The organism is Actinomycetota bacterium (assembly GCA_030019255.1).
Classification (GTDB): Bacteria; Actinomycetota; Geothermincolia; order Geothermincolales; family RBG-13-55-18; genus Solincola_A.
In genome coordinates, this window is record JASEFK010000008.1 from 43185 (window position 1) to 143038 (window position 99854).

Below are 99854 nucleotides of genomic sequence, written 5' to 3' on the forward strand. Positions count from 1 at the left end.
CTCCTCCGCATTTCCCCATGGGATTGCTTCGTCGGCGCTGCGCGCCTCCTCGCCATGACAAGGGCAGGAAATGTCATCGCGAGGAGCGGAGCGAGAAAGCGATCTCCTCCGGTCCAACAACGTCATCGCGAGCATAAAAGAAGCGATCTCCTCCGCATTTCCCCATGGGATTGCTTCGTCGGCGCTGCGCGCCTCCTCGCCATGACGTTTTTGGAATATCCCCTCGCGATTACGCTTTCGGGTGCAATTCGGAGACACGTCGCCCAATGCATACCTCGGGGGGTATCAAAAAACAAGACCTGACCCCATTACTTTGATTCTTCCCAGAGGGAGTCGAGCTCCTCCAGGCTCATGTCCTCCAGGGGACGCCCCCGCCGCCGGCATTCTTCCTCCATGGCCCGGAAGCGAGCCGCGAACTTGCGCGCCGAACGCCGCAGGGCTATCTCGGGGTCCACCCGGAAGTGGCGGCACATGTTGACCACGGTGAACAGGAGGTCCCCCAGCTCCTCCTCAAGGTCACCCTCGCCCTCGCGCAAGGCCTCCTCCACCTCCCGCAGCTCCTCCCGCAGCTTGGGCAGGACCTCCTCGCCGGCTCCCCAGTCGAAACCCACCCGCGCTGCCCTGGACTGCAGCTTGTAGGCGTGGATGAGGGCGGGCAGGCCCTCGGAGATTCCCTCAAGCAAGGAGGGCTCTCCCCGCTCCTCGGCCTTTATCCTCTCCCAGCGGGAGATGACTTCCTCCGGTGTCCGGGCCTCCGCCTCCCCGAAGACGTGGGGATGGCGGCGGACCAGCTTCTCGATTATCAGGCGCAAGACGTCGCCGATGTCGAAGGTCCCCTCCTCCTCGCCCAGCCGGGCATGCAGGACCACTTGGAGGAGGAGGTCCCCCAGTTCCTCGCAGAGGTGGTCCCAGTCGCGGTGTCCAATGGCGTCCACCGCCTCGTGGGCCTCTTCCACCATGTGACGGGCCAGCGACTCGTGGGTCTGTCTGCGGTCCCAGGGACAACCGCCGGGCCCCCTCAGCCGGGCGACGATGTCCACCAGGCGGCGGAAGTCGAATATCTCCGCCTCCTGCAGGGGGGGCACCCAGATGGTTGTCAGGTGGTCGAACCTCTCCGCGCGGTCCAGCTCCTCCAGGGGTATGGTCTCCACCCTCTCCCCGGGACCTCCCGCTCCCTTGACCACCTGGACGGGGTGATGGGGAGGATAGACCTCCAGGAGTACGGCTTTCACCTCCGAGGCCTTGAGCCTGGAGTCCACCTGCGCGAGCATCAGACCCACCCTGAGGTCCAGGTTCTGCGCCCCCGTCTCCACAAGGCCCTCCCCGTCCAGCAGTAGAACCCCCTCCAGGGCGTCACGGCGTAGAGCGGAAAGTACGGCATCGAAGAAGCTCACCGCGTTGTGGAGGCGTACCTCCACCGGCTCCTGCAGCAACATCTTCACCGTGCGCTCCGCTACCAGGGGATGTCCGGGAACGGCGTACCAGGCGGTCCTGCGCTCCTCTGCGCGGCGCACCACTTCGCCGACGATGCCCCGATAGGCCTCCTCCAAGTCCTTGGAACCCTCGTACCAGTAGTCCAGGGGGCGCAGGACGATCCCCCTCTCCCGCAACTCCGCCACGCAGGGATGCTTCTCCGTGCGAAGGAGGACCTCGTCCGCGGACCTCAATTCCTCCCAGGCCTCCACGGTGAGCAGCGAAAGGGGGCCCGGACCCAGTCCCACCACGTGGACCACCGGCCGCTCCCCGGTCACCGCGCCCCACTCGCGCCGGCTCGAATCCTCATGGCTGCCCCGTTCTCCCCTCGGGTCCATCCGGCTCTCCCTTCCCCAGGGTCCTCCGCCGGGTTAGTATATCATCATCATCAACTTCCGCCACGCTCGCGGCCCTCCCCCTCTTTTACGGAAGCCCGTTGTTTTTCCTTAACCTTCCGACTGTCCCTCCATCCGACGTCCGGTTCGCCTGCCCCTGGATCTGGCCCGGTATCGCGGGTCTGCCCTCCACTCTGCCTTCCCTTTCTCACACTCCTTTACCCCCCGGACCAGGGAGACCGCTTCCTTGAGCCACCTGGCAATACTTTCCAGATGACCGGCCTCCGACCCGGCTTGTGAACCGGCCGGGAAAGAGAGGACCACCTCCCGCAGCCCCTCCCGGAAGCGCGCTTTCTTCCAGGGGTAGCCCTCTTCCCCGGCCACGGACAGAAGGGCTTCCGGGGTTACCGGCCCCCGCGCTCCCAGGCGGATGGTCACAACGTCCCGCTCGTGGCCCACCTCTCGTACCCCCGCCTCCAGGCAGGCAAGGCGCAGGCGGGCCACGGCGAAGAGGTTCTCCACCTCCACGGGTAGGGGACCGTAGCGGTCCCGCACCTCCCCGGCCAGAGCCTCCACCTCCTCCTCGCCTTCCGCCTCCCCCAGGCGGCGATAGACCTCGAGGCGCCGCGAGGTACGGGATATGTAATCCTCCGGGATATAGGCCCGCAGGGGCAGGTCGATGGCCACCTTGGAACCCCGCGGCCTCCTCACGCCCCGGAGCTCATCCACCGCCTCGGCCAGCATGCGGCAGTAAAGCTCGAAGCCCACGGCCTCCACGTGGCCGTGCTGCTCAGGACCCAGCAGGTTTCCCGCCCCCCGTATCTCCAGGTCCTTCATGGCTACCCGCAGTCCGGACCCCAGCTCGGAGAAGTCGCGTATCACCTTGAGTCTCTGGGCGGCTCCGTCGGTGATGCGCCCGCCGGGATGGAAGAGGAAGAAGGCGTAAGCCTGCCGGTCGCCGCGGCCTATCCTCCCCCGCAGGTGATAGAGCTGGGAAAGCCCCAGGTTCTCGGCGCCGTCCACGATGAGGGTGTTCACGTTGGGGATGTCCAGCCCCGATTCCACGATGGTGGTGCACACCAGGACGTCGGCGCGGCGGGCCACGAAATCCTCCATCACCCTTTCCAGGCGGCTCTCCCGCATCTGCCCATGGCCCACCAGCACCCGGGCTTCGGGGACCAGCTCCCGGACCCGGCGGGCAGCCCTCTCGATGCTCTGCACCCGGTTGTGCACGTAGAAGACCTGGCCCCCCCTGGCCAGCTCCTTCCGGATGGCTTCCTGGATGATCCGCTCGTCGTAAGGCCCCACGGAGGTGATCACCGCGCGCCGGTCCTCGATGGGGGTATCCATCACGCTCATGTCCCTTATCCCGGAAAGGGCCATCTGGAGGGTGCGGGGGATGGGGGTGGCGGTGAGGGTGAGGACGTCCACGCTCCTCCGCAGGGCCTTCAGCTTCTCCTTCTGGGCCACGCCGAAGCGGTGTTCTTCGTCCACGATCAGGAGCCCCAGGTCCGCGGGGCGCACGTCCTCCTGCAGCAGCCGGTGAGTCCCGATGACCACGTCCACCTCCCCCCGGGCCACGGCCTCCAGGACCTCGCGCTGCTCGCGGGGGCTGCGGAAGCGGGAGAGGACCTCCACCCTGACCGGGAAGGGGTGGAAGCGCTGGGTGAAGGTGCGGTAATGCTGCTGGGCCAGCACGGTGGTGGGCACCAGGACCATGACCTGTTTTCCGTCCATGACCGCCTTGAAGGCGGCGCGCACCGCCACCTCCGTTTTCCCGAATCCCACGTCCCCGTAGACCAGGCGGTCCATGGGCACGGGCCTTTCCATGTCCTCCTTGACCTCCCGGATGGCCCTCTCCTGGTCGGGGGTCTCCACGTAGGGAAATGAATCCTCCAGTTCTCTCTGCCAGGGGTCATCGGGCGCGAAGGCGTGGCCCTCGCTGGCCATGCGTTCCGCGTAGAGGCGCAAGAGGTCCAGGGCCATCTCCCGGGCTGAGGCCCGAGCCCGTCTCTTAACCTTCCTCCAGTGGTGCCCGGACAGGCGGTGGACCTCCGGTTTTTCCGCCCCTACGTAGCGATGGACCAGGTCGATGCGGTCGACGGGCACGTAGAGGGCATCCCCGCCGGCGTACCGAAGGAGGAGGTATTCCCGTACCGACCCCTCCACTTCCCTCTTCACCAGCCCCCCGTAAACCGCAATGCCGTGGTTGACATGGACCACGAAGTCGCCTTCCTCCAGCTCCCACCATCCCTCGAGGGGACGCCCCGCGACCCGTTCCCCCGCGGCCCTCACCCTGCGGCGGCCGAACAGGTCCACGTCGGTGAAGAGCGCCAGCCCGCGGCCGGGCAGGAGGAAACCACGTCCCCAGCTCACTACGGCCAGGCGGACCGTTCCCTCGGCCGGGGAGCTACCGTCGTCAACCACCGGAATTCCCTCCTCCAACATGGCTTCCCGCATCCTCCGCAGGCGACCTTCCGTCTCCAGGAAAACCACCACCCTGAACCCCTCTTTCAGCAGGTACTTGAGCTCGCGGAGGAATTCACCCACCCGGCCGCCGAACTCGCCCGCGGCCCGGGTGTGCATCTGAACATGGGCCGGCCCGGCCAGCGGGTCCAGCTCCACCAGTGCGGTCCTTGAGGCAATTTCTTCCAAATCAGGCTCTTGGGCCTCGTCGGCGTTTCGCCAGCGACGGCGAAGCAAGGGCGGCTGGACCAAGACCAGCGCGCTCCCCGGCTCAAGCATTTCTGCCAGTGCCTGGGCCTCGCCGGGAAGCGAGCGCACCGGGAAGAACTCCACCTCCCGGAGTGCCTCCCGTGAGCGCTGGTCCTGGGGATCGAAGAACCGGATACGCTCCACCCGGTCGCCGAACCATTCCACCCGCACCGGTGCCTTCAGCGCCGGGTCGTAGACGTCCAGGATGCCACCCCGCACGGCGAACTGACCTCCTCCCTCCACCAGGTATTCCCGGCGGTATCCCATGTCCGCCAGCCGTCCCAGGACGCGGTCGCGGTCCGTCTCCTCACCCTCGCGGAGGCGCACGGGTGAGGCGAAAATCTCCCCGCCCGGGAAGGGGTGGGCCAGGGCGAGAGCCTCGCATATCACCGCCACGTGGCGCCCCTCCCGCAGCGCGGCCAAGGCCCTGGCGCGCAGGGATACGGCCTCGGGGTCCTCTCCCCTCTCCTCGGCGATGACCAGCTCACGGTAGGGAAGCTCCATCACCTCCCCGGGGGAGAGCATGCGGCGCAGGGACTCCGCAGTCTCCGCCGCCTCCTCCGAGCCCGGAACGGCGACCAGGAGGGTGCCGGGAAGGCGGTGGAAGAGGGTGGCCAGAAGGAAGGGGTGGACCTCCTCGGTGGCGCGTATCACTAGGCGCCCTTTCCCGGGAACCTGCAACTGCTGGACTCCCTCCAGGGAATGCTCCACTTCTTCCCGGAGGAGATCCAGGACCTCCTCTCCCCTCCCGTTATCCGACATCTTCGATCTCCAGTCCTTACCCTGACCGAAGCGGGGCGACCCGTCTTCCCGCAGGTCTCCGCTTTCTCATCCCCTGCGGGAAACCTCAACTCACCGCGGGTACAGCCCCACCCCCAGCAACAACCTTTCGGAGCTGCTTTCCCGGTTTCTCCCACCGCAACGCATCTTGATGGAGGTTGCGCCGGCTGAGGGTTCCTTCCGCCCCTCCCGCCCCATGGTCGCGGACCTCGTCCTTTGATGACCCACCGATCCGCGTACCGGCGGTGCTTTCTCTCACATGGGTACGGGAAGCGTTTCCGAACATGCCTTCCACGCCTCGGTGCGTCGCACCCAGGCCTACCACCATTGTAACCCCGGCGGGCGCCTGTTCGGGTTGCGGTGTGGATATGCTTTACCTATAATTGTTGAGTTGTTTGCGCCAAGAAAAGGAGAGCATCCAAGGATAAGAGGTGTTGGACATGCAGACGGAGCTTGTCGCCGTGACCAGGACGGGGAAGGGCAAGGAAGCGGCCAAGAAGCTGCGCCGCTCCGGCCTCATCCCCGCCGTCCTTTACGGACACCGCTTCGAGCCGCTCCACCTAGCCCTGAAGGAAAGGACCTTCCTGGCAGCACTGCGCCGGGAGCGAGGCCTCCATGGACTGGTGAAGCTCAGGGTGGAGGACGCGGAGGACGGTGAGCACACCGTCCTGGTGAAGGAGGTACAGAGGGACCCCCTCAAGGATCACATCCTTCACGTGGACCTCCAGAAGGTCCACGCCGACGAGGAGCTCCAGGCCACGGTGTCCCTGCACTTCACCGGGGAAGCGGCGGGGGTGAAGGCGGGAGGCATACTCAACCATTACCTCTACGAGGTGCGCGTGCAGTGCCTGCCCAAGGACCTGCCGGAGTTCATCGAGGTGGACGTCTCCCACCTGAACCTGAAGGAGAGCCTCCGGGTGGCAGACCTGCCCCGCCTGGAGGGCATCAAGTACCTGAACAAGCCCGAGGAGATAGTGGCCGCCGTGACCCCCAAGCGGGTGCGGGAAGCGGCCCGGACGGCACAGGTGCTCTTCGAGACCGCGCCGGAGGAGGAAGCCGCTGCCGGAGTAGCGGCGGAGGAAGAGGGACCCGAGGCGGAGGCTTCCGCCCCCCGGGAGGAGGGAGAAGCGGAAGCCGGAGAGTCTTCCGGAGAATAGGGATAGGCGCGGCTGCGGCCATCGAATTTGTGGCGGCACTGCCGCGCCTTCGCCTATAATTTCATCGCCAACCATCGCCTGCAAGGGCGGCCCGGCCGCCCCTTTTCATGGGGAAGGGAGATGTTTCTGGTACTCGGCCTGGGGAACCCGGGAGAACATTATCGCTGGACCCGCCACAACGCGGGGTTCTGGGCGGTGGAGATGCTGGCTCGCGACCATGGTGCGTCCTTCCTGCGGGGAAGGGGATACGACCTGGCGGAGGCGGACTTCTACACCGAGCGGGTTTTCCTGGCCCGCCCCCTCACCTACATGAACCTCAGCGGGAAGGCGGCACGCAGGCTGAGGCGCAAGCTTCACGTGGAGCCGCAGAACATCCTGGTTATCCACGACGATATCGACCTCCGGCCCGGAACCATCCGCATCCGCATGGGTGGCTCCTCGGGCGGGCACCTGGGGGTCCAGTCCATCATCGACCACCTGGGCACCCGGGAGTTCCCCCGCGTGCGGGTGGGGGTGGGGAGGCCGCCCGAGGGGGTGGACCCCGCCGAATACGTCCTGGCAGAGATGAAGGGGGAAGAGCTGGAGGAGTTCCTCTCCTGGTGCGAAAGGGCGGCGGAGGCGGCGGAAGCGGTCATCATGGACGGCCTGGACACGGCCATGAACCTATTCAACGCCCGTCCCGCCTCCTGAACCTTCATCCGCCCCCCGGACCGCACAGCGCCGGGAGGCGAAGGGAAATGGGCGCGGGCAAAGAAGATTCCACCCGGAAAGGCATGGAGAGACAAGGAGGCACGGGTTGCGGGACCCGAAGAGGAAGCGAGCGACCTTTCTCCTCCTTTTCGCCCTGCTGGTCATGCCCTTGGTTCCGGGAGGGGGATGCGGGAAGGCCTCGCCTGAGGCCTCGGAGAAGGTGGAGGAGGCGGTCCGCATCATCTCCTCCTCACGGGAGCTCCTCGAGGACCTCCTCCTGCTTGACCAGCGGTTCAACTCCCTGGGCCAGCGTTACCCGGCCATCGAGGACACCCTGGCGGAAGGCAGATCCCTGGCCGAGATGGCCCTGGTGAACGTGGAGGAGCTGGAATCCCGTTATTCCCGGGCCCGCGACCTTCTGCGGGAAGCGGCGGATACCGAGGGAGCCGACGAATACCGTGACTACGCCCTGCTGGCCCTGGAGGCGGTGGAGCCGGTGTTGGAGGCGGTGAGGCTGAACCGCGAACTCCTCAACGCCGTCCACGACATGCTGGACGTGATACCCATGGCGGAGAGCGCCGAGCAGCTCTCCTATTACGTGGAGGAGATAGGGCGCCTGACGGAGGAGATTTCCGGGCTCCTCCGACGGGGGGCGGAGGCCGCGGAGGCGGCCGACGCCTACTCGCGGGAACACGGATTGTGAGAGCCACAACATGTGGTTCACGGCGATGAAGATAGAAGGTCGGAAGGGCGCACGGACGGGATCCAGGACCGGGAAGCCGAGGGGAACTTTCCCCGCCCGCCCCGGTGCCATCATGGCCATCCTCGTCCTCGCGCTGCTCGTAACCGCGGCCCTCCTCGCCGGATGCTCCTCGCGGGCCGGGCAATATGCCCGGGAGACCCGGTCCAGCTACATCACCGCCCGGGCGGTACTGGCGGAGGTCAAGGAATTTCCATCCGCCATGGAGGAGCTGCTGCGCTCCCAGGACCCTGAGGCCCTCGAGTCCCGGGCCAGGGTCCTCATCGAAGAGTCCCGGCGCCTCATATCCGAAGCCGCCTCCGCCTTCCGCACGGTGCAGGAAAAGATCGACCTCCTGCGCGGCGAGGGAGGGGAAAGGTTCGCCCCTTACGCCGACTCCATGCGCTCCCTGGTGGACCTGAACCTGGAGGTGCTGGCCCTCTACGGGGAGTTCGTCGGGCTATCGGGGGCCGTGCTGGAAGGATTCCCCTATGCCGACAACCCGTCCAATCTCATGCCCACCTTAAGACGCATGGACGAGCTGATGGCCCGCGTCCAGGACCTGGCCAACCGCATCGCGTCGGGTGAGGAGGAAGCCGAGAGCCTCTTCCGGGCGCTCGAGGAATGACTCCCGCGGGATGGGGTTGAGGAGCCCTCCCGCTTGCCGACGCCGCCGGGGAAGGTGCCGTCAGGGCTGGTTATCCCCGCCGAAAAGCTCGCTCACCGATTCGTCCTTGAACACGCTGGCGATGGTGTTGGCGAAGATGGAGGCGATGGAGAGCACCTCCACCTTCTCCGAGCGTCGCTCTTCAGGGATGGGAAGGGTGTCGGTCACCACTACCTTTTTCAGGGGGCTTTTATCCAGCCTCTCCTTGGCCGGGCCGGAGAAGATGCCATGGGTGGCGCAGGCGTATATCTCCTTCGCACCGGCCCCCGCCAGGGCCTCGGACGAAGCGGCCAGGGTCCCGGCGGTGTCGATCATGTCGTCCACCAGGACCGCCGTCCTCCCCTTGACCTCCCCCACGATGTGCAGGACCTCCGCCTGGTTGTGCCCCGGCCTCCGCTTGTGGAGGATGGCTATGGGAACCCCGAGATGGTCGGCGTACTTCTTGGCCATCTTCACCCGCCCGGCATCCGGCGAGACCACCACCACGTCGTTGCTCACGTTCCGGGAGATGTAGGAGGCCAGCAGGGGTACGGCGGTGAGGTGATCCATGGGCCCGGAGAAGAAACCCTGTATCTGCCCGGCATGCAGGTCCATGGTCAGGATGCGGTCCGCCCCGGCCATGCGAATCATATCCGCCACCAGGCGAGCGCTTATGGGCTCCCGGGCCAGGGTCTTCTTGTCCTGCCGGGAATACCCGTAGTAGGGGACCACGGCCGAGATGCGCTTGGCGGAAGCACGCTTCAGAGCGTCGATCATCAGCAGCAGCTCCATCAGGTGATCGTTGATGGGTTCCGAGCAGGTCTGGATGACGAAAGCGTCCGAGCCACGCACGCTCTCCTCGTAGCGCACGTAAAGCTCCCCGTTGCTGAAGGTCTTCAACTCAACCTTCCCCAGGCTTATCCCCAGATGGCCGGCGATCTGGCGCCCCAGCTCCGGATAGGACCTTCCGCTGAAGATCATGAGCTTCTTACGGGTTATTTCCTTCAAATCCCTCCGCCTCCTCCTTCCTGGCCCTCTTCCGGTACTCGAGGATGTTCCTCTGCTTGCTGCGTTCCACCCCCAGGGCACCCGGGGGCACGTCCCTGGTGATGGTGGAGCCGGCCCCGGTCACCGCCCCCTCGCCGATGCGCACCGGGGCCACGAACATGGTATCGCTGCCGATGAAGGCCCGGTCCCCGATCACCGTGCGGTGCTTGCGGATCCCGTCGTAGTTGCAGGTGATGCTCCCCGCCCCCACGTTGACGTCCTCCCCTATCTCCGCGTCGCCCATGTAGCTCAGGTGGGGGACCTTGCTCCTCCTCCCCACCACCGTCTTCTTGATCTCCACGAAGGTCCCCGCCTTGGACCCGGCGCGCAGCACCGTGCCCGGCCGCAGGCTGGCGAAGGGGCCCACGCTCACCCCCTCCTCCAGCTCGCTCTCCCTGATCACCGACTGCTCCACGGTCACCCCGTCACCCAGGCGGGAGTCCACGATGCGCACCCCCGGCCCCAGCAGGCAGTTGCGCCCCACCACCGTCTTCCCCTCCAGGATGACCATGGGACGGAGGACGGTGTCCCGCCCGATGACCACCTCGGGGCCTATATACGCCGTGGCGGGGTCCTCCATGGTCACTCCCTCCTCCATCCACCGCCGGTTGATGCGGGAGCGCATTATCTCCTCCGCCCTGGCCAGGTGAACCCGGGAGTTGACCCCCAGCACCTCCTCCGGGTCCGGGGTGGTATATATTTCCAGTCCGCCCTCCCGGGCCAGGAGGGCCAGGGCGTCGGTGAGGTAGTACTCCCCCTTGGCGTTGTCCGGCTGGAGGCGGGGAAGCGCCGCGGAAAGGCGCCCCCAGTCGAAGACATAGGTGGAGGTGTTCACTTCCCGGATGGCCTTCTCCTTCTCATCGGCCTCCGTCTCCTCCACCACCCCCACAACCGTTCCGCGTTCGTCCCGTTTTATCCTCCCGTAGCCCGTGGGGTCCTCCAGCACCGCGGCCAGGAGGGTTGCCGCCGGCCGCCTCTCCTCGTGCCTTCGTATCAGGGCACGCAGGGTACCCGTGGTGATGAGCGGGGAATCGGCGGTGAGCACCAGGACTTCGTCCTCCCGTACGTGGGGGGCGGCGATCATCACCGCATGGCCCGTCCCTTTCCTTTCTTCCTGGATGATGCACTCGGCGCGGTCCCCGACCTCGGAGGCCACCTCTTGGGCCCCGTTTCCCACCACCACCAGGATGCGGTCCAGCATGCCCTCCTCCCTGATGGGCTGCAGGGCGTCCAGGACCCAGGCCACCATGGGCCTGCCGCACACGGCGTGCAGCACCTTGGGCCGGTCGGATCTCATCCGCGTCCCCTCGCCCGCGGCGAGGACCAGTGCCAGGCGGCTCAACGCTTTCCCCCTTCCTCTCGACGCCAATATTGTATCCGAGACCCAGTGACACACCAAACCATGCCCCAGCTCCGGCGTTCCCAGGAAGGCGATCTACGAACGAACGTCCTCGCCGGCCTCAATCAGGGGCTTCCCCGACGCGGAAAATCCTCCCTAGCCGCCGCGTCAACGGAACCCGCCCTGAGAGCCCTCCTCGTCTCCCGGACGGGCATCCATGGCCCGGCCCTATCAAGGTAAAAAAAGAGGGCCGTGGCCCTCTCTTTTCCTGGCTGGGGCGGTAGGATTCGAACCTACGATCGCGGCTCCAAAGGCCGCTGCCTTACCGCTTGGCCACGCCCCATCAAAGCCCGCCCCTCAGACGGCGTCCTCGGGAACCGGCTCTCCCTTCTCCCTCTTCATCTTGAAAAACTCGTGTAGGACCGCCCTCTGTATCTTCTCCCGCGTCTCGGCGTTGAGGGGATGGGCGATATCCTTGAAATCCCCGTTGGGCAGCTTCCGCGAGGGCATGGCCACGAAATACCCCCTGTCCCCGTCCACTACCCTGAGGTCGTGGACCACGAAGCAGTCGTCGATGATGATGCTGGCGATCCCCTTTACCATGTTCATTTCAATCTCGCGCACGGTAACCCTTGTGATCTCCACTGCCTTCCCCCAATGAGTCTACCGCCGGGAAAACTTATAAACATATTATTCTCATCCGTCCGTGTTTTCAAGAAAACCGGGTTATATCCCCCTTTCCGCCCTCACGACCCCCACTCCTCCAGGACCACTCCATGGCTGCAGAACCTGGTTACCCTCACCACCGGCGCCGCCTCCCTGATGCGGGAGGCGATGAGCTCGGCCTCTTCGGGCCCGGAGGCGAGCATGAAGACCGTGGGCCCGCTCCCGCTCAGCAACACCCCAGGCGCCCCGGTCCGGCGCGCGGCTATCAAGATTCCAGCCAGCTCCGGAAGCAGCGCGCAGGCCGCCTCCTGGAGGGCGTTGTAGAGGTGCGCCGCCACGCCTCCCACATCCCCCGCGGCCAGGGAATCCAGGAGGGATCGCGGTCCTCCGGCCGGCGGTTCCCCGGCGGGGAGGAGGTCGAAACGCCGGTAGACCTCCGCGGTGGAAAGCCCCTTCCCGGGGTTGGCCAGCACCACCGGCAACGATGGCGCCTGCACCGCGGGGGTTACCACCTCCCCCCTGCCCTCCCCCAGGACCGTCCCTCCGAGAAGGAAGAATGGAACATCCGAACCCAGGCGCGAAGCCAGGCGGAAGAGGTTTTCTCCCCCGAGCCCAGCTCCGGTCAGGTAATCCAGGCCGCGCAGCACGGCGGCGGCGTCGGAGCTCCCGCCACCCAGGCCCGCCGCCACGGGTATGTCCTTGGTCAGCTTTATCCTCACCCCAGCGGATATCCCGGCGGCCTCCAGGAAGAGCTCCGCGGCGCGGTGGCAGAGGTTGTCCTCCCCGGTCGGGGCCTCCCCCTCCACCTCCAGGGATATGCCGCGCCCTCCCGGCTCCACCTCCAGCTCCACCAGGTCGAACCATTCCACCGCCTGCAGCACGGTCCGCACCCGGTGGTAGCCGTCCGCGCGACGCGGGCCCACCTCGAGATAAAGGTTTATCTTGGCCGGGGCCTTGAGCAGGGCCTTCCTGAGCAAGCCGTCCATCCTCTCCCGCCGGTCCGTCTCCCATTTATCTTAACACCGCTACCGATGCTCCCGATCTTCCAAGGAAGTTTGGAAAACCGGTAACTTATGGATTGGCCATCGGGATGAAGGCGGAAACCACGAGGACGACCATGCCGGCCTGGTTTATCATGATGGCAGGAGCGGCGGGGATGCCGGGGCCGTGGGTAATCCCCGCGCGCATCACCGGGAACCGCAGCAGGTAGATGCCCTTCGGCCAAAGCCGTGGTGAGACGGTCTTCTCCACCCGGATCCCGCAGTGGGGCCTCAACGGCCACGTCCGGGCGGGAGGAGATGACCGATCACAGGACCTGCTCCCGGGGCGAAGGGACGTTTTTCGGCCCCGCCGGGATAGGTGGACACGGGAGAGGTGGACATGGGAGAACTTACCAAGCCGAGCGTGGTGGCGGAGATACTGGAGCGATACGGCATCCGCCTCAGCCGATCCCTGGGGCAGCACTTCCTGGTCGACGCCAACGTGCTGCGTCGCATGCTGGAGGGGGCCGAGCTCGGTCCCGGCGACGCCGTCCTGGAGATAGGGCCCGGCATCGGCACCCTCACCGAGGAGCTCTGCGAACGCGCCGGCCGGGTGGTGGCCGTGGAGGTGGACCCGCGGCTGAAGGCGGTGCTGGACGACCTCCTCGGGGGACGGCCCAACCTCCTGACCGTGGGCGGCGACGCCATGCGCATCGACTTGGCCGGGCTCTTCTCCCCCCACGAGGCGGTGAAGGTGGTTTCCAACCTACCCTACAACGTCGCCACCCCGCTCCTGCTCCGCATAATGCGGGAGCTCCCGCAGGCAAAGCTCCTGGTGGTCACCGTGCAGCGGGAGCTCGCCGACCGTTACCTCGCTGCTCCGGGAGAACCCTCCTACGGTGCGGTATCGGTGAAGATGCAGTTCCTGGCCCGGCTGCGCCGCCTAGCCCAGGTGGCGCCCACCGTCTTTCTTCCCCCGCCCCGTGTGGGATCCACCGTCCTGCGCCTGGAGAGGACGGACCCGGAAGCCGGAACGGGAGACGTCCATTCCTTCTTCCTTTTCCTGGACGCCTGCTTCTCCGCCAGGAGGAAAATGTTGGTAAATGCCCTGGGAGGAGGCAGGCGGCCCTACCGAACGAGGGAGGCGGTGGCCTCCGCCCTGCGGGAACTGGGCCTTCCACCCACCGCCCGCGCCGAGGAGCTCTCCCTTCGCTATCTCCTGGACCTCCACCACCTCCTGAACCCTTGAGCCGGCAGGAGGGACACCGTTCCGCCGCACGGGTGGTCCAGAAGGAAGGGAGACCGCCCACCCACCCGGGCAGGGACCTCGCTCCCGCCCGGGGCCAACCGGCGACGGGGCACGGATTGTCCGAGGATTCAAGACGGGAAATCCCGCCATGCCACCCTTCGCCGACTACATCGACTTGGAACACACGGAAGCAAAGAGCGGGCCTTTCGCCCGCTCTCGTGTAAACGATGGGATCAGCCTACTTGCGCTTCAGCTCGTTGATGCACTTCTGGCAGACGCGGTTCCCCTTGAAGGTGCGCAGGTTCTCCGCACTCCCGCAAAGCACGCAGCCCGGCTTGTACTTGACCAGGACGATCTTCTCCCCGTCGACGAAGATCTCGATGGGGTCACGCTCCTTGATGTCCAGGGTCCTGCGCAGCTCCATGGGGATGACTATCCTCCCCAGCTCGTCGATCTTCCTAACGATACCCGTCGCCTTCATGTCTCGCCCACCCTTTCCTCGTACTCCCGGCCCTCGAAGCCGGGTTCTTACCATCTTTATCCTTGACAACAGCCGCTCATTCCAGGCTTATAATTATATGAACGTCCAGAAAAGGATGTCAAGAAAATTTTACCTTTTTTTGCATGGGAAGGAAAAAATGAACAAATCGTACTACGTGACCACGCCCATTTATTACGTCAACGATATGCCTCACATCGGCACCGCCTACACCACGGTGGCCGCCGACGCCCTAGCCCGGTACCACCGCCTGAGGGGCGAGGAGGTCTTCTTCCTCACCGGCACCGATGAGCACGGCCAGCACGTGGCTCGCGCCGCGGAGCGCCACGGCGTGTCCCCCCAGGAGTGGGCGGACCGCATGGTGGTGCACTTCACCGAGGTCTGGGAGCGCCTGAACATAAGCAACGACTACTTCATCCGCACCACCGACCCCAAGCACGTGGAGGTGGCCCGCAAATTCATCCAGCTCCTCTACGACAAAGGGGACATCTACCTGGACACCTACGAGGGCTGGTACTGCGTACCCGACGAGTCCTTCTGGCTGCCCTCACAGCTGGTGGACGGGAAGTGTCCTCAGTGCGGGCGGGAGGTAGAGATAGTCCAGGAAGAGAACTACTTCTTCCGGCTTTCCGCCTACGCCGACCGGCTACTGGCCCACATCGAGTCCCACCCCGAGTTCGTGCAGCCGGAGATCAGGCGCAACGAGGTCATCAGCTTCATCAAGCAGGGACTCACCGACCAGAGCATCAGCCGGAAGACCATAACCTGGGGGATACCCCTGCCCTTCGACGAGAGCCAGGTCATGTACGTGTGGTTCGACGCCCTGCTCAACTACATCAGCGCCATCGATTACGGTCTGGACGAGGAACGCTTCCGGCGCACCTGGCCCGCCGACGTCCACCTCATCGGCAAGGAGATCCTCCGCTTCCACGCCATCGTCTGGCCGGCCATGCTCATGGCCGCCGACCTGCCCCTGCCCCGCCAGGTCTTCGCCCATGGGTGGCTGACCGTGGAGGGGGAGAAGATGTCCAAGTCCAAGGGCAACGTCATCAGCCCCCACGAGCTCATCGACGAGTACGGGGTGGACGCCTACCGCTATTACTTCCTGCGGGAGTTCTCCTTCGGGTACGACGGCAACTTCTCCCGCGAGAACATGACCGGGCGCTACAACGCCGACCTGGCCAACTCCCTGGGGAACATGGTCAGCCGGGTGCTGGCCATGGTGGAACGCTACCGCGGCGGGGAGGTCCCGGAGCCCTCGGGCCGGGAGGAGGAGCCGGACGCCGCGCTGCGCGAGAGCGCCGCCCGTGTCTTCCCGGAGGTCGACCGGAGCATGGAGCGGCTGGCCTTCAACGAGGCCCTGCAGGCCATCTGGAATTATCTGGCAGCCATCAACCGCTACGTGGACGAGACCGCCGCCTGGGACCTGGCCAAGGATCCCGCGCTGTCCGGGAGGCTGGACACCGTTCTCTACAACATGGTTGAGGCGGTGAGGCTGACCGCCTTCCTGGTTGTCCCCTTCCTCCCGGTCACCGGCGAGGGCATCTGGCAACGCCTGGGCTTCACCGATTCCATCCACACCCACCACCTCCCGGAGGCCGCCGCCTGGGGGCTCTTCCCGCCCGGGCAGAAGGTCTCCAAGGGAGCGCCCCTCTTCCCCCGCAAGAAATGAGTGCACCGGGCAGGAGACCGGGAACGCCGGCAGACCCGGACGGTCCTCTCCGGGAGGGAGAGCGGCACCGCGGCCTCTTCCTGGTGGATACCCACGCCCACCTGGACCTCCTCGAGGAGGAGGTGGGCAAGGCCCTGCACCAGGCCCGCGAGGCGGGAGTGGCCGGGGTGGTCACCGTGGGCATCAACCTGGATTCCAGCCGGAAGGCGGTGGAGATGGCCCGCGTCCACCCCGATGTCCGCGCCGTGGTCGGCGTCCATCCCCACGAAGCCGGGAACCTGGACCGGGAGACCCTGCGGGAGCTGAAGCGCCTGGCCGCGCACCCCGCGGTGGTGGGCATCGGCGAGACCGGCCTCGATTTCTACCGCAACCTGTCAGCCCGCTCCGACCAGGAACGCGCCTTCCGCACCCAGCTCGAACTGGCGTGCGAGCTGGCCCTGCCGGTGGTGGTGCACGACCGGGAGGCCCACGCGGAGACCCTGCGTATCCTCGAGGAGTACGCCCCCTTCGAGGGCCGTCTGGTCATGCACTGCTTCTCCGGGGACCTGGGGATGGCCCGGGCCATCCTGGACCTGGGAGGGTACATCTCCGTGGCCGGGCCGGTGACCTTCCACAACGCCGCCAGGCTGCAGGAGGTGGTACGCCGGATCCCCCTAGAACGGCTGCTCATCGAGACCGACTGCCCCTTCCTCTCACCCCATCCCTACCGGGGGAGACCCAACACGCCGGAGCGCCTGGTGCTGGTCGCCGCCAAGGTGGCCGAACTCAAGGGCGTGCCCCTCGAGAAATTACGCCTTTCCGACCCCTTCACCCGGGAATGACTCCAGGGGGAGGATTCAATCGGTTCGCCACCTCCCCTCCCTGCGCTCCAGCCAGGCGCGGTAGACGTCCCTCTGGGAGACGCCGTGTCTCTGGGCCACCGCCCTCACCGCCTCTCGGGTGGGCTCCCCCGACAGAACCAGGGCAGAAACCTCGTCCGCCAGCTGCGCCAGGGGCGGTGCTTCCCCCTCCTTTCCCGGGGCCAACACCAGGACGAACTCGCCCCGGGGCCTCCGCTCGCGCAGGGCTTCGAGGAGCTCATCCGCCGTGCCCCGTAGAACCTCCTCGTGAAGCTTGGTCAGCTCGCGAGCGAGGACCACCTGCCTTTCGGGAGCCAGCTCCGCTATGTCGCTCATGGTGTCCAGGATGCGGTGGGGAGCCTCGTAGAGGACCACGGCTTCCCCCTCGCCCAGCAGGCTCATCAGGCGCGAACGTCTCCTCGTCCTGGCCGGAGGCAGGAATCCCTCGTAGCGGAATCGCGCGAGGGGCAGTCCGGAAAGGGCCAGGGCCGCGGTCAGGGAACTGGGGCCTGGGACCACCTCCACCTCCAGGCCTCGCCGGACGCACTCCTCCACGGCCCGGAAGCCTGGGTCCGCGACCCCGGGCATACCGGCGTCGCTCACCAGGGCCACCTTCTTTCCCGCCTCCACCTCCCGGGCCACGGCCTCCGCCTTCTCCCGCTCGTTGTGCCCGTGGTAGGAGGTGAGGGGGGTGTGGATGTCGTACCGGCTGAGGAGCTTGCGGGCCCGCCGGGTGTCCTCGGCGGCTATGAGGTCGGCCTCGCGCAGCACGCGCAGGGCCCGGAGGGTGATGTCCTCGAGGTTCCCAATGGGGGTGCCCACCAGGTAGAGCCTGCCCCGGCCGCCTTCCGCCATGCTCTTACGTCCCCCTTCCCGGACCGATCCCGGCCCCGGCGCCCGTACCCAACCTGTACGGACGGCAGGATCGCGACAGGACTATTCTATCCCCCGATATTGCCGGCGATGAAGTATGCCGAGAAGCGCGTTGCGCAAAGCACCGGCAGCAGCCCGGTATCACCAGGGTTACACGTGCCGTCCGTGCTCTATCTGGGATACCTTCCTTCGGTTCGCGGCTTCTTACGGGAGGATCAAGGGAACGGGATAAGGTTTCGGTGTCGCCTATGCTACATGGAGGAGAAAGGTACTTTAGGATGTCCCGCCGTGCCGGGCCAGCAGTTTTTCCACCAGCTCGAGCTGGACTTCGTAGTCCAGGTAGGGGGCCAGTTCGGCCAGCCGCCTGAGGATGCGCGCCGTGGCGTAATACATGTAGATGGGCTGCGGTCGGCTGTCCAGCCGGCAGCATATCCCGCGCTCCGTCAGCTCCTCGAGGGACCTCTCCACCTCCTCCTTCGACCTACCCAGGCGCATCCCGATCCTTTCCGCGCTGTCCACGGTTCCGGGATTGTCCTTGAAGAAGGTGATAAGTTCGAGCTTGATGCGGTCGATATCCGAATCGCGTACGATGAACTTCCCTATCCTCGCCAAGTCTGCACCTCGGAGCTATTCTTTTGCGCTTAACCTCCGGCCCGGACACCACTCGCGCGGCCTTGCGGGCATGGTCTTCCCTCACCCGCTCCCCCGCTCCGCAAGATTCATACCTTTCCTCACCTTGAAAAAATCTTGTTTATTAATCGGCAGGAGGCCACTTCCGCTTTACCATCTCCCTCGAAGTGGTTGGGAATACGGATAATGTTGCAGGGTTTCTCCCCGCCGCTCCCCGGCCGTTTAGTTACTGTCATATGCTCGTTAAACGTTGCCCTTGGCCGGCTGACGGGGGTCCCTGTTGCCGGGCCCCCGATTTGGCCGCGGTGAAGGGCGTGCCACCGATTTGGTCGGCTGACGGATGCCGTTCGTCCCTGCAGGCACTTTTGAGTTGAAGAAGGTTGAGAGACCACCCCGTCATCCTGGCGAAAAACACAGGTTGACAGGATGAAGGGAGTTACTGGGTCCTTGTCGCCGGGCCCGGCGTGGACGATAATTTAGCCTGACCCATCCCGTTACGTCCGAGTCGAAAGTCGGAGCATGAGAACGGCAAGCCGGAGTCGCAGGACATGAACAGGGAAAGCTACCGCATAAGGGCTACCCGCCCGCGGGCGGGGAGGAGGACACGCCCTGCGCTTCCCACGGCGTCGAGGGTCCTCCTGCTTGCGCTCCTTCTTCCGGCGCTCACCCTGGCACCGGTACCATCCGCCCGCGGGGAGAACCGCCCCCTGCCCCCCCGGGACGCCTGGGCCCGCGACCGTCCCGACGACGGCGGGCAGAAGGTCGACCTGGGCTGGTCGGAAAGCCCCTCGCCGGGTATCGCCTCCTACCGCGTGTACAGGTCGGAGAGCCCCGGCGGTCCCTTCCGGCTGGTGGGAGTGAGGTCCACCGACGCCTTCGTCAACTACCTGGGCTACGTGGACACCGGGCTAACCGACGGGGTTACCTATTACTACCGGGTGACCGCGGTGAACCGGCAGGGAAGGGAGAGCGAACCCACCCCCGTGCTCTCAGCCGTACCCGAGGCTCAGGTCTTCCAGGCCGCCGTGACCATCCGGAAATCCATGGTCGTATCCCTGGCCGAACAGAGGCTGTACTGCCTGGAGAACGGGCGCGTGGTCTACGTGTTCCTGGTCTCCACGGGGACCGCCTCCAAGCCCACGCCGACGGGGAATTTCCGCATCCTCTACCATGACTACGTTCACCCCATCCCTAAGTATCCCGGCACGGTCTGCTACTACTGGATGGGCTTCTACGAGGACTACGCCATCCACGCCTGGCCAGTGTACAACGGGGTGCAGGGAGATTATTCCAGCCTGGGGCGCCCCGCCTCGAACGGTTGCGTGAGGCTGGACCCCCGACTGGCCCACATCCCCTATTACTGGGCCCCCGACGGGACGCCCCTGTCCATCATCCCGGGTCGCTTCCAGCCGCCCCCTCCGCCCGTCCGGGGCGGCCATGTTGCGGCCAGCGTCGACAGTCCCTCCCAGGAGTGGTACTTCGCCGAGGGGTTCACCGGGGCGGGCTTCGACGAGTACATCCTCATCCTCAACCCCGGGGAGGAGGCCGCCCGGGTGGAACTGGACTTCATGCTCCCCGACGGGAGGGTGGAGGGGCGGGAGTACCTGGCCTCGCCCCACAGCCGGCTCACGGTGGGAGTGGATTCCATCCCCGGCCTGGAGAACACCGAGGTGTCGGCGCGGGTGACCTCCGACCGCCCGGTGGTGGCGGAGAGGGCCATGTACTTCGATTACCTGGGCAGGACGGGAGGACACGCCGCCGTTGGCTCACCCTCCCCGTCCACGCAGTGGTACTTCGCCGAGGGGTTCACCGGGGCGGGCTTCGACGAGTACATCCTCATCCTCAACCCCGGGGAGGAGGCCGCCCGGGTGGAACTGGACTTCATGCTCCCCGACGGGAGGGTGGAGGGGCGGGAGTACCTGGCCTCGCCCCACAGCCGGCTCACGGTGGGAGTGGATTCCATCCCCGGCCTGGAGAACACCGAGGTGTCGGCGCGGGTGACCTCCGACCGCCCGGTGGTGGCGGAGAGGGCCATGTACTTCGGGTATCCCTCCGGTGACGACGGCCATGCCTGCACCGGCGTTTCCGAGGCCTCCACGCAGTGGTACTTCGCCGAGGGGTTCACCGGGGCGGGCTTCGACGAGTACATCCTCATCCTCAACCCCGGGGAGGAGGCCGCCCGGGTGGAACTGGACTTCATGCTCCCCGACGGGAGGGTGGAGGGGCGGGAGTACCTGGCCTCGCCCCACAGCCGGCTCACGGTGGGAGTGGATTCCATCCCCGGCCTGGAGAACACCGAGGTGTCGGCGCGGGTGACCTCCGACCGCCCGGTGGTGGCGGAGAGGGCCATGTACTTCGGGTACCCGGAATGCCCCGGCGGACACGCGGAGACGGGCAGGACGCAAGCTTCCTCCCGGCACTTCCTGGCGGAGGGTTACACCTCCCCCTTCTTCGAGACCTATCTCCTCTTCCAGAACCCCGGCGATTCCGCCGTCACCGCCGACGTTTCCTTCCTCAAGCCGGACGGCACGGAAATCCGCGAGGAAATCGCCCTCGGACCCCGCAGCCGGGGGACCCTCAAGGTTAACCAGATCCCCGGGTTGGAAGGGACGGAGTTCTCCGTGGTGGTGACGGCCGACGGCCCCATCCTCGTGGAGCGCTCCACCTATTTCAACTACCCGCGCTGAAGTCCGACGGCTCAGCCCGGCCGGACCAGGCGCCGGAGCTGCCCAGCATGTGGCCAGGCCGCGTCTTATATGATATGAAGCGTAAAGCGGTGTGATCTCCGGACAGGACGTGACCGCTACCTTTACGCGCCGCCTCGACGGCGGACGAAGGCGAAGGGTCGGTGGGAGTAGAAGTATTTATGGGCCGGAGGGAAGGCTGCCCCGGCATCCTCATCCCGGGGGCAGGCGCGAGAGGAGGGGAACGGAAAACGACCCGAGCGGGTAGGGGACGGCGAGGCGTCGACGCGGGCGCGGCACCCGGGATGAGTGGGTGAACGTGCGGCGAGAGGAGAGGTCCCCGCGCTGCGTTTCCCCTGTTCAAGCAAGGGATGAGGGACGGGAAACGGGACGGGGACAGGTAAAGCATGACGAAGCGACAAGACGAGCAGGTACACGGCAGGAAGTGGTGGAGGTATAGGAGTTGATCTGCCCGGAATGCGGAACCTACCAGCCGGACAGGGCTAAGTTCTGCGGGTTGTGCGGCACGCCGCTTTCCCAGGACGGCCTGGTGGAAAGCTTCCTTCGCCAGGAGCCGGAGGAGGATATCGTCCTGCCCCGGCACCGCAGCCCCTGGTTCTACCTGGCCGTCTTCCTGCTCCTGTCCGCCGCCCTTGCCGTCCTCGCCGGTGCCGTCTTCCTGGTCTACCGGACGGTGAGCGGGAACCGCGAGGGAAGCGAGACGGCGGAGGAGACGCAGGAGAACACGGCCAGCTTTCACCACCCCGAGCTGGGCTTCGGTCTCACCTACCCGGAGGACTGGAACCTGGAACAGGGCTTTCCTGCCGGCGACGAGCTGGCCGCCCTGCGCGTGGTCCTGACTTCCAGGAAATTTATGGAAGTCAAGGTCCTGGTCCTGGATCCCGTGGTCACCGTGGGAGGCCTGGAGGGCATCCGCGAGTACTTGGAAGGGGAAGCGGAAGAGCAGGTGCGCTCCCTCGGCGGCACCGTCCAGGATACGGAGGCCGAGCTCTTCACCTATACCCGGGCCGGGGACATGCCCGCCTTTTACCTGGAGTTCGAGGCTAATCTCCTGGGGGAAAGGACGGCCTTCATCCTCTGCTACGTGGTGGGCGGGAATTACTGTTTCCGCTTCGAGGGTCGCGCGCCCTACGACGAGTACCGGTCCGTGCGCCCCCTCTTCTGGTCGATCATCGACTCCGTGTACGAGAACGCGGAGGCGCAACGGTAAGGCCGGGGCGGCCGGGTTCCACGCCCGCGGCGCCGGGGGCTCGCGGCGAGGGGCGCCTCCACCGGAGGAAGCGAGGGGTGGGATGCGCGGACCTCTGGCCGCCCCGCGTGATACAGAAGGGCAAGGGATCGGTGGTTCCGGCCGGGGATCCCGGCAAACGGGAGGTACCGTGACGGCAACATGGTAACATATTCCATGAGGAGGTGAGCCCGGTGCGCATCCTGGTAACGGGAGGAGCCGGCTTCATAGGTTCCAACCTGGTGGACGCCCTCCTTCGGGACGGACATACGGTGACCGTAGTGGATAATCTTTCCACCGGGAAGTTCGAGAACCTGTATAACGTTAAGGAAGCGGCACGGGAAAACCGCTTCGCCTTCTTCCACACCGACATCCGCGACGATTCCCTGCTGGCGGCCTTCCGGAACCGCGAACAGGAGGTGGTCATCCACCTCGCCGCCCAGCCGGACGTGAGGGTCTCGGTGAGGAACCCGGTTATGGACGCGGAGGTCAACGTGCTGGGGACCATCAACGTGCTCCAGCTGGCGGTGAAGAACGGCGTGAGGCGGTTCATCAACACCAGCTCCGGTGGTTGCGTGTACGGGGAACCCGAGTCGCTGCCCGTCTCCGAGGACGCGCCGCGGCACCCCGACTCTCCCTACGGGGTGAGCAAGAACGTGGCCGAGGAATACCTGCGTTATTACCAGCGCGCCCACGGGCTCTCCTATTGCACCCTGGCCCCGGCCAACGTCTACGGGCCACGCCAGAATCCTTTCGGTGAGGCCGGCGTGGTGGCCATCTTCATTGGCCGCATGCTGGCCGGCGAGGCGCCGGTCATTTACGGCGACGGGGAACAGACCCGGGATTTCGTCTTCGTGGAGGACGTGGTGGAGGCCTACCGGGCGGCGCTGACCAGGGGGGACGGCGAGTTCATCAACCTGGGAACCGGGGTGGAGACCTCGGTCAACCAGCTCTACCGCATGCTGGCGGACATCCTGGACTTCGAGGGGGAACCGGAATACGCGCCCCCGCGCCAGGGGGAGCTTTCCCGCATCGCCCTCAAGGCGGAGAAGGCCGGCGAGCTCCTGGGGTGGAAGCCCCGTACACCTCTTTCCGAGGGACTGGCCCGCACCGTGGAGTGGTACCGCCAAAACCTACGGAGGTAGGGCTTGGCCTTCATTGACCTCCACTGCCACATCCTGCCGGGCCTGGACGACGGCGCAGCTGAAGAGGAAGAATTCCTGGCCATGGCCCGGGTGGCCCTGGAGGGAGGCACGGGGATCATGGTGGCCACTCCCCACTGGGACCTGGAGGAGAGGTCCACGCCATGGGATTTAATCCCTCCCCTGGTGGAGAAGTACAGGAAGAAACTGGAACTCGAGGGGCTGGGCCTGGAGCTGCTCCCCGGGGCGGAGATACGCCTGAACGCGGGGCTCTACCGCCTCGCCGGGGGGAGGCGGCAAAAAGGCTGCCCTGGCCGGAAACGGCAGGTCTCTCCTGGTCGATTTACCTCTCATGGACGTTCCCGTGGGCGCGGAGGAAACCATCTTCCGGCTCCAGCTTCACGGCTGCACACCCATCCTGGCCCACCCGGAACGCAACCGCCGCCTGGCGGACGACCTGGCCCTGCTGCGGGACTTGGTGGACAGGGGAGTGGAACTGCAGGTGAATTCGGGCTCCCTCCTGGGAACCTACGGGCGCACCGCCCGGCGCGTGGCAACCGCTCTTTTGCGTGAGGGCCTGGCCAGGCTGATGGCCTCCGACGCCCACCGGGCCGTGGAAAGGCATCCCGACCTTTCCGAGGCCTGGAAGAAGGTCCGGGGGCTGCTGGGGGAGGGGGCGGCAGACGTCCTGCTTCGGGAAAACCCACGGGCGGTGCTGTACGGAGAGGTCCTGCAACCCCTTCCCCTTCCGGGCTCCACCCGGCGCAGCCTAGTACGCAGGCGACGGTCCGGTGGATAGGATAACGCTTAAGGTGGCCACGGAGGACATCCCCCGCGCCTTGCCTCGCCCCGTGAGGGCCATCTTCATCCATGCCCCCAGCTCCCGGGGCTCGAACTTCCCCCTGCAAGAGCACTTCCAACCCCGGAGGCGTTGCGCCGGCGGGCGTCGATATATACCATCAGGGAAAAATCGAGGTTGACGGACTCCAGGCCCGTAGTTCCCGCCCCGCTCCCTCGTGGAGGTGATCCCGGGCCACGGGCACTGCTCAGAGTCGGAACGACGGAGGAGGGACATGGAATCCACCTGGACGAGAGATTTCCGGAACGACCCCCGCCACAGCGGGATATTCCTGGACTTCGACGGGACCATAAGCGACATCGCTCCCTCCCCCGGCGGCGCCGTCCTCCATCCCCGGGCGGCCGAGCTCCTCCCCAGGCTGGCCAGGCACTACCCCCTGTGCATTCTCTCCGGCAGGCGGGCCGCCGACGTGGCCTCCCTGGTGGGAATGCCCCATGTCCACTACGTGGGAATCCACGGCATGGAGTGGCTGGAGGGAGACGAGCCGCGCCTGGATTCGGAAATACTGCCCTACCTTCCGATCCTGGACCGAGCCCGCGGGGAGATCCGGGAGGTCCTGCCCGGGCTGCCCGGGGTGACCCTGGAGGATAAGGTGGCCTCCCTCACCCTGCATTTCCGGGAAGCCCCCCGGAGCGAGGAACAAGCGGTGCGCCTGGCCGAGGGGCTGGCCCTCAGACTGGGGTTGCGGGTGAGGCGGGGGCGCAGGTCGGTGGAGATACGGCCGCCGGTGGAGATCGACAAGGGCACGGTGATCATCCGGCTGGCCCGGGGCTGGAAGTTGCGCCGCGGCCTCTTCGCCGGCGACGACCTGACGGACGTGGACGGTTTCCGGGGCCTGCGCCACCTGATGCGGGAGGGTGGCTTCGAGGGGGTGGCTGTGGCCGTCCTTTCCGAAGAGACGCCGGTGGAGTTGGAGGCGGTGGCCGATCTGACCGTGCAGGGACCCGAGGGACTGCTCGACCTCCTCACGGAGCTCGTAGTGGATTGAGGACGCGATCCCGGCCCGGCCGTCGAGTTACCAGGTGAGCTCCATGGCGTCCTTGGGGTTTTCCGTCTCGATGATCTCCGCGATGCGCCCGCTGTGCAGGCGTATCGTCCGGTGGGACATCTCCGCGATGGCCGAGTTGTGGGTCACCAGGATGATGGTCTGCCCCTTCTCCCGGTTGATCTCCTGCATGACGCGCAGCACGTTCTTCCCCGTCTCGTAATCCAGTTCCCCGGTGGGCTCGTCGCAGAGGAGGATGGGCGGATCCTTGACCATGGCCCTGGCAATGGCCACCCTTTGCTGTTCCCCTCCCGAAAGCTGGCTGGGGAAATGGTTGGTACGCTCTCCCAGCCCCACCATCTCCAGGGCCTTCCTGGCCTTGTCCCTGGTGTTGTCCGAGACCAGCTCCAGGGCGAACTCCACGTTCTCCAGGGCGGTCAGGGTGGGGATGAGGTTGAAGAACTGGAAGATGAAACCTATCTGGGTACGCCGGTAGTCGGTGAGGCTCTTCACGTCCAGCCCGGAGATGTCCCGACCGTTGACCACCAGGCGCCCGCTGCTCACCGTGTCCATACCCCCGATGAGGTTGAGGAGGGTGGTCTTCCCGGAACCGCTGGGGCCCAGGATGACCACGAATTCCCCCTCCCGGATGACCAGGTCCACGTCCTGGAGGGCCCTTACCTCCGTCTCCCCCAGGGAGTAGACCTTGTTCACCTTCTCGAAGACGATGATCTCCCTGCCGTTCATTCCCGAATACAACGCCGCCCCTCTTCCCGCCTCACCGGCTTTCCTCCACCCGGCATAAACCGGCCGCCGTCCGGTCCTTCCCTCCGTCCTTCTTCCCTCCGTCCTTCTTCCCGCCTATCGCGCGTCCGCTTCCAACTCTTCCCATTACCCGTCTTCCGGACGTGTCTTGAGCGGCCGGACCCCGCTTCCCGCCGACCTCATGTTCACCCGTGCCGCTCCCCGCCCACCGACTTGCCTCCTTCCGCCGTCCTTCCCCCGGTATATATCGGCCTCTTAGCCCCCGTCATGAGGTCAGACGGCGGAAAAGCCTCAGGTAGTCCAGGAGGTGCCGGGTGCACAGGAAATTCCGCCTCACCTTCTCGTGGCCCGCGTCGCCCATGCGCCGGGCGGTATCGGGGTTCTCCAGGAGAAGGCAGACCTTCTCCGCCGCCTCCTCGATGCGGTCCACCAGGAAACCGTTCACCCCGTCCTCCACCTGGAGCAGGATGCCCCCCACGCGTCCGGCTACCACCGGCTTCCGCTTCCACATGGCCTCGGTAACCGTCAGCCCGAAGCCCTCCCGCAGGGACTTCTGGAGCACCACGGTGGCCATGGCCTGGAAGGCGCTCACCTCCACGTTCCCCACCCCCTGCTGGTTGGAGAGGAGGAAGATGTCCGGGTCCCCGGCGCTGTACTCGAAGGTCTTCTGGTAATAGTGCCACCCCTCCGGGTCATCGTCGGCCATGGAGGCCAGGTAGACCAGCTGCACGTCGGGATGCCTCCTCTTGACCTCGCGGTAGCAGTCCACCAGCCCGAGGGGGTCCTTCCAGGGGTCGAAGCGTGACACCTGGAGCATGATGGGTCGGTTCTCGTCCACCCCGTAGCGCCGCGCGATATCCGACTGCACCCGCTTCTCCGGGATGATGTTCTTGGCGCTGAGAGGGTCTATGGAGGGCATGATGAAGGCCACGTGGGGCACAGCCAAGGGAGACTTCACGTAATCCTTCATGGTGAAGACGGCGGCGTCGTAACGGTCGATGTAGGCCTTGAGGAAGCTCCAGGCATCCTCCCGGGCGAAGGTGGAGTCGATGTGGCACCTCCATATCCACCTGGCCTTGCGGTAAACGGTGCCCTCCAGGGCGGCGATCATGGCGCAGGGCTGAGGGTCGTGCACGATGACGAAATCGTATTCCCCCTCGAAGCGGGAGGCGTTCTCCTCGCACACGGATAGGTATTTTATCTTCATCTCATCGGTGATGGGTATCTCCATCCCCTGCAGGGCGTTATGGAACAACTTGGTAATGGTGAAGAAATCCTGGTCCCCGTGGATGAGACGCCATTCCGCGTCGAGCCCCACGCTCTCCATCAGGGGCACCAGGGTGTAGAGCATCTCCGCCACCCCTCCCCCGTGGGCCGTGCTGTTGATGTGCACCACCCTCGCCCCCTTCAGGGAACGGGCCAGCGTCCGGATCTCGTCCAGCACCTCCTGGTCGGCGAGGCCTCGGTACTGCTCTATGTGGCGGGGCTGCACGGGTACCCTGGGCAGCATCTCCTCCTCCTTTGAACCCTCGCGTTCGGTCGCGGCAGCGCCCCTCCACCAGCGCTGCGACCTCGGACCTGAAAACGCCTGGCCTCCGAAAAATCCCTTCCGGAAAACAAGTGTAATTGTATACCAACCGTGGCTTTATCACCCCAGCCCGCGCCGGGGACGCACTCGACGCGCAGCGCCTTTGCCGCTCTCGCCGGAAGCTTCCCGCCGCGGCAGCAGCGCCGCCCCGCATCGCCTCCGGGTACGGCATGCAAAACCTACGGCCCTGCCCGCACATGTGTTAGATTCATAGGTGCACGCCTTCGGTCCGCAGGAACGGGAAAACGAGAGGGAGGCGATGAGGACATGGTGATGAGGGTCTTCGAGGAGAGGAGGAGCATCCGCAGGTACGGCGACCGCCCGGTGGAGGAGGAAAAACTGCAGGCCGTCCTGGAAGCCGCGCGCCTGGCCCCCTCCTGGGCCAACATGCAGTGCTGGACCTACATCGTGGTCCGCGCCGGGGCTACCCGGGAGGCCATCTCCGCCACCCTAGAGAAGAACCCCGCCCAGAAGGCGGTAGCCACGGCCCCGGTGCTCATCGTGGCCTGCGCCGACCCGGAAAAATCCGGAAAAGTCAAGGATCAGCACTATTACCTGGTGGACATCGGCATAAGCCTGGAACACCTCTGCCTGGAGGCCTGCAACCAAGGCCTGGGGACCTGCTGGATAGGGTGGTTCGACGAGGACCGGGTACGTTCAATACTGGGCGTCCCGGAGAACATACGCATCGTGGCCATGACCCCCCTCGGGTACCCGGCCGTCTACCCGGAGGCCCGGGGCCGCAAGCCCCTGAAGGAGATGGTACGCTACGAGAGGTGGTGACGATCGAGCCGCCGGTGCAAACCGGGCCGTTTGACGGCGCGGAGGATAGCTTTCCATATAATGTCAATTCATTATAAAGGCGGCCGGGATGCTGTTATACTTTAGGCAGGGAGGTCGCCATGGAATGGGACGAGCTGGATCTGGAGACGGTCACGCCGCGCCAGGTCCGGCAGTACCTCAGGGACAAGTACGTCATCGTGGCCTCCAACCGGGGACCGGTGGAGTTCCGCCGGGACCCGGAGGGGAGGATAAGACCCTACCGGGGGGCTGGCGGCGTGGTGACCGCCATGTCCACCGCGCTCACGGCCACCGACGCGGTGTGGATATCGGCGGCCCGTACCCGGGAGGACGCGCTGGTGGCCGGCAGCGCTCCCGGGCAGCGGCTTCCCATGCCTCCCGAAAGACCCCAGTACTGGGTGAAGTTCGTGACCCCCGAGCGGGAGGATTTCCACCAGTACTACAACGTGATCAGCAACTCCCTCCTCTGGCCCCTCCAGCACTATCTCTTCGACATCACCCGCCGCCCCTCCATAGACGATACGGTCTACGAGGCCTGGAAGAACGGCTACCGGAGGGTCAACCGGCTCTTCGCCGAGGAGATAATCAGGGAGATCCGCTCCACGGACAAGAAGCCCCTGGTCTTCCTCCAGGATTACCACCTCTTCCTCTGCGCCGCCTACATCAGGAGGCGTGAGCCGGAAGTCCTCATCCACCACTTCACCCACTGTCCCTGGGTCCAGCCCGACTACCTGCGCTTCCTGCCCCAACCCATGCGCAGGGAACTCCTTCAGGGGATGCTGGCCAACGACGTCCTCGGGTTCCACACCCACCACTACGTGAATAATTTCCTGCAGTGCTGCCGCGAGGCGGAAGCGGTGCGGGCCTCGGTGGACGCCAAGAGGAGGGCGGTCCGCCTCGGCGACCGGGAGACCCTGGTGCGGCATTATCCGATCTCTATCGATCATGAGGCCCTGGAAAAATCTGCCAGCAGACCCGATGTGCTCTTTCACCGGGAGAGACTGCGTTCCCTGGCCGGAGACCGCAAGCTCCTGGTGCGCGTGGACCGGGTGGAGCCGTCCAAGAATATCCTCCGCGGCCTGCAGGCCTACGAGCTCTTCCTCCGCCACAACCCCCAGTGGCACGAGAGGGTGGTGTTCGCCAACCTCCTCTATCCCTCCCGGCTGGACCTGCCCCTCTATCGGGACCTGAAGAGGGAGATCGAGGAGTTTTCCCATTCCATCAACCGGGAATTCGGCACCCTGGAGTGGGACCCGGTCCACCTGGAGATCGAAGACAACTACCCACGGTCGGTGGCCGCTCTGCGGGAATTCGACGTCCTTCTGGTCAACCCGATCATCGACGGCATGAACCTGGTCTCCAAGGAAGGGGCGGTACTCAACGCCCGCGACGGGGTGATCATTCTCTCCGTAGGCGCCGGCGCCTACCAGGAGCTCAGGGGAGGTGTGCTTCCCGTGAACCCGCTGGACGTGGCGGAAACCGCCCAGACCATCCGGAAAGCCCTGGAGCTCGGGGAGAGGAAGAGGAGGGCCATGGCCAGGGCGGCCAGGGAGGCCGTCCGGGCCAACACCTCCTTCAAGTGGTTCGTGCAACAGATGCGGGCCCTGCGCTACGTGGAGAGGCAGCGCGAGGAGGCGCACCGCCGGCCGGAGGGCTTCCCCGCCCTGGCCCCCTACGAGAAATTGACTTAAGCCCGACTTACCTTCCCCGCCAGCTCGATGAACTCGGTCTGGAAATCGTACTCCCTGGCCTTCCAGGAGAGGTAGTATGGATCCACGGGGATGCAGTGACCGCCCAGCCCGGGCCCAGGCCAGAAGGGCATGAACCCGAAGGGCTTGGTGGAGGCCGCCTCGATGACCTCCCACACGTCCAGCCCCATGCGGTCGCAGAGCATCCACAGCTCGTTCACCAGGGCGATGTTCACGCCGCGGAAGATGTTCTCCAGGAGCTTGGCCATCTCCGCCACTTCCGGGGAACTCACCCTGACCGTCCTCTCCACGAAGGAACCGTAGAACCTCCGCCTTCCGTCCTTTTCAGCCCTGCTCTGCACGGTTGCCCCGGAATGACGGGGATTGCCGCCCGGTGAAAGCTTACCCGTCCCGCTCCGCGGACCGCAAGGCCGAGCTTCTCGAACGGGGGATGGCTTACAATATCCATTTATTGGCATCATCCTCCCCTTCCCGGCTCCCGGAGGAACATGATGCCGATACCCGGCGCCCTCCACCGGCATGCCCTCCTAATGGAGGATACACCTTGCGCCGCGTATCCCTTCACCATGCGTCCCTCCTCATTGGGCCGGCGGGGTACGGCAAGGCGGGGTATGGTATTATTCAGAAAGATTAGCCGAGATCGGGAATCGGGGGGCGGCCGCGCCCAGGCGGTCGCCGTCTAAGGGTGTGGCGTTGGAACACGCTTGGGAGGTCCGGGATGAAAAAGCTGCCCGAACTGGATGCACAGAAAGCCCTGCCCCGCCTGCTTAACTTCATACGGGAACGCACCGCGGCGGCGGGTAAGACCCGGCTGGTGATCGGCCTCTCCGGCGGCATCGATTCCGCCGTCTCCGCCTACCTCGGGGTGCGGGCGCTGGGCAGGGAGAACCTCACCGCCTTCCTCCTCCCCTACCGCACCACGCGACCCGAATCACTGGAGGACGCCCTGCTGGTGGTCGAGGAACTGGGCATCGAACACCGCCGCATTGACATCACCCCCATGGTAGACGCCTATTTCCAGTTCTTTCCTGAAGCCGATCCCAAGCGCCGCGGCAACTTCATGGCCCGCTGCCGCATGGCCGTGCTCTACGACCAGTCCGCGGCCCTGGACGCCCTGGTGCTGGGCACCGGCAACCGCACCGAGGCCCTTCTCGGCTACACCACCCTCTGGGGGGACATGGCCTGCGCCTTCACCCCCCTGGGAGGCCTGTACAAGACCCAGGTCAGGCAGCTGGCCGCCTTCCTGGGGGTTCCGGCACGGATAATCGACAAGGTCCCCACCGCCGACCTCTGGGAGGGCCAGACCGACGAGGGCGAGATGGGGATTTCCTACGCCGAAGCCGACCTCATCCTCTACCACCTTTACGACCTCGGCTACCCGGAGGAGAGGGTGGTGCGCGAGGGCTTCGACCCCCGGGTGGTGCGCAAGGTGAAATCCATGGTGGAGGCTTCCACCTTCAAGAGACGCATGCCTCCCTACTGCGAGCTCTGAACGTGTCCCGGAAGCTGAAGATCCTGGAGGTCTGCAACCTGGACCGCTTCGCGGCCGCTCCGCACGGATAAGGCATCAATCCCTTTCCGTGCCTGCGGTCAAGGAAAGGGATTGAGCCCATTATATTCTTGAGCTGAGGAAGAGTTTTACCGCCGCGGTACGGGATACCACTCCCAGCTTGCGGTAGATGCCGGAGATTATCTTCTCCACCGTCTTGGTGGATATGAACAGGCTGGCGGCGATGTCCTTATTGCTCATCCCTTCGCTCATCATGGCCAACACGTCGTACTCGCGAGGGGTGAGGGTATCCAGGGGCCCGCTCCCCGCGGCATCGCGCCCCTCCTCGCGCAGGGAAGCCACGATCATGTCCAGCACCTGGGGGCTGAAGGCCTTCTCCCCTCGTACGGCCCTGCGCACCGCCTGCACCAGCTCCGATCCGGCGGCCTTCTTCAGGAGGTAACCGTCCGCGCCCACCTGGAGGGCCCGATGGATGTACTCGAAGTCCTCGTACATGGAGAGCACGATGACCTTCATCTCCGGAAAGCGGGCCTTGAGGAGCCGGCAGGCCTCGATGCCCGACATGCCCGGCAGCTTGATGTCCAGGACCACCAGGTCCGGTCGAAGGCGGTCCGCCTTTTCCAGGCATTCCTTTCCGTCCGAAGCCTCCCCCACCACCTCCACGTCCCGCTGCTTCTCCAGGAGTGAAGCCAACCCCTCGCGGAGAATGGCATGGTCGTCGGCCAGAAGGACCCTTATTCCCGACCCTTCTTTCCCTTCTCCTTTTAATGCAGGATGCTCCTCGTGTGCCATTCTCCACCTCTCCCAGATCCGTGGTCGATTCTTCAATTACTGGGTATACGCCCCATTCCCGGGTGTTATGGGAGTCCTTCTCCTGCCGCCGACTTTCTTGTTCCCGCTTCCCGTTTTCTCCATTTCCGGGCCCCTCTTGCCGTCACTTTTTCACATCATCGCGCACTTAAGGCCGCCGCGAACGACTTCCTCGGGGTTCCGTTCGACGGGCCGCGACCGCCCTTTGCCGCTTGGCCCGAAGGCGTTGGGGACCGTTTTCAATCCTCCAGGGGTACGTGCACCGCAACCGTGACTCCCCCGTTCTCGGAGAAGACGCGGAAGTTCCCGCCCACTTGGGAGGCCCTTTCCCTCATGTTGACCAGCCCCAGGTGCACCTTCCCGTCCTCCACCGGGGGAGAGAAACCCCGGCCGTTGTCCATCACCAGGAGGTCCACGCCCTCGCCGTCCCTTCCGAAGTACACCGTGGCGCGGGTGGCACCGGAATGCTTGACCACGTTGGCCAAGGCTTCCTGGGCGATGCGGTAGAGGTTTATCCTCACCTCCCCGGGCAGCTCCCCCTCCTCCCCTCTGACCACCAGGCTGAAATCGATGGGGTGATCGGCGTTCAGGCGGCGGACCAGGTTGCGCAGGGCCTCCAGCAGCCCCAGGTCGTCCAGCATGTGGGGGTGCAGGGAGGCGGAGATGTCATGCAACTTTTCCATGACCTGAGAGATGGACTCCGCCGCGGAACGCAGGTGGCGGCGGGCCTCCTCGGGGAGGCCTTCCTCGGAGAGGGCCATCTCCAGATTCACCAGGGCATTGGTGAGATGCTGGCCCGTGTCGTCGTGGAGGTCTCGGGCCACCGCCGCCTTCTCCCTCTCCTGGATCTCGGTGACCGCCTGGAAGAGGGAGCGCAACTCGAAGTTCTTCTGCTCCAGCTCACGGTTCAGCCGGTTGTTCACAAACTGTTTATAGCTCATCTCCGTGACCGAGCGGGCCAGGGCGTTGACCACCGAGAGAAGGAACTCCACCTCTTCCAGTTTCACCGTGCGCACCTTCTTTAGCGAGGCCAGGAGGGGCGCGGGGTCGATGCCCAGCTCCTCCGCGAGTTTCCGGTATCTCTCCGGATCGGGAGGATCGGAGAGGGAAGCGTCGCCGCTGATCATGCCCACCATCTCATCGCCCAGGATGAGCGGGGCGTCGAAACAGATGAAGCCGGCGTGGCAGATGCGCACCCGGGGAGCCATGGATTTCTTCAGCTCCGCGAGCCCCCCGATGGCCGAACCGTAGCAGCGCATCACCCCCTCCAGGGAATCGATGATCAGCTGGCAGTGCTCTCCTCCGGTGGAGCTCACCACCACCGGCATGCAGTCCATGTCCAGGACCCAGAGGCGCACCCCGGTGATGCGCGCCAGCTCGTCCACCAGCTCCTGCAGATACTCCACGTCAAGGACTTCCGTGAAGGCTATATCCCGAAGCCGAAGGGGCTCGATAAGCCTACGATATTCCTCCGGGGGGGAAAGCACGTGGATGCCCATGAGGAACCGACCCACTCCCAGGGTCCAGAGCTCCATGAAGGAACCGAGTATCTCCAGCCTCAGCCTTCCCTCCCCCACCAGGGACAGGAAAACGGCCCCGAATTCCTTCGCCGTTTTCACCGCGCCGAAGGCCGCGAGATCGGAAGGGTCCCGGAAATGGAGTTCCATGAAAGGCCGGGAGCGGTGAGGGTCCACGAGGGACATTCGGCCGTCCTGCTTCATCCCCGCCGCGCATCCCCCCGGTGCGCAGACCTTGATGCAGGCCCCGTCCTTGAGGGCTCCCACGGCGCCTCGGATAGGACTTTCCTCGCATATGAAAAGCCTCTCCGCCAGGTCCTCCAGGAGCCCCTGCACTTCCCGGCCCATGATTCTTCCGCCTTCTTCTCCGTGGACCTCCACATCCCTGACCAACCTCGAGACCCGGGTAACTCCGGCCACCTGTTTCCAGGCCTTGACGGGTCACTCCCCTCCGGCCTTCCTGCCGGGTCGCATACCCGCTCCCATCATCCCGTTCATCGCGTGACCGGCGAGAGGTTTTCCCCCGCACCAGAATCCGGGGCCGGCTTCCTTGTTTTCACCGTGTTCACCGGTTCGAGGTCACGTGCGTTCAACAATTTCATTATAGGTCACCGGTGGAGGGCGCCGCTTTCTTCCGCATCGTTCTCCAGTGGGCGGCAGGGAGAAAAAGGAGATCCTCACTTCCGGGTAATCCCGGAATCGGACAGGGACTATGCCTGACCGGCCGCGGGCCTTACCTCAAAACCCCTCCCTTTCCGCTTCCCTCAACGTGCCCGCGCCGCGCGACGCCCCTTTCTCTTGACCACCGTGTCCACGAACTCCTCGATGAGCTCCTGGAGGGTCTCGATGGGGGTCATGCGCCGGATCCAGGAGTCGCCCTGCAGGATGAGGGTGGGTATTCCGGCCCTTTTCATGAGCTCGTTGCGCACCATCGAGGCCGCGCTCCAGGTCTGCTTGCAGCTGTGATGCCCGCAGTAGATGCAGCAGTCCGCGTTCAGCTCCCTCGCCGCCCAGGTGATGTCCTCCAGCCATTGCACGGACATGGAGGGGGCGCCCATCTGCCGGGTCATGGGCATGTTGCGGGCCGCCTCCGCCAGCCCGGTAAGCATGCTCTCCCGGGAGGAGACGTCGATCACCTGCGGGAAGAGGAGGTCCAGCCCGTCGCCGAGGTGAGTTATGCCATTTTCTTCCATCCAGTTGAAGAGCCCGGCCATGTCGAAGTAATAACTGGTGTAGGTCCAGAGGCTTCGGGCCACCTCCTCCGGCGCCGGGTACTCGCCTTTCTCCAACCTCTCCTTGGAGGTCTCCACCATGGAACGCATGACCTTCACCGCCTCCTCCGTCCCCCACATGGTGTAGCGTACCCCGTAGGTCATGAGGGAGAAGGCGTTGGGAACCGGGCAGGGCGCGAACTTGTGCAGGTCCCAGAGCTCCCAGTAGAGCTCCGAGGCCTGGTTGGCGTACTCGATGACCTGACGCATGCGCTCCTCATCCAGCTTCTCCTCCAGGAACTCCTCCAGGTCCCGGATGAGGGCCATGAAGTAGCGGTAATACTGCCGTATCCCCCGTTCCGTGTTGTCCACCGTCTTCTCCAGGAAGAAGAGTGGGATGTCCAGATAGCGGGCCAGGAACTCGTGGGTCTTGGAGTTGATGTCGCAGGAGGCGAAACAGTCCGAGATCACCGCGTCGGGCACGAAATCGGATTCTGTGAGGCAGGAACCCACCTCGATCATGTTGGCCGAGCAGGCGAAGTCGGGAAGCCCCAGGCCCATGGCGTAGTCCCAGTACCTCTCCCCCTGTCCCTCCAGGGCGGCCACCCCCAGGGTGGAGAGGACCTCGCTAGTGATGGGCCAGGCGTTTTGGAAGCAGTGGATTATCTCCGGCGGGAAGTTGAAGGGGACCAGGAGCACCTTCCTTCCCTCCCGCTTGGCGCGATGGGCTCCGTCCAGCCAGGCCTTCATGAGCTTCAAGAAATCCAGGCTGGATCGTCGCACGCGGGGGACCAGGAAGGCCCGCATGGTGTTCCGGAGGTCGGAAGGAAGCAGGCGCGCTACCCCCTCCACCTCCTCGTCGCTCATCTCGTAGGGCAGCATGTCCACGATGGAGAAAATTTCGTAGACCCTGTTGATGAGCCCCTCGTAGGGGTTGAACTGTCTCACCGTCATCCCTCATTCCCCCTTCCACGCCCTCCGGCGGCGGTAGGAACAGCCCACCGGACCGGCATTTTCATCGGGCGGCTTCCGCCCTCTCTGCCGTCTTGCTTCCAATTCTTTCCAGGAATGCCTGTACGCGCGTCCGGATGCGGCCGGCATCCGCCGGCGAACCGTAATCCTTCTCCAGTACCAGGACAGGGATACCGTTTTTTTCCAGATCCTGGCGAAGGGACACGGATTCCACCCCATGCAGGTCGCAGAACTTGTTGTAGGTGATGATGGCGCCGTCCACACGAGCCTGCCTCGCCCGCTCCAGGATGAAGTCCCGCCGCCGCTCGTACTCCGTGAACATGCGCGGGCAGAAGAGGTTCCCCAAGTACTTCTCGGCCAGGTAGCGCAGGGGTTCCTCCACGCTCTCCCCTTCCCGGCCCCAGAAGGAGCGGGACCCGTAGCAGAGGGCATCGGCCACCACCAGCCCTCCCTGGTTCTCGATCTCCGCCACCAGGTCCACTTCGTCGGTGGCGCTCCCCAGGAGGAGCAGACGGGCGCGCCCCTCGATCGCCGGACCCCTCGATTTCTCCTCCACCAGGCGGTCCAGAAGAGAGAGGAAGTCGGCGGCGCGCATGGAGGAACCGGTGCAGATCACCTGTAGGGCCTCGGCTCCGCTCAGCCGCGGCCTTTCCCCCTCCCGAAGCAAGTAGAGGTCCTTCAGCCTGGCCTGCACCTGGTTCACGGTGCCGATGGCCTCGCGGACGGCGTCATCGGATATTTCCACCCCGAAGTGTTCCTCCAGGGCCAGGCGGAGGAGGCCGAGCTCCTCGGTGAAATATTCCAGGGAATCCTGGCGCACGAAGTGCGGGACCTTGAGGTAGTGGAAGAAATCATATTTCTTTGCGTACTGCCAGTTCTCGAACATCCCCCGCAGGTGGTCACAGCCGTTGGTCTCGATGAGTCCGTCCAGGAAATCGTAGGTGCCGTCGAGTCCGAGCTGCAGGCAGGAGCGGCAGAAGCGGCAGTTGAAGCGGGCCAGGTAGGAATCCCCCAGCTCGGTGTCCGGATGCCCGAAGGCCTTGATGCGGTAGGGCAGTATTCCCGCCGCCTCGATTATCTCCACCGGAGTAGCCACGCAGGCGTACCCCAGTACCTTCCCTCCTTCCTCCTTCCACCGCCGGACGTAATCCGTGAAGATGTCCGAGGATCGCCGCTGCAAACTTTCCACCCTATTCACCCCCAAACGTCTCCGGGGCTAGCTTCCCCTCCCGTCCGGAGAAGGTTCCGGGTTCTATCCCCCGGCCTGTCCGCTCATGCGAAAGGCCTTGACCTCCATATCGATCCCTGTTCCTTTTCGGACTTACTTCCGAACTTACCGGATTCAGCCTGCTTGGCAATTATTACCATATACTCTCCTCGCCCTCCACCTCCTGCGCAACCGCCACAGGGCCAACAGCCCTGCCACGGCGCCGCCTAAGGCCAGGGTCATTTTTTTCATCCTTTCCCCTATCCGCGTCTCCCGCATGAAAGTCTTCATCAGAGGGAGGGCGAAACCGGCGGCTGCTCTCCTCAACTCCCTCCCGTCCACCGCCGCCAGGGTGCGGGCCGCCTTCTCCGCCAGCGCTCCCGGGTTCTCCTCCAGCCAGCGGTTGACGGCGGCGAGGGCCGCGTTTATCTTCTCCCCCAACGCCTCCGGCTGCATGGCCTCCTGCATTCCAGGGTCGGAGAGGAGGGCGTCCCGGGCCTGGAACAACATGGACTTCCCCGCCTTCGCCAACTCCTCCCGGTCCAGGGCGGAGAGGATCTCCCTAAGGGTCTCCCCGGCCAAGTCCGGTGCCACCTGGAAGGTCTTGTTGAGGATGGCCGCGTTGTAATTTACCACCCGGGCCAGCTCGCGCGGCTGGAACGCCTCCCGGTAATGGGAGACCATGCGCTCCACCCCCTCGGGGGGAAGCTCGGCGAAGCGGCGCAGGAACTCCGCGGTGGCGCGCAGGGCGGCGTTCACCGCCGTGTACATGACACCGGCCACCCGGGCCGTGCTCTCGGGGGTGGCGTAGAGGTACTCGGAGACTACCTCGCCCACCACCTTGCCGTCCTCCCCCAGGGCAACCAGGGCCTCGCGAAGCTTTTCCCCGTCCACGACGTCCACCGCCCGCCGGCTCACCCGGCGCAGGACGTCCTTGAAACGCGGTTCGTCCCTTCCCAGCACCAGGTTCCCCCGGTGCAGGGTGATCACCAAATCGGAGAGGGCGTTCACCAGCCCCCCGATCTCCACCTGGTCGATATCCTCCAGGAGCTGGAAGACGGCGTTGGCCAGTATCTCCGCGGGGAGCTTGAGGCCCTGCAGGGTGCGGGTGAGCACCCTGAGCAGGTAGTTGACTAGGGGCGGCACCACCCCCAGCAGGTTGGAGAGGGCCACGGGGTTGGCGAGTGGCGGTTCCCCGGAGAGCTCCCTCCTGCGCCTCTCGAAGTGTCCGGTGAGGCCCACCCTCACCTTGCCGAAATCCGCCGTGTTCCCCACCTTTTTCAGGGCCGGCCCCACCGCCTGCAGGACGGATTCTGCCAGCGATCCCAACCCCGCCAGGAAGGCATCCAGGGCCTCGCGGTCCTCGAGCAGGAGCTCGTTGACCAGCGGAGCGTAAGCTCCGGGTATGGCCTTGATCTTTTTCAGGTCCAACTCCCGGCCCATGCGGGAAAGAAAATCCCGCAGGATGTCCCGGGTGAAGTTGTTCAGCTGGACCCCCAGTTCCAGCAGGGCCTCCGCCAGCCAGTTCACCACCCTGGGGGAGCTTCCCAGGATACCCATGGAGAACCCCACGTCCTCCCAGAGGAAGGCCCTGACCGCCTCGCGGGCGGAAGCGGGATCCAGTTCCCGGAGATGGATATTCACCAGTTCCTTGAAACCCGGTGAGCGTATCAGTTCCCGCAGGATTCCGGCCAGGGCGGCCTCGGAAGACCCCTCCTGACCTTCAATATCAACCTCTACTTTACCTTTAATATCATCCATACCCCATCCCCCTCGTCGTCTCAGCTTGAGAGTGGGAGGCGGAGGTCACCAACTTTCGCGCCATGTCCCTCCATCCACACTCCGCCACCCAACCTTGACACCCGCCTCTGCATGCCATTACCTTTTCCGGCAGCCTCCGCAAACCTGGGTGCGGGGACATGAAAAGCGTGAAGCCCGGTCATTCCTCCTCCCTTCCGGGGGACTCGAGGGCCACCGCCTTCACTGCCCGCTCCCGCAAACCCTCGACCACGGGTCCAATCTTCTCCAGGAGCAGCCTTGTTTCCCGGGCCGCCCTCTCCAGGCCCTGGAAATCGATCTCCCCCGCCAGCCGGTTGAGAAAGCCCAGGAGTATCTCCGGGGGGAAGGCATTGAGCTGCACGGCTACCTCCTCCGCCGCGCGGATCATGAAATTGAACAGCCTAGGCAGGGCGCTTGCCGTGCCCATGAAGGTTTCCACGTCCCCCCACATGAGGGCCCTCACCAGCCCAGGAGCGTGATCCGGGTCGATGCCCCTTAGAATTATGTTCAAGCTCGATTTGAACTTTGGACTTCTTATCAGCCGGCGCAGGATCCTTTCCCCCAGTCCCTCCGCCGCCTCCCCACCTCCGGGTATGCCGGTCCCCATAACCTGCGCAGGCGATACCGTTTCCTTCATCTCCCTCACCCGCCTCCAAGCTCAAAGGGTCTGACACTCGAAGAACCAGCGGGCGACCTCCGCCTGGCATAACTGCTTTCCTCCCATCCACAGCTGGACGATCTTCAGGTCGCGCCAGTGCTTCTCCACGTCCCAGTCCCGGTCGGCCCCGAAGAGTCCCATGAGGTTCATGGCCCGGCCCACGTCTTCCATCGCCCGGTCGCAGGCCCAGTACTTGTAGGCCCTCCCCTTGGCCACCATCTCGTCGCTCCACCGCGGACCGTAGAGGTCCGGGCGGTCGATCATGCGCGCGTACTGGTAGCCCACGATGCGGATGATCTCGATGTCCCTGGCGATGTCCGCCAGGGCTCCAGCCACGGCATCGTGTTCCTTGAGGGGCTTCCCGCGGTAGGTCTCCTCGCTCACAAACTGGTAGAGCCTCTCGTAGACGTTCATCATGGAACCCCCCACGAAGGCGATGCTCCCCAGGTTGCCGAAGGTGATGACCTCCTTGAAGTAGAGGAGGTCCAGCCCGGGGCCGTGGGCGCGGTAATGCTTGGGAACTCGCACGTTCTCGAACCATATGTCCCCGTTCTTGTCCGCGGCCATACCCGCCTTCTCGTAAGGGGGTCCCTGGGTCACTCCCGGGGTGTCCGCGGGAACGAAGATGAAGGCGAAGTCGTTGGGATCCTCGGAACCCGGGTTGGTGGTGCACACCACCCCGAATAGGTTGCACACCCCTCCGGAGTTGGTGGGCCACAGTTTATGGCCGTTGATCACCCACTCGTCACCGTCCAGGACCGCCGTGGTCTGGATGGTGGAACCCTTGACGATCTCCATGTTCTCGATGTCCGCCCCGCCCTGCGGCTCGGTCATGGCGTTGGCCGCGAAGCGGGGTTCGGTGGTGGAGCAGAAGATGGGGGCGAACTCCTCGCACAGCTCCCGGTTGACGTGGGGTTCCATGCAGATCATCACTAGGGGCCAGAAGACCACCCCGAAGGCCACGGCCATTCCCGAGTCGGCGCGCGCCACCTCCTCGAAGAGCCGGTAGGAAGCGGTCCCGGCGTAGTTGGAGCGTCCCAGCCCCCATCCCCCCAGGTCCTCGGGGAAAAGCACCCTCTGCAGGCCCAGCTCCCCCATGAGACGCTTGAACGCGGGCTCGATGAGCCGGTGCTCCTTCCAGTCCTCGTCGAAGCTCCGGCGGTGGGGGATGACCCAGGTCTCCGCCCACTCCCGGACGATCATCCCCAGGGGATCGTCCAGGGGAGAGAGGTATTCCAGAGGCCGGGTGAAATCGTCTATGGTTCTCATCTCCTGATCCTCCCGTTACTTCCCGGGGACGTTACCGTTTCCGTGCCTACGCCTTCCCTCTCCGGAAACTCCCGTCCCCATCAGGAACCTCCGTCTCCAATCGACCTTGCCCCGTTTTGCGCTCCTTTAATGGACCGGAAACTCCCGTTCCCATCAGGAACTTCCGTCCCCTACAACGCCGTCCCTCCACCCCGAGGAACCTGTTCCTCGAGCCGCCCCGAAAACCCCTACAGGGTGCTCGCCCGGTAGAAGTACCGGGAGACGTCCATCTTGGCCAGCTCGTAGGGCCCCAGGGAAAGTTGCATGGTCTTCACGTCCCGCCAGTAGCGCTCCAGGTTCCATTCCTTTGCGTAACCCGCCGAGGCCATCATCTCCATGGCGTGGTTGATGGCCTTCTCCGCCGACTGGGAAACCTGGTGGGACACGACGAGTGCGGTCACGTAATTGGCCTCATCTCCCGGTGACCCGTAGACGGTCGGCTCGGAGAGCATGCGGGCGAGGTCCCAGGTGAGCAGGCGCGAGATGGACACCTCCTTGGCCACCTCGGCCATCACCGATGCGGTGAGCGGGTTCTCCTTGAAGATGTTGCCCCTCCCCTTGATGACCCGGTTGTCGCCCCATTCCCGGAGGATCTCGTAGGAGGCGAAAAGCGCACCCACGTTGCTGGCGGAAATTCCCAGGTATAACCAGGAGAGAACCGCCCGGCAGGCTTCCGCGCCCCGGGCCACGCACATTTCCTCTGGTACCTTCACCTTGGCCAGTTCCACCGCGGCGTTACGGTCCGCGGCCAGCCCGGTTCGCTTCAGGACCTCGCCGCGCTTGACCCCCTTGGCATCCCCGGGCACCACGACCAGGCCCACGCCGTCCTCGGAGCCCTCCAGCTCGCAGAACACCCCGAAGAGGACGCCGTTCGCGCCGCACGCCGCCGGCCGAGCCCCGGAAGCCTCCACCGTCCATCCGCCCTTGCCCTCCCTGGCCTTGGCCTGGTAGCCCTCCCGGAAAAGGGGCAGGACCAGGGAGACCAGGGCCGGCCCGCCGTCGCCGGCGATCACATCGCGCAGCGCGGCGCAGGTCTCCCGGTTGACCGAACCCTCCATGGCCACTGCGCTTTGCAGGGCGAGGAGGCAGGAGAGGAGGAAGGCGATGCCCACGTCCCCCCGTGCCACCTGCTCCAGGGCCGCGGTGATGGTAATGGCCGCGGAGGGATGGTTATGTCCATCACCCCCGTATTCCTCCGGCCAGAGCAGCCGCTGCAGGCCTATGTCCTGAAAAAGCTTGCGCATGGCCGGCTCCAGTAGCCCCTGGTAATCCTCCTTGAGCTCCAGGCGCCTGGCCATGACCTCGTTTTCCGCCCATCGCCTGAGGTTTTCGGCCAGGGAGACGTCCATCTCGCTCATCCACTCGTGGAGAAAGGGGAAGGGTAGGTGTTCGTTCATGGATACCTCCTCAACATCCGTGACCCTCGTGCCCTTGCCGGCCCGGGATCTGGCGGGAGCACATCGTTCCGCCTCACGTTAGGCTACCGGGGAATTTTCACTCCTTTTCGCTGCCCGGTCTCCGCCTTCTTTCCCGCTTCCCGATCCCGGAGCCGTCTTCCGGACGCATCCTGGAAGCCGTTGCCGTCCGGCTCCCTTCCTCGTGGTCTATCCCGCTCACGGAATCCATCTGGACAACATGCGTGACCCCTTTTTCCGCATCTATGAAAGACCCACGCCTCATGGCGGCCTGCATGCGCATGTCCGCGGGTATGGCGATTGCCGACAGCCGGACAGCGTGGAAACGGTTCACATACAATCACATGGTTTCCGCACGGCAATAATAAAATTGTTTTCCTCGCGCGGGCAATGGGGGATTCCCCCCTCTCCCGTGCGGGTTAACCCTAAAATGGGGGCAGGTCTTGAATTTTGCATTTATGGCACGCAGTTTTAAATCATTTCGGGCTGAAAACGCAAAATTCAAGACCTGACCCCTTTACGTTGGCTAATCAGGTCTCCCATCCAAACCGGCCCTGTCGGTCAGCGACCTGTCGTCTCCGCTGTCCCGCCGGCGAATTGACTCCAGGGCGACCCGTGCCGCCTCCCGAACCTCCCAGTCGCGGTCCTTGAGGGCACTCTGAAGTGCGCTCACCGCCCTTTCGTCCCCCATGCGGCCCAGGAGTTCGGCGGCCGCCTTGCGCACCGGTATGTGGTGATGCTTGAGGGCGTCCATCAACGGTCCCAGGGCGGGCTCCCCTATCTTCAGGAGCGCCTTCCCCGCCGCCTCCCGGACGTTGAAGAAATAGAGGGCCTCGATGAGGGGTTTCACCGCCCAGGCCTCCCCGATCTCACCCAGCAGCGCGGCCATCCTCGCCCGCGACCAGGTATCGCCATCCTTGAGGGCCGAGAGCACGAAGGCGTGTACCAGGGGCTCCATGTCGGGGGATTGGTAGAAGAGACCGATCACCTCCGCTACCCTTCCCTTGATCTCCGGGTCCCCCTCCTTGAGGGCGGAAACCAGCGGGTACAGGGCGGGGGTTCCTATACGCAATAGGGCCTCGGCCACCTCCTTGCGGACCTCGTCATCCGGATCCTTAAGGGCGGCGATGAGGGGCTCCACCGCCTTGCGGCGTCCCGCCTGTCCCAGCGACCAGGCAGCCGCCTTGCGTACCAGGGGATGGATGTCCTGGATGGCTTCCGCCATAACCCTGAAAGTCGAGGGATCCCGTATGCGCCCCAGGGCCCGGACCGCCCTTTCCCTCAACACCTCATCGGAGCAGGAACGTATCAGGGCTACCAGGGGCGGGACGGCATGTCTTCCCAGCTCCACCACCCCATCCCAGTCCCCGCTGAGGATGCGGTAGACGGCGCCTTCCTCGCTGTGGTCCGCCCTCCATCCCAGCTCCCGCAGGGCTTCAGCCGCTGCCGTGCGCTTCTCCCATCCCCCCCTTTTCAGTGCCTCCCGGAGGATCCTCACCGCCTCCTCGCTGCCCAGGTCGCGGAGGGCACGAACGGCAGTGGATCTCACCCCCTCGTCGGCGTCCTCCAGGAGAGGCTCGAGGGCCCCCTCCACCCCAGGTCCGCCGCGTTTTCCCAGCTCCTTGGCCGCCTCACCCCTGACCCTGGGACTGGCGTCCCGCAGGTCCTCCATCAACTCCCGGAGGGAACGAGTCATGGGAGCCGACTCTTCCCCGCCTCCGGTCTCCGCGGAGCTTGTGGAAACGGCGGGACCCTTTAGCTCCCCATCCGACCTTCCATCCTCCGTTAAGCCCACTTCGCCGCCCGGCACACACCGGGGGCCTTCCGCCTCCAGGCCGGAGAGGAGGGTGGTCCTCGAGCCCTTGTTGATCTCCGCGTGCTGCCTGTACTCCCTTGCCAGGCGGCCCAGGAATTCCCATCCCCGGCGTAAGATATCCAAGGCCTTCTCGCCGCGGCCGTTCATCTCAACCTCTCCACCCCTATCCTCAAAGTCTTCCACGAGGAGCCGTCAGAGAATCCAGGCTTTCACGGGCATGCCCTTTCGGCATTTCTTCATCAAGCGGGGTTCACGCGGCCGGTCCATGGTGTCCTCAACAATGCCCTGTAACTATAATACATCCGAATTCCACCGCCGTGAACGCGCGAACGGATGCAGATCGAACGGATATAATACCTCTGTCATGAAGGCGCTGGACAAGCTATGGGTGAGATACGCCGTATTCCGGGAGAGGCACCCGCGCCTCGTCTCCTGGCTGTCCCGCTATTCCATCTACCTGGTGGTCCTTTTCTTCGCCATGCTCTACTGCGCCATCTCCCTGCTCAAGCACATGAACTTCCAGTCCCACGGGTGGGACCTGGGGATATTCGACCAGCACATCTGGCAGCTCTCGCGCTTCGAGTTCGGCTTCAACACGGTAAGGATGGTCCCCTCCCTCTGGGGCGACCACTTCCACCCCATCTTCTTCCTGGTGGTGCCGGCCTACTGGATCTGGTCCGACGCCCGCATGCTCCTGGTGTACCAGGCGGTGCTGGTGGCCTTGGGTGCCATACCCGTCTATTACGCCTGCCGTTATGCCCTGCGGAGCGGCTTCTGCGCCCTGTGCCTGGCCGTGGTCTACCTTTTCTTCTGGGGGACCATGGAGCTCATCTTCTTCGACTTCCACGAGCTGGCCTTCGCCGGCCCCATCCTGGCCCTGTCCTTCCTGCTCATACAGCGGGAGAAATGGGCGGGTTACCTCCTTACCGTGCCCTTTCTGCTCATGATCAAGGAGACCATGGCCCTCCTGGTGTTCTTCCTGGGTCTCTATGTGATTGTTTTTCACCGCAAGTGGTTCGAGGGGTTCACCACCTGCCTCATCGCCGCCGCCTGGTTCTACTTCATCACCAAAAAGGTCATGCCTCCGCTCTCGGCGGGTGGGGATTACTTCTACTTCAAGTACTATTCCCACCTGGGGGAGAACTGGGTGGACGCCGGCAAGTACCTTCTGACTCATCCCTGGGAATTGGTCAAGCAGACCTTCTGGCCCCTGCACAAAGCCAAGTTGCTCCTGTTCCTCCTGGCCCCCTTCCTCTTTCTCCCGCTGATCGGAGCCTTCGCCATCGTGGCTATACCCCCCCTGTACGAACACCTTCTATCCAACTACTTCCCCCACTGGGAGATATTGCGCCACTACCACGCAGTCTTCGCCCCCATCTTCATCTTCGCCCTCCTGGACGCCTTTCCCCGGCTGCACCGCTGGCTGGCCCGCCGGGGCCGGGAGGTGGACTACCGGAAGATGGTCCTGGCCCTGTGCGTCATCATCCTGGTGCTCCAGGTGCCCTTCACCCTGAGCCGCTCCACCAAGACCCTTTTCGATCCCAACTTCTACCGGCTCGACCCACGCATGGAAAAAACCGGTTACGACATCCTGTCCATGATCCCCCCCGACGCCTCGATCTGCGCCCAGGACCCGGTGGTACCGCACCTCTCCCACCGCGAGCATATCTACCAGTTCGACGGCAACACCTACGGAGCAGAATACGTCATCCTGAACAAGTTCCTCGACTGTTATCCCCTTACCGATCGCACCCTGGTCTGGGAAATCGCCAAGATGTACCGGGATCCTCGCTACGAGGCCCACCGCTTCGGGTACGGATGGGTGGTCTTCACCATCAAGCCCCAGTACGACCTGGAAGGTAAACTACAACCCTTCCCCATCTGACGGCCAGACCGACCAACAACGGCCCGATCAACTATTTCTTGGCCTTTTTGTGGACGGCAACCAGCACCACTACCTACGGGAAAACTAGTTCGCAAGAGGCTATAATTAGTATCATAGTCGTGTTTATTTAAGGGAATGCGACGCGGTCGCCGTAGTCGTTCGACTTGCCGGTAAAGGATGGAGCGTAAACTTCTCACCGCGGATGACTTTCCTGGATTTTCGCCTGCTCCCGGCCTGGTGGCCAGGCAATGGTTGTAGGTTTTTCGCCACGGAAAGCCTTTCCGTGGCCTTAGCAAGGATGGCGAGGGATTTCCTTGCCGGAGAGCGAGAAGGAGGTTGCGCTATGGGTTACGAGATCGTGCAGGGATTTCCGTCCACCTCTAACAACGGTTACCAGCTCAACGTTCCCACCATTTTGAGGCACGCAGCCAGGTCCTATGGCGAGGTGGAGATCGCCTCCCGCAACCTGGACGGGAGCGTGTTGCGTTACAATTACCTGGAATGCTACCGCCGTGTATGTCGCCTGGCCAACGCCCTGAAGAAGCTGGGCATCGGTCCCGGAGACCGGGTGGGGGTCCTGGATTTCAATACCCACCGCTTCGCTGAGCTCTTCTATGCCATCTCCGGGCTGGGGGCAGTGCTCCTGCAGATCAATCCACGGGTGTCCATGGAAGACCGTGCCTATATCATCAACCACAGCGAGGCCAAGTTGATTTGCGTATCCGACCTGCTCATTCCTCTCGTCGAGCCCATCGCCCCGGAGCTCAAGACGGTGGAGGGTTACCTGGTCATCACCGACCGCCCGGCGGATTCCCTGCCCACGCAGCTCAGCCCCCTCCATGCCTACGAGGAACTTATCCGGGACGAGGATCCGGACATCGACTGGCCCATGGTGGACGAGAAAGCGGCCTGTACCGCCTGCTACACCACTGGGACCACCGGCAAGCCCAAGGGCGTCTATGTCTCCCACCGCGCCCTCTACCTCCACACCCTGGCCGTGGCCATCAACCTCCACCTCACCCGGCACGACGTGATGATGCAAATCACCCCCATGTTCCACGTGCTGGGGTGGGGTGCCTTCATCACCGCGCCCCTGGTGGGGGCCAAGCTGGTCTTCCCGGGCATGTACACCCTGGAGATGGCCAACGTGCTGGTTGACATGCTCCTCTCCGAAGGAGTCACCGTGACCTGCGGGGCGCCGGCCATCTTCATGCCCATGCTGGAGTACATCCGCAAGATGGACCCCAAGCCGGACCTCAAGGGTTGCCGCATGGTATCCGGGGCCAGCGAACCACCCCTGGCCATGATGAAGGAGTACTGGGAGCTGGGGAAGGCCGACGTCATCCACGCCTACGGGGCCACAGAGACCACGCCCCTGGTTTCCATAAACTTCCTCAAGGCCGCCCTGGAGGGGCTCTCCGAGGAGGAGAAGTGGGACCTGAAGCGGAGGCAGGGCATTCCCGTGGTGGGCATCGACGTGAAGCTGGTGGACGAGGAGGGCAAGGAACTCCCCTTCGACGGCAAGTCCGTGGGCGAGCTCCTGATAAGGGGGCCCTGGGTCACCTGCTCCTATTACAACGACCCGCGCAGCGCCGAGGCCTTCACCGAGGATGGGTACTGGAGGAGCGGAGACGCGGCGGTCATCGATCCCAACTGCTACATCAAGATCGTGGACCGCTTCAAGGACCTGGTGAAGAGCGGTGGGGAGTGGATATCCACCGTGGACCTGGAGAACGCCATCATGGCCCATCCCGCCGTCCTGGAGGCGGGAGTCATCGGCATACCTCACCCGGAATGGGAAGAACGACCGCTGGCTCTGGTGGTCCTCCGGGAGGAATACCGGGGGAAGGTGTCCAAGGAGGATATCCTGGATTTCATCGCCCCCAGGTTCGCCAAGTGGCAGCTTCCCGACGAAGTCCTCTTCGTGGAAGAAATTCCCAAGACCTCGGTGGGCAAGATAGCCAAGAGGATAGCCCGGGAACAATACGGGGATTATTACCAGCGCAGAAAATAGCCCCGGGAACGGCTTTGACTTTTTGGTACGTAAGCGCCGCCACCGGATGTAGCGGCTACGTCGCTTAAGGGGAGGTTAAGGGTCGTAATCTCCTTACCAGGCTATATCCACTTTGTCTTCTCCGGCAGGGGAACAGGCCCGATCTTAGAGGGCTTTCTCCTCCGAGAGTTCCATCATCCGCCGCATCTCCTGCTCCAGGAGAGGTGGGAGGCCCTCTATCTTCACGTTCAGGAAGCCGCGTACGATGGTGGAGACGGCCTCTTCCTCGCTCAAGCCCCGGGCCATGAGGTATTCCACCTCCTCCTGGGCGATCTTCCCCACCGCCGCCTCGTGGGACATGTCCACGTCCTCCGCCCTTCCCTCCAGCTCGGGCACGGCGTGGATCACACCACGCCCGTCGAGGATGAGCCCCCGGCACTCCAGGTGGGCCTTGACGCCTCCCACCTCGCCCCGGATGTGGCCCCGGGCGGCGATGTAGCCTCCCTTGGTAATGGCCCGGGAGATTATCTCCGCGCTGCAGCGGGGAGCGCCCAGGATGACCCGCGAGCCCACGTCCAGCTCGCTCCCCGGCTGGGCCACCAGGATGGAGTGGAACCGCGCCGTGGCCCCCTCCCCTACCAGCCTCGCCGTGGGATAGAGCTGCAGGGATTTCACCGGTTCCATGACCACGTAGTTGGACATGAAGAGCCCGCCCTCCTCCACCACGATGCCGCTGCGGGGCCGCACGTCCATACCCTCCGCCCAGTTGTGGACCATGGTGAAGGTTATCCTGGCGTTCTTCTTCACGTAGAACTCGGAGACGCCCAGGTGCAGGCCGGCCCGGATCTCGTGCTCGCTGGCGCACCCGGTGATGATGTGCAACTCCGAGCCCTCCTCGGCGATGATGATGTTATGCACCCGTTGCGCAAAGCGAGGCTGGCGGATGTACAGGCAAGCCTGCAGGGGATATATGGTACGTGAACCGGGCAGGGCGCGCATGAAGTAACCCTCGAAGGGGCCGAGCTCCACCGCCGCCGTGTACTTGTCGGCGTCCACGGCCACGGCCTTCCAATAGTAGTCCCATATCCAGTCATATTTTTCCAGCGCCTCCCGGGTGCTCAGTATCTCCAGGCCTTTTTCCAGGGCCTTGCGGTGCACCACCGAGCCGTCAATCTGCACGAAGGAGCCGGAGCGCCGGCGGCCGCTCTTCTCCACCCCGGCGCGGGCCAGCTCCTCCTCGCCAAGTTCCTCAAGCTGCTCCAGGGAATCCACGTAGGAGCGCTCGGGGGCCGCACCGACATAGGCGCCGAGGTCAAGGTCGCTCCCGTAGGGGGCGGGTTTATCCGCCGCCGCCCTGGCCCTTTCCCTGAGTTCCTTCAACGCGTGCATCGCGCACACTCCTCGAACCCGTAACGACGAATCCCCTCCAGTTGCTCCCGGGGGTTGCCTGAACACACGATGGTCCCCTCGCAGAGCACGTGACCAACATCCGCCTCCACGTAGTCCAGGATGTAACCGGTGTGGGTGATGATCAGCCCGCACCGGGTGCGGCGACGGCGGAGGTCCTTCTGGAGAAGCTTGCGGATGGCCCTGCCCACCAGCTGCAGGTTCTCCATGTCCACCCCGGACTCCGGCTCGTCCAGAAGCACCACGCGGGGATCCTGGGCCAGGAGCTGCAGGAGCTCGGAGCGTTTTATCTCCCCCCCGGAGAACCCGTGGTTCACGTCCCGCGAAAGGAACTCCACGAGGTTGAGGTCCGCGGCCAGCTTCTCCACGTCCACCCCGTCCCGCGAGCACAGAGCCACCATCTGAGCCAGGGAGACCCCCCTCACCGTGGGAGGCCGCTGGAACATGATGCCTATACCCCGCCTGGCTCTCTCGTGGGGGGGCAGGTGGGTGATGTCCTCCCCTCCCAGGATTATCCTCCCCCGGGTAACCCGGTAGCGGGGAAAGCCCATCACCGCCATAAGCAGGGTGGTCTTGCCCGAGCCGTTGGGCCCGAAGAGAACGTGGGTCTCCCCGCACCTGATGTCCAGGTTCACCCCGTGGAGGATCTGCCGTCCCTCCACCTCTACATGAAGGTCCTCCACCTTCAGGGTGGTGTCCCGTTCTTCCCTTGCTTCCTCCAATTTCTCACCTCCCGGTTCCGGGATAGTCGGTTCCGCCGCCGACGGTGATAACGTCCGCTTTCCGGCCTCATCGTATCGACGGTGACGATTCGCGAATCCCATCGACCTTGCTATCCGCCTTAGCCTGGACCATGCCCGACTGCGCCTCTGCTCGCCATCAATTTTACCCCCGCAGAAAAGGGGCCTAAAACCCTTCCTCCCCTTCCGGTAAATTGCGGGAGGCAGTTATCTCCTGAACAATCCTTGGGATAAAAGTTTGAAAAGTCTGTTTATCCTCGATCAAGCAAGCTGAAGGAAAGGGGTGTTTATCCTGATTCGGCCAGCGGTCTTCGCTAACCGCAATTACCCCTTAAAGCCACCCTCCGGTTCACCGCAAGATACTGCGGACAGCTGGATCCCGCGTCATGCTCAACTTCCCGAACTCGCAGGCTTCTTCCCGGCCCTGAGCAGGTCGTTGACGTGTTTTTGCACCTGGGGGAACTGCGGGTGGTTGTTGCACGTCAAGAAGGGACAGTCCCGACATTCCCCCCGCGGAAAGAGATTACACAAAGCGAACCTCTCCCTCCCTCGGCCCACCTTCCATTCATACCATTCCACGCCCTGTCCCCTTTTCCTTCCCTGGACCTGATACTCCGGCCGGGAACCCGCCGGCCGCAAGGCAGGCTCCCCGCCGGCTGCGGTGCGGACGCTGTTAATACCCTGACATTCCTTTCCACTCCTCCGCCTGCGCGGCCACGAACCGTCGGGGGTACTTCGACCCGAGGAAGACTCCTGCCCATATCCACCGCCTCCCGACCCCGATTCCAGGATAGCGAGAGGGGGTGACATCCCTTCTCCCCGCCAACCGGCTACATGTGGACAAGAGGAGTACACGCATCCCCCCGAAAGACCCCCCGCCGGACGACATCCCGTATCCCGCTCGGCAGCCGGAAATAGGGACCATGAGAAGGCCCAGGTCTCAGGGATCCGGGCTTTCTCTCCTTCGGCCGCGACCGAGCCAGCTGGCCCGTTACCGACCTTGACATCCTAATCCTGGATGCCGGCCAGGAACTTGGCTATCTGCTTCTTCTCCTCGATGTTGTAGGTCCCCAGGATGGCGATGTCCTCCATGATGGGCGAGCCGCCGCCGTGCACCCCGGCGTATTGCATGACCCCGGCCATGGAGGAACAGGAGAAGTCGCTGATCCAGGCGAAGCACTTGTAGATGTTCTCCGGGCTCACCCCGTCCTTGCGGGCCAGGTACTTCTTCACCAGCTCCCCCACCTCCGGGCTGGCGAACTCCTCGCTGTAAGGGAGGGTGGCCGGAAGTCCCCCGGCGACCTCGGCCAGAATGTCATACTCGTGGTAGAGGTTCACCCCGGCGTGCTTGCGGGCCACGTTGCAGAAGACCACGTCCGGTATCTGGGTTCCCGAGGGAGCCTTGGTGGACTTCACCGCGGCGGCGATGCCGCACCCGTAGACCAGCTCGGCCACGCTGATCAGCTCGGCCAGGTTGTGGCGGACGTGGGGCTCGCGCTCGATGCCATTGTACTCCGCCACCAGGGCAGTGGTGCCCATGATGACGTCGGACATGGCCGGCTTGCAGCCGGTGTAGGAATGGCGGTGATAGAGGGCGAAGAGCAAGGCCAGCTGCCCGCCGAACTCCGTCTCCCCGCAGAGGAAGACCCTCTCCCAGGGCACGAAGACGTCGTCGAAGATGGTCAAGGACTCGATCTCCCCCTTGCCAGAGAGGGGCGAGGCCACCTCGGGGACGCGCTCCCGGTAGCGGGCCCCCCGGCACACCAGCTTGACCCCCGGCCAGTCGCTGGGCACGGCAAAGGCCACCGCCCAGGGGCCCTCCTCGGGGGTCAGGAAGCGGGTGGGGATGGCGATGATCTCGTGGGCCAGGGGGGCGAAAGAATTGTGGGCCTTGGCCCCTCGCACCACGATGCCGTCTTTCCTCTTCTCGATGACCCGCAGGTAGAGGTCAGGGTCGGTCTGTTCGTGGGGGCGACGCTTGCGGTGTCCCTTGACGTCGGACTGGGCACAGCAGCCCACGATGTCGTTGGCCTGCCAGTACTTGAGGTATTCCAGCCACCGCTGGTGGTACTCGGTGCCGTGCACCTGGTCGCACTGGTAGGTGATCACCGAGAGGGCGTTCATGGCATCGATGCCCATGCAGCGGGCAATGCATCCGCCCACCAGGCGCGCCGCCACCCGGGTCATCTCCTGCTTGGCCATGAGGTCCTGCTCGTTCTGATGGATGTGGCAGAAGCGGTTGATGGTCTCCCCGGTGAGGTGGGACTTGGCAGTGGTGAGGTGCTGGAGTTCCTTGTTGTGCGCCAGGTCGCAGGTGAGCTCCAGGATTTCCGTTCCCGGTAGGTTCTCCCGTCCCAGGATCTCGCCCCCCATGTAGATGTTGGGCTTCATGGACTTCAGGCTCTCCCGATACTCGGCCCCGGTGCGGATCATTTTCATCCCCTCCCAAGTTCAAATCTGGATACTTGCCTTTCTAATATAGAATAATTATAATTTTTATGTCAATTTTAAAATTTAATTTTAATATAAGGATTATCAATGGGGAATGATTTTAAAAGTCGGGATAAATTTACAACCATCATAAACGCGGCTCTCAAGGTCTTTGGCGAAAAGGGTTATTACAATGCCACCATCTCCGAGATAGCCCGTACCGCCGGCGTCTCCGAAGCCACCATCTACGAGTACTTCGGAAGCAAGGAGGACCTCCTCTTCGCCATCCCCGGGGAGATCACCCGCCAGGCGGTGGATTTCCTGGAGGGCATGGCCCCCTTCATCAAGGGAGCGGTGAACAAGGTCCGGGCCATCGTCTACGGGTACTACCGGTTGTACAAGGAAAACCCCGATTACTCCTCGCTGGTGCTCCTTGACCTGAAGCATAACCGTAAATTCATGGAAGCCGAAGGCTACCAGGCGGTGAGAAAGGCCGCCGGCCTCCTCCTGGAGGCCATCAAGGAGGGCATGGGGTCGGGAGAATTCCGGCAGGATATCGATCCCTACCTGGTGCGCTCCATCATCCTGGGGACCATCGAGCACATCTTCTTCCGCTGGCACCTCAAGGGGCGCCGGGAGGATCTCCCCGACTTCGTGGATCCCTTACTGGAAATTCTTACCAGGGGGATAGGGAAATCCCCCGAACCGCCCACTTACCAGATAAACATCTCCCTCCCGGCGGAACCGGAGCCCGGCAGTCGGCCCGGCGGATAAAGGCAACCCCGGGGCCAATCGCCTCCCCAAGCATCCCAGGCTTTTCTGGCGGGAAAGCGGGTCGTTCTCCTGGGTACGAGAGTACCCCGCCGAGAAGTAGCGCTGCGCAAGGTAAGCCCCGTGAGGTTGAGAAGGGCCAGGGTCAGGATGACCACCGCCAGGAACTTGGTGGTCGTTCTACCGGAATGATCACCCTTGAGGAACCCCAGCGCGAAAAGGAAAAAGAAACCAGTGGCCAGGACAACCAGGAAATAGCAAACCCGGTACATACAGGTCACCTAAAAGGACTGCGGTCCATTACCAGCAGGTGAGAGTAGGAGCCGGCGATCCACAGGCTGAAGAAGAACGTTGCCGCTGCCGGTATGCAATTGAGGAAGTTGCCTGGTCGGGCCCGGTACACAGAGATGGAGAGGAAAAGGCTGAAGGCGGCGGGAGGACTTGCGGAGAATATTAATCCAGCCGCAGCTGTTTTTGTGCGGGTAGATTTTACGCCCCGGTGGCTGGAAAACCCGAATCCGCGCGAGGAGGCGAAGGGCGAGCCGAGACGTACCGCCTTGCGTATATCATTCGGCGCTCGACGATCGCTTCCAGGAGACGTTCCGGCCCGACGCACCACTTGCCGACGGGGAAAGCGCGGAGTTCATAAGCGACGGGGCGGGGAGGCCCTAAGGGCACGGGAGGGATGGCGAGATAAAGATGCGTCCCCTGATAAGGGAAGCGCCAGCAGATGGAAGGCCTGCTTCCGGCCGCCCTCTTCTACCCGTTCACGTTCCGCTTCGCTGCCGATCCAAGGGATGGAACAGACATTGCTTCACCCTACGGTACCTCCTCCCGCTAGCCGGCCTGATCCTCCTCGCCTCCTGCCTCCCCTGCCTGGGGCAGGACGTGGTCTCGGTGACCCCTACCCGCGTACCCCTGAGCCTCTCTCCCGGCGAGTCGGCCACCGTGCCGGTGACGGTCATCAACCAGGGAAGCGGACGTCTCCTCCTCCTGCCCCGGATTCTGGAAGTCCTGGGCGGGGAGGGCGAGCCGCCGGTATTGGCCACCAGCGAGCGTTGCCTTTGGGTGGAACCGGAAGGCGAGGAGCTCTTCCTGGAACCCCATTCCAAGGTTGACTTCACCTTCCGTGTCCAACCTCCCCCCGGCTCTCCGCAGGGTAATTATCGTTTCGCCCTGGCCTTCATCCCCCGGCAGGAGAAGCCCGGGGCTATAGCTTTCACCGGCGGCCTGGCGGTGCTCCTCGAGCTTGAAGTCCTCCCCCCTCCCCCATCTTCCGGCAGCGCCTCGTACCCCTACGTGCTTCTCGCTGTCGGCTCCGTTCTCTCCCTCTTGCTGGCCGCCTTCATCCTGGGGAGGGAGAGGAGGAGGAGGGAAAGCAGGGGGGAGGCATGAAGACTACATTCTCTTTCCGTTTTCGGAGCGGTAATGAGAATGTCCTTCCGTCCGGTCATTGTCGAAAAAAGGAGATGGTCGCCGCCCGGGATACGCCCGGTCGGCCTCACTTTTAGACCGCTGACCGGCGGAATGGCTCCTTGCACCGCACCTGCTGAAAAATAGGCCTCCGGCGGCCGAAAATAGTACATGACAGCCATGTTGGGGATGAGGAAACCGTCCGAAATAGGAAACGAGCCAGGAAAATTGCCCGGAGGCAGAAGAATAGACGGAGGAGAAAATATACTCGACGGCCAAGTGCGTCAACAGCGTCAAAGGTGGGGAGATGACGAAGAGGTTCGGCATAAAGACATGGAAAAAGGCGACGGTCCTGCTGGCGACCGCAGCCCTGCTGCTTTCCGCCTTTTTCCTGCCCCCGCCGCGCCAGGCGGGAGCCGATACCGCTTACAAACTTATAACCGCCCTTCCCTCCATTACCGTCGGGCAGCGAATTTCCGGGAGATTCCGGGACACCTGGACCTCCGATAATTCCTATCTCCAATATCGTGAGCAAAGGATTATCTGGGAGTTTTTCAATGCCCGCCTGGACATCCAGTTCAATTCCTGGCAGGCTTTCTCCGAGGCGCCACTGGAGAAGCTCCTGGACATCCGGGTGGAATTCGAGGGTTACCAGAGCGATACTGACGAATCGTGGTATGTCCAGTTCTACGATTTCACCGCCGGGGACTGGTACGATTTCTGGTATTTCCTGGGAAGTTTTCCCACTATCCCGGATGGAACGCTCACCATGAGCGTGAGCGATCCCACCCTGGCCCGCCGCTTCGTTGGTCCGGCCGGGGCATTCCGCCTCCGTTTCGCCGATGCCGGAACGGCCTTGGGAACCTATGAAACGACACGGACCAGGGTTTACTTCGACCTTATCCAGGCCGCCTTCATCTATGACATCACCCCTCCCATCTCCTCCGTGACCGCTCCTGCGGACATGGAATACACCAATGCGACGACCTACACCGTTCGGGGTATTTCCTCCGACCCCGCCCCGGACCCCAGCGGGGTGCAGTTGGTGGAGGTATCCACGGACGGGGGAAGCACCTGGTATGCCACCGATCCCGCGGCTCCGGGAGATTATTCGTCCTGGAGCTACCAGTGGCTCATCCCCGCCGAGGGCACCTACAACATCCGGAGCCTGGCCTCGGACTGGGTTAACAACCTGGAGGTGCCCGGAGCGGGGGTAAGGGTGGTGGTGGACTGGACTCCGCCCCAGGTTTCCTCGGTATCCCCTCTTCCGGGGAGCGTGAATGTCCCCGTGGATACCCTGGTCACCGCCACCTTCTCCGACGCCAACGGGATGCTGGCCTCCTCCATCAACCCCTCCACTTTCACCCTGGTGGACGAGGAAGGAACTTCCATCCCCGGTACCGTGTCCTACGACCCGGGGACCATGACCGCCACCTTCGATCCGGATGTCGACCTCTTCTACGGGTACACCTACACCGCCACCCTCACCACCGGCATCACCGACCTGGCGGGAAACCCGCTCCCCGCCCCCTATTCCTGGTCTTTCCGCACCGCGGACATCCTCTCCCTCACCCTAGTGGAGACCTACAACCGGGACGGGACCCCCGGAGGGGGAGGGGTGAGCTTTGGAAGCATCAGCCCGGAGAGCTCGCCCTTCGTCATCGGCGGAGGCACTCCACCCTATGCGGCGAGGCTCAACGTCCTCAGCTCCACCAGCTGGAACCTCTTCCTTCGGGCCGATTCCGACCTCACCGACGCCTCTCAGAATCCGCCGGCGGTCATCCCCATATCCAGCCTGCAGTGGAGGTTGACCGGGCCCGGAACCTGGATTCCCTTCTCCCTGACCGAGACCCCGGTCTTCAATCCGGCTCCCGGCCGTACCCCCCAGCCGGGGGGGAGCAACGTGGACCTGGACCTCCTGCTGCAGTTGAACTGGGAGGACCTGCCGGGCAGTTACTCCACCACCGTGGTCTGCATCCTCATGGTCCAGCCTTGAAAGCTCACGAAATCGCCCTGAAGGCCGGATCGATCACGCTGCGCCAGGACTGGTGAGGTATCTTGCTTCCACCGTGGTCTGCATCCTCATGGTTCAATCCTGAAAGACCCCACAGGGGCGCTTACACCGTTCAGGATCCGAACACGCGTGCCAGTGGGCAAGGTAATCGGTAGGGGACTCGAAAAGCAGACCGAAGACCTGAATTAAACTGCATAAACCCAGGGTTTTCCCTGCTCCATGCCGGGTAATAAACACCGCATCTTATACGCGACAAGTGGTCAAGCCCTGGTTCAGATGGTTTTTCCTACTCCATGCCGGGAAATAAGCGCTGCACCCGCGGTACCCGTCATTTTGCCCCAAGCGGACTCCGGTGCACGCTTCCCGGCGCTGGTGATGAACGATAACGGATTGCCCGTCACCGGGGCAAAATGTTCAGGCCTTTCTGGCCAGGGGGATGGTGAAGCGGAAGATGGAGCCGCCGCCAAGGCGCGGCTCATACCATATCCTTCCGCCGTGGGCCTCGGCGATGCTCCTCCCGATGTACAGCCCCAGGCCCAGCCCCGGCCCCGCGTGGTGCAGGACGTCCTCTACCTGGTAGAAGCGCTCGAATATGCGCTCGCGGTCCTCCTCGGGCACTCCCCGGCCCCTGTCCAGCACGGTGAAGAGCGCCGCATCCCCATTCCTTTCCACCACCAGCTCCACGGGCGTTCCCCGCGGGGAGTATTTCACCGCGTTGTCCAGGAGGATGATCAGTAGGCGCACCAGCCGCTCGGCGTCGGCCCGGACCTTCTCCAGGCCCGGGGCTACCCGCAACTCCATCTCCCGGTCCGGGAACCTCTCACGCATTTCCTCCACCGCCCTCCGCGCCAACTCCCCGGGTTCCACTTCCCTCAGCTCCAGCCTGAGGCGGTTCCTCTCCACCCGCGCCGCCTCCAGGAGCTCCTCCACCACCCCCACCAGCCGGTCCGCACCCTTCTCAATGGCCCGCAGCGCATCGGAGCGGGCCTCTTCGTCCATCCTGTCCCCGTACTCCCTGAGGGTTACGGCGTAACCCTTGAGCAGGGTGGCTGGGTGACGCAGCTCGTGGGCAGCGATGTCCAGGAAGTCGCGCATCTCCTCCGCCCGCCTCTCCAATTCTTTCTCGTAAGCCTTCTTCTCCGAGATATCCAGGAGGGAGATGACGCTTTCCTCCAGTCCTGGGAGCATGGCCACGGTTATCAGGGCGGGGACGGGTCGGCCGGAGCGGTGGCGGGCCATGATCTCCACCTGCAGGGGACTGGGTATCTCGCCGGAGAGAAGCTTCCGAGAGAAGGTCTTGACCCGCTCCACGTCCTCGGGCATGAGCAGGTCCATGTAGCGCATCCTGCCCACCATCTCCTCACGGGCATATCCGAAGAGCCTCTCCGCCTCCCGGTTGGCGTCGGTTATCACCGCCTTCCGGTCCACGTGGAACATGGCCGTGCCCGTAGCTTCGAATGTCGCCCTGTAACGCTCCTCGCTATGCCGCAGCGCCTCCTCCGCCCGCTTGCGCTCGGTCACATCCCGCCCCACGTTGATGATTTCTATTACTCTACCCTCCCTGTCCAACAGGGAAGCAGCGGTGATCTCGGCCAGAATCTCCTCGCCGCCCTTGCGCACGAGGCGGATTTCGTCGCTTATGGTACCCTCGCCGGCCAGGAGGCTCCCGACGTCCTTGAGGACCTTCTCGAAATCTTCCGGGTGGATAATTCCCAGCTCCAGGATGTTTTTCCCCACCAACTCGTCACGGGAATAGCCTACTATCTCGCAGGCCCTCCGGTTCACCCCGGTCAGGGCGAGAGACCTGTCGTAGCTGAAGATGGCCTCCCCGGCGTACTCGTGCAGTAGCCGATACCTGGTTTCCGACTCCCGCAGCCGCTCCAGCAGCCTGTGGCGGGCATAGGCCTGGGCTATCTGCGTCCCCGCGGCCTCTATGAACTCCAGCGTTCCCGGCGATAACCCCCCTTCACGGGTTCCAGCCAGAACGCACCCCACCATCCTCCCCTCCCATAGAAGGGGGGCTACGACCGCCGCCTCCAGCTCTTCACCGGATTGAAATCCAGCCTCCCGGCACAGGTCGCCCCAGGCATCGTAGAGCACCTCTCCCCGTGACAGCAGCTCCACCAACCGTGCATCCGCGGCGATAAATACCGCTTTCAGGAGCAAGTCTCCCGTATATCCGTAGTGGTTAACAAGCCGGTAGCCTCCCTCCCCTTCCTCCAGGTAAACGGCGCAGCAATCAATTTCCCCAATCTGGATCACGATACGTACCGCCCGGTCCATGAAATCGTCTAGTCGCATGGCGGAGGCTGCGGCAATGGCCAAGTCGCGCTGTAGGCGGGTCACCCTCTCCGCCCACACCCTCTCGGTGATGTCGGTGATGAAGCCCTGCAAGTAGAGCAACTCCCCTGCTTCGGAAAGCACACCCCTGCCCTGTTCCCATACCCACTTTCTCTCGCCGGAAGCGGTGCGGATGCGGTAGATAAGCTGGAAGGGCTCCCCACGTTGCAGGGCCTCCTGCACTTCCCTCCACACCCTGTCACGATCCTGAGGGTGGATTAGTGCGGCGTAGGATACCGCGGCGTTCTCCCGAAGGTCCTCGGGCGCATACCCGGTGAGCTCCCGGCAGCCCTCGCTGACGAAGAGCATGGTCCACTGCGGCTCGTTGCGGCACCGGTAGGCCATCCCCGGCAGGTTGGAGAGCAGGGTGGCCATCTCCCTGCGGCTCTCCCCCAGTTCTTTTTCCATGTTCATCCTCTCGGTGACGTCGCGGGAGTTGATGACCAGCCCCCTCACCCTGGGGTCATCGAGGAGGTTCAAGGCGCTGGCTTCGTGGTGCCGCCAGGTGCCGTCCTTGTGACGGATACGCTGGAGGGAATACTGGGTAACGCCGGGGCGTTTCAAGGCCAGCTCCAGGTTAGAGGCGCTACTCTTACGGTCGTCGGGATGGATGAAGTCCATAATGTTCCGACCCAGGAGTTCTCCCTCTTCGTAACCGAGCAGGCGTTTCACGGAAGGACTGATGAAACCTACCCTTCCTTCCCCGTCCAGGACCACGACGAGGTCCAGGGAATTTTCCACTAGTAGGCGGAAGAAGTCCTCCCGGCTCGAGAAAGGGCCCCGCTTCGTTCCTTCTTCCATGCGTTTAAACGGGTTATCGTTTTCTTATCAGCTTTCCCGCCTACCACCCTACCCTTTATCCGGAAGTACCGCAAGCGGAGAATTTGACTGCCACGCGGCGGATGTTTAGCTTTCGCCCGTTTCAGCGGGAATCCCAATCCCAAATTTTACACCTAAAGGGCTTCGTCGTCCCATTGAACTTGCATGCCCCGCCGGGATGAAGGGTGATCTCTCTAACAAAGCAAGATTTTCAATCGTTGTCTTAGAAAAACTGGGGCGAAATGAGATCAGGCTATCCTGGCCTTAGTCTTCTCTTTCCTGTCGGATTCCCTTGGTTATCCAAAGTTATAAAGGCGTGCCCGGAACGTCACCGCATATCGTGCTCGAGGGCGATAAGTGAACATGTTCAGGGGGCATGCGCATCTGCCATAATGTCCCTGATGGGCGAGGAAGGAGGTCGAGGTGGAGGAGAGGTTTCCCGCATTCCGTGCCAAGGCCGAGGAGGTCATACGGAGAGTCTCGAGCCTGGAGGGGGAGGAGGACTACCGCGAGCTTCTCTGCGGAGATTGTCCCTTTTATCACCATGGAGAGGAGGAGAACGAGGAATGTGGAAGTTACCGCCTCCTCCGTGCCCTCCTGGAGGCCGGGGCCCTTGATCTCAAGGCTTTGCTCGAGGCCCTAGACGGAAACGGTCCGCGGAACCGGCAGCCGTGAACCGCGGAGGCGGTACACGCCAGATCTTGCAGGCTGGAATTGACGACCTCAAACTTGCCGAAATGTCCTTAAAGTGCAAGCCGGAGGGGATACCGGGTTTCGCGGGTCGGTGGAGACAAAGTCAATCGCGTTTCCCGCCGGGAACGTAAATGTTGAAAGAAACGGCCCACGCTTCGTACAGCCCGGGCTCCGGGGTGAACGGAACCAGCAAGGGGAGTGAAAGTTCGTGGAGGGCAGAAGCGCCTACCCCCGGCTCCAGGCCGGGGTCTACCTCAAACAATTGGAGAAACCATGCGTTTACGACACGCGCACCGATGAGCTGTACGAGCTATCCCCGGAGGCCATGACCTTCCTCTGCCGGTGCGACGGCAGCCGCAACCTCGGGGAGCTGCGGCCGGAGGAAGGCTTCCTAGCTTACTGCCTGGAGGAGGGCATCCTTGAAATACTGGAACGGCCCGAACCCTCGCCTTTAAAGGTGGGGATCAACGAGCTCCCTTCCCTGCGCTACCTGATGGTGGAGGTGACCGAGCGCTGCAACCTGCGCTGCCGTCACTGTTACCTGGGAGAGGCCGGGGAGAAGGATCTGGAACCCGCTATACTCCTTCGTATACTGGACGATTTCGATGACCTGGGGGGCTTGCGCCTGATGGTGACCGGTGGTGAACCTCTCCTCTATCCCTATTTGGACCGCCTCAACCGGGCCCTGGGGGGCAGGAGCTTCCGCCCCGTGCTCATCACCAACGGCACCCTCCTGGACCGGAGAATGATAACCACCCTTAACTTCCGGGAAATCCAGTTCTCCCTGGACGGCCTGGAGGAAGGACACGACTTCCTGCGTGGAAAGGGCACTTTCCGGAAGGTCATGGAGGCCATGAAGAAAGCTCTCCATGCCGACCTTGAGGTTTCCGTGGCCACAGTCATCCACAGGAAAAACGTGCATGAGTTGGAAAAGCTTGGCAAGATGCTGGCGGACATGGGGGTATCTTCCTGGACCCTCGAATACCCGGTGGCCTGTGGACGCCTGGCCGATAACCCGGACCTTATGCTCGGGGTGGACGAAGCCGCTCCCCTCTTCGACTTGGAATGGGGTTCCGGTCCCCACGCTGGGGAAGGCGGTTATGCCTGCGGGGCCCACCTGGCGGCGGTGGACGCGTCGGGCCGCCTCATCAAGTGCGGCTACTACCGTGAATTGAGCGGGGGTTCGGCGGGCGGGGGACTGCGCTCCGCCTGGCGCGCCCTTCCCAAGATGCGCCTGGAGGGTTCCTGTACTTCGTGCCCCGCGCTCGAGGAATGCGGGGGCGGATGCCGCTACCGCGCCGAGCTCATGGAGGGACCCGGGGGAAGGGACCTGCTCATGTGCGCCCGCCTGGGTATGCTCCAGCAGAAGGTGCAGCCCCCACGCCGCGCTTGATCTCCTCGGGCCCCCTGGAAAACCCCAACTTCGCCCGCGGGAGAAACGACCTCCGAGTGCGAGAAGCGTGCACGCCGACCCCCCGGCCATTCCATGCAACCTGCCAGGAAATGACTTGTGAAAAGGGCCTCCCGGAATCTTTTCATTGCCTCATCTCGAATATGCAGGTACCCGGAAAATACTTCCTGCGCCCCGGTTTATCCTTTCCCCGACCGGTGTATAATAATATTAAGGAACCCACTACCAAGGAGGTGGTGAGATGAGGATCACGAAGATCCCCAGGAAGAAGGGCGGAACCTGCAAGTGCAATAAGAGCTGCGGCTGATACGCCCGAAAACAGGGAGGCCGGACGGCCTCCCTGTTTTTTTCTTATGCGCTCCTATTTCCTACGCATGGAGGCCATGAACTCCTCCCTGGTGGGCACCAGCGTGGTTTCGTCACGCCTCTTCAGGGCTATGGCTCCACCCGTGCAGTTGGTAACGCATACCCCACAACCCAGGCACAGCCTGCGATCGACCCGGGCCAGCTCGTGCTCGTCCAGGCCCACCGCGCCCACCGGGCACCTCTCCTCGCACTCCCCGCATCCCACGCACGTCTCCCGGTCCACGCGCGCCAGGTAGCTGGAGGTGTTTACCGCGTTGTCGAACCTCAACTCCAGCCTGCCCCTCATGAACACACAGCAGCAGGAACAGCAGCAGCACAGGGTGTTTACCTCTCCCTGGTAGTTGTCGGTCAAGAAAATCAGGCCCGCCTCGCGGGCTTCCTCCAGCTTGCGCACCGATTCCTCGAGCGAAATCTCCCATCCCATCCCCTGCTCCGCCAGGAAACGACCGAAGGAACCGAAGTGGAAACAGTTTTCCCTTTCGTGGTCGCAACCGCCCCCCGCATAGGCCGCCATTGTTCGGCAGGCGCAGTGGGACACGGCCCGGAAGGAAGCCTGTTCCACCAGCTCCTTGGCCGTCTCGAAGGGGAGGATCTCCGCCGCCTCGTCGATGTCCTCCTCCAGGGGGACCACCCTCACCAGGGGGAGTTCCCGGTCAGCTATTTCCCTTCCCCAGGCCTTGCGGAAGTAGCGTAACCACAGGTCCGCCAGCCGCCGCGCTTCCTCGGTGTCCCGACCCGTCCAGAAGGGCGCTTCCCTGAGGCCCATCAAGCCGGGCACAAGGCGGTAACTGGCCACTCCATCCTTCAACTCCTTGTACACGATACCCCTGGAGGCCATGGCATCCAGGGCGCCTTGAAGCTCATCCTCGGGCATTCCCAGCTCGGCGGCGATGTCCGGGAGGGGCGTGTCCCGATAGGGAAGCCGCGCCGCCAGCCGGGCCTCCTCGGGTTCGAAGAGAACGCGCAGTATCTCCAGCCGTTCCTCGCTCGGGGGAAAGCCGACCGGCATGCCGTCGAGATGTTCAGCCAGCGCGGAATAGACCTCGTCCTCCAACACCATCACCCCCGCTTCCGACTCCTTAAATTTTAACATCCCTGCGGTGGAGTCAAGCAGAGCCGGGATGGGTTAGACGGTTACCCTTCCGCCCGCGCATCCTTCGGAGTTACCTTCGGAAGCCGGCGCCGCTCCCCCTTTATCCGGCCTTCTCCGGCAACGGGAGTTCGGGTTTCCCGACCGCCCCCACAAGGAATAACCGGAGCCCACGATGGCCGGAAGGTCGTCCTTCATGACCCCAGCCGGGGAACATGGGTACGGGACTACAATTCTCCGCCCACCACGGAACGGAGAAACTCCATCGGCGGCAGGGATTCCTTCCCGGGAACCTTTCCCTCCCCCGCCGGGTGGTCATAGCCCCGCCTCGGGATGGAGGTGTATTCCGCCGCATCGAAGAGGGTTGCCTGCCGTGTAAGCGCCCTTCCACCGCTGCCGGGGGATTCCAGTTCCCGGCGCAGGCGCTCCGGGTCGGGTTCCCCTTTCTGGAAATACCTGCCATTGCAGGTTATGAACCACCGCGCCCTCCTCACCGCCACTCCCAGCCGGGCCAGGGAATGGAGGTCCAGGGAATGGTGGCGCCGTGAGGAGATTATCCTGCGGGCGGAACGCGGCCCGATGCCCGGGACGCGCAACAACTCCTGGAAACCGGCCCGGTTGACCTCCACGGGGAAGAATTCCGGGTTGCGCAGGGCCCATGCCGACTTGGGGTCCAGCTCCTCCTCCAGCCGGGGGCGCTCCTCGTCCAGCAGCTCCTCCACGCGGAACCCGTAGCGGCGGATAAGCCAGTCGGCCTGGTAGAGCCGGTGTTCGCGCAGGAGGGGCGGCTCCCGCAGCGCAGGGAGGCGCGGGTCGTCGGAGACGGGAAAGAATGCCGAATAGTAAACCCGGCGGAGGCCGAAATCCCGGTACAGTCCCTCCGCCAGCTCCATGATCTCCAGATCGCTCTCCGGCGTGGCCCCCACGATGAGCTGGGTGGTCTGCCCGGCGCGAAGAAAAGCGAGGTCACGCCACGATCCGCGGGAAGCCTTGAGTTCCCTTCCGGCCTCCTCTTGCCGCTTTATCTCCCTCATGGGGGAGAGGATATCCTCCCTTCTCTTGTCCGGGGCCAGGCGGCGGAGACTGCCCTCCGTGGGCAACTCGATGTTCACGCTGAGGCGATCGGCGTAGAGCCCCGCCTCGCGCACCATCTCCGGCGAGGCGCCGGGGATGACCTTGAGGTGGATGTAGCCCCGGAACCCTTGCTCCACCCTGAGTTCCCTGGCCGCCAGCACCAGCTTCTCCATGGTGTGGTCCGGGTTCCTCCACACCGCCGAGCTGAGGAACAGGCCCCGGACCAGGCCCCTACGGTAATAGCTCATGGTAATCTCTGCCACCTCCACCGGGGTGAGGGACGCCCGGGGCCGGGAGGCCGAGGCACGGTTAACACAATAGGCGCAATCGTACACGCAGCGGTTGCTGAGGAGTATCTTGAGCACCGGAAGACACCGGCCGTCGTCGGACCAGGTGTGATATATCCCGGGGATGGACTGCCCGCCGCCTCCCGGAACTTCCTCCGCCGCCCGGGAGCTCCTCGAGGAACAGGTCACGTCGAACCTGGCAGCCGCCCCCAATATCTTCAGCTTCTCCTCCAGGTCCATCCTCGTCCCCCGCCTGCCCTTCCACTCGCGAACCGTGAGTCTTCCGTCCCCGGAGACAACCGTGAATCTTCCATCCCCGGAGACAATTAAATTATGGGCCGGGGGACTGACAGGAACCCGGGCGACCCCGGAACCCTTGCCGCACAACGTCGCTGCGGGGCCAGCTTCCAGGCGCACGGCGCTACCGGCCGCCATCTTTTCTCCCGTGTCCCCGGTCGGGTTCCAGGCTTTATCGTGCGACGGGGAGGACATTTCCGCGGGTGGCTCATGCGTAGGGCCCGGGATGCGGGAGTTCGGCGTTAAAGGTCCCCTTCTCCGGTGCCGGGACACCCCCTACCTTATGACCGGTGAGGGCTCCTCTCCCAGGGGGTTCATGCGCAGGGCCAGGGAGTAGAGGTAGGGGTAGTTCTTCTTGAGGTGCTCCAGGTAGACCAGCCACTCCCGGATGAGCAACCGGTAGGCGCGGGCGATGTCCGCGCACAAGTGCTCGGTATCCATCTCCGGCAGGTTCTCGAGTATCTCGCGGTACTTGAGCTCCTCGGTGAGGTGGAACACCGACCAAAGCAGGTCGGTGAAGGTCTCATGCTCCAGGAGGGCGGGGTTCTCCAGGAGGGTCAGCAGGAACTCGCGCCGGGAGAGAAGGAAGAGGCGCATCCCGTCGAGCAGGTCGTCCCTCGCGGTGATCTCGCATTCGTGCTTCAGCACCGCCGATTCCGCCCGCCGGAAGTCCTCCTCCTCCCACTCCGGATCCGCCGCGAGGCACTCCCGGATCTCCTGGCAACGGGTGTCGAACTCGGCAAAGTAGCCCAGGAGCTGCATGCCCATCTCGCTGAAGAAGGCCCCGATGACCATGTTCAGCTTCTCCATGCGGCTCCGCTTTTCCCGCACCTCAAGGAGGCGGTGCACGATGATGGTCACCAGGAGGACCTCGATGGGCATGAAGGCCAAGTCCCCCAGCATGTAGATGAAGATGTGGTGCACGTCCCGGAATATCAAGTAGTGCAGGAAATAGAGCACGGCGGAAAAGAAAAGCAGTCCCGCACCCAAGTAGAAGTACCATCCCCGGTACCAGCGGTTCTCCCGGCCCTCCTCCAGCTTCCTCACCCCTCCCGCCCAGGACCTTGCCGCCTTGATCGCAAGCCGCTTACGCCCTTCCCCGCGAAGGCTCACCTGGAGTTGTGATTTATTTTACCCCATCGCCGGGGACTAACCCCGCTTAAAACCCCTCTTGATGGCTCGCAATAAGTCTCTCGTGCCCCTTTCCCCCGATCCGCATTTCGAAGCAAAAGGCACCCTGGCAGGAAAAAGGATAAAATCCCCCTACCCTTAAGTGGACTGGTACGCGAAAAGGAGACGAACCGGTCTCTACCCCATCGGTATTCACTTCACCGCTCTCAAAAATAAGGAGAGTTCCCGCAATCATCCGGAAAAAGCGTGATTACCAGCGGGCCGGCGCGGTTCGGGCAGTGCCTCTTCCTTCTTTTTGTTATCATGTTATCGGTCGGCAGAGGGAAACTAGGGGGCCCCGAGGGGGCTGTGAAATAGACATCTCTGGTGCGACTTCGCTTCGCGGTTCCCGGTTTCTTCACGCCGAAGGGGCGCCGTTCTCAAGTTTCAGGGAGGAGGAAGATGGCTGAGGAAAAGGCCCTTTCCTCGGAGCTGGAGGCCGCTTCCCTCACCTCCGTGGATACGCGGGAAGAAGCGACCGGCCCAGCCGCGGCGGAACCTGCCCCCGAACCGGAGCCGGGACCGGAACCCGCGGACGCGGAGGGCGGGGAGGAAGAGGAATACGACATCATCGTGGTGGGGGCCGGGTTCGGGGGCCCGGTGGCAGCTTACAAGTGCGCCAGGGCCGGGCTGCGGGTCCTCATGCTGGAAAGGTCGGCCCGGGTGGGGGAGAAGGTCATCTCCGGACTGACCATTCCCTTCTACGGGTTCCTCTTCGGCCCCGCATTCATACGCGACGGCAATCCCCCCATCGAGAGACCGGTGGACGGGATAATCAACTACATCATCAAGGACATCAACGCCGGGGACATCGAGGTGGACGACTCCCTGCGCATCCCCCGTCCCCTTTCCCCGGTCATCTCCTTCGGGTACAACGCCTACTGTCGCCCCTTCTGCCAGTGGGAGGCGGAGAAGGCGGTGGAGGCGGGCGCTGAGCTGCGTACCTCCACCACCGTGACGGACCTCCTCATGGAGGACGGCAAGGTGGTGGGGGTGGTCACCGAATCCGGAGAGAGGATAAGGGCCCGCCTGGTCATCGACGCCGAGGGCTCCCAGGGGCTCCTGGCGGTGAAGGCCGGGGTGCGGGAGAAGTACCCGCCTGAGGTCATCTCCCTGGCCGACGTTTACGATTACCGCATGGACAAGGAGGACGTGGACCGCGTCATGGGCTACACCCTGCGCTTCTGCTGGGGGTGGGACGAGCAGCGCATCGCGCCTCCCCTGGGGCACGGCAACGGGCTCATGGTCTGGCCCTACCGGGAGAGCGTGCACTTCTGCCAGGACCAGTGCCTGCGCCTGGATGAAGGTGAGGTTCCCAACCTACGCCGCCTCTTCCAGGAATACCATGACAACATCACCGCCAAGCTTCCCTGGTGGAGGGAGGAGGTGGCCCCCCGGGCCGAGCTGAGGGCGCGCATGTGGGAGGGATTCGAGATATTCGTGGGCCTGGACCGCAAGCTGCGGGAGATGCCCAGCGTGGCCGACGGGATCATCCTGGTAGGGGACGCCGCCGGGCTGGAGGGCACGGAGCTCTGCGACGGGGTCCCCGCCGCCTGGTTCTCCGCGGACATCGCCGCCGACGTGGCCATTGAGGCCCTGCGCGCGGGCGACGTTTCCAGGGACTTCCTGCGCCGCTACGAGGAGCGCGTAAGGGACCATCCCATCATCCAGTGGTCCATCACCGCCACCAACCGCTATAACCTGCGCTTCGCCCAGGAACACCACGACCTGGAGGAGCTGAAGCGGTACGTGCATAACGGATGGGGACTGGGGGGCTTCACCCACATGAGCACTCCCCTCGTGAAGATGATCCTCCGTGCCCTGCAGGAGGACCCCACCCTGCCCGCCTCCTGGATCCGGATGTTCTTCCGATATTACTACAACTGGCTGCACGAGCGTTACGATTACAGTGAGGGTAAGCCGGCTCCCAACCGCGCGGGCATGCGGGAACCCGTGGCCGCCCAGTTTCTCTTCAAGTCCGCGCTGAAGGGGCTTGATTTCCTCCTCCGAGCCGGAGGACCCATCATCCGCGCCGCCGCCCGCCTCCTGGAACCGCTCTCCGGGCTGGCCAACCCGGCCATGAAGGCCCTGCTGCCCCTGGTGGAAGCCCTGGTGAGGGGGATGGTCAGGCTGGAACCGCTGATGGAACCCGTCACGAAAAGGATTACCGACTTCGTCTCCCGCGCCGATCCCTCCACCTTCGACCATCCAGGGAGAAAGTGTTGAGAAGAGCTTGTTCCTTCGGTGGAGTGATCGGATCAGGCGGCTATGATCTTCGGGCACTCGCCGCAACCCCTCCTTTCCTCGGAGGAGGAAGGCGGCTCAGGAAAGCACCCTCTTCACCACCTCCACGACCTTGGAGGGCTGGAAGGGCTTGGTGATGAAGTCCTTGACCCCCGCCTCGAGGGCCTCGAGCATGAGCTGTTTCTCCCCCAGGGCGCTGCAGATGATGATGCGCGCCTGGGGGTCCAGGGCCAGGATGTTGCGCACCGCGGTCATGCCGTCCATCTCCGGCATGTTGATGTCCATGATCACCAGGTCCGGCTTCCACCGGTTGTAGGCCCAGATGGCTTCCGTCCCCGTCTCCGCCTCCACCACCGCGGTGTACCCGTTCTCGGTGAGGATGTTGCGCAGCATCATGCGCGTAAAGAGGGCGTCGTCAGCTATGAGTATGGTCTTGGCCACCTTGTCTCGCCTCCGCCTTTCGAGCCTGCCGTCCGCCGGAATACCGGCCAACCGGCGTTTCGCCATCATGTATCGGTAAAGGCGGCGCGGACATTAAGCGGCCGCCGTATCGTTCGCGCGCACCGGGTTCATGCGTCCGGGAGCGGGTCCACGGCTTCAGGTTCGTCGGGACCCGCGTAGGGACGCAGGGTGAACTCGAAGCAAGCCCCGCCGTCGTTATAGGCCCTTATCTCCCCTCCGTACTTCTCCACCAGCCTCTTCACCGTGGCCAGGCCCACCCCCGTCCCGCCCTCCTCACCCCTCCAGAAGGGACGGAAGAGGGTCTCCGGTTCCACGGTCCCGAATCCCGGCCCGTTGTCCCGCACCAGGTAACGAACGACCCCGGCTTCCTCCCCCAGCTTGCGGACCTCCACCAGGCCCCGGCCCTCGGGGGCGAAGCGCAGGGCGTTGTCCAGGAGGTTGGCGAACAGCTGGTAGAGGTGGACGCGGCCGGCGCGCATGCTTCCTAGGTCCTCGTCCACCATCGCCCGCACCCCCTTCTCCCGCAGGATATCGCCGCGTTCCTCAAGTATGCGTCTCACCAACGAGGATATGTCCACCAAGTCCGCCCTCCGGGAGAACTCTCGCTCCCGGGCCGCCTTCAGGGTCTCCTCTATGAGGTCCACGGCCTGCTGGGAAGAGGAGATGATCATCTCCACCAGCTCATGCAGCACGGGGTCCCCGCTTTCTTTTTCCAGTATTTTCCTTATGGTCTGCGCGGCGGAGAGGATCCTCCCCACCGGTCCCCTGAGGTCGTGGGAGACGGCATGGGCATAGGCCTCCAGCTCCTGGTTGACCCGGCGCATGACCTCCTCCGCCCTCACCTTCTCGGTGATGTCCACCCCCAAGCCGTAGAAGTAATCCAGCTCCCCGTCCTCCCGGAAGACCGGCTTTCCGTGCCACTCGACGATTACCTCCCTGCCGTCACGGGCCTTCACGCGGTTGACGTTCACCGTGGGCTTCCCCGACTTCACCAGGATCTCGAAGACTCCGACCAGCCCCGGCCGGTCCTCAGGGGGGACGAAGGTGGTCATGTAATCCTTGCCCGTCACCTCCTCCCGGCTGTAACCCAGTTCCCGGAGCATCATCTCGTTCATGTTGACGGTCCTCCCGCGGGGATCGATGGCCACGAAGAAGACGGGGAGGGAATCGATGAGCTCGGAGCTGAAGCGGCGCTCCCACAGCAGGTCCTCCCGCATCTTGCGGTGGGAGGCCAGGTTTCTGATCCAGTGTTCCAGTCGGGATTCCTCCAGGTCCGCTCCCAGGTATTCCTCCGGGGGGATGTAATAAAAGTTCTCGTAGAGGCGGTCTCCCACCACCACCAGGGGATGGGTGGCGATGACCTCCAGGAGCACGCTGGCGGGGAAGACCCGGCGGTCGTACTGGCAGAGGGCCAGGCACTTGCTGCCCGGGAAGAAACGGTTCAACTTGGCCTCGTATTCTATCAGCCGCTCCGAGCCGGGTGCTCCCTTTAGGGCCCAGCTCATCTCCCCCGTCACCCGGAGGGCCGGGTAACCTTCCTCGAGGGCCCGTTCCGTCTCCCTGCGCAGGAGCTCGAGCATGCGGTCGGGGTTGAAGTACCCCTCCAGCGTGTAAGCCTCCTCGGAGGTGAGCATGGAGAGCTGCCCTCGCTCCAAGAAAGGGGATGTGTCCACCCCCTCCGCGCGCAGGTAGGCCAGGATGGTGGAAGCGCCATGGGCGTCCGCGATGTACAGCACCTTCTGACCCCCTTCCAGTCCCCGCCGCAGGAAGGGGACGAGCAGGGCACGGTGCTCCTCCTCGCTGCGGTAGAGGCAGCACAGGTGGTCGCCCGGCTCCAGCTCCTCCAACTTACGCAATGCCGAATGATCCACGGCTCCCTTCCACCACCCGAGTCTTATCGGGCTTCCGCGGACAATTGACCTTCCCACCGTTTACACAGGACGATTCATAGCCGGAATACGGACTGTCCTTTCGACTCAATCCGGTCCTCGCTCGCCCTTCCTCCCCATATCGGCAAGGTGAAGCGGAAGGCGGTCCCTCCGCCGGGCCGTGGCTCGTTCCATATGCGGCCGCCGTGTCTTTCCACTATCTCCCGGGCTATGTACAGCCCCATCCCCATGCCAGGGAGGGAGTGATGGAGGGCGTCCTCCACCTGGTAGAAACGCTCGAAGACCCTCTCCCTGTCTTCTTCGCCTATGCCCACTCCCCGGTCCAGCACGGAGACCTGCAGCTGGTTATCCTTTTCCGACAACTCAACCTCCACTTCGGAACCGGGCGGGGAGTAGAGCGCGGCGTTCTCCAGGAGGATGCACAGAAGTTGGCGTATCCTTTCCCTGTCCGCCTGAAGCCACCATTCCCCGGCGGACGAGGACACCCGGAAGCGATGAGTGAATCCTCTTCCGCGCATCTCCTCCACCGCTTCTTTCACCAGGGACACCGGTTCCACCTTCTCCTTCTCAAGGCGGAACCGCCCTCTCTCCAGGCGCGAGACGTCCAGGAGCATCTTCGCCACGCGCACCAACCGGTCCGCCCCCTCCTCCAGGGCCGTAAATAGCCGAGAACGGCTTTCCCGGTCCAGTTCTTCCCACCGTTCGCGCAGGGTGGCGGCATAACCCTTGAGGATGGTCAGCGGATGGCGCAGCTCGTGGGAGGCCACGTCGATGAAGTCCTTGAGTTCCTCCTCGCGCTGCAGCCGCTCCTGTTCCAGGGAGAGGGCCCGGGCGAGAGTCCCGGCCGCCTCCACCTCCTCCCGTGACCATCCCCGGGCCTCCCCGTGGTAGGCTCCCAGGCAGCCCACCACCCTTCTCCTGACTTTAACGGGCAGGAGGAGGCAGGAACGAAAGCTTTGGCGGGAGACGAAGGGGTCGCGCTCCCCGCCGCGTACCCGGGAAAGGTCCTCCACGGCCAGCGGCTCACGTCTCTCCTTCTCCAGGAAGACCGCGCACAGCAGGTCCCCCTCCGCACCCTCCGGGAGGATGACAAATCCCTCCTCCCCGGGAAGGGTGGAGAGGACGGTCACCCGGCCCCGCACCTTGAGGTGATAGGCGGCATGGTCGCAGGCCAGGATCTCCCGCGTCCCCTCGAGGATCCTCACCATGTTCTCCATGGCCTCCGCGCCCAGCCCCAGGATTATGCGGTCGGCCCTCTCCTGGTACTCGCGCATTTTCCTGTGCTCCGTCAGGTCCAGGGCGGTGAAGACGGTACCCGCGGACGGGTTTCCGGGATCCAGAAAGGTGGAGCTCAAAAGAATGTTGAGCACGCGACCGTCCTTGCGCATCCAGCGGGTCTCAAGTGAGCCGATGCCCCTTTCCTCGATTTCCCGGTATTTCACCTCCCCCACGCGCCGGTATTCCTCCTCCGCGGGATAGAGCACCCGGACACTCCTTCCCACCAGCTCCTCCTCCCGGTAGCCGAGCATCTCGCAGAGCCTGGGGTTCACGCGGAGGATTATCCTATCGGGATAGGAGACTACGCCGATTCCCACCGGCGCGGCCCGGTAGATGCCGGCCATCTCCCTTTCCAGGGCCCGCAGGGACTCAGCCGCCCGCTTGCGCTCGGTGATGTCCAGGGCCATCTCGAAGCGCACCCGCCTTCCGTCCGGCCAGTGGATGAGGCGATCCACGAGGAGGAAGTCGCGGTCCAGGATCGGGTTGTGGTACTCCCAGTAGTAAGGGGTCTCAGGTTCCTCGAGGAGGATGGGGTTGGTGCAGAAGTCGCAGGGGGCGTCCTTTCCCTGAAATTCCCGGTAACACAGCCCTCCCGTGGGATCCTTTCCAAAACGCTTTTTCAGGGCCTGGTTGACGTAGAGTATCTCGTAGCTGCGGGGGTCGGAGACGTAGACTATCTCGCCGATGCTGTCGAGGATGGCCAGGAGCTGCTCGTGCTCGCGGCGCGCCTCCTCCTCCGCCCGCCTCGCCTGCGAGGCTACCGCCTCCAGCTCGACCAGCCTCCTGCGCAGCGCGGCAAGCTCCTCCTCCATCTCCCCGGAACCCATCCCCTTGAACCCCCGATAATCACCGCTTCAAGCGCCCGACGCTGCGGGGCCGTCCAGGATCCGCGTCTACCCGCCCTCCCTCTCGCGTCCGCGAATGTGACCTCGACCGCGATCCCGGTAAATACCGGCCTATTTTTATATTATTGCCTTCATAGTGGTTAATGATATTATCGCCCTCCGGAAAGTTTTTCCTGAACGTGCCTAAGAGTTATCGGCTCCTCGTGAGGGCTGGAAGAAAGCGGCGCACTTTTTCATTCCTTTCCTATTTCCGGAAACCCGTTCCGCCGCCCTCTGGTACTCCCGCTTTGCCGCCGCGACCGGTAACCAACAGCTCGATAGTGAAAAACATGTCCGTCTTGCCGGAAGAAACCCGGGGCCTCATACCTGTTCCCCCCGTGGGCTGCACTTCGTCACCGGGCTAAGGTAAAATTTAAGCAGCGGAGCTGGTTCGGCGAGGCGCTTCCGGCGGATAAAGACAGGGGGAGCGGCTTGAGGGAGGAGTCGAGCGGGAACCCGGAAACCGGGATCACCGAGGACCAAAATCGCGGGCAGCGGGCGGCTTTTGGTTCGCTACACCACCATACGGACCGGGAAACCATTGAGATCAAGCACAACCCGGCTTTCTTCCACCGCCTGGTGGAGCATATCCTGGACATGATTTCCGTCCTGGACTCCGAAGGTCGGGCCCTTTACAACAGCCCTTCCCTTACCCGTCATCTGGGATGGCTTCCGGAGGAACTCGAGGGACGGTGCGCCTTCGACCTGGTGCACCCGGATGACCTCCCCCGGGTCCTGGAGGCCTTCCGCAAGGGACTCGGCGCTCCCGGGGTGACGGAGATCGTGGAATACCGGTTCCGCCACAAGGATGGGAGCTGGCGTTTCCTCGAATCCGTGGCCGTGAACCTCCTGCACGACCCCGCCGTGCGGGGCATGGTCATCAGTTCCCACGACATCTCCGACCGTAAGCGCATGGAGGAGGAGCTGCGGGAGTCCGAGGAGATGCACCGCAGCCTGGTGCGCGCCTCCCCCGACGCGGTGACCGTCTCCGACCTGGAAGGAAACATCACCTATGTCTCTCCCCAGACCCTGCGCCTCCACGGCTTCGACCGGGAGGAGGAGCTGCTGGGCATGAACGCCATCCGCCTCGCCGCCCACGAGGATCGCGAGAAGGCGCTGGCCGTGTACCGCATGGCCCTCAGCGAGGGCATGGTACGTAACGCCGAGCTCACGGCGTTGAAAAAGGACGGGTCGCGCTTCCCGGTCGAGTTGAGCGTGGCCGTCATCCGCGATAAAAAGGGAGAGCCGCGGGGCCTGGTGGCTTACACCCGGGACATCAGCGAGAGGAAGAAGATGGAAATGGAACTCCGCAACCGCAACGAAGAACTGGAGGCCTTCGCCCACACCATCTCCCACGACCTCCTCACCCCGGTGGCCATCGTGGAGGGCTATGCCAAGGCGGCCCTGGAGGCCGACGCCGAGGGACGCGCGGACGCGGAGCGGGAGTGCCTGGAGGCCATCGCCCGAGGGGCCCGGCGCATGAGCGAGCTCATCAGCTCCCTCCTGCAATACGCCCAGGCCGGCCACGCGGAACTGGAGGAGCTGGCCGTCGACGCCGAGGAGGTCCTCCTGGAGGTGCTCATGGACCTGGAGGAGGAGATACAGCGCAAGGGGGCATCGGTGAAGATACAGGACCGACTTCCGGTGGTCAGGGCGGAAGCGGTGAAGTTAAGGCAGGTCTTCTTCAACCTGGTCGGTAACGCCCTCAAGCACATGGGAGAGGTGGATGAACCGCAGGTGGAGATCGGGGCGCGGGAGGAAGGAGGCCTGGCCGTATTCCGGGTGAGCGACAACGGGGTGGGCATTCCCACTGCCCTGCAGGAGCAGATATTCGAACCCTTCAAGCACTTCTCCATGAACGGTACCCCGGGACTGGGCATCGGGCTTTCCACCGTCAAGCGGGCGGTGCGGTCCTGGGGTGGTAAGATCTGGGTGGAATCTTCCCCGGGTGAGGGAGCTACCTTCCTCTTCACCGTACCCCTGGCCGGAAACTGAGGCAAGCAAAGGAGGTAACGTCTTGAACTCCAAGCATCAGCGGGTCCTGGACGCCCTGGAGAGGAGGGAGCCAGACCGCGTCCCGGTCATGGACCTCATGCTCGAGTACACCACCTGCAACGCCATCCTGGGAAAAAGACCCAGCCCCCTGGGAAAGTGGCTTGCAGACCCGCGGCTCTCCGGTATCCTGGACAAGGCGTTTTCACGCCTGAATACCGGACCCGTGGTGGCCTTGGAGCTGGAACGCTTCCTCTTTCTAGGGGCGGAGGCCGCCGAGAGGATGGGCTACGACGCGGCCTGGCTCACCTACTTCCCCGTCCTCCGCTACCGCGACTCGAAGACCATGGTGGACCTCTTCGGGCGGCTGAGCGACGTGGTGGTGGAGGAGAGCGGAAACCTCACCAACCCCGTGTACCGCGAGGGCCTCATCAAAAGTCCGGAAGACTGGAAAGCCTGGGACAAGCGGCCCCTGCTGCGCCTCCCGGAGAAGGTGAACCGCGCCTTCTCCAAGGTGGCCAAGAGGTACGCCCACTCCTACTTCATCTTCGGGTTCTGCACCTACGGCCTCTTCGAGAACACCTGGCAGCCCATGGGTTTCGAGCGATTCGTGGTGGCCGCGCGCAAGGAACGCGATTTCTTAAGGCGCATGATCGGCTTCCTGGCCGACCTCTACTGCCTCATGGTGGAGGCCATGGCCGACGCCGGCCTCCCGGGGCTGATCTACACCGACGACCTGGCTTACCGCACCGGCCCCATGCTCAACCCCCGCCTGATCGAGGAACTTTTTGGGGACCACTACCGCCGCATCGTAGAGACCGCGCACCGTGCAGGCATGAAGGTGATCATGCATTCCTGCGGGAACACCACATCCCTCCTGCCCTGGATCGCCGACTGCGGGTTCGACGGCGTGCATCCCCTGGAGCCCACCGCCGGGGTGAGCCTCGCCGAGGCCAAGGCCGCGGTGGGCGACCGCGTCTGCCTGGTGGGCAACCTGGACGTCACCCACATCCTGGTGGACGCCTCCCGGGAGGAGGTCTTCGGGGCCGTGCGCACGGCCATCCGGGAAGCGGGGCCCGGAGGGGGATTCATCCTGGCCCCCGACCATTCCCACCCCAGGGTCTCCGTGGAGCGGTTGCGCTGGATGGTGGAAGCGGCGGAAAAATACGGGCGCTATCCCCTGCAACTCGATTGATCCCCGGCCGGTACGTCCTCGGCGGTTATCCACTCGGCACGCCGCCCAGGTAAACGCTGGACCGTGGAAGGTGACCGTTGGGGAGGGCGAGTATTATCCTTTTGGGCGGAAGGACACGTAGGCTGAAGGATCCGCTTCCTTGACCGCCGAAAGCGGAGAAAGGCAACGGGAAATGGAAACCGATCTCAGGAAGATACGCCGGATGGCCAGGGCCCACGAGGCGGAGGTGGACGAGTTCATCGAGAAGCTGAAAGGTGAGCGGGTCTCCAAGCGCCGCCTGGACGCCGCCCTGAAGGCACTTTTCAGGGAGATCATGCCCCGTTTCGACTGTACCAAGTGCGCCGTCTGCTGCAAGGAGGCCTACGTGGTGCTGGAAACCTCGGACATCGCCCGCCTGGCCGAGGCCCTGGGCATGAAGAGGTCCGAGTTCCGGGCGTCCTACGTGGGGAGGAACGAGGATCGGGACACCTGCCTCAACCGACGCCCCTGTCCCTTCCTCAAGCGCAACCTCTGCACCCTGTACGAGTGGCGCCCGGACAGCTGCCGCGAATACCCCTTCTCCCTGGCCGTGGACAGCACTGAGAAGCTGGACAACCTGGGAGCCAATTACCTGGTCTGCCCGGTGGTCTTTCACGCCCTGGAGAGGCTACGCGCCGAGTGGCCTCCCCCATGAGCCACGGTACGGTCGCGTCGCTGCCTTATCCGGATGCTTGCCTCATTCGATTTTCAGCATATAAAATTGGATGGTGTTTCCGGGTGAGAGGCGTTATGAGGAGGTAGAATTTGCCAAGACCGATCAAGCCCAAGTTGGTAAAAGAAACCCCGCGGGTGGATCTCTACAAACCCAGGGGAATTCCTGCCCACCGACTGGAAGAAACCGTCTTACGCATCGAGGAGCTGGAGGCCCTGCGCCTGGTGGACCTGGAAGGACTCTACCAGGAGGATGCCGCCCGTTCCATGGGCATCTCTCGCCAGACCCTGCAGCGCATGGTGACCGAGGCCCGCTCCAAGCTCATCGAGGCCATCTACTCCGGGAAGGCCCTGCGCATCGAGGGAGGAACCTACATCCTACAGGAGGGGGCCGGCAGGTACCGCTGCGGCCGGTGCGGCCAGCCGGTGAGCGGCTACGGCAGGCGCCGACGGGGTTGGCGCTGCCCCACCTGCGACTAACGGGGCCAGGTCTTGAATTTTGAATAACCACGGGTTGTTTTCCTCACCGCCCTGATTTCCGGGCCGGGAGGAGGGCAAGGCCATCATCAACGGAACCGGGCCTTTTGAAACCAAACCTGAAAATTCCCTTCAAAGTCCCTTTCGGCCACCGGACGAGTGCTTCTTGGCCCGTAACCGTTATAATAATTGGCGTAATGCTATATTCAACGCAGGCTGTCCGGTCAGAGCGCGGCTTATCCATTGGGGGAGGGAGTGCCATGACCGACTTCCAGGGTTTTTACGACGACATCCTGTCCACCTTCGCCTCTTACCCGGCGGTCATCTACGGAAACGAGGTCATCACCTACCGGGAGCTGGACGAGCGCACCAACCGGCTGGCCCACGCCCTACTGGACCTGGGGGTGAAACGCGACGAGAATGTGGGTATAGCGGAGTACAACACCCCCGCCTTCCTGGAGACGGTGGCTGCCGCCTGGAAGATAACCGCCCGCGCCGTGACCCTCAATTTCAAGTTCAAGGAGTGGGAGCTGAAGCACGTCATCGAGGACGCGGGGATGAGCACGGTGGTCTTCAACGAGGACATCGCCGACCGCATGGTGAACCTCAGGCCGGAGCTGCCCGGGGTGAAGAACTACATCATCATCGGGGAGCGGCGCGTGGAGGGAATGTACAATTACCATGAACTGGTAAGAAGCAAGCCGGCCACCCGGCCTCACCCTCCCTGGGAGGGGTTCCGCGAACAGGACATAGTAGTCCTCATGTACACAGGTGGTACCACCGGTTACCCGAAAGGAGTCATCTACACCCAAGACCAGGCGCTGAGCGCTCCCCTGGAGGCCATGATACGCAACTTCGCCGGTGGGTTGGCAGATCTTGCCAAAGCACCCCGCCAGGTGTTCGAGGGAATCGAAAAAACCCTGCGCATCCCGGGAACCGCCCGCGCCCTGCCCTGGATCCTCTCCCGCCCGGTTACCCGAAAAGCCCTTACCGCCGCCGGCAAGAAGGCGGGTCCCTTCATCCGCCGCTCGCCCGACCCGGTAATCCGCGCCCTCCTGCGCCTGACGGCCCGGCTCACCGGCGGTAAGGTCCGCCTTCTCCTGGCCAGCCCCATGATGCACGCCTGGGCCTATAACCACGCCCTCATCGGGATGATCGGTGGTTTCACCAGCATCATGCTCCCCTCCAAGAACTTCGACGTGGAGGAGATGATACAAGCCATCGAGAAACACCGGGCCAACGTGCTGGTGGCGGTGGGCGACGGCCAGTGCCGGCCCTTCGCCGACGCCCTGGACCGGGCGGCAGAAGAGGGACGCCGTTACGACCTGGGCTCCCTCCTGGTAGTACTTTCCAGCGGCATGGCCCTCTCCGTGGACGTAAAGCGGCGCCTCCTGGACCACCTGCCCCAGCTCATCATCCTGGACGTGCTGGCCTCCACCGAGGGACACTACATCTCCGTCACCCCTTACACCGCCGCCGACTGCGAGCTGGAGAAGACCGTCTTCCGGGTGACGGACATGGTCAAGGTGATCACCGAGGATGGCAGGGAGGCACGGCCGGGGGAGATCGGCGAGGTGGCCGTGGCCCGGGAGCATCAGGGCTCCTCCGGTTACTACCGGGACGCGGAGAAGACGGCGCGCACCTGGCGCCAGGTGGGCGGGAAGACCTACATCTTCACCGGCGACATGGCCACGGTGGACGACAAGGGGCGTATCCACCTCATCGGGCGCGGCTCGGGTTGCATCAACACCGGTGGGGAGAAGGTCTTCCCCGAGGAGGTGGAGGAGGTCATCAACCGCCACCCGGCGGTGGAGCTCTCCGGGGTCACCTCGGTGCCCCACCCCCGCTGGGGAGAGGCGGTCACCGCGGTCATCCAGCTGAAGCCGGGTGCCACGGCCACCGACCAGGACATCATCTCGTGGTGCAAGCAACACCTGGCCGACTACAAGGCCCCCAAGTACGTGCTCTTCGTAGAGGAGCTACCCCGCCTGATCACCGGCAAGGTCCACTACCGGGAGATAAGAAAATTGGTGCACGAAAAGTACGAGAGGGGCGAAATCCACGGGGCCAGAGCTTGAATTTCGGTACCCCCGGGGGATATGCGGGGATGGATGCGAGGACAGGTGGTAAATCGAGGAGAAGAAGGTACCGGACATAAACAGGTACTGACCCCGGATATGTCCGGGTACGGGAGCTGACCCCTCGGTCTTGCTGTCATAGAATGGTCATGTACGCGTTTTTTGCCCCGATGTCTTTCATCCGGCGGGCACGGCGATGGAGAAGATGGAGCCTCCCCCTTCACGCGGCTTGTACCATATCCTTCCATCATGGGCGTTGACGATCGCCCGGGCTATATACAGGCCCAAGCCCATGCCGGGGATGGAATGATATCTTACCTCACCCACGTGGTAGAAACGCTCGAATATCCTGGCTTCATCCCCGGAAGGGATTCCCGGGCCACGGTCCAGCACCGAAAAGACAATCTCATCCCCCACCCTCCCGGCCTCCAGGATCACTTCCTCCCCGGGCGGCGAAAATTTGGCTGCGTTGTCAAGTAAAGCCGACAGGGCAAAGGTCAGTTTCTCGGGATCTGCGAAAGCCTTCTCCGTTTCCTCCTTCAGGAGGATGCGGAACTTCCTATCCTCGTGCTTCTCCCGGGCTTCCTCCACCGCCGCCTGCACGAGGGAATGTACCGGGACCTTCCTGGGGGAAATGCCGAGAGTGCCCCGCTCGACGCGGACAAGGTCTATCAACTCCGCGAGTATGAGAGTAAGACGGTCCGCCGCCCGATCTATACGCCGAAACATTTCTCTCTTCTCTTCTTCGCTCAAGCGGTCGGAAAATTGCAAAAGGGTAATGGAATACCCCTTCATGATGATTATGGGATGGCGCAACTCGTGGGAGGTAATGTCCATCAGGTCGCGCAGGCTTTCCTCCCTCCGCCACCTCTCCTCCTCGACGGCAAGGGCTCGGGCCAGCATGCCGGCGTAATCCACCTCCTCATCCCGGAACTCCCTTTCCTCCCGGTCGAAAAGACACAGGCATCCCACGAACTCCGCGCCCAGAAGCACCGGGTGGCAGAGCATGGACCTCCATCCATATTCCGCTACCTCGGGTAGGATCCCCAGCAGGCGGGATAGCCTTGCTCCCTCACCTGCGAGCGGCCCTCTCCACCACAGGACCACCTCCTCGAGGTCCTCCCGGCTCAATGTCTCAATCGTGGGGATATATCCCTCGACCACGCTCTCGTGGAAGGCGAGCCGATAAACGTCGCCGCTGCGCCGCCAGTACTGCGCCAGCGCGCAGCCGAGCACCTCCCGGCTCAAGGCGGATATCCTCTCCATGTTATGCAACGGGTTGGACCCCAGGTTCAGCAGGCAGTAGTTGATCTGTCTTATCCGCTCCTCCGCCGCCCGGCGCCTCCCCTCCTGCACCATGGCCTCCAGGGCGAAGGAGACGTCGGCGGCGAGGCGCTCCATGATCTCCCTTTCCTCGGGACCGAAATAACCCGGGAGATGGGCATAGACGTTGATCACCCCCACCACTTTCCCTTCGCGGCGCAGCGGGAAAGCCCCCGAGGAACGGAAGCCGGCCCGAAGGAGCTTGTCCCGCCACGGTTCCATCCGGGGGTCGTTCTCCACGTCGTCGCAAATCACCGGATGCCCCTCCACCACTGCCCTTCCCGTGGGACCGAGACCCAGGGGGGAATCATCGGCACGAACGGATATCTCCCGCGCATAACCGGTCCGGTCTCCCGCCACGGCCACGGGCTCCACGACAAGGCTGGAAGGATCGAGCCAGCCTACCCAGGCCATCCGGAAAAGCCCCCTCTCCACCAAAATGCGACATATCTCCTGGAGCAGGAGTTGCTTTTCCTTGAGGTGAACGATGGCCCGGTTGACCTCCGAGAGGACGGCATATAAAAGCCCCAGCCTCCTGGCCCTTTCCCGTGACCGGTGGCGCTCCGTGACGTCCTCCACGGCGGCCAGCACCCCCATTACGTTTTCCTCCTCGTCACGGAGAGGGAGTCCGCTGAAGGAAAGCGCCCTGGTCGTTCCGTTTTCCAACTCCACCAGGTACTCCACGTCGCGAAACTCCATCCCCGCATCCAGGATGCGCCGGAAGGGGTGCTCTTCCGCAGGAAGGGGATGCCCATCGAGGGTGGTCACCTTCGCGAAGAGATCTTCATAGCTCCGCCCGATTATCGCTTCCTCCTCCGACCCCAAGATGCTAAGGGCTGCTCGATTGACGAAGCCGACCTCCCCCCGGGAGTCGGTTGTGATAATGCCCACAGGAACAGTGGTGACGATATCGGACAGGCGTTTCTCGTTCTCCCGCAATCTAGCCTCGGCGCGATCGCGTTCCTCCACCCGCGCCTGCAAGGACTCGGCCATGCGATCGAAGGACTTCGCCAGGTGCCCCATCTCTCCCAAGGCGCCGGACAGCCCGCTCCTGGCCCTTAGGTTCCCCCTTTCCAGTTCCTGCACGGCCTTCTGCAGATTACTTATAGGCCTGATGATGAAAACCCCGCTCAGCGCATAGGCGAGAAGGATAACCAAGGCCGCGAAAACCGCCAGGATGGCGAGCTCCCAGGCAAGGGTCCGGTTGGCCGGACCGTATATTTCTTCCTCCGGAAACCCCAGGCAGACGTAAACCCTTCCCGTCTCCACTTCCGGCATAATAGGCCGGTGCACGTACAACCGGCGTACCCCATCCAGCCCTACTTCATTCATGGAGCCGCCGCCCGCCTCCTCGAGCATCGCTTTCACCACCGGTGCTTCCGGAACCGTGGTCCCCACGTAGCCCTCCCCCTCCGGGTAACGGGCCAGCACGGTACCCATTCCATCCACCACCGTGAGGACCGAGCCTTCGGGGAGAAAAAAGGAATCCGCCATTTTTTCAAGCCAGCTGAGATCCCAGGCAGCTACCAGGAGAAAAACGACCTCTTCCTTTTCGTTCAGGACCGGCAAGGCGAAGGGCAACAAGGGTTTGCCGGTGATGCGCCCCACGACATAATCCCCGATGGAAAATTCCTTGGTCTGCACCGCCCGCTGGAAGAAGGACCGGTCGGACAGGTTCAGCGGGCCTTGGTAGGGAACGGCGCTGGCCACCACGTTTCCATCGGCATCAACGGCGATGACGTTGACCAGCTCGGGAGAGCGGGCAAGAAGCTCCCCGAAGAGTGCAGAAGATTCTTTCCAATTCCTTCCTCTTACCTCGGGAACGTAGGACAAAAGCGACAGCAGCCTTCGAATGTCGTCCACCCGCTGCACATATTCGGCGGCCACGTTTTCCGTCAGGCGGAAAGCCTCCAGACGGGCGGTATCGACGACATCCCTCCTCCGCTCTATAGAGTGCAGAAACAGAAGCACGAAAGCGGGGAGAAAGGCCACAGCGACGACCAGCAGGATTCGAAACCGGAGCCCTGCAAACAGCCTGCGCATGGTTGCGTCTTTCTCATCAAATAAAAATTATCCAAATGGTACATATAAATTCGTCTGCGTCGCGCTCCAGCTTTAGATTGTCGCATTTCAGGTTACCTATTACCGCTTTCCTTCATCACCCCCGCAATCTCGCTCCACAACAAAAGCCGGAGAAGAAACCAGGTCCGCGATGGTTCACGCAACAATGTCACCGCCTCGGATGACCACCGGACGGGACGCAGGGAAAACAATAACCCACGACGGGAACGGCGAAAGAAGAGACCGCCCCGGGCGAAAGGCGGTCTCTTTGGAGGTGGCGGAGCGCTCCGCCGACTGGGGGATGTCTTTATATCCCGGCCAGGGAAAACAGCAGCGAAAACAAGCAGACCAGGCCGTAAAATCCCACCAATGCCAAGAGGAGCCGTTTAACGTAAGGACGCTCACGGATAATCCCGACAACCAGCCACATCCCAAGCACCAGAGTAATCGACGCCGAAAATACGATGAGAAATCTCGCCGTCGTCATGTCCATTACCTCACTTGTATTTACCCTCCATCATGTCGGCGATGTCCGAGGCACAGGCGTTGGATGCCCGCAGACCGTCGACCATTTCCTCCAAGGCCGCCAGGGTGCGGTTGATGTATTGAAGGGTCAGGGCGGTCTTGCCGCCCACTTCCGCCAAGGGGGACTTGGAGGCGGCGATGCGGAAACCGAGGGATCCCACGCCCAGGTTATTCCGGTCCAGGAGATCCGCCGTGGTTCCCTGAAGCTCGTTCGCCGTCCGGACCAGGTCGTTCATCCCCGACACCACTTCCACCAGGGCCTGGAGATCGGCGAGCATGGCCTCCGTCTTTTCCACCATTTCCTCGGTGGGTTTGAAGGCGGGGATGATGTCCCGCACCCCTCGTTCCTGCGCCCGCACCTCCTCCAGCAATCCCGCCTGCTTTTCGCCCATCCCCTTTTGCACGCCGATGACCTTGAGCAGCGTTCCGCCGGTTATTATTAAGCTGACCACGGTTACCAGGCCAAGTAAAAATCTAATCGCCTTCAACATCTCTTTCCCCCTACCGGCCACCCAACAGCTTTCCTATTCCCTCCAGGAGTCCCGAAAGCGGATTTCCCGATACCTGCTCGATCACCCTCAATACCTCAGGATTCAACAACGCGTTGCCCGGGGAACCGGCGGGCAGCAGAACTTGTGCGGGCGCCTCCGGCGAGGCGCTCGCAGTGGCTTCCCTGCGGGGAACGAATTCCGAAAGGCGGGACATGATATCCCCCCGCATATAGGCCCGTGCCTTGGCGCTCTTGGGTTGTATCCTGGCCAAGTACCCAAGGGTCTCGTCGAAAAGCATGGAGATGGTGGAGGCCAGGCCCACCATCCCGGATGAACCATCCGCCACTCCCTGGGTAAGGGATACGGAATCCTGCATGGCGACAAGAAGCGAGGATGAGATCGGTTTCAGCCCCCAGGCCAGGCTGAGCGTCATGCGGAGCTTACCCTCCAACACGCCCAGGGATTCGTTGGTCTCCTCGAGAAGCGGCTTCTGCCCAGACATGGCACCGTTGAGCTCCTCGACCACGGCCAGCTGCTGGTGAAGAAGCCGGTTGGTCTTTCCCACCAGCTCCAGCCTTTCATTTAGGGTACTGACGTTTTCCTTGACCTCTCCCATGATCCCGCCCATCTCCTGCATCCCGCGCAGGCTCTCGTCCACCATGTTGAAGATGTTGTAATTACAGTTGAAACTCTCCAGTGCTCCACTGGAAGCCAGGGTATAAGATATGATGGCCAGTCCCGCGAGGATCAAGCCCAACGCACCGGTTATTGCCGTTTTCCTGAACATGCTCATCCTCTCCTCTCATCAGGGCAGGTTGGGCAGGGCATAGGTGAAAAAGAGGCGGTAAGAGACCGAGTTGGCCAGCTTGTCCCTCAGGGCGGCCATCTCCCCAGCGATGGCCTGGTTGGCCTGGTTTATCCTCTCCAGGATGTCCAGGGAGGAGGCGGAGGCGTAATTCCCCTCGTCAACCGCCGAGGAGAGTTGGCGCAGATAGGGATCCAGCTCCTCCAGCGCGGCCGAAAGACGGTCTGTGTGCTCCCGGACCAGGGACAGAACGCTGTTGTTGGCCTCGATGGTCTCCACCATGGCCTCCAGGCCTTGTTTCATTTCCATCATGGCCTGAAGGGTATCCGTTATATAGCTCCCCACCATACCGGCCTTCTCGTTGAGCTCCACGGTGGGTTGGAGGGACTCCCGCATCCCATCGTTCAACTGGTTGGAGCGGACCACCAGTTCGCGCACCCTCTCCACCTTGGAGTCCACGTTGCGGGCTACCCCCAGGGTGGCCACCGTACCTCCGGCGATAACCACGGAAACCGTGGCGCACAGGGCCCACACCCCCAGGCTGAACAGTTTCACGAGCATTTCTTTCATCTCCCTGTCCCCCCTCAAGGCAATGCGGGTGTGGACTGGTTATTCTCCTGGGCCAACCGGTACATCTCCTCCACCTTCTGGAGCTGCCCGGAGGCCGCCTGCATGATCCCGGAAAGCAGGTTCCCTACATCGCCCATGACCGCCACCACCTGGGCCATGTAAAGGGAGATCTGTTCCACCATGGCGATATTGGCCAGAATGATACCGTCTATTTCACGGTTGACCGCCAGCATAGTATCGTTCATGGCCCGTATCTCCTCGGCATCGGAAACGATGGTTCGTGCCACCTCATTGGCCTCCTGGATGCCGGCCATCAGCCCATCGAATATCTCCGACATCTCGGCGAGGTTGCCCCCTTTTTCCCCCATGGATTCCTCCAGCTCAACCGCCCGGGAAAGCAGCCTCTCGTTCTCCGAGAGGCGGCTATCCAGGCCCTTGAGCTCGGCCAGCATGAGCAGGGTGTTGAGCATGAAACCCACCAGGGAAACCACTCCCACCAGCTTTGCCGCCTTGATCAGCTTCGCCTTCACCGCCCTTACCTCACATGTTGCGCATGATCTCCAGGGCACGGTCCATCTTCCCGTTTATATCCCGGTTTATACCCTCGAAAGCCATGAGGTTACCGTAGAGTAAACGCACGAGGTCCAGAGTCCTTCCGGCGATCCCCATCTGTCTCTCCGTTCCCTCCTTGAGGCCTGATTCCACCTTCAGGACCTCGCGGGCTATGGACAGGATGGTGGCCACCTGTTCTCTCTGGCGTCCGACTATATCTGCCAGCTCCTGGGATGTCCTTACCTGGTCCTGCGTCTTCCCCTCCAGGAGGTTAAGCAGCGCCTTGGATTCCTCCAGTCCTCCCTCCTTAACGTCCATGACGGCAAGGGTTTCCACCAGTTCGCCGGTATCCCGGTTCAGGCTCTCCACTTCCCGGTTGATCTTTTTCAACTGCCCGGTAAGGTTATATTTCTCAAGCTCGTCCTTCGCCGAGCAGCCACTGCCCGAGAGTGCCACCAGTGCTAGACCGACCAGTAAAATGGTAGCAGGCACACCTCGTAAAACGAGAAACCTGTGGACCTTATCCTTCCGGCATTTATCGGCAACGACCATCTTTCCCCCTTTCCGGCTCTGAAAATAAATACGGGCGAGCAGCCCTTTTCCCTCATCCGGAAACTTTGGTCCCGTACGCATTCCCGACGCCGGAAACAATTGACATCTTAAACCGCATGGTTTCGTCCGATTGCGTCAAGGATTGCTCAAAAAATTTCGGACCATGTAGTCTGCAACCCCACGGTTGTCCGGACCTCGTGCCGTCCTTCCCCGGGCAAGATCGTCATTTATTCTAAAACCCGCAGACTCCACCAGCCCCCGATTCTCCCGATCCTCGTGATTCGAAGCATGGATAAAATTCTGCTTTCTTTACGCCAGTTAATGGTCATCGCCCGAAGCATGGGGGATTCGCGGACCAGGATCGTATCTACTATCGGGAAGGCGAGCAGGTGCCCGCTTGTTACGGGTTTTCCGTAGAGTTTAGAGTCTGGAGGTGAAAGAGGATGGCCGGTAAAAAGATCCTTGCATTTATCTCGTGTTTTATCCTTTCCGCCGTATTTCTCATGACCGTTACCGGAACATGCCTCGGGGGCGATGTAACCACGGACACGCCGGTGGGTCAATCCCTACCTAAGCTGGACGACCGTTTTACGGGAGGGACCTCCTGGAGTGGAAGCGGCTCAGCGGAAGGCACCCTTTCCGCTGATGGTTCATCGGCGGGAGGTTCGGTCTCGTGGGAAGGCTCGGGCGAGGCCTCGGCATCTTCCCCGGGCATCTCTTCGAGCGGAGTCCCGCAGCTTCCCATACCAGTCCCCGGTAACACCCCTCAGCCGCCCTCCCTTCCCGTGCCTGAGGTTCCGGGTAATGCACCGGACCTGGCGGGTCTTCTGAACCCGGATTCGCTGGCCGGGTTGCTGGACCCCTCCAACCTTTCTGCCCTGCTTCCAGATGCGGGAAGTATGCCCTCTCCGGGGACTCTCCCTGGCTTGCTGGACCCAAGTGCTTTCCCGGGGATGAAGGATCTACCCGGGGTGGACGATATTGTTTCCAACCTACCCGCCCCACCCGCCGGGCAGGAAATCCCCTCCCTCCCGTCCTCCCCCGAATTTAACCCGGAGGACCTTCTCAAGATGGTGGACAAAAGCGACCGTATCCTGGTCCTTGTCTCCCTTGACGATCTCCTCGAAGCCAGGCTGGCACTGGGCAAGAACCTGGAGACAGCCCCCCTCCTGGGAATACACATCGCCTTCTTCAAGGCCCTGGCCGCGGAAGGCAGCCTGGGCCTGAAGAAGGTGAACGACGACGCCTTTCTGGTGCCCCTCGAGTTCTACCTGAAGTACTGGGCGGGCGATCAGGGATGGCAGGAGATCTTCAACCTGCTGCTGCCCCTGGAGATCAGCTTCCCCGGGGCGGGAATGCTGCCGGAGGGAGTGCAGGACCTTCTCGATAAACTCTACGAGTTTGTCCTCAAGCCTTTGCTCCCCCTGCTTCCCATATACCAACCGGAGGAACCGCCCTCCGTCGAACCGCCTGTGCCGGAGGAGGAAAAGGAGGTCCCTCCAGTAGAGGTCGGCGGCGAAGTAGTCACCAACCCACAGGGGACGGGAGAGCTGGCCAACCCACAGGGGACGGGAGAGCTGGGCGATCACCTTCCCTTCACCGGGGCCGAACTCACTCTTCTCCTGGGCATCATCATGGCCCTTTCCGCCGCCGGCTCCCTCCTCGGCCGCCTGGAGAGGAAATTCAAGAACAAAGCGGGTGGATTCTAACGGCTTTTCCCGGGTCGTTTAAAAAAATCCAAACGGTCTCCGTCCAAGCTCGGCGTTCTAAAGGACGGGGGCCGTTTTCATATCCATATTCAGGGGGCCGGGTTGCCCTGGATTCCTACGGGAAGCAGGCCGGAGAGCACAGTCTCCGTGGCGCCGGGCAACAGGCCGATGATGTCGTTCAGTTGTTGGAAAGAAGCACCGAGAGCGCAGGCGCCCGTCTCCTCCACGCCAACCAGGGTCCCGGACAGCACGTCAAGTGTATTTACCAATGCGGCTTCCGCAGACGTTTCCGATCGAGGTTCCAGGCTCTCCGCTTTAACGTCCGTGGACAATGCCTCAAGCGATGCCTCCGTTCTGGAGCCTATTTCCAGCACCGTCCCTTCAGCGGCACAGGTAACGTCCATTGCCGTCCCCACGGCATCGCTCGTCAGGCCCTTTAGTTCCGCCCAAGGTGTATCGGCGGGAAGCAAGTAACAAAGCAGCATTTCCTCCGGCAGCCCCAGAGCGGCGACCGTTTTCGCCGTAATTCCCAAGAGGTATGCCCATAGAGTTTCCGCCGTTCCCAGCAACGTCCCTAGTAGATTCCCGCCACCTCGCACGATCGCCCGCAATACCTCTCCCCCACCCGTCACCACATCCCGCCAGGGGAACTGTACATCCTCAAGCGGCGGAGACGGCAACGCCACCAACCGGTCGTCGGTCTCCACCCTTTTCCGGGTGTCATAACTCCCTTCCCCGTACCTGCCTTGCTCCGCCGTGAGTTCGCTCTCACGGTTCAGCACTCTGGCGGGCAGGTTTTCACGTGCTTCTCCCACGCGGTACCCTTCACCCCCCACCACCAACAAGAAGCCCGAACCCACGACGGCGCATACCAGAAGACAAATTGCCATGATATTCCAGATCGCGTTTCCCGCTCCTGCGACCCCGGTAACGTGGGTTACACTGCCCCAGCGGAAGCAACGAGAAACCGACTCTCCCACGGAGAGAAGCTTTCTCTTCAACTTCGCCAGATATACGACCAACGCGGCCCACCAGCCACCTTCCCGGGCTCCGACAAGCTCCTTCTTCAACTGAGACTTGGCGCGGTGGAGGAGGCTCTCCACGGCCTTCTCGGTAAGACCGAGGTCGGAAGCTATCTCCCGGTAGGACATACCCTGGTATTCACGCATGATGAGCGCACGAGCATAATGTCGTGGAAGCTTCGACACCGCCGTCCTCACCTCTTGAGACACCTCGTTGGAAAGGCAACACTCTTCCGGGTCAAGGACCCTATACCCATGGCACACATGGTCACCATCGAATGCGTTTGGGTTCTCCTCGTCCGGCCACAACCTCACCTTCACCGTTCCGTTGTTCTTACGGAAGTGGTCGATGAGGAGGTTCTGGGCCACGCGGTAGACGAGGTTGCGGGCATAGCCGTCCCCGTCGATTTCCTTGCCGCTGCGCAGCAGCCGCAGAAACACTTCCTGGGACAGGTCCTCCGCGGTTCCTTCGTCGAGCCCTTTTCTCACGAAGAAGCTGAGAAGCTGGTGGTGATAACTGCGATAGAGGCCCTCGATACGCTGAACGCCGAGTGTCTTTACACCCCCCATGGCAATTCCCTCCCTTGCATCACTTTTATGTCACCTGCTCGGCGTTCAAATTAATTATAAATAAATAGACAAAGAAAGGCAATCTATTCAACTATCTCCGTGGCCTCCCCGGATTCGGCCCGTACCACCAGCCTTTTCCGGGCGGAAAAGAGCGGGTGGCAGGCTATCAGGGTAAGGGCCCTGCCGTCGACTTTCTCCATCACCCACACCTCATCCGGGTTTACGACCAGTTTACGCTTGATCAGGTAGGTATGTATCGAACCGTCCCTCCCGGAAAGAATCACGCGATCACCTTCCGAGAGCTCGTCAAGGCGGAAGAAGGGTCGCGAATGGGTGGTACGGTGCCCGGCGATCACGCAGTTCCCCTCCTCTCCCGGGTAGGCGGTCCCCGCCAGGTGGGCCGGACCCTTGTTGAGGTTTTCCCGGTCATCCACGTTGGCCATCTCCACGACGGGAGCCGAGAGCCCGATACGTGGTATCTCGATCCAGCCCACAACATCCCCCGGCGATGCCGGACCTGATGCCGGACCTTGCTCTTCCCACCTTGAAGTCAGTTCCTCGACGAATCCCCTCGCTTCCCTGTCTTGCGCGAAATAATGGGTAAGCGTAACGACAAGAAGGCCCGCCACCCCGAGCAACAGGATTTTTCGGAAGACACACAACCCGCGGATTAAAATCCGCGTCGCCCGTATGCTGTTCAATTTTCCTAACCACCGTTCCCAAGGATCCGTTGTGCCCAACCATATATACGAGTGACGATCCCCTTTCCCTCGTCTGTACGGCTCCGCCGCATGCTGCCGGCATGTGGCATATCCTAACCGTTTTTCCGAGTTTTCCTAGGGAAGCTCGGATTCCGGACATGGCCCGCCGCAGCGAGAAGTTCAACAAGAGTAGCCGAGGTGTCCTTCCATCCTATCGGATGGCTGGATATGGCGGGCGGGAGCAGTGGTTTTCTCCAAGGAAACGCGGGAAAACGCCTCCGAAATCGTATTTCACTTTTTGAAAGACCGAGGTTTCCCGAGGATCCGGAATATCCAGCAGGAGGAATGCATGAACATTTTCCGTAAACAGATCGAAAAACTGGTCAAATTCTATTTCCGCAGTAGCTACTGGAGCGGGATGCCCGAGCCGGACCCGGAAGGCCAGGCCTCTTTCGTCATCTGGTATCTACGTACGGGTGCCCCGGAGTTCCGCTGGCTCTACGGGACTTGCCTGATCGGCCTGCACCTGCTCTCCCTTGTGCTGGGGGGCAGAACCTTCCACCGATTGAGCGATACCCGGAAGGAAGAGCTGATGAACCGGCTACTTGCAAGCCGAAATCCTCTTCTCCGTGGCATTCCCGTGCTCCTGAGCCTGCCCGTCCTCATCTCCTATTACCGAAGGGACGAGGTCAGGGTGCCTTTGGGCTTCGATCCCCAGAGCCTGAAAAAGGATGCCGAGCTGCATCCGGTAACCCGGGGAAAGGAAAAATCGCCGCAAGAGCAAATGGCTGGTGAGGCGAGATGATCTATGGGCTCGAGCATGTAGATTCGCATGTAAGGCGCACTGTTGACGTGGTTATCGTGGGATCGGGAGCAGGGGGCGGCCCGGTGGCCAGGGAGCTTTCCGGTGCCGGATACTCCGTGGCGGTGCTGGAAGAGGGGGCCTATTTCACCCGGGAGGATTTCAACCTGGACCCCGTGGACTCCCTGGTGAAGATGTACAGGGACGCCGGCCAGACCATGACCCTGGGAATCCCTTCCATCCTCCTTCCCATGGGGAAGACGGTGGGAGGCACCACGACCATCAACTCGGGCACCGCCCTGCGCATCCTCAAGCCTGTCCTGAAGAAATGGCAGGTGGTGCACGGACTCCGGGACCTCACCGAGGAAGAACTGAACCTCATCTACGCGCATCTTGAGGAATACCTTTTCGTGAAGCGGGCGGACCCGGAGGTGGCGGGAAAGGTGGCCCAGACCTTCCTGCGGGGTGCGGAAAAGCTGGGGCTGTCTTCGGGATGGCTTCCACGCAACGCCAAGGACTGCGAGGGATACGGGTCCTGCGTCTTCGGTTGCCCCAACGATTCCAAGCAGAGCGTCAACGTCACCTTTATACCCGACGCGGTTGCAAATGGAGCGGACGTCTACACCTCCTGCCGCGTCGAAAGGATAAAGCTGGAAAACGGCAGGGCTACAGGAGTGAAAGGGTCCTTCGTGGATCCTCTCACCGGTAAGCGGAAGAAATTCGGGGTGGACATCGATGCCCGGGTGGTGGTCCTGGCGGCGGGAGCCGTCTGTACCCCTCACCTCCTCCTCCGGCAGGGGATCTGCAACTCCAGCGGCCAGGTAGGCAGAAACCTTGAAATCCATCCGGCTGTCCAGACGGTCGCCCTCTTCGACGAGATCATGGGCCCTCCTAAGGGAATACCGCAGGCCTGTTACGTAGACGAGTTCAAGGACGAGGGTATCATGCTGGAAGGCGGCACCGTCCCGCCGGAAATCCACTCCCTGGCCCTGCCCTTCGCCGGGAAGAAGCACTTCAAGCTGATGAATGAATACCCGCGGATGGGCATCTTCGGCGGTATGGTGTCGGACACCGATTCCTGGGGAAGGGTCGCCGACCTGCCGCGAGCTGGAGGGCGGCCCACCATGCTCTACATGTTGCGGGGAAAGGACGTGGAGAAGGCGAAATTCGCCGTGCAGCTTATGGCCGAGGTCTGGTTCGCCGCCGGGGCCCGCAAGGTGATAACCCCCATCGCCGGGCATTACGAGATACGCGGGGCTAAAGACCTGAAGCGGCTGGAGAAGAGCCCGGTTAAAGCCCGTGACTTCTACGCCATGACCGCCTACCATCCCCTGGGCACATGCAGGATGGGGGACGACCCCGAATGGTCGGTAGTCAAACCCACCGGCGAGAGCTGGGATGTGGAAAACCTCTACCTCTGCGACGGCAGCGTGCTCCCCTCCTCGCCGGGCGTGAACCCTCAACTGACCATCATGGCCCTGGCCCTGCGTACCGCCGGTTTCATAGACGAGAAACTGTCCGGAGGTAACGTGTGAGGAAAGGGGGATAGTTCCCCACGAAGCAGCCGAAAAAGCCGACTACCAGATAACCGGTGATTACGCGAAGTGGAAATCGGTGCTGGCCAAGGAACCGGACGTGGTCAAGGCCATAATGCAGGGGAAACTGAAGTTGCGCGGTGACCTACCTACCATAGTCCGCAATGTCAAGGCCGCCACCAGGCTGGTGGACCTGGCGGGCAAGGTGGAAGGCAGGTTCCCCGACGAGATGTCCCCGGAGGAAAGGGAAACCTTCCGGAAGTGGGTCAACGATATGCGCAAGGAATTCGGGGTTTAAAACCAGGCTAGCCCCTTAATAAAGGGTAAGCTTGTCCTAAAGCAAATTCGATTTCGACATTTATTCGGCTCGAGCAGCCGCCTTAAAACCTTCTTGGTCCTCTTGGGCCTGACTTTCCTGCATCTTTCTTATCTCCTGCTCGCGCAGAAGCTTTTTGTTCACCTTGTATACCTCGGTCAGGGGCATCTCGTCCACGATGACGATGCTCCTCGGACGGGCATACTTTGCCACCCTCTGCGAGAGGTATTTAAAGTAATCATTTTCGGTCACCTTCCCCACGTACTCCGGTTTAAGCTGGATAAAGACCTTCACCAGCTCGCTTCCCGGCCTCGCCGGGTCCGGCACACCGATGGTGGCAGCAAGAGCCGTGGCCTCGTGTTCGTAGAGGATATCGTCTATTTCGCGGGTGTATACCTTGTATCCGGAGACGTTGACCATGTCCTTGGTCCTGTCCACTACCGAGAAATATCCTTTCTCGTCCATGCGCACGATGTCACCGGTGTGGATGTATCCATCCTCGTCCATGCCGCTTCCCGGCTGGGGCCAGTAACCGAGCATCCTCTGTGGCCCGCTCAGGAGCATCTCCCCGGTCATCCCTTGCTGGACCATTTCCTCCCAGGAAAGTTCCTTCCCGGTGTCGGGGTCAACTACCTTCACCAAGGTGTCCGGCACGGGGATGCCGATGCTTCCCCTTTTCTCCATGGACTTCAACTTCCGGGACTTTCCGCTGAACCTGGTCAAGAAGGAGACCAGGGAAGTGAAGAGCTCTCCAAACCGCTTGTATCCCACGAGCTTTATCAGCCCGCGGTTCAGGGCGATGCCCAGGGGATTGAAGAGGAGGACGTTGTTCAGCTTGATGGCCGCCCTCCCCCCGAAAAGTCGGATGTTCGAGGAGATGTTGAAGTGGGTAACCGGCGACATCTCCGAGAGGCCATATCCCTCCGAGATGAGGCTTCCGCTGGCTTTTTCGAATTCCTCCTGCACGGTGGGGGGCAGGGCTGCTGAGCCGGATATCCCGATTATGCGGGTGTTCTTAAGGTCCTCCTGGAGCATCTTCATGAATTGGGTAGGCACCCCTATCTGCATGATGGGATGGTATTCCCTTATCATTTGGAGCATGGACCTGGTATCCCTGGGATCAATGACCAGGAGCAAGGTGGCACCCATTTGAATCATGGTGTGCATCATGCAATGCCCGTAGCTGTGGAAGAAGGGCAATCCCATGAGCACGGCCATGTTGCCCTCCAGCACCTTGGTTATCCTTCCGTAAACCGAGGTGCTCTGCAGGGCGTTGGCCACTATGTTGCGGTGGGTGAGCATGCATCCCTTGGGAACCCCTGTCGTTCCGCCGGTGAAGAGGAGGGTCTCCAAGTCCTGGGCCGGATTGATATCCACCCCCAGCGGTCGGGGCTCGGCGTCCTCCAGCACCTCGAGGAGCTGGGGGAATTCGCCTCCTTTCGTCTTCTCGGGAGGAAGTTCGGAGAAATCCGCCACGTTGGACACGACCACCTGGTGGAGGGCTTTGAAGTTTAACCGAAGATATTCCGCCGTCTCAAGGTGTTCGTCCAGGCAGATCAACACCTTGGGCGTCCCTTCCCGGAACTTGTGCAGCAGGGTGTCCCGGGCCTCCAGGAAGCTGCAGGGCATGTGCACCGCCCCCGCCTTGGACACGGCGGCATCGGCGATAACGAACTGTATGGAGGTGGGCAGCATGGTGGCTACCCGGTCCCCCTTGCCCACTCCCATATCCCTGAGGACGCCGGCCAGCCGATCCGCCTTTTCCTTTATATCCGCGTAGGAAAGTTCCAAGCCCAGTTGCACGCAACCCATGCCTGGAAATCTCTCTGCCGCCCGGTCCAGGAAATAGTGGGTGGGCACCTCCGGGTAGGGCTCCAGGCTCACCGGAATTCCTACATCTCGATATTCCTGAAACCAGGGTGCCTCCATTCCCAAACCTCCTCTTGAGACAATCCGATATGCCGACCAGACACTGATTAATACGATTAAAAGACATGACGCCTTCGCTCAGCGGCACTGGCAAAGATGTGGGTGTACGGACAAGAAGGGAAGGGCTTTCGGTATATTCCCTACTTTTTCCTGCAGGTGCCCAGGGTGCCTCCTCCTGCCTTCGGCTACCCGTTTTTCCGGCATCCGGCTAACTACCTGGGCCTAAACCTGGAAACCCCACCGAAAGTGCCGGTATAAACACAGCCGTCGAGGCCTATCTCCGTCGCCGCATAGAAACTGTTGGCGAATGGCAAGAAATCTTGTCCAAAGTTGACGATTCCGAATATGGAGATGGGTATCCGATAATAAAACCTCGATTTACCGTTATCCCAGTCAACCGCCTCCAGGGTCCAGCAACCGTTTCTCTGCCCAGTGACATATATGAGATTCGTCTCTGAGCTCATGCAGGGTATGCAGTTGGGCACGCTTATATCCGGGTTCGCCCAAACCCTTTCCAACTTGCGCTTAGTCGCGTTCCATCTAAATTTTTCTATCCCCCGGGGGGCAATACCGGGAATGTTGGAGAGGAGCATGGTGTAGGGTTGCAGAGAAGGAGGTATACTATCAAAAATGTTTGATCCCAAGGTATTGCTCACGAATACCACCTCGTAACCGCGCACCAATGGAGATTGGTCGGTATAACTTTCGGTAGCGCTTGAGTCGCCGAAGGTGATGGGCACCTCGGCAGCTATCCTGGGGTCTTTTCCTTTGGCTATCGGCTTCCAGCCCTTGGGGATTTCGTCCCTCCAAAAGAGCACCGCTTTCATCAGCTTCGCCCCGTCGGCTATGACCACGAAACGATCTCCCGGCCCGGTTCCCATGAGGGTGGGCGTCGTCCCCGACCCCTTGCCGAGGCGTCCACCTTGCTGCCCTGTGTCGGTGTCGTATTCCGCACTCCATGCACCTTTCCGTGGGTCTAGAGTTAGCTCATTACCCGTCCACTGAACTCTGTACATCTTGCGGTCGGTGACTACGTATATCCCGCCTTTTTCACAGGCAGCGATGGAGTTGGAGACTTGCTCCAGTTCCTCCAAGGTTGTATTAGGATCACGGCCTTTTTCGCCGTTGAGTGAAATGTAATGGGCCGACTGCGGATCAAGTTGCCGATTGATCACCCCAACGGTTCCCAGGTTGGTGACGAAGGCGATCATCCCATCGTAAGTCATGGTCATACCCACGACCTTCTCCTCGCCGGGCCGTATAAGCTCAGCGTCTGGAATCTTAAAACTGGCTTTGAGTTTTATTTTGGAGAAACGATTGCCGGGTGTCTCATCGCAAAACGCATTTATACCGTCCTCCACGGGCACGAAGAAGTTGCCATCCCTGTCCAGGATGTTATAAGCACCTGTTATAGATCCGAGTTGCAGACCCTTCCCCTCCTCCACCTGTGGATAATATTGGTCGATGAAAGTGAAGGTGTCGGGATCCATCTTGAAGATTTGTCCCGTGAATCCCACCCCGGAACCCCAGATAACCCTTCTTCCGTCCGGATAAGGTGATGAGAATGTGAGTACGATTGGGGTATCGGCTATGAGCGGGAGTCGCTTGTACTCGATGTCGGCATCAGTTGGGCCGGGGAAAGGTGAAGAAGCCTGACAGTATGAGTTTCTATGGCTCTGCGACCAATACACGTCGGCAAGATAAGGGTTCCGGGGCGGTTCATCACTCCACGCTTTCTTGTTGCCTACCACAATTCTGCAGATGTCATTTGCACTTGCCCCCCTATCGTCCATCACCCTGAGAGTTACGGTGTACTCCCCTTCAGAGTGGTAGGCATGGGTGACGGTCTTGCCGGTGGCACTCTCCCCGTCACCGAAATCCCAGTGCCAGGAGACGATATCCCCGTCGGGATCGTGAGAGGCGGAGCCGTCGCAGATTATCTCCTCCCCCACCTCGGCGGTGGTGGTGCTGGCCTGGATGACGGCCACCGGAAAGGCGTTAGGGGGATGGGGTTGGGGCAGTCCGAGGATCTTTTTCAAGTCCACATGCTGCCAGGGGTCGTCGTAGTAGCCATGCAGGGACCACATCTCCAGGGAATGGTTGTCCATGAGCACGTGATGGCCCTTCACCGACTGGGTGGTGTCCGTGCCGTAGTAATCGCAGCGGGCGGGATTGAGGAAGTCGATGAGCCACATGGCCGTGTTGCGGTCTATGGCCCCGTAATATTTGAGGATGGCGTCCACCATAATGTCGTAGCGCCACTCCGACTCCCTTCCCCCGCCCTGCTGGGTATCGATGGTGTGGTAGAAGAGTCCCATCTGGGTGAGGTTCATGCGGGGTAGGATGTAGTGGTTGGTCATGGCCACCAGGCCCGGTTCGCTCTCCCTTTGCAGGGGAAAGGCTGAGATCACCGTCTTCTCCCTCTCCGGGACCAGCGGGTCCTGCAGGGGGATGACGATGCGATATTCCTCCAGTCCCTCCGGGTCCACGTAGTCGGCGGTCCTCACCGCCACCCCTCGGTCGGGGTGCACATCTCCAAGAACGGGGAGCACATCCGCCGTCCCCTCCACAAGGTCCCCCACTCCGGTTATTAGCTTCCCGGCTCCATCCATCAGCCGTACGGGGAGGGTCTCCTCCACGCCAGCCACGAGAGTGGAGAGGCCGGGCAATATCCCGAGCAAGGTGGAGAAAAGGTCGTCTCCTTCCGGGGTCAGGCGGTCGGCCACCGTCTCCAGTACCACCGCCTCCGGCCCCTTCCCATCGGCAATCATGAAAAGCCAGGAAACCCCTCGGGAGGTGTTTCTCACCATTTCGATGCCCTCCTGGAGGTCGGAGGCGTACTGCACCACCTGGCGGCAGAGGAGCAGGCACCCCATGCCGCTAACCAGGGCACGGTTCTGCCGGTTGGGGACCATGTCCATGCCGAAGCTTACCCCCTGGATGTTCAAGGCGGTGGGAAAGCCCACGAAACCCGGTGCGGCGGATGCAGCCAGGGGAAAACCTTCCGTGGGTTTATGTACCATGATCAGGGCCTCATCGGAGAACACGTCTCCACCGGTGGTGAACATGAAGTCGCGGCCATGGTAGAGTCGGCCGTCCCGGGTTCCCTCCCCGAAGACGGAGAATTCGTTGCACAGGAGGCTCCCTCCCTGGTAGACGAGGGAATAGAGGAAATCAAACCCCACGTTGATCAAGAAAACGTCTTGGTAGGTGACGTCGAAGCCCCGGTCCTGACACCCTGCGGCGATGCCCCGCATCTCCCGGCAGAACTCCTCCGGAACGGCATACTCCTGGGAGAGCACCGCCTGGGCCATAACGCGCCGCACGGTCTGGACGAAAAACGGAACCTCGGCAAGCGCTCCCAGGGGACCGGCGAAGCCCTTGATAAGGCCCTTTATAAAGTTATCCACGTAATCGTGGGTCATGCGGTACACGCCCTCCGGGCAGAGATAGCCCTCGGCGTAACCCCTCTCGAAGGCGTCCCCTTCCAAGTAGAGAAGCTTCTTCCCAGCGCTGTTCTGGGCCAGGTAGGAGCTCTTGTAGGTGGCGATGGGCTGGTAGTCATCGGGGGCGATGGAGTTGGAGAGCTGGAGCGGGACCGCCGTGACGGTCACATAATCAGGCTCGCTTTCCAGCTCACCGTCGCTTACCTTAAGCTCAATCACATACTCCCCCTCCCGGTCGGGGATGAAGGCGGGGTTCACGGAGGTAGGGTCGTCCAGGGAAGCCTCGCTTCCTTCCGGTTTTTCGACCATGTTCCATGTATAACTCAACGGATCGCCGTCAGGGTCATTGCTCTTGCTTCCATCCAGTTGTGCTTTTTCCCCGATCACGACTTCCAGGTCGGACCCGGCGTCAGCCACGGGAGGGCGGTTGAGAGAGGCTTCCACAACCTTCACCCGCAAAGTGTCCTTGTCCGTCGCCCCTCTATCGTCTCTCACGGTAAGTGTTACCTTGTAATTCCCCGTTTCCCGGTATGCATGAACAGCCTTGACGCCTGAAAACTCCTCTCCGTCACCAAAATCCCAGTGCCAGGAGACTATCTCTCCATCAGGGTCTCGAGAGGAAGAAGCATCGAAGGTTATCGCTTCTCCTTCCTCGGCCATGGTCTTGTCGGCTTCCGCCACGGCCTTTGGCTTCTTGTTGACCCCATTCCTCCCGGATTTGCCTATCTGCTGACCGGGCTGCTTCCCAGGCTCCTCCAAAAATGAAGGGGGATGCGATGCCTGGTGCCGCAAAGACGTTCTGTTAGAGATTTCCTCCGCAAAGCCACCTGCCGACGCGGGAAGCGGCGAGAAAGCGAGCCCTGCAACCAGGGATAACAGAACGAGAAAGGGAAGTGCGCGGATAGAGAAGCGGAGAAAGGGAGACCGTATTTTTCCCACCATGATGTCAGCGAGATATGTCATAGCGCTACCCTCCTTCACAATTAAAAATTCCTTAACCGCCGGGCGAAAGACTCCCTGCCCAAACTTCTAATACGGATGATCGAGGCGCATCCTTCATCGATGGAGGCGCGGAATTGATAAAACCTGAGTAGTTCAGGACATCGAGGGGAATCTTTACCGCCAGATATGCGAACTTTCATTCCTGTATTGGGGACTTCGATGGGTAACCGCTTACCAACCTAACCTTTCAAGCTTTCTTCCCGTGACGTCTTTTCCGTTCTCCCATATGGAACACGGTTG

74 protein-coding genes, 1 tRNA gene and 1 pseudogene are annotated in these 99854 nt (G+C 62.9%); 32 read left to right on the top strand and 44 right to left on the bottom strand.

What is annotated here, in order from left to right:
* From QME84_08455 to mfd, 3 genes are all read right to left on the bottom strand, one after another.
* Window positions 1–267 (bottom strand): hypothetical protein (locus tag QME84_08455; GenBank protein MDI6874295.1); only part of this gene is annotated, 267 nt, incomplete at its 3' end.
* 41 nt (window positions 268–308) lie between these two features.
* The gene (gene mazG, locus QME84_08460) at window positions 309–1811 is read right to left on the bottom strand and encodes a nucleoside triphosphate pyrophosphohydrolase (protein MDI6874296.1); all 1503 of its coding nucleotides are present in this window, start codon (window positions 1809–1811) and stop codon (window positions 309–311) included.
* 108 nt (window positions 1812–1919) lie between these two features.
* Entirely contained in the window at window positions 1920–5285 is a 3366-nt protein-coding gene (mfd, locus tag QME84_08465; protein MDI6874297.1) for a transcription-repair coupling factor, read from the bottom strand.
* A gap of 458 nt (window positions 5286–5743) precedes the next feature.
* Between mfd and QME84_08470 the strand changes: the two genes are divergently transcribed.
* The 4 genes from QME84_08470 (at window position 5744) to QME84_08485 (ending at window position 8517) form a co-directional block, all read left to right on the top strand.
* Complete coding sequence (locus QME84_08470) at window positions 5744–6460, top strand: 50S ribosomal protein L25 (GenBank protein MDI6874298.1); 717 nt, start codon at window positions 5744–5746, stop codon at window positions 6458–6460.
* Window positions 6461–6580: 120 nt separating this feature from the next.
* On the top strand, window positions 6581–7150 hold the full coding sequence (pth, locus tag QME84_08475) for an aminoacyl-tRNA hydrolase (GenBank protein MDI6874299.1): 570 nt from the start codon (window positions 6581–6583) through the stop codon (window positions 7148–7150).
* Window positions 7151–7256: 106 nt separating this feature from the next.
* The gene (locus QME84_08480) at window positions 7257–7853 is read left to right on the top strand and encodes a hypothetical protein (GenBank protein MDI6874300.1); all 597 of its coding nucleotides are present in this window, start codon (window positions 7257–7259) and stop codon (window positions 7851–7853) included.
* Window positions 7854–7965: 112 nt separating this feature from the next.
* Window positions 7966–8517 (top strand): hypothetical protein, encoded by a 552-nt coding sequence (locus tag QME84_08485; GenBank protein MDI6874301.1) that lies wholly within the window; start codon window positions 7966–7968, stop codon window positions 8515–8517.
* Between the two features lie 60 nt (window positions 8518–8577).
* Here QME84_08485 and QME84_08490 read toward each other — a convergent pair whose 3' ends face one another.
* The 6 genes from QME84_08490 to QME84_08515 all read right to left on the bottom strand — a co-directional run bounded on the left by QME84_08490 (window position 8578) and on the right by QME84_08515 (window position 12838).
* Window positions 8578–9516, bottom strand: a complete 939-nt coding sequence (locus QME84_08490; protein MDI6874302.1) for a ribose-phosphate diphosphokinase — start codon at window positions 9514–9516, stop codon at window positions 8578–8580.
* Window positions 9517–9523: 7 nt separating this feature from the next.
* Window positions 9524–10924, bottom strand: a complete 1401-nt coding sequence (glmU, locus tag QME84_08495; GenBank protein MDI6874303.1) for a bifunctional UDP-N-acetylglucosamine diphosphorylase/glucosamine-1-phosphate N-acetyltransferase GlmU — start codon at window positions 10922–10924, stop codon at window positions 9524–9526.
* A gap of 266 nt (window positions 10925–11190) precedes the next feature.
* Window positions 11191–11264, bottom strand: a tRNA-Gln gene (locus QME84_08500).
* 14 nt (window positions 11265–11278) lie between these two features.
* Window positions 11279–11566, bottom strand: coding sequence for a septation regulator SpoVG (spoVG, locus tag QME84_08505; GenBank protein ID MDI6874304.1), 288 nt, complete (start codon window positions 11564–11566; stop codon window positions 11279–11281).
* 101 nt (window positions 11567–11667) lie between these two features.
* Window positions 11668–12564 carry a 4-(cytidine 5'-diphospho)-2-C-methyl-D-erythritol kinase gene (gene ispE, locus QME84_08510; GenBank protein ID MDI6874305.1) on the bottom strand — a complete coding sequence of 299 codons (897 nt, stop codon included), beginning with the start codon at window positions 12562–12564 and terminating at the stop codon, window positions 11668–11670.
* A gap of 94 nt (window positions 12565–12658) precedes the next feature.
* Window positions 12659–12838 carry a hypothetical protein gene (locus QME84_08515; protein MDI6874306.1) on the bottom strand — a complete coding sequence of 60 codons (180 nt, stop codon included), beginning with the start codon at window positions 12836–12838 and terminating at the stop codon, window positions 12659–12661.
* Between the two features lie 129 nt (window positions 12839–12967).
* Here QME84_08515 and rsmA point away from each other — a divergent pair, with 129 nt between their 5' ends.
* Window positions 12968–13816 (top strand): 16S rRNA (adenine(1518)-N(6)/adenine(1519)-N(6))-dimethyltransferase RsmA, encoded by an 849-nt coding sequence (gene rsmA, locus QME84_08520; GenBank protein MDI6874307.1) that lies wholly within the window; start codon window positions 12968–12970, stop codon window positions 13814–13816.
* A gap of 238 nt (window positions 13817–14054) precedes the next feature.
* Here rsmA and QME84_08525 read toward each other — a convergent pair whose 3' ends face one another.
* A complete protein-coding gene (locus QME84_08525) occupies window positions 14055–14297 on the bottom strand; it encodes an AbrB/MazE/SpoVT family DNA-binding domain-containing protein (protein MDI6874308.1) in 243 nt (80 codons plus the stop codon).
* A gap of 157 nt (window positions 14298–14454) precedes the next feature.
* On the opposite strand from QME84_08525, the gene metG reads away from it, so the two are divergent.
* The gene (gene metG, locus QME84_08530; GenBank protein MDI6874309.1) at window positions 14455–15987 is read left to right on the top strand and encodes a methionine--tRNA ligase; all 1533 of its coding nucleotides are present in this window, start codon (window positions 14455–14457) and stop codon (window positions 15985–15987) included.
* On the top strand, window positions 15984–16808 hold the full coding sequence (locus QME84_08535; GenBank protein MDI6874310.1) for a TatD family hydrolase: 825 nt from the start codon (window positions 15984–15986) through the stop codon (window positions 16806–16808). Before metG ends, QME84_08535 begins: the two co-directional genes overlap by 4 nt.
* 15 nt (window positions 16809–16823) lie before the next feature.
* On the opposite strand, the gene rsmI is transcribed toward QME84_08535, so the two are convergent.
* On the bottom strand, window positions 16824–17681 hold the full coding sequence (gene rsmI / locus QME84_08540) for a 16S rRNA (cytidine(1402)-2'-O)-methyltransferase (GenBank protein MDI6874311.1): 858 nt from the start codon (window positions 17679–17681) through the stop codon (window positions 16824–16826).
* 291 nt (window positions 17682–17972) lie between these two features.
* Complete coding sequence (locus QME84_08545) at window positions 17973–18311, bottom strand: hypothetical protein (GenBank protein ID MDI6874312.1); 339 nt, start codon at window positions 18309–18311, stop codon at window positions 17973–17975.
* A 566-nt stretch (window positions 18312–18877) separates the two neighbouring features.
* Between QME84_08545 and QME84_08550 the strand changes: the two genes are divergently transcribed.
* The 5 genes from QME84_08550 (at window position 18878) to otsB (ending at window position 25251) form a co-directional block, all read left to right on the top strand.
* Entirely contained in the window at window positions 18878–21016 is a 2139-nt protein-coding gene (locus QME84_08550) for a DUF5719 family protein (GenBank protein ID MDI6874313.1), read from the top strand.
* Between the two features lie 460 nt (window positions 21017–21476).
* Window positions 21477–22244 carry a zinc ribbon domain-containing protein gene (locus QME84_08555; protein MDI6874314.1) on the top strand — a complete coding sequence of 256 codons (768 nt, stop codon included), beginning with the start codon at window positions 21477–21479 and terminating at the stop codon, window positions 22242–22244.
* Window positions 22245–22456: 212 nt separating this feature from the next.
* On the top strand, window positions 22457–23407 hold the full coding sequence (locus tag QME84_08560) for an SDR family oxidoreductase (GenBank protein MDI6874315.1): 951 nt from the start codon (window positions 22457–22459) through the stop codon (window positions 23405–23407).
* A gap of 331 nt (window positions 23408–23738) precedes the next feature.
* A complete protein-coding gene (locus tag QME84_08565) occupies window positions 23739–24203 on the top strand; it encodes a hypothetical protein (protein ID MDI6874316.1) in 465 nt (154 codons plus the stop codon).
* A 274-nt stretch (window positions 24204–24477) separates the two neighbouring features.
* On the top strand, window positions 24478–25251 hold the full coding sequence (otsB, locus tag QME84_08570; protein MDI6874317.1) for a trehalose-phosphatase: 774 nt from the start codon (window positions 24478–24480) through the stop codon (window positions 25249–25251).
* A 27-nt stretch (window positions 25252–25278) separates the two neighbouring features.
* Here otsB and QME84_08575 read toward each other — a convergent pair whose 3' ends face one another.
* Both QME84_08575 and QME84_08580 read right to left on the bottom strand, forming a co-directional pair.
* A complete protein-coding gene (locus tag QME84_08575; GenBank protein ID MDI6874318.1) occupies window positions 25279–25995 on the bottom strand; it encodes an ABC transporter ATP-binding protein in 717 nt (238 codons plus the stop codon).
* Window positions 25996–26278: 283 nt separating this feature from the next.
* Entirely contained in the window at window positions 26279–27523 is a 1245-nt protein-coding gene (locus QME84_08580; protein MDI6874319.1) for a glycosyltransferase, read from the bottom strand.
* A gap of 345 nt (window positions 27524–27868) precedes the next feature.
* Between QME84_08580 and QME84_08585 the strand changes: the two genes are divergently transcribed.
* Together QME84_08585 and QME84_08590 are read left to right on the top strand one after the other, a co-directional pair.
* Entirely contained in the window at window positions 27869–28384 is a 516-nt protein-coding gene (locus QME84_08585; protein MDI6874320.1) for a nitroreductase family protein, read from the top strand.
* Between the two features lie 119 nt (window positions 28385–28503).
* Window positions 28504–30093 (top strand): trehalose-6-phosphate synthase, encoded by a 1590-nt coding sequence (locus tag QME84_08590; GenBank protein ID MDI6874321.1) that lies wholly within the window; start codon window positions 28504–28506, stop codon window positions 30091–30093.
* Between the two features lie 5 nt (window positions 30094–30098).
* Here the strand turns inward: QME84_08590 and QME84_08595 are convergent.
* Window positions 30099–30413: pseudogene (locus tag QME84_08595) on the bottom strand (nucleotide sugar dehydrogenase).
* Between the two features lie 416 nt (window positions 30414–30829).
* Between QME84_08595 and QME84_08600 the strand changes: the two are divergent.
* Window positions 30830–31603, top strand: coding sequence for an NAD+ synthase (locus QME84_08600; GenBank protein MDI6874322.1), 774 nt, complete (start codon window positions 30830–30832; stop codon window positions 31601–31603).
* Window positions 31604–31723: 120 nt separating this feature from the next.
* On the opposite strand, the gene QME84_08605 is transcribed toward QME84_08600, so the two are convergent.
* The 9 genes from QME84_08605 to QME84_08645 all read right to left on the bottom strand — a co-directional run bounded on the left by QME84_08605 (window position 31724) and on the right by QME84_08645 (window position 44461).
* Window positions 31724–32413, bottom strand: coding sequence for a response regulator transcription factor (locus QME84_08605; GenBank protein ID MDI6874323.1), 690 nt, complete (start codon window positions 32411–32413; stop codon window positions 31724–31726).
* Window positions 32414–32670: 257 nt separating this feature from the next.
* Window positions 32671–34296 carry a PocR ligand-binding domain-containing protein gene (locus QME84_08610; protein MDI6874324.1) on the bottom strand — a complete coding sequence of 542 codons (1626 nt, stop codon included), beginning with the start codon at window positions 34294–34296 and terminating at the stop codon, window positions 32671–32673.
* A gap of 416 nt (window positions 34297–34712) precedes the next feature.
* Complete coding sequence (locus QME84_08615; protein ID MDI6874325.1) at window positions 34713–36113, bottom strand: 2-hydroxyacyl-CoA dehydratase family protein; 1401 nt, start codon at window positions 36111–36113, stop codon at window positions 34713–34715.
* Between the two features lie 61 nt (window positions 36114–36174).
* Window positions 36175–37320, bottom strand: coding sequence for a 2-hydroxyacyl-CoA dehydratase family protein (locus tag QME84_08620; protein MDI6874326.1), 1146 nt, complete (start codon window positions 37318–37320; stop codon window positions 36175–36177).
* Between the two features lie 153 nt (window positions 37321–37473).
* On the bottom strand, window positions 37474–39099 hold the full coding sequence (locus tag QME84_08625) for a hypothetical protein (GenBank protein ID MDI6874327.1): 1626 nt from the start codon (window positions 39097–39099) through the stop codon (window positions 37474–37476).
* 178 nt (window positions 39100–39277) lie between these two features.
* Entirely contained in the window at window positions 39278–39754 is a 477-nt protein-coding gene (locus QME84_08630) for a hypothetical protein (GenBank protein ID MDI6874328.1), read from the bottom strand.
* A 21-nt stretch (window positions 39755–39775) separates the two neighbouring features.
* Entirely contained in the window at window positions 39776–41044 is a 1269-nt protein-coding gene (locus QME84_08635; protein ID MDI6874329.1) for an acyl-CoA dehydrogenase family protein, read from the bottom strand.
* Between the two features lie 227 nt (window positions 41045–41271).
* Window positions 41272–42480: an acyl-CoA dehydrogenase family protein gene (locus QME84_08640; protein MDI6874330.1), complete on the bottom strand. Its 1209-nt coding sequence runs from the start codon at window positions 42478–42480 to the stop codon at window positions 41272–41274.
* 544 nt (window positions 42481–43024) lie between these two features.
* Window positions 43025–44461: a HEAT repeat domain-containing protein gene (locus tag QME84_08645; GenBank protein MDI6874331.1), complete on the bottom strand. Its 1437-nt coding sequence runs from the start codon at window positions 44459–44461 to the stop codon at window positions 43025–43027.
* Between the two features lie 217 nt (window positions 44462–44678).
* Between QME84_08645 and QME84_08650 the strand changes: the two genes are divergently transcribed.
* Window positions 44679–46199: a DUF2079 domain-containing protein gene (locus tag QME84_08650; protein MDI6874332.1), complete on the top strand. Its 1521-nt coding sequence runs from the start codon at window positions 44679–44681 to the stop codon at window positions 46197–46199.
* A 343-nt stretch (window positions 46200–46542) separates the two neighbouring features.
* Entirely contained in the window at window positions 46543–48213 is a 1671-nt protein-coding gene (locus QME84_08655; GenBank protein ID MDI6874333.1) for a long-chain fatty acid--CoA ligase, read from the top strand.
* A 144-nt stretch (window positions 48214–48357) separates the two neighbouring features.
* On the opposite strand, the gene QME84_08660 is transcribed toward QME84_08655, so the two are convergent.
* The 3 genes from QME84_08660 to QME84_08670 form a co-directional block, all read right to left on the bottom strand.
* A complete protein-coding gene (locus tag QME84_08660) occupies window positions 48358–49581 on the bottom strand; it encodes a SufD family Fe-S cluster assembly protein (GenBank protein MDI6874334.1) in 1224 nt (407 codons plus the stop codon).
* Complete coding sequence (locus tag QME84_08665; GenBank protein ID MDI6874335.1) at window positions 49569–50321, bottom strand: ABC transporter ATP-binding protein; 753 nt, start codon at window positions 50319–50321, stop codon at window positions 49569–49571. The genes QME84_08660 and QME84_08665 overlap by 13 nt, the downstream gene beginning before the upstream one ends.
* A 1026-nt stretch (window positions 50322–51347) precedes the next feature.
* Complete coding sequence (locus QME84_08670; protein MDI6874336.1) at window positions 51348–52778, bottom strand: 4-hydroxyphenylacetate 3-hydroxylase N-terminal domain-containing protein; 1431 nt, start codon at window positions 52776–52778, stop codon at window positions 51348–51350.
* Window positions 52779–52877: 99 nt separating this feature from the next.
* Here QME84_08670 and QME84_08675 point away from each other — a divergent pair, with 99 nt between their 5' ends.
* From QME84_08675 to QME84_08685, 3 genes are all read left to right on the top strand, one after another.
* Window positions 52878–53543 (top strand): TetR/AcrR family transcriptional regulator, encoded by a 666-nt coding sequence (locus tag QME84_08675; protein MDI6874337.1) that lies wholly within the window; start codon window positions 52878–52880, stop codon window positions 53541–53543.
* 894 nt (window positions 53544–54437) lie between these two features.
* A complete protein-coding gene (locus tag QME84_08680; protein MDI6874338.1) occupies window positions 54438–54935 on the top strand; it encodes a hypothetical protein in 498 nt (165 codons plus the stop codon).
* A 325-nt stretch (window positions 54936–55260) separates the two neighbouring features.
* Entirely contained in the window at window positions 55261–56949 is a 1689-nt protein-coding gene (locus QME84_08685; GenBank protein MDI6874339.1) for an Ig-like domain-containing protein, read from the top strand.
* Window positions 56950–57381: 432 nt separating this feature from the next.
* On the opposite strand, the gene QME84_08690 is transcribed toward QME84_08685, so the two are convergent.
* Window positions 57382–60108 (bottom strand): PAS domain S-box protein, encoded by a 2727-nt coding sequence (locus QME84_08690; protein MDI6874340.1) that lies wholly within the window; start codon window positions 60106–60108, stop codon window positions 57382–57384.
* 441 nt (window positions 60109–60549) lie between these two features.
* Between QME84_08690 and QME84_08695 the strand changes: the two genes are divergently transcribed.
* The gene (locus tag QME84_08695) at window positions 60550–60801 is read left to right on the top strand and encodes a hypothetical protein (GenBank protein ID MDI6874341.1); all 252 of its coding nucleotides are present in this window, start codon (window positions 60550–60552) and stop codon (window positions 60799–60801) included.
* 226 nt (window positions 60802–61027) lie between these two features.
* Window positions 61028–62212, top strand: coding sequence for a radical SAM protein (locus tag QME84_08700; protein ID MDI6874342.1), 1185 nt, complete (start codon window positions 61028–61030; stop codon window positions 62210–62212).
* 379 nt (window positions 62213–62591) lie between these two features.
* On the opposite strand, the gene QME84_08705 is transcribed toward QME84_08700, so the two are convergent.
* The 3 genes from QME84_08705 to QME84_08715 form a co-directional block, all read right to left on the bottom strand.
* The gene (locus tag QME84_08705) at window positions 62592–63653 is read right to left on the bottom strand and encodes a 4Fe-4S binding protein (GenBank protein ID MDI6874343.1); all 1062 of its coding nucleotides are present in this window, start codon (window positions 63651–63653) and stop codon (window positions 62592–62594) included.
* Window positions 63654–63913: 260 nt separating this feature from the next.
* Entirely contained in the window at window positions 63914–65287 is a 1374-nt protein-coding gene (locus tag QME84_08710) for a putative DNA modification/repair radical SAM protein (GenBank protein ID MDI6874344.1), read from the bottom strand.
* Between the two features lie 333 nt (window positions 65288–65620).
* Window positions 65621–66391, bottom strand: coding sequence for a hypothetical protein (locus QME84_08715; protein MDI6874345.1), 771 nt, complete (start codon window positions 66389–66391; stop codon window positions 65621–65623).
* Window positions 66392–66916: 525 nt separating this feature from the next.
* On the opposite strand from QME84_08715, the gene QME84_08720 reads away from it, so the two are divergent.
* A complete protein-coding gene (locus QME84_08720; protein ID MDI6874346.1) occupies window positions 66917–68740 on the top strand; it encodes an NAD(P)/FAD-dependent oxidoreductase in 1824 nt (607 codons plus the stop codon).
* 96 nt (window positions 68741–68836) lie between these two features.
* Here QME84_08720 and QME84_08725 read toward each other — a convergent pair whose 3' ends face one another.
* The 3 genes from QME84_08725 to QME84_08735 all read right to left on the bottom strand — a co-directional run bounded on the left by QME84_08725 (window position 68837) and on the right by QME84_08735 (window position 73214).
* Window positions 68837–69199, bottom strand: coding sequence for a response regulator (locus QME84_08725; protein MDI6874347.1), 363 nt, complete (start codon window positions 69197–69199; stop codon window positions 68837–68839).
* 128 nt (window positions 69200–69327) lie between these two features.
* Window positions 69328–71091, bottom strand: a complete 1764-nt coding sequence (locus tag QME84_08730; GenBank protein ID MDI6874348.1) for an MEDS domain-containing protein — start codon at window positions 71089–71091, stop codon at window positions 69328–69330.
* A 74-nt stretch (window positions 71092–71165) separates the two neighbouring features.
* Window positions 71166–73214, bottom strand: a complete 2049-nt coding sequence (locus QME84_08735; GenBank protein ID MDI6874349.1) for an ATP-binding protein — start codon at window positions 73212–73214, stop codon at window positions 71166–71168.
* A gap of 489 nt (window positions 73215–73703) precedes the next feature.
* Here QME84_08735 and QME84_08740 point away from each other — a divergent pair, with 489 nt between their 5' ends.
* The 5 genes from QME84_08740 (at window position 73704) to QME84_08760 (ending at window position 79703) form a co-directional block, all read left to right on the top strand.
* Window positions 73704–75266 carry a PAS domain S-box protein gene (locus QME84_08740; GenBank protein MDI6874350.1) on the top strand — a complete coding sequence of 521 codons (1563 nt, stop codon included), beginning with the start codon at window positions 73704–73706 and terminating at the stop codon, window positions 75264–75266.
* Between the two features lie 22 nt (window positions 75267–75288).
* Window positions 75289–76458 (top strand): uroporphyrinogen decarboxylase family protein, encoded by a 1170-nt coding sequence (locus QME84_08745; GenBank protein MDI6874351.1) that lies wholly within the window; start codon window positions 75289–75291, stop codon window positions 76456–76458.
* A gap of 139 nt (window positions 76459–76597) precedes the next feature.
* A complete protein-coding gene (locus QME84_08750) occupies window positions 76598–77131 on the top strand; it encodes a YkgJ family cysteine cluster protein (protein ID MDI6874352.1) in 534 nt (177 codons plus the stop codon).
* A gap of 110 nt (window positions 77132–77241) precedes the next feature.
* A complete protein-coding gene (locus QME84_08755) occupies window positions 77242–77628 on the top strand; it encodes a DUF134 domain-containing protein (protein MDI6874353.1) in 387 nt (128 codons plus the stop codon).
* A gap of 257 nt (window positions 77629–77885) precedes the next feature.
* A complete protein-coding gene (locus tag QME84_08760; protein ID MDI6874354.1) occupies window positions 77886–79703 on the top strand; it encodes an AMP-binding protein in 1818 nt (605 codons plus the stop codon).
* Window positions 79704–79880: 177 nt separating this feature from the next.
* Here QME84_08760 and QME84_08765 read toward each other — a convergent pair whose 3' ends face one another.
* From QME84_08765 to QME84_08790, 6 genes are all read right to left on the bottom strand, one after another.
* Window positions 79881–83069: a GAF domain-containing protein gene (locus QME84_08765; protein MDI6874355.1), complete on the bottom strand. Its 3189-nt coding sequence runs from the start codon at window positions 83067–83069 to the stop codon at window positions 79881–79883.
* Between the two features lie 515 nt (window positions 83070–83584).
* On the bottom strand, window positions 83585–84103 hold the full coding sequence (locus QME84_08770) for a hypothetical protein (protein MDI6874356.1): 519 nt from the start codon (window positions 84101–84103) through the stop codon (window positions 83585–83587).
* Between the two features lie 10 nt (window positions 84104–84113).
* Complete coding sequence (locus tag QME84_08775) at window positions 84114–84896, bottom strand: hypothetical protein (GenBank protein MDI6874357.1); 783 nt, start codon at window positions 84894–84896, stop codon at window positions 84114–84116.
* Between the two features lie 12 nt (window positions 84897–84908).
* Complete coding sequence (locus tag QME84_08780; protein MDI6874358.1) at window positions 84909–85469, bottom strand: hypothetical protein; 561 nt, start codon at window positions 85467–85469, stop codon at window positions 84909–84911.
* Between the two features lie 23 nt (window positions 85470–85492).
* Entirely contained in the window at window positions 85493–86008 is a 516-nt protein-coding gene (locus tag QME84_08785; GenBank protein MDI6874359.1) for a hypothetical protein, read from the bottom strand.
* 10 nt (window positions 86009–86018) lie between these two features.
* Window positions 86019–86522, bottom strand: coding sequence for a hypothetical protein (locus tag QME84_08790; GenBank protein MDI6874360.1), 504 nt, complete (start codon window positions 86520–86522; stop codon window positions 86019–86021).
* A gap of 1130 nt (window positions 86523–87652) precedes the next feature.
* Between QME84_08790 and QME84_08795 the strand changes: the two genes are divergently transcribed.
* Complete coding sequence (locus QME84_08795) at window positions 87653–88291, top strand: hypothetical protein (GenBank protein ID MDI6874361.1); 639 nt, start codon at window positions 87653–87655, stop codon at window positions 88289–88291.
* An 89-nt stretch (window positions 88292–88380) separates the two neighbouring features.
* Here the strand turns inward: QME84_08795 and QME84_08800 are convergent, their stop codons facing one another.
* Window positions 88381–89883 (bottom strand): RNA polymerase sigma factor, encoded by a 1503-nt coding sequence (locus tag QME84_08800; protein ID MDI6874362.1) that lies wholly within the window; start codon window positions 89881–89883, stop codon window positions 88381–88383.
* Between the two features lie 83 nt (window positions 89884–89966).
* Window positions 89967–90377 carry a class E sortase gene (locus tag QME84_08805; GenBank protein ID MDI6874363.1) on the bottom strand — a complete coding sequence of 137 codons (411 nt, stop codon included), beginning with the start codon at window positions 90375–90377 and terminating at the stop codon, window positions 89967–89969.
* A 556-nt stretch (window positions 90378–90933) separates the two neighbouring features.
* Here QME84_08805 and QME84_08810 point away from each other — a divergent pair.
* The 3 genes from QME84_08810 to QME84_08820 are packed head-to-tail and all read left to right on the top strand — an operon-like array spanning window position 90934 to window position 93219.
* Window positions 90934–91389, top strand: a complete 456-nt coding sequence (locus tag QME84_08810; protein ID MDI6874364.1) for a hypothetical protein — start codon at window positions 90934–90936, stop codon at window positions 91387–91389.
* Complete coding sequence (locus QME84_08815; GenBank protein MDI6874365.1) at window positions 91386–92921, top strand: GMC family oxidoreductase; 1536 nt, start codon at window positions 91386–91388, stop codon at window positions 92919–92921. Before QME84_08810 ends, QME84_08815 begins: the two co-directional genes overlap by 4 nt.
* Before the next feature lie 10 nt (window positions 92922–92931).
* Window positions 92932–93219 (top strand): SCP2 sterol-binding domain-containing protein, encoded by a 288-nt coding sequence (locus QME84_08820; protein MDI6874366.1) that lies wholly within the window; start codon window positions 92932–92934, stop codon window positions 93217–93219.
* 60 nt (window positions 93220–93279) lie between these two features.
* Here the strand turns inward: QME84_08820 and QME84_08825 are convergent, their stop codons facing one another.
* Both QME84_08825 and QME84_08830 read right to left on the bottom strand, forming a co-directional pair.
* Window positions 93280–95166, bottom strand: coding sequence for an AMP-binding protein (locus QME84_08825; GenBank protein MDI6874367.1), 1887 nt, complete (start codon window positions 95164–95166; stop codon window positions 93280–93282).
* A 212-nt stretch (window positions 95167–95378) separates the two neighbouring features.
* Window positions 95379–99554 carry a PKD domain-containing protein gene (locus QME84_08830; protein MDI6874368.1) on the bottom strand — a complete coding sequence of 1392 codons (4176 nt, stop codon included), beginning with the start codon at window positions 99552–99554 and terminating at the stop codon, window positions 95379–95381.
* Window positions 99555–99854 lie beyond the last annotated feature (300 nt).

Excerpts from the sequence above, each read along its gene's own strand:
- mazG (MDI6874296.1), bottom strand. The coding sequence starts at position 1,811 with ATGGACCCGAGGGGAGAACGGGGCAGCCATGAGGATTCGAGCCGGCGC.
- mfd (MDI6874297.1), bottom strand. The coding sequence starts at position 5,285 with ATGTCGGATAACGGGAGGGGAGAGGAGGTCCTGGATCTCCTCCGGGAA.
- QME84_08470 (MDI6874298.1), top strand. The coding sequence starts at position 5,744 with ATGCAGACGGAGCTTGTCGCCGTGACCAGGACGGGGAAGGGCAAGGAA.
- pth (MDI6874299.1), top strand. The coding sequence starts at position 6,581 with ATGTTTCTGGTACTCGGCCTGGGGAACCCGGGAGAACATTATCGCTGG.
- QME84_08485 (MDI6874301.1), top strand. The coding sequence starts at position 7,966 with ATGGCCATCCTCGTCCTCGCGCTGCTCGTAACCGCGGCCCTCCTCGCC.
- QME84_08490 (MDI6874302.1), bottom strand. The coding sequence starts at position 9,516 with ATGATCTTCAGCGGAAGGTCCTATCCGGAGCTGGGGCGCCAGATCGCC.
- rsmA (MDI6874307.1), top strand. The coding sequence starts at position 12,968 with ATGGGAGAACTTACCAAGCCGAGCGTGGTGGCGGAGATACTGGAGCGA.
- QME84_08525 (MDI6874308.1), bottom strand. The coding sequence starts at position 14,297 with ATGAAGGCGACGGGTATCGTTAGGAAGATCGACGAGCTGGGGAGGATA.
- metG (MDI6874309.1), top strand. The coding sequence starts at position 14,455 with ATGAACAAATCGTACTACGTGACCACGCCCATTTATTACGTCAACGAT.
- QME84_08535 (MDI6874310.1), top strand. The coding sequence starts at position 15,984 with ATGAGTGCACCGGGCAGGAGACCGGGAACGCCGGCAGACCCGGACGGT.
- rsmI (MDI6874311.1), bottom strand. The coding sequence starts at position 17,681 with ATGGCGGAAGGCGGCCGGGGCAGGCTCTACCTGGTGGGCACCCCCATT.
- QME84_08550 (MDI6874313.1), top strand. The coding sequence starts at position 18,878 with ATGAACAGGGAAAGCTACCGCATAAGGGCTACCCGCCCGCGGGCGGGG.
- otsB (MDI6874317.1), top strand. The coding sequence starts at position 24,478 with ATGGAATCCACCTGGACGAGAGATTTCCGGAACGACCCCCGCCACAGC.
- QME84_08575 (MDI6874318.1), bottom strand. The coding sequence starts at position 25,995 with ATGAACGGCAGGGAGATCATCGTCTTCGAGAAGGTGAACAAGGTCTAC.
- QME84_08580 (MDI6874319.1), bottom strand. The coding sequence starts at position 27,523 with ATGCTGCCCAGGGTACCCGTGCAGCCCCGCCACATAGAGCAGTACCGA.
- QME84_08585 (MDI6874320.1), top strand. The coding sequence starts at position 27,869 with ATGGTGATGAGGGTCTTCGAGGAGAGGAGGAGCATCCGCAGGTACGGC.
- QME84_08590 (MDI6874321.1), top strand. The coding sequence starts at position 28,504 with ATGGAATGGGACGAGCTGGATCTGGAGACGGTCACGCCGCGCCAGGTC.
- QME84_08600 (MDI6874322.1), top strand. The coding sequence starts at position 30,830 with ATGAAAAAGCTGCCCGAACTGGATGCACAGAAAGCCCTGCCCCGCCTG.
- QME84_08605 (MDI6874323.1), bottom strand. The coding sequence starts at position 32,413 with ATGGCACACGAGGAGCATCCTGCATTAAAAGGAGAAGGGAAAGAAGGG.
- QME84_08610 (MDI6874324.1), bottom strand. The coding sequence starts at position 34,296 with ATGGGCCGGGAAGTGCAGGGGCTCCTGGAGGACCTGGCGGAGAGGCTT.
- QME84_08615 (MDI6874325.1), bottom strand. The coding sequence starts at position 36,113 with ATGACGGTGAGACAGTTCAACCCCTACGAGGGGCTCATCAACAGGGTC.
- QME84_08625 (MDI6874327.1), bottom strand. The coding sequence starts at position 39,099 with ATGGATGATATTAAAGGTAAAGTAGAGGTTGATATTGAAGGTCAGGAG.
- QME84_08630 (MDI6874328.1), bottom strand. The coding sequence starts at position 39,754 with ATGAAGGAAACGGTATCGCCTGCGCAGGTTATGGGGACCGGCATACCC.
- QME84_08635 (MDI6874329.1), bottom strand. The coding sequence starts at position 41,044 with ATGAGAACCATAGACGATTTCACCCGGCCTCTGGAATACCTCTCTCCC.
- QME84_08640 (MDI6874330.1), bottom strand. The coding sequence starts at position 42,480 with ATGAACGAACACCTACCCTTCCCCTTTCTCCACGAGTGGATGAGCGAG.
- QME84_08645 (MDI6874331.1), bottom strand. The coding sequence starts at position 44,461 with ATGAACGGCCGCGGCGAGAAGGCCTTGGATATCTTACGCCGGGGATGG.
- QME84_08650 (MDI6874332.1), top strand. The coding sequence starts at position 44,679 with ATGAAGGCGCTGGACAAGCTATGGGTGAGATACGCCGTATTCCGGGAG.
- QME84_08655 (MDI6874333.1), top strand. The coding sequence starts at position 46,543 with ATGGGTTACGAGATCGTGCAGGGATTTCCGTCCACCTCTAACAACGGT.
- QME84_08660 (MDI6874334.1), bottom strand. The coding sequence starts at position 49,581 with ATGCACGCGTTGAAGGAACTCAGGGAAAGGGCCAGGGCGGCGGCGGAT.
- QME84_08670 (MDI6874336.1), bottom strand. The coding sequence starts at position 52,778 with ATGAAAATGATCCGCACCGGGGCCGAGTATCGGGAGAGCCTGAAGTCC.
- QME84_08675 (MDI6874337.1), top strand. The coding sequence starts at position 52,878 with ATGGGGAATGATTTTAAAAGTCGGGATAAATTTACAACCATCATAAAC.
- QME84_08685 (MDI6874339.1), top strand. The coding sequence starts at position 55,261 with ATGACGAAGAGGTTCGGCATAAAGACATGGAAAAAGGCGACGGTCCTG.
- QME84_08690 (MDI6874340.1), bottom strand. The coding sequence starts at position 60,108 with ATGGAAGAAGGAACGAAGCGGGGCCCTTTCTCGAGCCGGGAGGACTTC.
- QME84_08710 (MDI6874344.1), bottom strand. The coding sequence starts at position 65,287 with ATGGACCTGGAGGAGAAGCTGAAGATATTGGGGGCGGCTGCCAGGTTC.
- QME84_08720 (MDI6874346.1), top strand. The coding sequence starts at position 66,917 with ATGGCTGAGGAAAAGGCCCTTTCCTCGGAGCTGGAGGCCGCTTCCCTC.
- QME84_08735 (MDI6874349.1), bottom strand. The coding sequence starts at position 73,214 with ATGGGTTCCGGGGAGATGGAGGAGGAGCTTGCCGCGCTGCGCAGGAGG.
- QME84_08760 (MDI6874354.1), top strand. The coding sequence starts at position 77,886 with ATGACCGACTTCCAGGGTTTTTACGACGACATCCTGTCCACCTTCGCC.
- QME84_08765 (MDI6874355.1), bottom strand. The coding sequence starts at position 83,069 with ATGCGCAGGCTGTTTGCAGGGCTCCGGTTTCGAATCCTGCTGGTCGTC.
- QME84_08770 (MDI6874356.1), bottom strand. The coding sequence starts at position 84,103 with ATGTTGAAGGCGATTAGATTTTTACTTGGCCTGGTAACCGTGGTCAGC.
- QME84_08775 (MDI6874357.1), bottom strand. The coding sequence starts at position 84,896 with ATGAGCATGTTCAGGAAAACGGCAATAACCGGTGCGTTGGGCTTGATC.
- QME84_08780 (MDI6874358.1), bottom strand. The coding sequence starts at position 85,469 with ATGCTCGTGAAACTGTTCAGCCTGGGGGTGTGGGCCCTGTGCGCCACG.
- QME84_08795 (MDI6874361.1), top strand. The coding sequence starts at position 87,653 with ATGGTGGACAAAAGCGACCGTATCCTGGTCCTTGTCTCCCTTGACGAT.
- QME84_08800 (MDI6874362.1), bottom strand. The coding sequence starts at position 89,883 with ATGGGGGGTGTAAAGACACTCGGCGTTCAGCGTATCGAGGGCCTCTAT.
- QME84_08810 (MDI6874364.1), top strand. The coding sequence starts at position 90,934 with ATGAACATTTTCCGTAAACAGATCGAAAAACTGGTCAAATTCTATTTC.
- QME84_08815 (MDI6874365.1), top strand. The coding sequence starts at position 91,386 with ATGATCTATGGGCTCGAGCATGTAGATTCGCATGTAAGGCGCACTGTT.
- QME84_08825 (MDI6874367.1), bottom strand. The coding sequence starts at position 95,166 with ATGGAGGCACCCTGGTTTCAGGAATATCGAGATGTAGGAATTCCGGTG.
- QME84_08830 (MDI6874368.1), bottom strand. The coding sequence starts at position 99,554 with ATGGTGGGAAAAATACGGTCTCCCTTTCTCCGCTTCTCTATCCGCGCA.